101 protein-coding genes and 5 pseudogenes (2 of these 106 only partly in view) are annotated in these 113952 nt (G+C 66.2%); 51 read left to right on the forward strand and 55 right to left on the reverse strand.

The annotated features are described in order from the left end of the window. The 12 genes from PM1_RS04545 to PM1_RS04600 all read left to right on the forward strand — a co-directional run. A protein-coding gene (locus PM1_RS04545) for an LLM class flavin-dependent oxidoreductase (protein WP_009615907.1) crosses the window boundary here: on the forward strand, window positions 1-328 show its end. The gene continues 791 nt to the left of window position 1, outside the view; only the last 328 of its 1119 coding nucleotides appear in the window; its start codon lies beyond the left edge, outside the window; the stop codon is at window positions 326-328. After that, window positions 329-2059 (forward strand): ABC transporter permease, encoded by a 1731-nt coding sequence (locus tag PM1_RS04550; protein WP_009615909.1) that lies wholly within the window; start codon window positions 329-331, stop codon window positions 2057-2059. Next, window positions 2056-3216, forward strand: a complete 1161-nt coding sequence (locus PM1_RS04555) for an ABC transporter ATP-binding protein (protein WP_009615911.1) — start codon at window positions 2056-2058, stop codon at window positions 3214-3216. Before PM1_RS04550 ends, PM1_RS04555 begins: the two co-directional genes overlap by 4 nt. 102 nt (window positions 3217-3318) lie before the next feature. Beyond that, window positions 3319-4242, forward strand: coding sequence for a LysR family transcriptional regulator (locus PM1_RS04560; RefSeq protein ID WP_009615913.1), 924 nt, complete (start codon window positions 3319-3321; stop codon window positions 4240-4242). 211 nt (window positions 4243-4453) lie between these two features. Next, window positions 4454-6811, forward strand: a complete 2358-nt coding sequence (locus tag PM1_RS04565) for a TonB-dependent receptor (protein ID WP_024128449.1) — start codon at window positions 4454-4456, stop codon at window positions 6809-6811. A gap of 17 nt (window positions 6812-6828) precedes the next feature. Next, complete coding sequence (locus tag PM1_RS04570) at window positions 6829-7905, forward strand: ABC transporter substrate-binding protein (protein ID WP_009615916.1); 1077 nt, start codon at window positions 6829-6831, stop codon at window positions 7903-7905. Window positions 7906-8205: 300 nt separating this feature from the next. Further along, on the forward strand, window positions 8206-9141 hold the full coding sequence (locus tag PM1_RS04575) for an ABC transporter permease (RefSeq protein WP_218585325.1): 936 nt from the start codon (window positions 8206-8208) through the stop codon (window positions 9139-9141). 32 nt (window positions 9142-9173) lie between these two features. Further along, window positions 9174-10193, forward strand: a complete 1020-nt coding sequence (locus PM1_RS04580) for a sugar ABC transporter substrate-binding protein (RefSeq protein ID WP_009615918.1) — start codon at window positions 9174-9176, stop codon at window positions 10191-10193. 64 nt (window positions 10194-10257) lie between these two features. Further along, window positions 10258-12381 carry an ABC transporter permease gene (locus tag PM1_RS04585; protein WP_009615919.1) on the forward strand — a complete coding sequence of 708 codons (2124 nt, stop codon included), beginning with the start codon at window positions 10258-10260 and terminating at the stop codon, window positions 12379-12381. Beyond that, window positions 12378-13457, forward strand: a complete 1080-nt coding sequence (locus PM1_RS04590) for an enzyme (protein ID WP_009615920.1) — start codon at window positions 12378-12380, stop codon at window positions 13455-13457. The genes PM1_RS04585 and PM1_RS04590 overlap by 4 nt, the downstream gene beginning before the upstream one ends. Further along, window positions 13454-14959: a sugar ABC transporter ATP-binding protein gene (locus PM1_RS04595; protein WP_009615921.1), complete on the forward strand. Its 1506-nt coding sequence runs from the start codon at window positions 13454-13456 to the stop codon at window positions 14957-14959. The genes PM1_RS04590 and PM1_RS04595 overlap by 4 nt, the downstream gene beginning before the upstream one ends. A 20-nt stretch (window positions 14960-14979) precedes the next feature. Next, entirely contained in the window at window positions 14980-15390 is a 411-nt protein-coding gene (locus PM1_RS04600; RefSeq protein ID WP_009615922.1) for a carboxymuconolactone decarboxylase family protein, read from the forward strand. A gap of 80 nt (window positions 15391-15470) precedes the next feature. Here PM1_RS04600 and PM1_RS04605 read toward each other — a convergent pair. Both PM1_RS04605 and PM1_RS04610 read right to left on the reverse strand, forming a co-directional pair. Next, a pseudogene (locus PM1_RS04605) lies at window positions 15471-15893 on the reverse strand (NUDIX hydrolase). Window positions 15894-15938: 45 nt separating this feature from the next. Further along, window positions 15939-16436: pseudogene (locus PM1_RS04610) on the reverse strand (AAA family ATPase); the annotation flags it as partial. Between the two features lie 414 nt (window positions 16437-16850). Here PM1_RS04610 and PM1_RS04615 point away from each other — a divergent pair. The 5 genes and pseudogenes from PM1_RS04615 to PM1_RS04635 form a co-directional block, all read left to right on the forward strand. Further along, window positions 16851-17072, forward strand: a pseudogene (locus PM1_RS04615) (transposase domain-containing protein); the annotation flags it as partial. 83 nt (window positions 17073-17155) lie between these two features. Continuing rightward, window positions 17156-17869, forward strand: a complete 714-nt coding sequence (locus tag PM1_RS04620) for a sulfite exporter TauE/SafE family protein (protein ID WP_009615924.1) — start codon at window positions 17156-17158, stop codon at window positions 17867-17869. 261 nt (window positions 17870-18130) lie between these two features. Continuing rightward, window positions 18131-18316 carry a hypothetical protein gene (locus PM1_RS04625; protein WP_024128452.1) on the forward strand — a complete coding sequence of 62 codons (186 nt, stop codon included), beginning with the start codon at window positions 18131-18133 and terminating at the stop codon, window positions 18314-18316. Then, window positions 18313-18648 (forward strand): IS66 family insertion sequence element accessory protein TnpB, encoded by a 336-nt coding sequence (gene tnpB / locus PM1_RS04630; protein ID WP_024128453.1) that lies wholly within the window; start codon window positions 18313-18315, stop codon window positions 18646-18648. Before PM1_RS04625 ends, tnpB begins: the two co-directional genes overlap by 4 nt. 157 nt (window positions 18649-18805) lie before the next feature. After that, window positions 18806-19330, forward strand: a complete 525-nt coding sequence (locus tag PM1_RS04635; protein WP_009615925.1) for a YagK/YfjJ domain-containing protein — start codon at window positions 18806-18808, stop codon at window positions 19328-19330. A 212-nt stretch (window positions 19331-19542) separates the two neighbouring features. Here PM1_RS04635 and PM1_RS04640 read toward each other — a convergent pair whose 3' ends face one another. Then, complete coding sequence (locus PM1_RS04640) at window positions 19543-20523, reverse strand: IS5 family transposase (protein WP_009615927.1); 981 nt, start codon at window positions 20521-20523, stop codon at window positions 19543-19545. Between the two features lie 723 nt (window positions 20524-21246). On the opposite strand from PM1_RS04640, the gene PM1_RS04645 reads away from it, so the two are divergent. The 5 genes from PM1_RS04645 to PM1_RS04665 all read left to right on the forward strand — a co-directional run bounded on the left by PM1_RS04645 (window position 21247) and on the right by PM1_RS04665 (window position 26033). Then, complete coding sequence (locus tag PM1_RS04645) at window positions 21247-22299, forward strand: helix-turn-helix transcriptional regulator (RefSeq protein ID WP_009615930.1); 1053 nt, start codon at window positions 21247-21249, stop codon at window positions 22297-22299. Beyond that, window positions 22296-24017 (forward strand): hypothetical protein, encoded by a 1722-nt coding sequence (locus PM1_RS04650; RefSeq protein WP_009615932.1) that lies wholly within the window; start codon window positions 22296-22298, stop codon window positions 24015-24017. The genes PM1_RS04645 and PM1_RS04650 overlap by 4 nt, the downstream gene beginning before the upstream one ends. Window positions 24018-24068: 51 nt before the next feature. Further along, window positions 24069-24638, forward strand: a complete 570-nt coding sequence (locus PM1_RS04655) for a hypothetical protein (RefSeq protein ID WP_009615934.1) — start codon at window positions 24069-24071, stop codon at window positions 24636-24638. Between the two features lie 10 nt (window positions 24639-24648). Further along, window positions 24649-25677, forward strand: a complete 1029-nt coding sequence (locus tag PM1_RS04660) for a hypothetical protein (RefSeq protein ID WP_009615936.1) — start codon at window positions 24649-24651, stop codon at window positions 25675-25677. 71 nt (window positions 25678-25748) lie between these two features. Continuing rightward, window positions 25749-26033, forward strand: a complete 285-nt coding sequence (locus PM1_RS04665) for a YkgJ family cysteine cluster protein (protein ID WP_084229658.1) — start codon at window positions 25749-25751, stop codon at window positions 26031-26033. 85 nt (window positions 26034-26118) lie between these two features. Here PM1_RS04665 and PM1_RS04670 read toward each other — a convergent pair. The 4 genes and pseudogenes from PM1_RS04670 to PM1_RS04685 all read right to left on the reverse strand — a co-directional run bounded on the left by PM1_RS04670 (window position 26119) and on the right by PM1_RS04685 (window position 31260). Beyond that, window positions 26119-26955, reverse strand: a pseudogene (locus PM1_RS04670) (IS5 family transposase). Between the two features lie 213 nt (window positions 26956-27168). Further along, entirely contained in the window at window positions 27169-28056 is an 888-nt protein-coding gene (locus PM1_RS04675) for an alpha/beta hydrolase (RefSeq protein ID WP_009615938.1), read from the reverse strand. Beyond that, on the reverse strand, window positions 28056-30617 hold the full coding sequence (locus PM1_RS04680) for an autotransporter family protein (RefSeq protein ID WP_009615940.1): 2562 nt from the start codon (window positions 30615-30617) through the stop codon (window positions 28056-28058). The genes PM1_RS04675 and PM1_RS04680 overlap by 1 nt, the downstream gene beginning before the upstream one ends. Before the next feature lie 196 nt (window positions 30618-30813). Then, complete coding sequence (locus tag PM1_RS04685; RefSeq protein WP_009615942.1) at window positions 30814-31260, reverse strand: hypothetical protein; 447 nt, start codon at window positions 31258-31260, stop codon at window positions 30814-30816. A gap of 138 nt (window positions 31261-31398) precedes the next feature. Between PM1_RS04685 and PM1_RS04690 the strand changes: the two genes are divergently transcribed. Beyond that, window positions 31399-31746, forward strand: a complete 348-nt coding sequence (locus tag PM1_RS04690) for a helix-turn-helix domain-containing protein (protein WP_024128457.1) — start codon at window positions 31399-31401, stop codon at window positions 31744-31746. A 28-nt stretch (window positions 31747-31774) separates the two neighbouring features. On the opposite strand, the gene PM1_RS04695 is transcribed toward PM1_RS04690, so the two are convergent. The 20 genes from PM1_RS04695 to eat all read right to left on the reverse strand — a co-directional run bounded on the left by PM1_RS04695 (window position 31775) and on the right by eat (window position 50803). Then, entirely contained in the window at window positions 31775-32110 is a 336-nt protein-coding gene (locus tag PM1_RS04695) for a hypothetical protein (protein WP_009615946.1), read from the reverse strand. An 84-nt stretch (window positions 32111-32194) separates the two neighbouring features. Beyond that, on the reverse strand, window positions 32195-32377 hold the full coding sequence (locus PM1_RS04700; RefSeq protein ID WP_009615948.1) for a hypothetical protein: 183 nt from the start codon (window positions 32375-32377) through the stop codon (window positions 32195-32197). Window positions 32378-32423: 46 nt separating this feature from the next. Beyond that, the gene (locus tag PM1_RS04705; protein ID WP_009615950.1) at window positions 32424-33344 is read right to left on the reverse strand and encodes a recombination directionality factor; all 921 of its coding nucleotides are present in this window, start codon (window positions 33342-33344) and stop codon (window positions 32424-32426) included. 80 nt (window positions 33345-33424) lie between these two features. Continuing rightward, window positions 33425-34429, reverse strand: coding sequence for a YqaJ viral recombinase family nuclease (locus tag PM1_RS04710; RefSeq protein ID WP_009615952.1), 1005 nt, complete (start codon window positions 34427-34429; stop codon window positions 33425-33427). Window positions 34430-34556: 127 nt separating this feature from the next. Then, window positions 34557-34958, reverse strand: coding sequence for a hypothetical protein (locus tag PM1_RS04715; protein ID WP_009615954.1), 402 nt, complete (start codon window positions 34956-34958; stop codon window positions 34557-34559). A 154-nt stretch (window positions 34959-35112) separates the two neighbouring features. Then, entirely contained in the window at window positions 35113-36081 is a 969-nt protein-coding gene (locus PM1_RS04720) for a DUF932 domain-containing protein (RefSeq protein WP_009615956.1), read from the reverse strand. Between the two features lie 98 nt (window positions 36082-36179). Continuing rightward, complete coding sequence (locus PM1_RS04725) at window positions 36180-36452, reverse strand: hypothetical protein (RefSeq protein ID WP_003150493.1); 273 nt, start codon at window positions 36450-36452, stop codon at window positions 36180-36182. Window positions 36453-36674: 222 nt separating this feature from the next. Continuing rightward, a complete protein-coding gene (locus PM1_RS04730; RefSeq protein WP_124082832.1) occupies window positions 36675-37055 on the reverse strand; it encodes a hypothetical protein in 381 nt (126 codons plus the stop codon). Window positions 37056-37239: 184 nt separating this feature from the next. Beyond that, window positions 37240-39195: a DUF3732 domain-containing protein gene (locus PM1_RS04735; RefSeq protein WP_009615960.1), complete on the reverse strand. Its 1956-nt coding sequence runs from the start codon at window positions 39193-39195 to the stop codon at window positions 37240-37242. Beyond that, window positions 39192-39680 carry a three component ABC system middle component gene (locus tag PM1_RS04740; protein ID WP_003150491.1) on the reverse strand — a complete coding sequence of 163 codons (489 nt, stop codon included), beginning with the start codon at window positions 39678-39680 and terminating at the stop codon, window positions 39192-39194. Before PM1_RS04740 ends, PM1_RS04735 begins: the two co-directional genes overlap by 4 nt. Continuing rightward, entirely contained in the window at window positions 39677-40957 is a 1281-nt protein-coding gene (locus tag PM1_RS04745; RefSeq protein ID WP_202964462.1) for an ABC-three component system protein, read from the reverse strand. Before PM1_RS04745 ends, PM1_RS04740 begins: the two co-directional genes overlap by 4 nt. 536 nt (window positions 40958-41493) lie before the next feature. Further along, window positions 41494-42708 (reverse strand): tyrosine-type recombinase/integrase, encoded by a 1215-nt coding sequence (locus PM1_RS04750; RefSeq protein WP_003150487.1) that lies wholly within the window; start codon window positions 42706-42708, stop codon window positions 41494-41496. Between the two features lie 396 nt (window positions 42709-43104). After that, window positions 43105-43635, reverse strand: coding sequence for an inorganic diphosphatase (gene ppa, locus PM1_RS04755; RefSeq protein ID WP_009615962.1), 531 nt, complete (start codon window positions 43633-43635; stop codon window positions 43105-43107). Window positions 43636-43717: 82 nt separating this feature from the next. Next, window positions 43718-44536, reverse strand: coding sequence for a M90 family metallopeptidase (locus PM1_RS04760; RefSeq protein ID WP_009615963.1), 819 nt, complete (start codon window positions 44534-44536; stop codon window positions 43718-43720). A 7-nt stretch (window positions 44537-44543) separates the two neighbouring features. Further along, window positions 44544-45203, reverse strand: coding sequence for a DedA family protein (locus tag PM1_RS04765; RefSeq protein WP_009615964.1), 660 nt, complete (start codon window positions 45201-45203; stop codon window positions 44544-44546). Window positions 45204-45450: 247 nt separating this feature from the next. Beyond that, on the reverse strand, window positions 45451-46341 hold the full coding sequence (locus PM1_RS04770) for a substrate-binding periplasmic protein (protein ID WP_009615965.1): 891 nt from the start codon (window positions 46339-46341) through the stop codon (window positions 45451-45453). Between the two features lie 92 nt (window positions 46342-46433). After that, on the reverse strand, window positions 46434-46898 hold the full coding sequence (locus PM1_RS04775) for a GNAT family N-acetyltransferase (RefSeq protein ID WP_009615966.1): 465 nt from the start codon (window positions 46896-46898) through the stop codon (window positions 46434-46436). 270 nt (window positions 46899-47168) lie between these two features. After that, entirely contained in the window at window positions 47169-47981 is an 813-nt protein-coding gene (eutC, locus tag PM1_RS04780; RefSeq protein ID WP_009615967.1) for an ethanolamine ammonia-lyase subunit EutC, read from the reverse strand. Window positions 47982-47991: 10 nt separating this feature from the next. After that, a complete protein-coding gene (locus tag PM1_RS04785) occupies window positions 47992-49386 on the reverse strand; it encodes an ethanolamine ammonia-lyase subunit EutB (RefSeq protein WP_009615968.1) in 1395 nt (464 codons plus the stop codon). Window positions 49387-49438: 52 nt separating this feature from the next. Next, window positions 49439-50803, reverse strand: a complete 1365-nt coding sequence (eat, locus tag PM1_RS04790; RefSeq protein WP_009615969.1) for an ethanolamine permease — start codon at window positions 50801-50803, stop codon at window positions 49439-49441. Between the two features lie 296 nt (window positions 50804-51099). Here eat and qhpR point away from each other — a divergent pair, with 296 nt between their 5' ends. The 3 genes from qhpR to PM1_RS04805 all read left to right on the forward strand — a co-directional run bounded on the left by qhpR (window position 51100) and on the right by PM1_RS04805 (window position 53221). After that, window positions 51100-52149 (forward strand): AraC-like transcriptional regulator QhpR, encoded by a 1050-nt coding sequence (gene qhpR, locus PM1_RS04795; RefSeq protein ID WP_009615970.1) that lies wholly within the window; start codon window positions 51100-51102, stop codon window positions 52147-52149. 350 nt (window positions 52150-52499) lie between these two features. Then, entirely contained in the window at window positions 52500-52988 is a 489-nt protein-coding gene (locus tag PM1_RS04800) for a hypothetical protein (RefSeq protein WP_024128458.1), read from the forward strand. Continuing rightward, the gene (locus PM1_RS04805) at window positions 52985-53221 is read left to right on the forward strand and encodes an MYXO-CTERM sorting domain-containing protein (RefSeq protein WP_009615971.1); all 237 of its coding nucleotides are present in this window, start codon (window positions 52985-52987) and stop codon (window positions 53219-53221) included. Before PM1_RS04800 ends, PM1_RS04805 begins: the two co-directional genes overlap by 4 nt. Window positions 53222-53272: 51 nt before the next feature. Here the strand turns inward: PM1_RS04805 and exaC are convergent, their stop codons facing one another. Further along, window positions 53273-54793, reverse strand: coding sequence for an acetaldehyde dehydrogenase ExaC (exaC, locus tag PM1_RS04810; protein ID WP_009615972.1), 1521 nt, complete (start codon window positions 54791-54793; stop codon window positions 53273-53275). Window positions 54794-55097: 304 nt separating this feature from the next. Here exaC and PM1_RS04815 point away from each other — a divergent pair, with 304 nt between their 5' ends. From PM1_RS04815 to PM1_RS04830, 4 genes are all read left to right on the forward strand, one after another. Beyond that, window positions 55098-57008 (forward strand): sigma-54-dependent Fis family transcriptional regulator, encoded by a 1911-nt coding sequence (locus PM1_RS04815; protein WP_009615974.1) that lies wholly within the window; start codon window positions 55098-55100, stop codon window positions 57006-57008. Window positions 57009-57318: 310 nt separating this feature from the next. Next, window positions 57319-58671: a UDP-N-acetylmuramate:L-alanyl-gamma-D-glutamyl-meso-diaminopimelate ligase gene (mpl, locus tag PM1_RS04820; RefSeq protein ID WP_009615975.1), complete on the forward strand. Its 1353-nt coding sequence runs from the start codon at window positions 57319-57321 to the stop codon at window positions 58669-58671. A gap of 1 nt (window position 58672) precedes the next feature. Then, window positions 58673-59302, forward strand: a complete 630-nt coding sequence (ubiX, locus tag PM1_RS04825; protein WP_009615976.1) for a flavin prenyltransferase UbiX — start codon at window positions 58673-58675, stop codon at window positions 59300-59302. A 16-nt stretch (window positions 59303-59318) separates the two neighbouring features. Continuing rightward, window positions 59319-59579 carry a YceK/YidQ family lipoprotein gene (locus PM1_RS04830; RefSeq protein WP_009615977.1) on the forward strand — a complete coding sequence of 87 codons (261 nt, stop codon included), beginning with the start codon at window positions 59319-59321 and terminating at the stop codon, window positions 59577-59579. A gap of 396 nt (window positions 59580-59975) precedes the next feature. On the opposite strand, the gene PM1_RS04835 is transcribed toward PM1_RS04830, so the two are convergent. The 3 genes from PM1_RS04835 to PM1_RS04845 form a co-directional block, all read right to left on the reverse strand. Next, on the reverse strand, window positions 59976-60617 hold the full coding sequence (locus PM1_RS04835) for an oxidoreductase (RefSeq protein WP_009615978.1): 642 nt from the start codon (window positions 60615-60617) through the stop codon (window positions 59976-59978). Between the two features lie 42 nt (window positions 60618-60659). Next, entirely contained in the window at window positions 60660-62174 is a 1515-nt protein-coding gene (locus tag PM1_RS04840) for a C13 family peptidase (protein WP_009615979.1), read from the reverse strand. A gap of 89 nt (window positions 62175-62263) precedes the next feature. Then, window positions 62264-62719 (reverse strand): MaoC family dehydratase, encoded by a 456-nt coding sequence (locus PM1_RS04845; RefSeq protein ID WP_009615980.1) that lies wholly within the window; start codon window positions 62717-62719, stop codon window positions 62264-62266. Window positions 62720-62871: 152 nt separating this feature from the next. Here PM1_RS04845 and PM1_RS04850 point away from each other — a divergent pair, with 152 nt between their 5' ends. Genes PM1_RS04850 through PM1_RS04860 form a run of 3 tightly spaced genes read left to right on the forward strand, consistent with a single transcriptional unit; the run spans window position 62872 to window position 64552 of the window. Then, the gene (locus tag PM1_RS04850) at window positions 62872-63240 is read left to right on the forward strand and encodes a CidA/LrgA family protein (RefSeq protein ID WP_009615981.1); all 369 of its coding nucleotides are present in this window, start codon (window positions 62872-62874) and stop codon (window positions 63238-63240) included. After that, a complete protein-coding gene (locus PM1_RS04855; RefSeq protein WP_009615982.1) occupies window positions 63233-63946 on the forward strand; it encodes an LrgB family protein in 714 nt (237 codons plus the stop codon). The genes PM1_RS04850 and PM1_RS04855 overlap by 8 nt, the downstream gene beginning before the upstream one ends. Before the next feature lie 15 nt (window positions 63947-63961). Then, a complete protein-coding gene (locus PM1_RS04860) occupies window positions 63962-64552 on the forward strand; it encodes an LON peptidase substrate-binding domain-containing protein (RefSeq protein ID WP_009615983.1) in 591 nt (196 codons plus the stop codon). Window positions 64553-64793: 241 nt separating this feature from the next. On the opposite strand, the gene prpD is transcribed toward PM1_RS04860, so the two are convergent. The 6 genes from prpD to PM1_RS04890 form a co-directional block, all read right to left on the reverse strand. Next, entirely contained in the window at window positions 64794-66278 is a 1485-nt protein-coding gene (prpD, locus tag PM1_RS04865; protein ID WP_009615984.1) for a 2-methylcitrate dehydratase, read from the reverse strand. 326 nt (window positions 66279-66604) lie between these two features. Beyond that, window positions 66605-67792: a 2-methylaconitate cis-trans isomerase PrpF gene (gene prpF / locus PM1_RS04870; RefSeq protein WP_009615985.1), complete on the reverse strand. Its 1188-nt coding sequence runs from the start codon at window positions 67790-67792 to the stop codon at window positions 66605-66607. A gap of 133 nt (window positions 67793-67925) precedes the next feature. Continuing rightward, complete coding sequence (gene acnD / locus PM1_RS04875; RefSeq protein WP_024128459.1) at window positions 67926-70535, reverse strand: Fe/S-dependent 2-methylisocitrate dehydratase AcnD; 2610 nt, start codon at window positions 70533-70535, stop codon at window positions 67926-67928. An 18-nt stretch (window positions 70536-70553) separates the two neighbouring features. Then, window positions 70554-71711 carry a bifunctional 2-methylcitrate synthase/citrate synthase gene (prpC, locus tag PM1_RS04880; protein ID WP_009615987.1) on the reverse strand — a complete coding sequence of 386 codons (1158 nt, stop codon included), beginning with the start codon at window positions 71709-71711 and terminating at the stop codon, window positions 70554-70556. 120 nt (window positions 71712-71831) lie between these two features. Continuing rightward, window positions 71832-72716, reverse strand: coding sequence for a methylisocitrate lyase (gene prpB / locus PM1_RS04885; protein WP_009615988.1), 885 nt, complete (start codon window positions 72714-72716; stop codon window positions 71832-71834). Continuing rightward, window positions 72713-73435, reverse strand: coding sequence for a GntR family transcriptional regulator (locus PM1_RS04890; RefSeq protein ID WP_009615989.1), 723 nt, complete (start codon window positions 73433-73435; stop codon window positions 72713-72715). Before PM1_RS04890 ends, prpB begins: the two co-directional genes overlap by 4 nt. 195 nt (window positions 73436-73630) lie before the next feature. Here PM1_RS04890 and PM1_RS04895 point away from each other — a divergent pair, with 195 nt between their 5' ends. After that, window positions 73631-74242, forward strand: a complete 612-nt coding sequence (locus PM1_RS04895) for a class I SAM-dependent methyltransferase (RefSeq protein WP_009615990.1) — start codon at window positions 73631-73633, stop codon at window positions 74240-74242. A 7-nt stretch (window positions 74243-74249) separates the two neighbouring features. On the opposite strand, the gene PM1_RS04900 is transcribed toward PM1_RS04895, so the two are convergent. From PM1_RS04900 to PM1_RS04910, 3 genes are all read right to left on the reverse strand, one after another. Further along, on the reverse strand, window positions 74250-74489 hold the full coding sequence (locus PM1_RS04900; RefSeq protein ID WP_009615991.1) for a hypothetical protein: 240 nt from the start codon (window positions 74487-74489) through the stop codon (window positions 74250-74252). Between the two features lie 175 nt (window positions 74490-74664). Beyond that, the gene (locus PM1_RS04905; RefSeq protein WP_009615992.1) at window positions 74665-74895 is read right to left on the reverse strand and encodes a hypothetical protein; all 231 of its coding nucleotides are present in this window, start codon (window positions 74893-74895) and stop codon (window positions 74665-74667) included. Window positions 74896-75006: 111 nt separating this feature from the next. Further along, a complete protein-coding gene (locus PM1_RS04910; protein WP_009615993.1) occupies window positions 75007-75459 on the reverse strand; it encodes a hypothetical protein in 453 nt (150 codons plus the stop codon). A 126-nt stretch (window positions 75460-75585) separates the two neighbouring features. Here PM1_RS04910 and PM1_RS04915 point away from each other — a divergent pair, with 126 nt between their 5' ends. Further along, entirely contained in the window at window positions 75586-75882 is a 297-nt protein-coding gene (locus PM1_RS04915; protein WP_009615994.1) for a type II toxin-antitoxin system MqsR family toxin, read from the forward strand. Window positions 75883-75884: 2 nt separating this feature from the next. Further along, complete coding sequence (locus tag PM1_RS04920; RefSeq protein WP_009615995.1) at window positions 75885-76286, forward strand: type II toxin-antitoxin system MqsA family antitoxin; 402 nt, start codon at window positions 75885-75887, stop codon at window positions 76284-76286. Window positions 76287-76563: 277 nt separating this feature from the next. Here PM1_RS04920 and PM1_RS04925 read toward each other — a convergent pair whose 3' ends face one another. The 8 genes and pseudogenes from PM1_RS04925 to ada form a co-directional block, all read right to left on the reverse strand. Beyond that, window positions 76564-77892, reverse strand: coding sequence for a sigma-54-dependent transcriptional regulator (locus PM1_RS04925; protein ID WP_009615996.1), 1329 nt, complete (start codon window positions 77890-77892; stop codon window positions 76564-76566). Beyond that, a pseudogene (locus tag PM1_RS04930) lies at window positions 77889-79775 on the reverse strand (sensor histidine kinase). The gene PM1_RS04925 and the pseudogene PM1_RS04930 overlap by 4 nt, the downstream one beginning before the upstream one ends. A gap of 108 nt (window positions 79776-79883) precedes the next feature. Beyond that, the gene (locus PM1_RS04935) at window positions 79884-80618 is read right to left on the reverse strand and encodes an amino acid ABC transporter ATP-binding protein (protein ID WP_009615999.1); all 735 of its coding nucleotides are present in this window, start codon (window positions 80616-80618) and stop codon (window positions 79884-79886) included. Further along, on the reverse strand, window positions 80615-81283 hold the full coding sequence (locus tag PM1_RS04940) for an amino acid ABC transporter permease (RefSeq protein WP_173427889.1): 669 nt from the start codon (window positions 81281-81283) through the stop codon (window positions 80615-80617). The genes PM1_RS04935 and PM1_RS04940 overlap by 4 nt, the downstream gene beginning before the upstream one ends. Then, window positions 81280-82026, reverse strand: a complete 747-nt coding sequence (locus PM1_RS04945; RefSeq protein WP_009616001.1) for an amino acid ABC transporter permease — start codon at window positions 82024-82026, stop codon at window positions 81280-81282. The genes PM1_RS04940 and PM1_RS04945 overlap by 4 nt, the downstream gene beginning before the upstream one ends. Window positions 82027-82212: 186 nt before the next feature. Then, window positions 82213-83121 (reverse strand): glutamate/aspartate ABC transporter substrate-binding protein, encoded by a 909-nt coding sequence (locus tag PM1_RS04950; protein ID WP_009616002.1) that lies wholly within the window; start codon window positions 83119-83121, stop codon window positions 82213-82215. A gap of 452 nt (window positions 83122-83573) precedes the next feature. Then, window positions 83574-84215, reverse strand: a complete 642-nt coding sequence (locus tag PM1_RS04955; protein ID WP_009616003.1) for a phosphatase PAP2 family protein — start codon at window positions 84213-84215, stop codon at window positions 83574-83576. An 81-nt stretch (window positions 84216-84296) separates the two neighbouring features. Next, window positions 84297-85355, reverse strand: coding sequence for a bifunctional DNA-binding transcriptional regulator/O6-methylguanine-DNA methyltransferase Ada (gene ada / locus PM1_RS04960; RefSeq protein ID WP_009616004.1), 1059 nt, complete (start codon window positions 85353-85355; stop codon window positions 84297-84299). A gap of 122 nt (window positions 85356-85477) precedes the next feature. On the opposite strand from ada, the gene PM1_RS04965 reads away from it, so the two are divergent. From PM1_RS04965 to PM1_RS04985, 5 genes are all read left to right on the forward strand, one after another. Beyond that, window positions 85478-87841: an ATP-binding protein gene (locus PM1_RS04965; RefSeq protein WP_009616005.1), complete on the forward strand. Its 2364-nt coding sequence runs from the start codon at window positions 85478-85480 to the stop codon at window positions 87839-87841. 19 nt (window positions 87842-87860) lie between these two features. Beyond that, a complete protein-coding gene (locus tag PM1_RS04970; RefSeq protein ID WP_024128460.1) occupies window positions 87861-89042 on the forward strand; it encodes a response regulator in 1182 nt (393 codons plus the stop codon). Between the two features lie 92 nt (window positions 89043-89134). Beyond that, the gene (locus PM1_RS04975) at window positions 89135-90028 is read left to right on the forward strand and encodes a PA4780 family RIO1-like protein kinase (protein WP_009616007.1); all 894 of its coding nucleotides are present in this window, start codon (window positions 89135-89137) and stop codon (window positions 90026-90028) included. Beyond that, entirely contained in the window at window positions 90025-90576 is a 552-nt protein-coding gene (locus PM1_RS04980; RefSeq protein WP_009616008.1) for a nucleotidyltransferase family protein, read from the forward strand. The genes PM1_RS04975 and PM1_RS04980 overlap by 4 nt, the downstream gene beginning before the upstream one ends. Window positions 90577-90655: 79 nt before the next feature. Next, window positions 90656-91546, forward strand: coding sequence for an EamA family transporter (locus PM1_RS04985; RefSeq protein ID WP_009616009.1), 891 nt, complete (start codon window positions 90656-90658; stop codon window positions 91544-91546). Between the two features lie 312 nt (window positions 91547-91858). Here the strand turns inward: PM1_RS04985 and cueR are convergent, their stop codons facing one another. The 3 genes from cueR to PM1_RS05000 all read right to left on the reverse strand — a co-directional run bounded on the left by cueR (window position 91859) and on the right by PM1_RS05000 (window position 95182). Continuing rightward, on the reverse strand, window positions 91859-92260 hold the full coding sequence (gene cueR, locus PM1_RS04990) for a Cu(I)-responsive transcriptional regulator (protein ID WP_009616010.1): 402 nt from the start codon (window positions 92258-92260) through the stop codon (window positions 91859-91861). Continuing rightward, window positions 92247-94670, reverse strand: coding sequence for a heavy metal translocating P-type ATPase (locus tag PM1_RS04995; RefSeq protein WP_009616011.1), 2424 nt, complete (start codon window positions 94668-94670; stop codon window positions 92247-92249). Before PM1_RS04995 ends, cueR begins: the two co-directional genes overlap by 14 nt. 107 nt (window positions 94671-94777) lie before the next feature. After that, window positions 94778-95182 carry a hypothetical protein gene (locus PM1_RS05000; protein ID WP_009616012.1) on the reverse strand — a complete coding sequence of 135 codons (405 nt, stop codon included), beginning with the start codon at window positions 95180-95182 and terminating at the stop codon, window positions 94778-94780. 153 nt (window positions 95183-95335) lie between these two features. Between PM1_RS05000 and PM1_RS05005 the strand changes: the two genes are divergently transcribed. After that, the gene (locus PM1_RS05005; RefSeq protein ID WP_009616013.1) at window positions 95336-95533 is read left to right on the forward strand and encodes a heavy-metal-associated domain-containing protein; all 198 of its coding nucleotides are present in this window, start codon (window positions 95336-95338) and stop codon (window positions 95531-95533) included. On the opposite strand, the gene PM1_RS05010 is transcribed toward PM1_RS05005, so the two are convergent. Next, window positions 95512-96165, reverse strand: a complete 654-nt coding sequence (locus PM1_RS05010; protein WP_024128461.1) for a TetR family transcriptional regulator — start codon at window positions 96163-96165, stop codon at window positions 95512-95514. The two genes, PM1_RS05005 and PM1_RS05010, sit on opposite strands and share 22 nt — an antisense overlap. A 148-nt stretch (window positions 96166-96313) precedes the next feature. On the opposite strand from PM1_RS05010, the gene PM1_RS05015 reads away from it, so the two are divergent. From PM1_RS05015 to PM1_RS05025, 3 genes are all read left to right on the forward strand, one after another. Further along, window positions 96314-97498, forward strand: coding sequence for an efflux RND transporter periplasmic adaptor subunit (locus PM1_RS05015; RefSeq protein WP_009616015.1), 1185 nt, complete (start codon window positions 96314-96316; stop codon window positions 97496-97498). A 13-nt stretch (window positions 97499-97511) separates the two neighbouring features. After that, window positions 97512-100676 carry an efflux RND transporter permease subunit gene (locus PM1_RS05020; RefSeq protein ID WP_009616016.1) on the forward strand — a complete coding sequence of 1055 codons (3165 nt, stop codon included), beginning with the start codon at window positions 97512-97514 and terminating at the stop codon, window positions 100674-100676. Window positions 100677-100850: 174 nt separating this feature from the next. Continuing rightward, entirely contained in the window at window positions 100851-102026 is a 1176-nt protein-coding gene (locus tag PM1_RS05025; protein ID WP_009616017.1) for a multidrug effflux MFS transporter, read from the forward strand. A gap of 6 nt (window positions 102027-102032) precedes the next feature. On the opposite strand, the gene PM1_RS05030 is transcribed toward PM1_RS05025, so the two are convergent. Further along, window positions 102033-102212 (reverse strand): hypothetical protein, encoded by a 180-nt coding sequence (locus PM1_RS05030; protein WP_009616018.1) that lies wholly within the window; start codon window positions 102210-102212, stop codon window positions 102033-102035. Window positions 102213-102472: 260 nt separating this feature from the next. Between PM1_RS05030 and PM1_RS05035 the strand changes: the two genes are divergently transcribed. Together PM1_RS05035 and PM1_RS05040 are read left to right on the forward strand one after the other, a co-directional pair. Then, on the forward strand, window positions 102473-104368 hold the full coding sequence (locus PM1_RS05035) for a propionyl-CoA synthetase (RefSeq protein WP_024128462.1): 1896 nt from the start codon (window positions 102473-102475) through the stop codon (window positions 104366-104368). A gap of 644 nt (window positions 104369-105012) precedes the next feature. Continuing rightward, on the forward strand, window positions 105013-107739 hold the full coding sequence (locus PM1_RS05040; protein ID WP_009616020.1) for a LuxR C-terminal-related transcriptional regulator: 2727 nt from the start codon (window positions 105013-105015) through the stop codon (window positions 107737-107739). A gap of 327 nt (window positions 107740-108066) precedes the next feature. Here the strand turns inward: PM1_RS05040 and PM1_RS05045 are convergent, their stop codons facing one another. Next, window positions 108067-108924 (reverse strand): hypothetical protein, encoded by an 858-nt coding sequence (locus tag PM1_RS05045; protein WP_009616021.1) that lies wholly within the window; start codon window positions 108922-108924, stop codon window positions 108067-108069. A gap of 90 nt (window positions 108925-109014) precedes the next feature. Here PM1_RS05045 and PM1_RS05050 point away from each other — a divergent pair, with 90 nt between their 5' ends. Next, a complete protein-coding gene (locus PM1_RS05050) occupies window positions 109015-109677 on the forward strand; it encodes a TetR/AcrR family transcriptional regulator (protein ID WP_009616022.1) in 663 nt (220 codons plus the stop codon). 69 nt (window positions 109678-109746) lie between these two features. Then, window positions 109747-110685, forward strand: coding sequence for an alpha/beta fold hydrolase (locus tag PM1_RS05055; RefSeq protein WP_009616023.1), 939 nt, complete (start codon window positions 109747-109749; stop codon window positions 110683-110685). A gap of 904 nt (window positions 110686-111589) precedes the next feature. On the opposite strand, the gene PM1_RS05060 is transcribed toward PM1_RS05055, so the two are convergent. Then, window positions 111590-112429, reverse strand: a complete 840-nt coding sequence (locus PM1_RS05060; protein ID WP_009616025.1) for a metal-dependent hydrolase — start codon at window positions 112427-112429, stop codon at window positions 111590-111592. A gap of 123 nt (window positions 112430-112552) precedes the next feature. Between PM1_RS05060 and PM1_RS05065 the strand changes: the two genes are divergently transcribed. Together PM1_RS05065 and PM1_RS05070 are read left to right on the forward strand one after the other, a co-directional pair. Then, on the forward strand, window positions 112553-113569 hold the full coding sequence (locus PM1_RS05065) for an AraC family transcriptional regulator (RefSeq protein ID WP_009616026.1): 1017 nt from the start codon (window positions 112553-112555) through the stop codon (window positions 113567-113569). 73 nt (window positions 113570-113642) lie between these two features. Continuing rightward, window positions 113643-113952, forward strand: partial view of an MBL fold metallo-hydrolase gene (locus PM1_RS05070; protein WP_009616027.1) — the start only. 335 nt of this gene lie beyond the right edge of the window; only the first 310 of its 645 coding nucleotides appear in the window; its start codon is at window positions 113643-113645; its stop codon lies beyond the right edge, outside the window.

The following is a 113952-nucleotide window of genomic DNA, read 5'->3' on the forward strand; positions in this document are numbered from 1 at the left end:
CGCGCCCGGCGGCGCCACCGCCCAGCCGGAAAGCGAGGGCCTGCGACGCCTGCAACGCGCGGCCGGGCAAGGCCACTGGCATGACCGCGCGCTCTACACCGGCCTGGTGCCATACGGGGTCGGCGGGCCGCCCTTCGTCGGCAGCCCGGAAACCGTGGCCGCGGCGGTGCTGGACTACTACGACCTGGGTATCGAACTGTTCTCGGTCGGCTTCGACGGAGACCCCGAGCCGGACCGCGGTCTGGCCACGGAGCTGTTGCAGCGCATACGCCAGGGTGCCGCGGAGCGCGACCGGGCGCGCGCGGCACGGCCGGCGGAGGTGTCCTAGGTGAGCGCCAGCCTGCTCCTCGGCCGCCGCGCGCGGCCGCTGCCCAGCCGCCCGGCGGGGCGCTGGCGCCCGGGCCTGGGCGCCTGGGTGCTGCTGGCGGCACTGGTGTTCTATGGCAGCCCGTTGCTCAGCCTGCTGGTGGCCAGCGTGCGCAGCGCGCCGCTGGGCCAGGCCGGGCACTGGACCCTGGCCGCCTGGGGCGCGGTGGCCGCCGACGCGCGCCTGGGCACGGCGGCCCTCAACGCCCTGGCGCTGTCGGCGCTGAACCTGCTGGTGGCGCTGCCGGTGGCGGCGGCCCTGGCGGTGCTGGCGGTGCGCAGCGACCTGCCGGGGCGCGGCGCGGTCACGCCGCTGATGCTGGTGATGTTCTCGCTGCCCTCGCTGTTCTACGCGCTGGGCTTCGAGCTGCTCGCCAACCCCTACACCGGCCTGCTCAACAGCCTGCTGGGGACGCCGGCGCTGAACATCGAGTCGTTCACCGGGCTGGCCCTGGTCAACGGCTTTCGCTGCATCGCCTTCACCTACCTGTTCCTGCTCGGGCCGGTGCGCGCCATGGCCACGGAGCAGGAGGAAGCCTCGCGGGTCAGCGGTCGCGGCGCGCTGGCGAGTTTCTGGCGGATCGGCCTGCCGGGGCTGACCCCGGCGCTGGCCGGCGCCGCGATCTTCGCCTTCATCGGCGGCCTGGAAGTGTTCGACCTGGCGCTGATCATCGGCGTGCCGGCCGGCATCCCGGTGCTGGCGGTGGAAATCTTCGACTGGTTGAACGCGCCCCTGCCGCGCTACGGCGAAGCCGCCGTGGTGGCCCTGGGCATGGTCCTGGTGCTGGGCCTGGGGTTGTGGCTGCAGGCGCGGCTGGTGGGGCGGCGGAGTTTCGTCAGCATCGCCGCCAAGGCCGCCGCGCCGCGCCCGCTGGCCCTGGGCCGCTGGCGCTGGCCACTGGCGGCGCTGGTCTGGGGCTACCTGGCGCTGGCCCAGCTGCTGCCGATGCTGGCGTTGCTGGTCTCGTCGTTCCAGCCGTTCCCCGGCGTGGTGGGCGCGTTCAGCACCCGCCACTACCAGGCCGTGCTGGCCAGCCCGGAGGTGCGCGGGGCGCTGTTCAACACCCTTGGCCTGGCCTGCGGCACCGGCCTACTGACCTCGACTCTGGGCCTGCTCCTGGCCCAGTTCGAGCGTGGCCTGGCGCCGCGCGCGGGGCATCTGCTGCGCTTCCTGGCGATGCTGCCGCTGGCGATGCCCGGCGTGGTGGTGGCGCTGGCGCTGAGCTGGGCGTATGTCGGGGTGCCCGGCCTGCGGGCGCTCTACGGCAGCTTCGCGATGATGGTCATCGCCCTGGTGGTGGCCCTGACCCCGCTGGCGCTGCAGATCGGCCAGGCCAGCCTGGCGCAACTGTCGCCGCAGCTCTACGAGGCCGCCCGGGTGTCCGGCGCGGCGCCCTGGCGGGCCTGGCGCGACACCAGCCTGCGGCTGTGCCTGCCGGGCTTCCTGGTCGGCTGGTACCTGGCCCTGATCGCCGTCTGCGGCTCCCTGGACATCCCGCTGCTGCTCGGCGGCCCGGGCCTGGAGACGCTGTCCACCACCATCTTCACCTACAACGCCCGGGGGCAACTCGGCCAGGCCGCGGCCTTGCTCTGCCTGCTGCTGTTGCTGATCCTGCTCCCCGCGCCGCTGCTGGCCGCCGGACGACCGCTGCGCCGCTGGCGCCGGGTCCGCGTGGCCGAGGACCTGTCATGAGCCATGTACGGCTGCACCAACTGCGCAAACGCTACGGCGTCAACCACGACGCCACCAAGGCCATCAACGGCCTGGACCTGGCCATCGAGAGCGGCGAGTTCTTCGTCCTGCTCGGCCCCAGCGGCTGCGGCAAGACCACCACGCTGCGCTGCATCGCCGGCCTGGAACGCCCGGACGAGGGCAGCATCGAGATTGCCGGGAGCACGGTCGCGGCGCCCGAGCGCGGGCTCTTCGTGCCGCCGGAGCGGCGCGACCTGGGCATGGTGTTCCAGAACTACGCGCTGTGGCCGCACATGACCGTGGAGGCCAACGTCGCCTACCCGGTGCGCGCCCGTCGCGGCGCCGGCGACAGCCGCCAGCTGGCCCGGCGCGCGCTGCGCCAGGTGGGCCTGGAGGAACTCGCCGGGCGCTATCCGGCCGAGCTCTCCGGCGGCCAGCAGCAGCGGGTGGCGCTGGCCCGGGCGCTGGCGGCCTCGCCGCAGCTGCTGCTGTTCGACGAGCCGCTGTCCAACCTCGACGCCAGCCTGCGCCTACATCTGCGCGAGCAATTGCGCAGTCTGCACCGCGAGCTGGGCTACACGGCGGTGTACGTCACCCACGACCAGAGCGAGGCGCTGGCCCTGGCCGACCGCATCGCGGTGATGCACGGCGGCCGCCTGGTGCAACTCGGCACGCCGCAGGAAATCTATGCGCGGCCGGCGTCGGCGTTCGTCGCCGGCTTCGTCGGCTTCGACAATTTGCTGGCCCTGCGCGGCCTGCGCGAAGAGGCGGGGGGCCTGGCGCTGGACCTGGGGTTGCAGGCGCCGTTGTGGCTGCCGGGCGCCCGCGCGGTGGCCGGGGCAGGGCAGTTGGCGGTGCGCGCCAGCGACCTGCTGGCCACCCCACGGGCGCTGCCCGGCTCGCTGGCGCTGCCGCAGGCGCGGGTGCTCGACGTGCAGTTCCTCGGCGGGCGCTACGAGGCGCTGCTGGAGGCCGGCGAGGTCAGGCTGCGGGTGACCCTGCAGGCGCAGGACTGGCCGGTCCCGCCCGCCGCGCTGGTCGGCCCGCAGCCGCTGCACCTGCAGTTCGCCGCGCAGCGTTGCGTGCTGCTGCCGGCGGCCCCGGCGGAAAGCGAAGCGCCACGCACCACGGACATCGGGCTGGCGGCGGCAGTCTGAAAGACCCGGTTGTAAGCATGGAGCTTTTTGATATATCTGAAAGTAATTATTTCGTGTGAGGATTATCTCTTGTACATATAAGTTTTCGGCGGTACCGCGGCCATGGCCAACCTCGATCTGAACCTCAACCTGCTCGCCACCCTCGATGTGCTGCTCAGCGAGGGCAGCGTCAACCGCACCGCCGCGCGTTTCGGCGTCAGCCAGGCGGCGATCAGCGTGCAACTGGCCAAGCTGCGCGGCCACTTCGGCGACGAGATATTCGTTCCCCGTGGGCGGCGCCTGGTCACCACGCCCTTCGCCGAGACCCTGCGCGAACCGGTGCGCGAGCTGATCGAACAGGCGCGGCAGGTGATCGGCCTGCGCCAGGGCTTCGACCCGGCCACCACCGAGCGCGACTTCCATGTCCACGCCGGCGACATCGACGCGATCCTGCTGCTGTCCCACGTGATCCGTGGGCTGCATAGCGTGGCGCCGAACATCCGCCTGTACATCCACGGCTCGGTGGCCGCGCCGTCGATGATCGACTTCTTCATCCGCCCGGTCGGCCTGCACACTCCCGAGTTCAGCAGCTGCGTGCTCTACACCGACCTCTACTGCGTGCTGGCCGACGCCGGGCACCCGGCGCTGGCCGACAGCGTCAGCGCGCCGGACTACTTCGCCGCCAGCCACATCGTCCGCCATGCCGGACACACCGGGGCGCCGAGCTTCGAGGCGGCGACCATGGCGCGCCTGGGGCACACCCGCAAGGTCGGCCAGGTGGTGGACCATTACGGCAGCATTCCGCCGATGCTGGTGGGAACACGCTATCTCACCACCGTGCCCACTTACTTCGCCCGGCAGATGGCGGAAAGTTTCCCATTGAAGTTCGTTTCGTTGCCCTTCGAGTTTCCCGGGCAGACCATTCTGCTGCAATGGCATCCGCACCTGGCTGGGGATATGGCGGCGAACTGGCTGCGGACTTTCATGGTTGAGTCGGCAATCGAACTCTATGCCTCTGAAAGTGCTGGAGAGTTATTTGTCGGATAACTAAAAGTTAATCCTGAGTTAGTTGGAAATTATATTTCATAATGCGCACTCAAGTGCATTAAAACGTATTTCCTTATTCTTGATTCGGAAACTATCGTCGGCGCCTCTAATCAACTAAATGGAGTTTGTCTGGATGCGCCTTGTCGATGTTGTTCCTGGAGTAAGGAGTCTGAGTTTCACCCTGCTGAGCACCTGGGGCCTGGCCCAGGCGATGGATCCCGCCGGCGCCCTGGCCGCCGAAGCGGCCGCCACCACCCGCCTGGACCCGGTGATCAGCCTGGGGACCAATCGCCACGACGCCACCTCGCTGCAGAGCAGCTCGCCGGTGGACGTGATCAGCGCCGAGGAGCTGCAGCGCGCACCGGGCACCGGCCTGAGCGGCATCCTGCAGAACCTCCTGCCGTCCTTCCACTTCCCCCAGGCCATGCAGCAGGCCGACGCCGTGTTCTCGGTCGGTGGCGGCTCGCTGCGCGGCCTGCCGCCGGGGGAGACGCTGATCCTGGTGAACGGCAAGCGTCGCCATCCCTCGCCGCTGCTGAACATCGGCAGTGTCTTCGACCGCGGCTCGACCAACACCGACCTCAACGCCATTCCGGTGAGCGCCATCGACCATGTCGAGGTGCTGCGCGACGGCGCCTCGGCGCAGTACGGCTCGGACGCCATCGCCGGGGTGGTGAACATCGTGCTCAAGGAGCGCGACAGCGGCGGCGGGCTGAACACCCGCATCGGCCAGTACAGCAAGGGTGACGGCCTGCGCAAGAGCTACGGCGCCTGGAAGGGCCTGGCGCTGCCCGGCGACGGCTTCCTGACCCTGAGCCTGGACGCCCTGGACAAGGACAAGACCCGCTCGGCCTCCACCGACCGCCGCCACTTCTACAACAGCGATGGCAGCGAGATCGCCTTCGACCGCAAGTGGGACACCGGCGACGCCGCCGCCGACCGCTACAGCTTCGCGCTGAACGCCGACGTGGGCCTGAGCGACGCGCTGCGCGCCTACGGCTTCGCCACCTATTCCTACGACCGGGTGCGCGCCAACACCCCCTTCGTGACCCCGACCAACGCCAACAACCGCCGTGACGTCTACCCGGCCGGCTACACCCCGGAAATCACCCTGAAGACCGAGGACATCGGCGCCACCGGCGGCTTCAAGTACGACCTGGGGGAGGCCGGGCGCTTCGACTTCTCCCTCAACCACGGCGAGAACCGCTCGCGCTACTACCGTCCGGTGACCCTCAACCCGACCTACGTGGACGCCGCCAGCACCACCAAGAACTATTCCGGGCAGTTCCGCTTCTACCAGAACAACGCCACCCTGGATTACGTCAACGACCTGAACTTCGCCGGCGTCGAGCGACCCTTCACGGTCAACGCCGGGATAGCCTGGCGCAACGAGAAGTTCGAGGAGCTGGCCGGCGACGACGACTCCTGGCAGACCGGCGACTACCGCAACGCCAACGGTTCCACCCCCAACCCCGGCGCCGGCTACCGGCCCGCCGACGAGGGCGTGTACAAGCGCCACGTGTTCGGCGTGTACGGCGGGGTGGAGCACCAGCTCACCGACAAGCTCAACCTCGGCGTCACCGCGCGCACCGAGCGCTACTCCGACTTCGGCAACACCTCCACCGGCAAGCTCAGCGCGCGCTACGACTTCACCCCGCAAGTGGCGCTGCGCGGCACCGTCAGTACCGGCTACCGCGCGCCGTCGCTGTCGCAGATCGGCTACCAGCGCACCGACGGGCAGATCCTCTCCGGCACCGACTACTACTCGCTGATCCACATGTTCCCGGCCGATTCGGAGGCCGCCCGCGCCCTGGGCGCCACCGACCTGAAGCCGGAGAAGTCCACCAGCTACTCCCTGGGGCTGGTGCTGCGGCCGACGCCGAGCAGCTCGCTGACCATCGACGCCTACAAGATCTTCCTGCGCGACCGCGTGGTACTCACCGAGAACCTCACCGGCAGCCGCGTGCGCGACATCCTCAGCGCCGCCGGCTACACCAACATCATCGGCGCCAGCTACTTCACCAACGGCATGGACACCGAGACCACCGGCGTCGACCTGGTCGGCCGCCAGCACCTGGGCCTGGCCGAGTACGGCGAGTTGGACCTCTCGGCGAGCTTCAGCGCTGGGCGCACTAAGGTCACCGATATCGCCGACATCCCGCGCCTGGCCGGCACCGACAACATCCCCATCGGCCGCCGCATCGTCAGCCTCGCCGAGGACGCCGCGCCGAACAACAAACTGCGCGTGGAAGCCCGCCACGGCTTCGGCAAGTGGCACACCACCCTGGCCGCGACCCGCTATGGCACCTACAGCCTGAAGGCCGCCGAGGGCCAGGAAAGCTACGACAAGAGCTACGGCCCGCAGTGGGTCACCGACCTCGACCTGGCCTATGACGTGACCCAGGCGCTAACCGTCTCGGTGGGCGCCAACAACCTCTTCAACACCCACCCGGACCTCTCCACCCCGGCCTCGCGCAGCACCTCCGGCTACCTGGTGAAGTACTCGCACATCGTCCCGGACGGCGCCGAGGGGGCCTTCTACTACGTGAACCTTGACTACCACTTCTGAGACAAGGAACCCCGTCGATGCCCGATATCCATAGATCGCGCCGCTGGCCCCTGGCCACGGCTCTCGCGGGGTTGCTCCTGCTGGGCGGCTGCGGCGCCGACGCGCCGCCGGAGTCGGCCGCGCGGGCGCCCGCCGCGGCGCCGTCGGCCGAGCTGCAGGCCCTCTACGACCAGGCCCGGAAGGCCGGGGAGAAGGAGCTGGTGCTGTATACCGCCTTCCCCGAGACGGTCGAGCTGTGGCAGGCCTTCCAGCAGGACTTCCCGGAGATCCGCTTCAAGCCCACCGCCACTACCCAGCTGTACACCCGTCTGGCCAGCGAGGCGGCCTCGGGCAACCATATCGGCGACCTGGTTCTCACCGGCTACAGCGAGCTGGCCGAGCTGGTGCGCCAGGGCCGCCTGGAGCGCGACGTGCCGGCCACCAGCGAAACCATCCCAGCGGCCTACCGCGACCCCGCCGGCTACTTCCAGCAGCCCTGGGTGAACGCCTTCACCCTGGCCTACAACACGCGCCTGCTGCGCCCGGAGGAGGTGCCGCAGACCTGGCCGCAGATTCTCGACCCGCGTTTCAAGGGGCGTTTCGCCCACGTGCGCTTCGTCGGCGCCAGCCCCTTCGACGCCGCGGTGGTGCTGCTGCAGGAGGAGGGCAAGCTGAGCGACGCGCAGCTCCAGGCGATCCACGACAACGGCGGCGTCAGCGACAACCCCGGCACCCTGACCGCCAACCTCGCCCAGGGCCGCACCGACTTCGTGCTCTGGGCCCCGGCGCAGGTGGTGGCGCGCCTGCGCGACAACGGCGCGCCGGTGGCGCTGAGCTTCCCCGCGGACGTGGCCATCCTCTACGGCCCGGGCGTGGCCAGCCTGCGCGACGCGCCGCACCCGCACGCCGCGCGGCTGTTCAAGAACTGGCTGTTCACGCCGCGCGCGCAGGCGATCATCGCCGCCAAGGAATACGCCTACGGCACGGCTCCCAACGCCCCGGCGCCCAAGGGTTTCCCGGCGATCGACAGCTTCGCCCAGAAGAGCATTCCGTTCGACCAGGTGAACGCCTACTTCGACCGCTACCGTGAGAAAACCCAGGCGATCTGGCGCTGATCCGCAGCGGCGGGCACGGGCGCGTCCCGTGCTCGCGGCGGGGCGGCGGATGGCGGCTGAATGCGTGTCGGCTGAACGGATAGGACGTTATTCAATAAAAGAATAAATAAAGTATTACTAATTATTTTTTGTTCTGTCCGGACTTGCGCATAGTACCGCCCCGGCAACTCCTTCCTTTGCGCAGCGCCGCCACGGCGGCGTCACTGGCGAATTCGACAAGGCCCCGGTCGTTGCCGCGACCGGGGGTATGACAGACGCATGAAAACCTCCGAACGCCCGCGCTTCACCCAGGAGCGAATTGTGTTGGCCCTCGTGGTGGCGCTGTTTGCGCTTTCGAGCATAGCGCTCCCGGGCTTCCTCGCCGCCGACAACCTCATCGCCATCGTGCGCTCCATCTCGGTCCTCGGCATTCTGGCGCTGGGCATGGCCATCGTGGTCATTGGGCGCGGCATCGACCTTTCCAGCGTCGCAGTGATGGCCATGTCCGTGGCCTGGTACCTGCAACTGCTGGGCGCCGGCACCGACGACGGGCTGGCGCTGCTGCTGGTGCTGTCCGGGGTGGTGGGCATCGGCCTGCTCAACGGCTTCCTGGTCGCCTACGCGGACGTGCCGGCGATCTTCGTGACCCTGGCCAGCGGCTCCTTCGTGTTCGGCTACGTGCGCTCGCAACTGATCACCCAGGACGCCGTGCCGGTACCCCCTGGGCACTGGCTGGAAACCCTCGGCGGCCTGCGCCTGCTCGACGTGCCGGTGGAGGTGTTCATCTTCGCCGGGCTGAGCCTGGCGCTCTTCGTCTTCCTGCGCTTCACCAAGTGGGGCCGCTACGTCTACTACGCCGGCGACAACCCGGTGACGGCGCGCAACGTCGGCATCCCGGTGCGACCGATGCTGGTGCTGCGCTACGTGCTGTCCGCGCTGGTGGCCCTGGTCGCCGGCCTGCTGACCGCGGCCAGCCTGCATTCGCTCAATACCCGGGTCGTCAACTCGACCCTGCTCTACGACATCGTGCTGGTGGCGGTGATCGGCGGGGTCGGCCTGTCCGGCGGCCGGGGAGGGGTGCGCAACGTGCTGGTGGGCGCGGCGCTGATCGGCGTGCTGCTCAACGCCATGACCATCCTCGACGTTCCGCTGCTTTACCAGAACCTCATCAAGTCCAGCATCCTGCTGGCGGCGATCATCATCGACGGCCTGCTCAACCCACGGGACGAGCAGACCTCGCAGCAAGGCGACATCTGAGCGATCGACCATTCATCAAGGAGAGGATTTCCATGAAACTGTTCGGCAAGGTACTGGCCGCCACGGCCATCGTGTCCAGCGTGCTGGCTACCTCGGTTTGCAGCGCCGCGGAGGTCTCCGGGCCGGCCGCCTACGAGGCGGCGCTGAAGAGCAAGCGCGTGCTGCTGGTGCCCATGACCATGGGCTTCGACCTGGCCCAGGGCTGGGCGGCCTACCTCAAGCGCGAGGTGGAAGGTTTCGGCGGCGTGTTCGAGACCCGCGACCCGAACTGGAGCGCCGAGGCCGGCGCCCAGGCGATCACCGAGGCGATCGCCTCCAGCGCCAAGCCGAACGTCCTCGTCGTGCAGTCGCCGGACCTGAACTCCTATTCCAAGCTGTTCAAGAAGGCCCAGGCCGCCGGCATCTACGTCATCGCCATCGACAACCCGGTCAACTACCCGGTCGACGCCTTCGTCGGCTCGGACTGGGACCGTCTCGGCCAGCTCGAGGCCGAAGCGGTGATCCAGGGCTGCGGGGCGAATTCCTCGAAGAAGGTCGCGCTGATCCAGGGCGACCAGGTCAACGCCTCCAGCCTGTACCAGTACGCCGGCATCACCAAGGTGCTGGAGAAGCACCCGGACTTCCAGGTGGTCGCCAAGCCCGACTCCAACTGGGACGCCACGACGGCGCGCAACGCCGCCACCACCATCCTCCAGCAGCACCCGGACATCTGCGGCATCGTCGACTTCTGGGACGGCGACGCCAGCGGCACCGCCGCCGCCATCCGTGACGCCAAGCTGCAGGACAAGGTGTTCCTAGTCACCACCGGCGGCGGCGAGAAAAGCGCCGACTGCGACCGCCTCGAAGACGGCACCTATGGCGCGGTGGTCATGACCGACCTGGCCCGCCAGTCCGGCGATATCGCCGCTGTCATCAAGTACCTGCTGCAGAGCGGCCAGCCCGCCGGCACCTCGCACGCACAGATCTACACGCTGGAAAAGGCCACCACCAAAAAGGACCTGAACGCCGCCAGCTGCTGGGACGTGAAGGCGCTGCAGGCCGCCAAGCCGTAACACGCTCCCACTTTCGCGGGGCGGTCGCCACGGCGGCCGCCCCGTCCCGCTTCCGGAACTCCCCATGTCGTTACGCGAACGTATCCAGGCCTGGCGCTACAACCGCATTCCCGACCACCTGATCGGCGAGCTGCTGACCAAGCGCTGGACCGACAACGCCATTCCCTTTTCCGTGCTGGTGGCGACCATCGCGATATTCGGCTCCGCCATCGCCGGCTTCTTCAACCTCACCTCGCTGCAGGAATCGACGCGCCAGCTCGGCGAGTTCTCGCTGGTGGTGACCGGGCTCACGGTGGTGATGCTCGGCGGCGGCATCGACCTGTCGGTGGGCTCGATCTTCGCGCTGTCGGCGTTTTCCGCGGTGTCGGCGCTGTTCATCTTCGACCTCCCGGTGTGGGTGGCGCTGCTCGCGTCCATTGCCACGGGCGCGCTCTATGGCGCGATCAATGGCTACCTCATCGGCTTCCTGCGCCTGCGTGCCTTCATCACCACGCTGGTAACCTTCATCATCGGCCGGGCCCTCTACGACATCCTGGTGGTGAACTACGCGGCCAGGGTGCAGACCTCTGCGGTTTCCTCTGACGTGTGGGACTTCATTGGCGACGGCACCCTGTTCGGCCTGTCGGTCGCGGTGCTGGCGGCCATCGCCATCGCCGTGGTCACCCACCTCGCGCTGACCCGCTCGCGCCCCGGCTGGCACGTGCAGGCGGTCGGCGGCTCGCGGCGCTCGGCGCACAACGCCGGCATCCGCGTGCGTCGCACGGTGTTCTTCACCTATGTGTTCTGCGGCTGCTGCGCGGCGCTGGCCGGCTTCCTCATCGCCTGCCGCCTGAGCGGCGTCGGCCCGGGCACCGGGCTCAACCTGGAAATCCTCGCGCTCACCGCCGCGGTGGTCGGCGGTAACAGCCTCGGCGGCGGGCGCGGTTCGGTGGTCAAGGGCCTGATGGGCGCGGTCATCGTGCTGGTGATGACCAACGGCCTGATCCGCCTGGGCTACGGCACCGGCACAACGCAGCTGGTGCTTGGGGTGATGCTGGCGGTGGCGGTAACCGTGGACATCCGCTGGCTGAAGAACCGCCACAAGGTGCTCGACGAAGTCTACGTCGCCCCGGTGTACCTGAAGCTGGGCCGGACGCTGTCGGCCGAGCCGGGCTCCGGCACGGCCTACGAGCTGGACGATCGGCTGTCGCGCACCGAGTACATCGGCCTGGGCGAACTGGAAGGGCCGGAAGACGTCATCCTCGACCGCGACGACAACCTCTACTGCGGCACCCGCCACGGCGAGATCGTGCGCTTCTTCGCCCCGGACTACCGCCGCTCGGAAGTCTTTGCCCACGTCGGCGGCTTCCCGCTGGGGCTGGCCTTCGACCGCGACGACAACCTGATTTCCTGCGTGGGCGCCATGGGCATGTACGCGATCTCGCCGTCGCGCGAAGTGCGCAAGCTCTCCGCCGAGACGGCGCGTTCCTGGACCTCCATCGTCGACGACGCGCGCCTGCGCGACCCCAACGACTGCGATATCGCCCCCGACGGCCGCATCTACTTCACCGATTCCACCAAGCGCTACGACGCCCACGACTGGGCGCTGGATTCCATCGAGAACCGCCCGACCGGGCGCCTGCTGGTGTACGACCCCAGGGATGGCTCGACGCGCGCGCTGCTCGATGGCTATCGCTACACCAACGGCGTGTGCCTGGCCCACGACGGCAAGTCGCTGTTCTTCGCCGAAAGCTGGGCCTGCCGGGTGCATCGCTACTGGCTGGAAGGGCCCAGGGCGGGCACCGCCGAATGCGTGATCAAGGACATGCCGGGCTACCCCGACAACATCAACCGGGCTTCCGACGGCGGCTACTGGATGGCCTGGCTGGGCATGCGCACGCCGAGCTTCGACCTGTCGCTGCGCCACCCCGGCATGCGCAAGCGCATGACCCGGCGGCTGCCGCAGGACGAATGGCTGTTCCCCAACATCAACACCGGCGGGGTGGTGAAGTTCGACGAAAGCGGCGCCATCGTCGAGACCCTGGGCGACCTGAGCGGCCTGTCGCACCCGATGGTCACCTCGATGCGCGAGCACAAGGGCTACCTGTACGTCGGCGGCATCCTCAACAACCGCATCGGTCGCTACCGCCTCGACGGCGCGGACCCGACCTGGACCGGGGTGCGTTCGTACTGGGGGGAGAAAGCATGATCCTCGACCCGATTCTCGACCTGTTCCGCAGCAAGGCGGTGACCATTCCACCGCTGGACGGGGCCTTCCGGCCGAACACCGCGCTGGACGACGCCCCGTTGCTCGCCCGGCTCGCCGACGCCGACAACCTGGTGGTGCGCGGCGGCGAGCTGCTGGCCAGCAGCGGCAACGCGCTGTACCGGCTGGACGCCGGCGGCGCCGAGCCGCTGGCGAGCTTCCCCGCCGCTGTCACGGCCCTGGCGGTGGCCCCGGACGGGGCGCTGGCGATCGCCCTCGACAACGGCACGCTGCTCATCGACGGCGAGGAGCAGCCGTTGCCGGCGGGGGTGCGCTGCATCACCGCGCTGGCCTTCGCCGCGAATGGCGAGCTGTGGCTGGCCAATGGTGCCGCCGAGCGTTCGCCGGCCGACTGGGCCAACGACCTGATGCTGCACGGTTCATCGGGTTCGCTGTGGAAGCGCCCGCCGGGGGCCGCGCGCTTCGCGCAGGTCGCAGGCGACCTGGCCTTTCCCTACGGGCTGCTGCCGGTGGGCGAGGGCGGCATCGTCTTCACCGAGAGCTGGCGGCATCGCCTGGTGCGCCTGGACGCCAGCGGGCGGCGGGTCATCGCCGACAAGCTGCCGGGCTATCCGGCGCGGCTGGCGCCGGCGCAGGACGGCGGGGCCTGGCTGGCGTTGTTCGCGCCGCGCAACCGGCTGATCGAGTTCGTGCTGCGGGAACAGCACTACCGCCTGGACATGCTGGCGCAGGTGCCGCGCGCGTTCTGGATCGCCCCGGCGCTGTCCTCCGGACGCAGCTTCCTCGAACCGCTGCAGTGCGGCGGCATCAAGACCATGGGCGTGCACAAGCCCTGGGCGCCCAGCCGTTCCTACGGCCTGCTGGTGCGCCTGGACGCAGCGCTGCGGCCCACCGCCAGCCTGCACAGCCGGGCCGACGGCCAGCGCCACGGCATCTGCAGCGCCGTCGAGCACGCCGGGCGGCTGCTGGTCGCCAGCCGTGGCGGCGATTGCATCATCGACGCGGGGCCGCTGTCTTCGCCGAGCCGCCGTGCCAGCGCCTTGGAGGTGCACGGATGAACCAGACCGACGCGATAGTCGAACTGCGCGGCGTCACCAAGGAATACCGCGGCGTGCCGGCGGTGAAGAACGTGGATTTCCGCCTGGGGCGCGGCGAGATCCACGCCTTGCTCGGGGAGAACGGCGCGGGCAAGTCGACGCTGACCAAGATGATCGCCGGGGTGGTCGAGCCCAGCGCCGGGACGCTCCTGCACAAGGGCCGCGAGGTGCGCTTCGGCTCGCCCTACGAGGCGCTGGAGGCGGGCATCGCCATGGTCTTCCAGGAAACCAGCCTGGTGCCGTCGATGACCGTGGCGCAGAACCTCTACCTGGGCTCGGAGAAGTTCTTCAACCGCCTGCGCGGCACCTACATTTCTGCCCAGCAGTTCCTGCAGTCGCTGAACTTCAGCGTGGACCCGGCGGCGATGGTCGAGACCCTCGGCGCGGCCAAGCGGCAGATGGTCGAGATCGCCAGGGCGGTGCACCACAACGCCGAGGTGATCATCTTCGACGAGCCCACGGCGACGCTGACGCCGGAGGAGAAGCGGCATTTCTTCGCCCTCGTGCGGCGCCTGAAGGCGCGCGGCGTGAGCATCGTCTTCATCAGCCACGCGCTGGAGGAAGCCCTGGAGCTGTGTGACCGCATCACCATCCTGCGCGACGGCGAGCTGGTGGCGAGCGGCCCGGCCGGCGAGTTCGACCGGCAGGCGATAGTCGCGGCCATGGTCGGCCGCACCCTGTCGGCGGCGCTCTACCGCGAGCGCCAGCCCGAACGCCTGCGCCCGGCCGGCAGCAAGATTCTCTCGGTGCAGGGCGTGTCGATGGGCGCCAGCGTGCGCAACAACTCCTTCTCGATCTTCGCCGGGCAGATCACCGGGGTCTTCGGCCTGATCGGCTCAGGGCGCACGGAAACCTTCAAGGTGGTCGTGGGCATCTACAAGCGCGATTTCCTGCGTGGCGGCAGCATCGAGCTGGATGACCGGCCGGTGCGCTACTACGTGCCGCGCGAGGCGGTGAAGGCGGGGATCGTCTACATCACCGAGGACCGCAAGAGCGAAGGCTTCTTCGAAACCATGTCGATCGCCGAGAACCTGTTCTCCGGCCTGCTGGCCGCCGACCGGGAGACCTCGGCGGTGCTCAGCGCGGCGCAGATGCGGGCGCTGGCGGCCGAATGGGTCGAGCGCCTGAACATTCGCGCGATCAACGACAACGCGCGGGTGGTCGAGCTGTCCGGCGGCAACCAGCAGAAGGTGGTGATCGGCAAGGGGCTGGTGCAGGCGCCGCGCCTGGTCATCTTCGACGAACCCACGCGCGGCGTGGACGTCGGCGCCATCGCCGAAATCCACCAGCTCATCCATCAACTGGCCGACGCCGGCCTGGCGGTGGTGGTGATTTCCTCGTACCTGCCGGAGATCATGAACCTCTCCGATCGTATCCTGGTGTTCCGCCAGGGGCGGGTGGTCGAGGAGTTCTCGCCAGCCGAGGCCACCGAGGCGAAGATCATGTACGCGGCCGTTCACTAACACAGGCGAAGGAATCGAAGATGGCGACAGTGAAATTGTGGAGCGATGCCGAGGTGCAGGCGCACCCGGATGTGAAGGCGGTGTTCGAGGATATCCGCGCGACCCGCAAGTCGGAGTTCGTCAACAACTTCTGGCGCGGCCTGGCCAACGATCCGGCCAACCTGAAACGGGGGTGGGAGCAGCTCAAGGCGGTGATGGTGGCGCCGGGCGCGCTCGACCCGCTGGTGCGCGAGCTGATCTACATCGCCGTGTCGACGGCCAACGGCTGCCAGTACTGCGTGCATTCGCACACCGCCGCCGCGCGCGCCAAGGGCATGAGCGACGCCCAGCATGGCGAGTTGCTGGCGGTGATCGGGCTGGCGGCGCAGACCAACCACCTGGTGACCGCGATGCAGATTCCGCTCGACCCGGAGTTCGACATCAAGAGCTGAGCGTTGCCCGGCGTACGCGGGCTCGGCCTGGCCCCGGCGTCCGCGCCGTCCACCTGGAGCCTGGTGACGGGCGAGTAGCGTCAGCCGGCGGGCTGAAGCCGCGCGCGCAACCACGCCAGGGCGCCCTGGAACAACGGGTGCCAGTTGGCGCCCGGCGGGGTGTCCAGCGGATGCCAGAAGAAGGCGAAGTCATGCCCGCCGTCGTCGGCGGTGTGGTGCGTCTAACTGGCCGGCAGGGCGTGGTCGACCTGGCACAGCTGGAACGACCAGACCTGCCCGGCGAACCCGGAATCCCAGGTGCCCAGGTCCTCGCGCCAGCGCCCGTCGTCGATTCCGGCCTCCTCGGCCAATTCGCGCAGGGCGGCCTGGGCCGGCTCCTCGCCGGGCTCGATGCCGCCCTTGACCAGTTGCAGCCCGGCCAGCGGATGACGGAAGGCCAGCAGTTCCAGGCGCGGCCCGCCACGGAGCAGCACTGGGCAGGCCTTGTTCGGCGCGCCGGCGATCCGCCGCAGCGCACTGAAACCCTCGGCCAGGCTGGGCGCCTCGAACTGCTGGTGGACGCTGAGGAGCGCCGCTTCCGGCACCCGCTGGTCGTCCGCGCGCGCCTGATTGCGTTCCAGCGCCACCGCCAGCGGGGTGTCCAGCCACACGGCCACGGCGGAGACGCCGCGGTGGGCGGCCAGCTGCAGCAGCGGTTGGCGGTGCAGGGCGCGGGGCAGGGCGGCGTCGAAGAAGTAGGCGCGCTGGCCAAGCGCGGCGGCCTGGCGGGCTATCCAACTGCTCTTGCCGGCGCCCTGCAGGCCTACGACCAGGTACAGGGTGCTGCCCGCGTCGGCCGCCGCCAGGGCCTGGTCGAGGTCGGCGAGGGCGAGTTTCCAGGCCGCCGCGTTGCGTTCGGCGGTATACACGCGCCCGCTTGGCGTCTCCAGGTAATGGTCGGGGTTGAAGTGCCGTTGCGTGGCATCGGCGGGAGAGCGACCGGACATCTGGCACCTCCTTGCAATGGCGGTTGCTGAAAGGGCCGGGGCTGATCGCGGCCCGCCCATTGGCGAACGGCTCTGGGCCGGGGATTCGTGCTTAATTCCGGGGTTATGTGCTAATGCGATTTGGATATTTATTGTTATAAAAAGCAAGCGTAAAGTAACTGCTTCTTCTAAGTCGAGGCAATACCGGGTATGGTTACAGCAAGGTGGCCGGTGTTGCGATTGCCTCAGACCGGTCACCAAAGACACACCGTGGCATAGCCGCCATGTTGTGAAGCTGAGTCATGGTGGGACAGACGCGGCAACTAATCTTGAGATCTACCACCTGCGCTGCCCAAGGGTAGGACAATTTGCCAATGCCGATGATGTATAACCGGGTGCCTGAAGGTGCCTTAGCAGAGGCTTGAGCCGTGTGCTGGGAAACTCGCATGCACGGTTCTTAGGGGGTTGGACGCGGGTAACCGCGTCTGACTACCCGACAATCAAGTCCGACCGTGGGCTCTTGGACGCTCGAACTGGCTGTTCGCGGGTTCGTTACGCAGCGGAAAACGGGCAGCGGCGATCATGAGTTTGATCCAATCGGCACGACTAAACGGGCATGATCCCTATGCTTATCTTAAAGACGTGTTGAATCGTCTGCCGACCCAAAAAGCGCATGAGGTGACGAATTTGCTACCGCATCGATGGCAAGCTCTGTAACCATGGGACGTTTTTGAAGATTTGAAATTGCTCCGCCTCGTCGACCCACAATTTCAGCTTCCTAAGGCTAGTCGCGTTCCTCTATGGTTTATGCATCCTTCCTTTTGATCGCATTGCTCTACGCCAGCGTCGGCCAGGCGGGGGCTTCAGGTTATATAGCAGTCATGGCGCTGCTTGAGTTTGCCCCGGAAAGCATTAGACCAACTGCATTAGTTCTAAACACATTGGTTTCTGTACTGGTTACTTGGCGCTTCATACGCTCAGTCCGGGTGGATTGGAAGTTACTTTGGCCCTTTGCTTTAGCAGCGGTGCCCATGGCACTGGTAGGCGGTGCTCTGACTCTGCCAGTGCTTTGGTTTGACCGGCTACTAGGATCGCTCTTACTGGTCGCCGGAATACCCTTCTTTCTAAAAAAGCCTAATGAGGAAAACATAAAGCCACCCAGAGTTGCGGTGGCCTTACTCGTTGGTAGCATAATAGGGGTTCTATCTGGATTAACCGGAGTGGGAGGTGGCATTCTGATTACGCCCCTGCTGATCTATTGCAGATGGGCTAGGGTGAAAACGGCAGCGGCAATTTCTGCTCCGTTCATTCTTCTCAACTCTCTAGCTGCTCTGGCAGGACATTGGGGCAGCACCAGTCAACTCCCCGAGAACGTCTGGGGGTTAGCGATGATTGCACTCTTGGGAGCGTTAATAGGTTCCCACCTCGGAATCAAGTTCCTACCGACAAATGCGGTGCAGAAGATACTTGGAGGGATTCTTCTGATGTCAGGGCTCAAACTGCTGATCGGGTAAGCATTCAGGAATTACGACACGGATGAAAAAGTCGGCCATGACGACCCCTCCGACCCAATCCCGTCGTCAACATGGTTTAACCAGACGCTTAGTGCGCCAGTTAAAGCTGGCGGAGGATAGTCGATGAAAGTTCGATACTGGTAAGAAATGGCGAATCAACCAGACCCCGAGTCATGCATGTTGCATCGTGAGGTGCAGGGTGAAGCGTTGACAGGGGAAACCGATAGGCCAGCCATTTAGCCGCGTAATCAGGAGTTCGGGATGCCGATGCTGTTAAGCGAAGCAGAAGGCAATACGGAGCATGGCGTTATCCACCAGTCATGCTCTGATCCCGCGCGGTCGGAGATCCGTATCGAGATTCCGCATCGTCGCACGACCTTGACCGTGTACTGGCCGGCAGCAGATGCCGAAGGCTGTGCCCGGTTCATGCGTGAGCTGTTGCAGTGATCCGCATCGACGCCATCTGGCTAGCCACCGAGCCGATGGATATGCGCGCCGGCACGGACACAGCACTGGCCCGCGTGGTCGCCGTATTCGGTGCGGCGAAGCCGCACTGCGCGTATCTGTTCGCCAACCGCCGAGCCAACCGGATGAAGGTGCTGGTGCATGACGGTGTTGGCATCTGGTTGGCGGCACGCCGGCTCAACCAGGGAAAATTCCACTGGCCGGGAACTCATCGCGGCTCGGAACTTGAACTCGACACTGAGCAGCTTCGAGCACTGGTGTTGGGTCTGCCTTGGCAACGTGTTGGTGCCAACGGGGCGATCATGATGCTTTGAGATCGGCTATTAGCCCTTCGATATCTCGTCGTCGAGAGCTTGTTCTGACCCCATCGACGGCATGACTGCCTCGCCCAATCTCGATCAACTGACGCCTGACCAACTGCGCACACTAGCCGCGCAGTTGAGCCGTCAGGTCAATCGCTTGGAGCGGGTGATGGATAGCTGCTCACGTACTGTGGTGGTCAGGGTGGACCTGTACTACCGGGAGGCAGCACGTAATCGCTTGACGGTAGAGAACGTATTCGAGGATCTGGATAAGCTCGTCCGGGCGAGGGAGTACGATCCGGTCTTCCAACACGAGACGGGCTACATCTGCGCAGTGGAGCAGGGGGAGGACATGGGCTACCACATCCATGCGGCGTTCTTCTTCGATGGCCGGGAGGTGCGCAGTGACTACGCCAAGGCTGAGGCCATCGGTGGGCTATGGAAGAAGATCACCGAGGGTTGGGGGGACTTCCATAGCTGCAACCATGACAAGGCGCGGTACAAGGAACGGTGTGGGGTAGGGATGTTCAAGGGGAAAGACGGTACGGGTAAGCAGAACGTCATCAGCGCCTGCCACTACCTGATCGAGGATGGTCAGTCATTGCGTGTGAAGCCTGTGGGGGGCAGAGCATTTCGCATTGGTCGTCTTGGTCGGAGCTACCGAACAAGGGAGCATCCTCACTCCCTTGAATGACAAGTCAGGGATATCTGCTGCTTTGCTGGTTTCAGGGATGAACTGACCCATCCGCTGGATTCCTGTGGATGGTCTGAAGTAGTCATGAATTTCTGACCGTCTTCAGCGCCTACCGATTTTGAAAGCGCCCCATCGGTCAAAAGCGATCAGATCAGCCGCTCATCTCTGTGTTTTTAGCCGCCGCGAGCACGCCGCGGCAGTCATCTTCCGCTTTACAGGCGCACCTCTCCTGCGTCGGCCAGCAAATGTCGACGAGCCATCCACAGATTCGACAGGGCAAACAGCGTCACCATTTGTGCGGCATTCTTAGCCAATCCGCAGAAGCGCACTTTGGTGTAGCCGAACTGCCGCTTGATCACACGGAACGGATGCTCGACCTTCGCCCGCACCTGGGCCTTGGCTTTCTCGATCTTGCGGATCGCGTTGTACAAGACACTGCGCTTGCCATGTTTCTTGTAGGTGCTGCGCCGAGCCGCGATCTGCCAGATGACTTGGCGACCGTCATGTTCAGGGCGCTTTTCGACTCCGGTATAGCCAGCATCGGCGCACACCACGTTTTCCTCGCCGTGAAGCAGTTTGTCGACCTGAGTGACGTCCGCGACATTCGCCGCCGTGACCACCACGCTGTGTACCAGACCGGAATCCTCGTCGGCACCAATGTGCGCTTTCGCGCCAAAGTAGTACGGGTTGCCCTTCTTGGTTTGATGCATTTCCGGGTCGCGCTTGCCGTCCTGGTTCTTGGTCGAACTGGGCGCATGGATCAGCGTCGCATCGACGATAGTGCCCTGGCGCAGCGACAGGCCCCGGTCGCCCAGGTAGCCATTGATCACCGCCAGAATTCCAGCCGCCAGCTCGTGTTTCTCCAGCAGGCGCCGGAAGTTGAGAATGGTGGTTTCGTCGGGAATACGTTCCAAGCTCAGGCCAGCGAACTGGCGCAGGATGGTCGTCTCGTACAGCGCGTCCTCCATTGCCGGATCGCTGTAGCCGAACCAGTTCTGCATCAGATGCACGCGCAGCATCGCCATCAGCGGATAGGCCGGACGACCGCCTTCGCCCTTCGGGTAATGCGGCTCGATCAGGGCGATCAAACCCTGCCACGGCACCACCTGACCCATCTCGATCAGGAACAACTCCTTGCGGGTCTGCTTGCGCTTGCCAGCGTACTCGGCGTCGGCGAAGGTCATCTGCTTCATCGGGAAACTCGGGCTACAGGAACGGCGCATTTCACCAGATTCGGGAAGTCTTCTTCAGAGTTTCCCTAGCAGCTTTCACGCTTGCCACCTCGTTGGCTGGCGCTAGGTTTGTTGTGTCGTTCTGGCTACGGTACGAGACCCTGCAGGAGCGAGAAGGGCAACTGCGTTACCAGTTGGAGGTTGAGCGGTGTGATCGTGCAGGGCTGGTCGCGGAGATGATGGAATTACAGTCTGCCTTGAGAGCAGAGCGCTTCCATGTCGAGCAGTTGCAACGAAAGGTCAAATTGCTTCAACTGCCGAGGGAGGGGGAGGTGTGGAGAGCGCGGCAGAGTGGGGCTGCGATACGCCATCACGGATGGGGCCGTTAGTGTCACCACCCCGAGATTTACAGCATTACAGCGCACGCGACACAGATTGTCGCAGGGTACCGAAATAATCGCACCCAACGGTCCATTCAACCTTGAGGAGTATTTCGTGAAGGAATTGATTTGCTTTGCTGTAGGGCTGGTGGTCGGAGCGGTGTTGGTGAAGCGTAGCCAGGCTATCGACGAGTTACGTAAGGAGTTGGACCGTGAGAGGCATCGCAATCGATCAGGGAACGGCGCTGCGCCAGCATGAATAATGGCCATTAGCCTTGGCGGGGGGCTGAAGGAAATGTTAAAAAGCCATCAAATTGCCTTCGCGCCGGTTAAGTGACGTCAGCAAACCATTAAGGATGATTCCATGTCTGCTCCCAAAGATCGGCTATTCAGGCATTTGGCCATGCTAAGGCTGATCCCGCGTGCCCCGAAGAGCATTTCCACTACTGATTTGTTGGATAAGCTCAAGGCTGAATGTTTTGACATCGATATGCGTAGCTTGCAGCGGGACCTAGTTGGCCGGCTCTCGCTGGACTTTCCGCTGCAATGTGACGAAAGCCAGCGGCCGTACCGCTGGAGTTTTTCCAAGGACACCCCCCAATTCGACTTCCCTGCCCTGGACACGCCGACGGCGTTGGCCTTCGTCTTGGCTGGCAGCCATTTGCGCAAGCTATTACCGCCCAGTGTACTTGGCTTACTGGCGCCACATTTTGACCTCGCCCAACGACAGATTTTCGGTTTGGAGCGTAACAATCTGGCGCACTGGGTTAAAAATGTGCGCGCCCTCCCCAACGGCAAGGCGCTGCAGCCAGCGGAAGTAGACCCGCTTATCTGGGCGCAGGTTGCCGCTGCCCTGCTGGAGCGGCGGCAACTGAAGATCCTCTACCTTAGCCGCAGTAAAGGTGAGTACAAGACTCTGTGTCTCCATCCCGTCGGCATGGTTTCCCGACATTCCGTTAGCTATTTGATCGGCATCGTCGACGGCTATGCCGATGCCAGGCAGTTCGCGCTGCATCGCATCGAACAAGCCTACTGTCTTGATGCCCCGGCGCATGATCAACCAGGTTTCGACGTTGATGACTACATCCGCAGTGGCGGCTTCAACAACCCGGGACCGGTTGGGCCGCAACTCTTAATTGCCGATGTAACTCCACAGGTCGCTTGGCTACTTCGAGAAACCCCTCTCAGCCCCAAGCAAAACTTAGAGCCGCTTCCTGGCAGCGATTGGCAACGTTTGCGTGCGCAGGTGCCGGACGATCAAGAAACCCTATGGTGGCTATTCGGGTTGGGTGAAAACGTCCGTCTCCATGAGCCCGATAGTTGGACTCAGATCATCAAGGCCAGGCTCAACAGCATGGCCAAGTTGTATTCGCAGCCTAATGCCACTTCTTCAGACGCCTGCCAGGAGGCTCTATGAGTCCCCATGAAACTGACCATGATTTCAGCCCGCATGATGATGGGCGCGACGAGATTGTTCGGGATATCGCCCGCACCGCTACGGCGGTGTCCTCGCACGAAACTGTGCAGCGTTTTGGCAGCGCCAATGCTGAATACATCAAGGGCTATACCGGTGTAGATAACGAAACCGGCCAGCGGTTTGCCAAGGGGTTGGCGGACATTGCTAAGCACAAGGTCAACGATGACCCGCGCTATGCGGTCCAAAACATCAAGCAGCAGGCGGGCTTCAGTGCCGAAGTCGCCACTACCAGCCGCGACAATGCTGAGGCGATCATCAGTGGTTCCAAAGTGCGCACCTCGCGTACTGATGACCTGCCTCAGTTTGGCAAGAACCACAACGTCGTTGACCGCGTGCAGTTGCTCGACGGGCAGATCATCGAGGGTTCGCAATCGCAGATGAAGTTCGTCGGCAACCGCAACCAACTGCTTGACGACATTGCTCGCGAAGATGGCAAATTTGCCCGTTACCGGGATATCCGATTAGAACTGCCGTCCGAGCAGTTCGAAGGTGATAGGACCTATTTTCAGGACGAGGCGAAGAGGTTAAGGGAGCGTGCGGAGCAGGCCGCAAAGGACCCCAGCAAGACTGATCAGGCAAGGCGTATGCGGCTGGAGGCTGAGAAGATTGAGCAACGTGCTACATCTGCGGATTTCCAGCCCGAGTCGGCCTCTGACTACTGCCGCAAACAGGCCCAGCAGCGCCGCGCTAATGCGGCCAAGGCTGAAGCTAATGGCAACAGCGAAGCCGCTGCCAAGTTGAATGCAGAGGCGGATAACTATGAAAATCTGGCAGACAAGGTCAGTGATAGTGGCTTGAGTACCGAAGATGCGATCTACTATCGCGAACACCCTGGGCTTGCAACTCTGCAGGATATCGGCCGTACAGCCCACCGAGCGGGCGTCGAGGGCGCACGTTTCGGTGCCGTTATTGGCGGCAGCATTTCCTTACTGCAGAACTGCTTGGCGGCGGCGCAAGGCGAGAAGGACCTTGCCGAGATCCTCAAGGATATAAGCGTCGACACTGCAAAAGCAGGTGCCTTCGGCTATGCCACTGCGTTCGCCGGCTCAGCCCTCAAGGGAGGCATGCAGCAATCGGGCAATGCTTTTGTCCGCCAATTGGCCAATACCAGCGCTCCAACTCTAGTGATCAACATTTGCATCTCACTCGGAGGCTCCGTTAAGCGGTATGTCACTGGCGAAATCAGTGAGGCTCAACTGCTGAGTGAAGTGGGTGAGAAGGGAGCTGGGATGCTCTCCAGTGGCATGATGGCTGCTCTGGGGCAGTTGGCTATTCCCGTTCCTTTTGTCGGTGCGGCCATCGGCGGAATGATCGGGTATACCCTCTCGTCAATGTTCTACCAAAGTGCCCTGGATGCTGCTCGTGGAGTAGAGCTCTCCCGCGAGCAACTGGCTCGAGTTCGCTTCATTGAGGAGGCTGCTCGTGAGCGTATCGCCTTGGAGCAGGCTCAATTAGATGACTTCATTCGCCGTGAGATTCCGCAACTGCAACAGGAGACCCAGCAACTGCTGAGCGTCGCCAGTTGTTCCGATAGTTGTGTGGATGTCTTGGCTGCCAGGGTCAACCAGTATGCGACCTTGCTGGGTAAGCAATTACAGTTTCAGACACAAGCCGAGTTCGATGATTTTATGAGTTCCGGCAGCCCCCTAATTTTGTAATCAACAAAACCATCCAACGATCAATCTGGGAAAAAGGAGTTCACCCCTTTCATGTTGATTAAATTATTGTCCGATGTGGACAAAAAACATCTCGTGCAGTTGGCCAAACTCCTCGCTCTATCTGACAAGCCTTTGTTGTGGGACGGGAAGACTTCTGATGAGTTCACTTCCAGTACCGACCTCGATGCGATGTCCATTCGTGAAGGCGAGCAGGAGCGCGAGCTGATTGCTGATATGGAGGTGTCGGCGGGCATTACGGGCTGGCAAACCTTTGGATTTTCATCGTCTTCGGAAGTGCATGATCGCTTGGTCGAGGTCCTCAAGAGTTATCCGGTGATCAAGGTAGAAAAGCCGGAGATCCGTGCGCAAGCCGCTTCCACAGTGCTCATGGAGTTGCTCAAGGGCAAGGTATTCGAGTTGCCAGCCACGCCTAAGGTGATTCTGTACGAACTGCTACTGGTCGCCTTACGTGATGGCCACATCTCTAATGTTGAATGGGCGCTGCTCAAGGAGTATCAGCGCCATCACCAGTTGGAAGACTTCATCTTCGATGATCTCTTGGAGCGCGCTGAAACGCTAAACCAGGAAATTAGCAAAACCATTTCCATTATCCTCGAATAAGGAACAGAGCATGCCTCTTCCCCTAATCATTGGTGCGGCAGCCGTTGCCGCTGGCTTGTACGGCGCAGCCAAGGGTGTCAGTGGCGCCATTGACCAAAGTAACGCTAAGGACATCAATAGCGACGCTCGATCAATGGTAGAGTCGGCTAATCAGAAGGTTGAAGTTCAGCGCAAGTCGACGAATAACGTCCTCGAAGACTATGGTCAGCGTAAACTGCGTGCTTTTACTGGTGTAGTCGCTGAGTTCATTGAAGCTTTCGAGCGTTTGAAGAACGTCGACCTTGGCCAGAGTCCGGAACTGGACAAACTGACTGCGGGCGATTTCTCGAGCAAAGCACTAGCCGGCCTTCGTCAGGACTATAAGGCTCTCCAAGACGCGGGACTAGGATTGGGCGCCGGCCTCGGTGGCGGAGCGGCGCTAGCATTCGGTGCTTACAACGGCACCATGCTGCTGGCTACCGCTAGTACCGGCACGGCGATTTCCTCGCTAGGTGGAGTGGCCGCTACCAACGCTACCCTTGCCTGGCTGGGCGGTGGTTCCCTAGCTGCTGGCGGCTACGGTATGGCTGGAGGCATGATGGTTCTGGGTGGGATTGTCGCTGGTCCGGCTCTGGCTATTTTCGGTCACGTGCTGGGTAACAAGGGTGAGGAAGCCCTTAATAAGGCCCGTAGCAATATGGAGCAAGCCCGCACCATTCGCGACCAGGCCGAACTCATGGCGAATAAGTTAAAAGCCATCGAGAAAGTAACTGTTTTGGCCAATACCACCTTCTCAAAGATTAGTTCGCAACTGCGTCGTACCGTGGCTGAGATGAAGAAAGTCATTGAGAGTGATGGTCCGGATTTCCATAGCTATTCCGAAGAAAGCAAAGGTGTGGTGTTCCGCTCAGTAAAATTCGCACAATTACTTAAGTCAATGATTGACACTCCGATTCTCGATCAAGACGGTAACCTGGTGCTTTCGACCGAGAAGCGTATTCAAGATGTCACTGCTGTCGCCAGCGACCAGAAAGCTACTCTTGATCCGGTGTCTGCCTGAAGAGTTAGCCCGTGCTCACGCACGGGCGCTTTTATTCCTTGTTGTCATCTGTGACAGATTCATCGCCTCCAATGTCATCCAATGTATTTCCCTGCACTAGATGCGGCCTGTGTTGCCAGAATGTATATCTGGCAACGGAAACTCGCTTTCTTGATCGTGGCGACGGTACGTGTCGACACTATAATACGAGCACTAAAGGCTGTGGCATCTATAAAGAACGTCCCGATATCTGCAGAGTAGATCGACAATACGAGATGCACTATGCCCAGCAGTATAAATGGGAAGAGTTCGTTACGCTGAATCTAGAGGTCTGTACGGATTTGCAGAAGCGGGAGGGGACTTGGCCTGGAGAGTAGTTGCTCGATATGCTCCACAGAAACTACTGAAGGCCTGTAGCATCAATGAGTCCAATCCTTATTGTATTGCTCTATAATTCTGAGACTAGGTTCTGTACGAAAAGTACTGCCGCAGACACCGTAGTGTGCAAGCCAGCGTGACCATGGCGGCAAAGCTTCTTGCCAGCTTGTCGTAGCGAGTGCCGATTCTCCGGCTCTCCTTCAGCCAGCCGAACATCCGTGTCGGTATTTGGGACGGTCAAACAGCCTCGGTAGTCCTGGCTTCGGCTTGCGCTTCATGGTTCGCAGCGGAATCACAGGTTGCATCCGGTAGCGGTCGCAGTACTGACGCAAGTGCTTGGCATCGTAGCCCTTGTCTGCCAGCAACCAGCGGCAGCGCTTGCGAGGCCGGCCTTGCTTGCCGGGGATGCGGACCTGATCTAGGAGTGCTTGGGCATTCGAGATGTCGCTGGTCTGACCCGGCGACAGCAGAAAGCGCAGAGGCACGCCGTTGGCATCGCAGACCATGTGGATCTTGGTGGTCAGGCCACCTCGGCTACGCCCCAGCGCATGGTCTACCGGCTCTTTTGGCCCCTTTTTTCCCGGCGCCAGAAGAGGCTCGGGTTGCTCGCACCGCTGTGGAGTCGATCATCCAGGTATCCAGATCGATCAGCCCTTCCTGATTCAGACGAATGTGCAAGCGCTCAAGGGCTTGGTCGAATGTGCCGTCGTCACGCCAGTCACGAAAGCGCTGATACACCGTCGACCAAGGGCCGAACCGCTCCGGCAGGTCTCGCCAGGCGGCACCTGAGCACAGGATCCAGAAGATGCCATTGAGCATCAGTCGGTCATCACTGCGAGGTCGCCCCATCTTCTGCTCGGGGGAAACCAGATCGGCGATCAGCTCCCAAGCTGCATCCGGGAGTTCGTAGCGCTTTGCCATGCGGGCCTCCAGCCTGTCATGGCGCCGATTTTACTCGCTCGGACTTTTCGTACAGAACCTAGTACCAGCACATCGCTTCGGGGCAAAATGGTCCTTTTCCAAGAGCAATATGCGCAGGTGAGGGTGAAGGGAGTGGGGGGATTGGCATGGCTGTCATCCAGTGGCTGTTGGATGGCGCCAGATTGCCAGCAGGTCGCGACAAATCATGTCGCCTCACTTGATCTGAGTATTGGCTGAACACAAGGCGAAGGTTGCAGTGCCGGAGTGAGGGGGCTCTATCCAATGCCTCCATGCTATCTCCCAGCCAGCATTGTGGCTTGCCCCCGGTATCTGGATGCACTCGATATGGGAGGGGGAGCCGATGGCCCGCTGGTAACGGTCCACCAAGCGACTGGGAATAACAGTGTCTTGCTGTCCGACTAAATGCCGCTGCGGTATCGACGCTAGCCGATCCCTATAGTCCAACGGATCCAGCGAGCCGCGGAGGGGCGAGAGCCCTTTCATTTGTGCCCAAAGCCGTGGGCTGAGGTTGCCGGCCAGTGTCTGCACCAAGGTGACGTCATCCCGCTGCGCCGCCAGCAGTAACGCCAGTGCTGCACCACCGGAATACCCCACCAGCTCGAACTCTCGATTGTCATACTGCTGCTTCATCTGGTCCAGAGCCTGGCTGAGACGGGTAACCACCTCCTGCGAAAAACGCCGATTGGTCCAGAGGGTGGGCTCACAAGCTGGTGCCATGACGAACTGGCAAGGCCGTGCCAGGTAGGCATTCGGCGACGGATCATCCACGGCCAAACGTGCCACCAGCAGATTGTGCGGACTCGGATCCAGGCTGGGCTGTGTCGCCGTGGCCCAGGCATGTCCATCGCCTTCCAGGTAGACGCGCAGGCGCGTGGCTTTCGTGGCGTCCGGCGGTGCCAGCATAACTAGCGGGAACAGTTGCTCCGACAGGATTTCCAGGTGTCGCCCATGCTCATCCGCCAATTGCTGCAGCGCTTCGCGGGGCGACTGGCAGCCGACGAGGAGGGCGCCGACCAGCAGCGCCATCAGGACTCGAAGAAAACCGGCCCACGTGCGTGGGCCGAAAAGGTGGTGGCTCATCAGAAGTCGTAACGAACCTTGGCGGTGAAGGTGTCGGCATTGAAGTCGGTCTTGCCGGTATAGTCATAGCTGACCCCGACGGTGACCGCTCCCAGATGGTAATCCGCACCGACACCCGCTTCGTAGCTGTTGCGCACCGCCTTGGCACCTTGGCTCACGAAGGGCGTGCCACCCAGCGTGAAGGTCGAGGTGCTCTGGGCTTCGTCCGCGGCAAAGTCATGGTAGGCCATCAGCTTGGCCTGCGGCTGCAGGTGGCCATTGCCGACCAGGAAGTCGCCGGCCACACGCACACCAGCACCCAGTTCCGCCACCTCGTAGCGTTGGCTATCCACCTTGAGCGCCGCTGACGAACCCTTCTCGTGGTAGCCATCGATATCGACGCGGGCGTAACGTGCAGCCAGTCGCGGTTCGACCAGGAACTGCTGGTTCAGGTGATAGGTGTAGCCACCCACCACGTTGGCGCCCAGCACCTGGCTGTCATAATCGCCCTTGGCCGTGGTGCCGGCGATGCGACGCTTGCTCTCATTGTCGTTGAGCCCATAGCTCAGGTTGGCGTCGACGAAGTAGTTACCCTGTTCGAAGCCGCTGTACAGGGTGAGGGCATTGCTATCCACATCGGTGGTGTTGCCGGTGTCGCTGTTCACGCTGGTGTGCAGGAAGCTGTAGGCCACGCCCAGGGTCAACTGGTCGGTGAGCTTGCCATCGGCGCCGATGGCGATGCCGCGGCTGTAGGCGTTGAAGCCGGCCACGCCATCACGCAGGTCCTGGTTGGCATCGCTGTACAGCGCCTGGGCCCAGATACCAGTGTGCTGCAGCACATCGCCCGAAGATGCACCGCGCAGGCTGCTGGTGCGATTGCCGGTGACGTTGCTCATCAGCGTTTGCCCACTGGTGGCCGCTTGGGTTGCGCCACCGTTCACCTCGGGTGCCAACTGTTCCGTCAGCTTCTTCAGCGCTGCCGGATCCTGCGAGGCATTCACATAGGCCTGGAACACCGGGTCGTTGGGATTGCTCTGCGCCAGCGCGGTCACCACCTGGCTGAAGGCAGCACCCGCACGTTGGGCGTTGGCCGAACCGCCAACCTGGCCGATCACCTCACCGACTTCGTCCTGGCCCTTGGTGCTGACCTTGGCCAGGATCTGGTTGTCGCCACTGCTGACGGTGTCGACGTTCAGCAGGGCCGAACGGCTGGTCACGCTGACGCCGTCATCCTGCAGGGTGCCGGCTTGGACCAAGGTGTAGGTCGTGCCCTGGGCCTTGAAGTCGCTGCCCTGGGCCGCCAGCTGGATCTGCGAGCCCTTGGCGAACTCCGCGGTACCGGATACCGCGACCACGGCCTTGCTCGGATCCGTGGCCGTGCTCAGGTTGAGCCCCAGCGAGGAGTTGCCCGCCACATCCAGGTTGCCCTGAATCGTGGTGTGCGGCTGAGCGAATTCCAGATGCGCCGGTATGTTGCCGGCATCGCTGCCAACATCCAGCCAACCGGCGTCCTTCAGGCGGATGTTCGCGCCATCGGTGCTGGCGTCGGTGCCGCTGAAGGTCACGTCGCCGTTCACTTCGATGTTGGACAGGTCGATCAAGTTACCGGTGATGCTGCCGGCATTCCACACCAGGTGTACGCCGCCACTGGCCTGGGAGGCATCGATGGCTTCGTCCTGGGAAATTAGGTTGCCGCTGTTCTGGATGACCAGCGTGTTACCGGCATTCGCGCCGTCGATGTCGAAGGCGCCCACTTCGATGGCGGCATCGTCAGCCTGGATGGTGCCGGTGTTGAGCACCTGCACTGGCGCACTGGCAAAGCTCACGCCGTCGAGACGCAGCGCGGTTGCATCGTCGCCGTGGGCCACGATGCTGCCATGGTTCTCGATCCCGCCGAGGTCCACTCGATCCGGGCTACCCATGTCGTCGTCATAGGTGGCGAGAACGCCCGTCGATTCGGTACCGCTGACCTGGATCAGGCCATCGTTGATCAGCTTGCCGCCGATGGTGCCGCCCTTGAGCTGGATGCCCGTGGCCTCTTGGCCATCGGCAAGGATCTTGCCGCTGGCAGCGTTGACCAGGTCGCCCAGCAGCTCGGATTGACCGGCGAACTTGAGGCCGCGGATTCCATCGCCCTCGAGGACGCCGCCAGCCACCTGCAGGGTGCCTTCATTGACCAAGTTGCCGTGGATAACAGCAGGGTCGATCAGCAGGCCGGTGACGCCGGCGCCGTTCACCGTGATGTTGCCCTTGTTCTGCAGGTTGCCGAACACCTCGGTGGGTGCGCCGATGGGCGAGGGCGTGTCATCGTCGCCGGCGTAGGACAGGTCGACGCCGTTGAGGTCATCACCCGTGGCTTGCACCTGGGCGTTGAGCACCAGGTCGTGGTTGAAGGTGTCACTGTAGAAGCGGATGGGCTGGTCGCTGCCAGTGAAGGCACCGGTGACTTCGGTGCTGTCGGTGTAGGTGTTGCCTTCGCTGTCCAGGCCGCTGTTGGTCAACGTCAGGGCGTGGGCGGCGAGGGGCAGGGCGCTGGCGGAAATCGCCAGAGCGAGCAGTGTCTTGCGATATTTTGGAGTCATGAGTGCTTTATCCCTAAACAGTATTTGGCGATTTGTTTTTTATTTTTTGTTTTGCGGAGACCTCTTTTCGAAAATAAAAAGTTGGGTGGTGACTGCGCAGCCAAACTTGGCTGCGCAGTAGGTGGAGTGATTGGTTCGGTTTGATGAAGATCTTTCTTATTGTTTAACTGCGACGCGACAACTTGCGTCGTTCTGCCTACCAAGCAGAGCGACAGAGGTTCTTCTTGCTGGTCAGGGGTTGGAGAACCTGGGGAAGGTTCTGGGTTGGGAGTTTCACCGTCTGGCCGCCAGCGCTGAGTTGCAGGGTGCGGGCCTTGCGCAGTGCGGCCCAGAAGCCCGGGAAGCTGGAGCTGCAGGCTTCGCAGTCGGTGTAGAAGGGGTTGCTGAAGGTGGTGCCGTCGACGATGACGTCGAAGCCATCGTTTTCGGAGGAGTACTGCTTGCCGGCGATAGTGGCGTAGGCGGAAACCGGGCTTTCGTCATCGTCTGGGCAGGTGATGTCCAATTGGTTGCCGTTGCCGTCGTCGACCAGGTGTTCTTCGACGCCTTGGGTGTAGCTGGAAGTCCATTCGTAGGTGCCGGCAAAAGCGGTGCTGGTGGCCAGCCAGCCAAGGAGAGAAGCCAGGAGCAGTTGCTTGTGCATGGGGACGATCCCTGTATCGAGTGAAGAAAGATCACCAATAAAGTCGAAAATCAACCTTTTGAGGTGATTTTCGACCTGTGGTGTTCTTCATGTCAATGAGGCGGTGCCCAACCATTCAGGTTGAATGGGAGAGGCATCATGTCTGGTACGGATCAGAAAGCACTGGCTGAAGCGGTAGGGCGGGCGATTGCTAAGCAGCGCATGCGCTGTGGGATGACGCAGGATGAAGTGGCGGAAGTCCTGGGTGTGGGGAATGAGGCGGTATCTCGCATCGAGCGAGGAATTGTCATGCCCAACATTGCTCGGCTGTTCGAGTTCGCGACGATCTTCAATTGCAACGCGATGGAACTGCTGAGCGAGGCCAGCTTGCGCCCGGATGACCAGGCCACTCGGATCAGCGGATTGCTGAATGCCCTGGAGGAGAGCGACCGTCAGTTGGTCGTAGAGATGGTCGAACGGTTAAGTGAGCGACTTAGTCGCGGGTGAGGGGGCCACTTCAGCCAGCAGAATTGAGTTAGCGGCGTGGTATGGGCTCTTCGTTGTACTTCGCCCCGCAACGGAGGCAGAGGCAGTCGTACTCCATGAACTGGAAGCGGCGCACATCGCGAATGAAATCGCCAGTGCTGTTCCAGTTTGCCGCCGCGCCGCATATACCATCGAGCATCAGGTTGAACGCGCGTTCCAGCGGGCTTTCGCAATGTAGGTCCGAGGTTATAGGCTGCTGCCGGGCAGGTGACTGCTGGATGCCGCGCAAGAAACCGTCCAGCGTGCCCATCAGTCTGGCCAGCGCCTTGGCGGCGTCCTTGGACAACACCACGGAAGAATTACAGATCAGGCACCGTGTGATCATGGTGAGTGCTCCTGTTAGGCGGAAAGTTGAGATGAGAGTCGGCGAGTAGGAGCCCCGACGGCTCCTGCTTATGCCGTCACGGGACTAGAGGGAAATGCGGAGCCCGATCCGTTGGAGGAGTCGGTGGAAGAGGACCAGCGCCAGCACGATGACTAGCGCCAGCGGCCAAAAGCGCAGCATGAGCACCAGCAGCGCAACAGCCACTGCACAACTGACCAGCACACCGATAAACACGAACAGCAAACCAATGAAGCGCACCAGGTTCATGGTGCGATCCTCCTCGTAGATTGAGTGATGGGTGATGCCGCGGACATCAGTCCGCGGCGTGTTGGGCCCGGGCTTCGGCACGGGCTTTCAGCAGCGTCGACAGGGTGGGTTTCGGCGTGGCGGGTGGTTCCGCTACAGGAGCGGCCGAAGGTGGCGACTCGCGGGCCGGCTCCGGGAAAAACTCCTCGGCGATGGCTCCGGTTTCCTCGTCACTGTCCTCGAAGGCACCATTGGCAAATCCCAGCCTTGCGGTGGCATCCAGCGCCACCTGGTCGAAGCCGGAGGCCTGGCGCGCCTCATCGAGCTCCCGGGCCTGCAGCAATGCTTCCTCCATCGACAGGCCACTGCGTACCGTGATGTCGACGTAGAAGATCGGCGAACCGTGGCTCTGTCGGGTGGACTTCCCTCGTAGGCGTAGCTCCAGCGGCAGGCACGCCAGGCGGTTGCCCGAGATCGCCTGCAGGTACTGCAGCCGGGCCGCCAGGGTGCGGATGCTGTTGAAGCCGGTGGTGCGGAATACGAAGCTGCCTAGCGGATCCTCATCGCCGATGGCGACGTTGAGGCGACCGTAGGGCTTGCAGGCGCCGCCCTTGGCCAACGGACAGCCATCTGGCGACGGGCAGGGTAGCGAGGCGATGCCGTCCTGGCCCCGGCGCTTGCAGGTCTCGCCGTTGCCGACACACAGCGGTCGCCCAGACTGCCGATCAAACAGGCAGTACTCGGCGCGGAAGTTCAGCTCCGGCGCGTTGAATAGCAGGCGTATCGGAATGCTGCGGATCTTGCCGCCCTGTGCTTTGCGCAGTTCCTCGTCCAGGGGATGGGCCAACCAGCCATCGCGCAGCTGGACCTGCGAGGTGAGGGTGAATTGATCGTCCTTCTCCGGCAGGCGCTTGCCGTTCTTCTCGACGACCTTGCCGATGGAAATCCGCCCGAGCACCGGCGGGGTAATGGCCAAGCCTTTGAGCATGGTGGTTCTCCAGTGGATGAATAAAAAGGACCACCCCGGCGCAGGGGAGACGCCGGAATGGTCAAGGGGGGGAAGCGAAATCAGGTGATCAGGAAGCGCCGGCTGCCGACCTTGGTGGTGGGATAGCGCACCAGCAGATAGGGCTTTTCCTTGAGCAGCCGCGGCACATCGAGCACCACGCTGTCTTTGGCCTTGCGCCAGGACACCGTGCCGTTGGCGAATAGCGCCCGACTGGCATCGCCCATGGCCTGCTGCAGTTGCTGTTTCAGCTCGGCTTCGCGCTTGCCCTGAATCTCCAGGCTGGCGCGTACCGTCTGCAGTTCATCGAAGGCAGCCGACAGCAGCGGGTTCTGGGTGAGGTCCAGGGTGTGACCCTGGTCCTCCGGGTACAGGCAGCGCAGGGCCTGCTCCGCCGAGTCGGAACCATCCGCCGGCGGTGGCGTATCGCGTTGCACGTAGCCCCAGAAGTCGCGTTCCAGCTCGATCAACCGAGTAATGAGCTCGTCGTCGCGCTCGATGCGATGGATCTCCAGGTGCTGGCCACCGAGCAGCACGGCCACGTCAGCCGCCTGCTTGCCGGTGACCGCCAACTGGTGCATCACCTGCAACTGCACGTACACCGGCACCCCTTCCTTCCACAGGCGCGTGCCATTGATGCCGGCGGTCTTGCACTCAAGGATCTGCACGTCGCTGGCGCCGATCACCTCGCGATCGATGTTGGCCAGCATCCAGTCCAGTTTCGGATCCGGATGCTGCAGCACGGCATTGATCCGCCGTACACGATTGCCGGTACGCCGGGCGTAGTGGTTGGCGACGATGGGCTCGAGGATGTTGCCCCAGTAGGTCGGGCTTTCCTCGTCGCTCGGATCGCTCTTAGGCAGGCCAGCATCGCGGCCGGTCTTTTCCAGCCACAGCTCCAGCTGCGACTTGTAGGGGTTGAGGCCGACCGCAGCCGCGGCGTCCGAGCTGCCGATCCCGTGCTTGCGCACGGCCAGCCAGTCATCGCGGGACAGATCCTTAGTACCGACCAGGCGCAGGGCAGGGCGCTGCCGTGTCCTGTTGGGCGTGGAATGGGCATGAGTCATGAGGATTTTTCTCCGGACATAAAAATGCCCGGCCGGCAGAGCCGGTCGGGCATCGAGTGAGGGAATGGGCGGCCGTCAGGCCATCAATGGGAGATGCGCATTCAGGCGGCGCTGCGATCACTCCCACTTACCGGGCTACAGCAACGGCTGTAGCAGTCGCCGACTGACGTCGCCGTGCGTGATAGGCACGAACCTTCTCGCGCCAACTGGGCGAGAGCTCCTTGGCCATATCGAGATAGCGCAGCGGGCAGCTGTAGTAGTACGGCGCCATGGACTCATCCATGGCTTTGTACCCCCACTCACCGCCACTGCGTTGCAACAGATCACAGCGGATGTAGCGCATGGACTCGCAGGGAGCGAGGTCTGAGTGAACGCCTTCGGCTTTCGCCTTGATTTCGGTGACCGACCACAGCACGTTGCCGCGCAAGGTATGCACAAGCACACGAACACTGGCCCGTGCCGTGTCTTCGGGGCGGATCAGATCTTGGATGAGTTCTGACCGGGTACGGGATGAGAAGAGCCAGCCCATGAGAGAGGTCTCCAATGAAACACCGGAGCTCACTCCACAGGAGCGGAACCCCGGCGGGTGGAAGAGAACGCCCAACGCAGTGGTACCTGCGAGCCATTGCTGTCGTCGCAGAACCGCTTGGACAAAGAGAGATAACGAGAGGAGAGAACTGCTGTCAGGCCACCAACTGCAGGGCCGCCTCCAGGGCGCGTTGCTTGATCACCGCCCCTTGGCCGAACCAGGCCGAGTCCATGCGGTACTCATTGCTGCGCGCACGGCGCTCGTGGTCGACGTACTCGGTGACGGCATTGAGCAGGCCCCAGGCGGTGCCGTTGGCGGCCTCCAACTGCGAACCGCGGCCGCGGCCTTCGTACAGGCTTTGCACCCGCCGCAGCGCGCGCTCATTCGGCAAGGCATCCGGCAACGGGTTGTTAGGCTGGGCATCGCAGAGCACCTGCATGAAGTAGTCCATCGCCTCGTGCCACTGCACCTTGCGCTCGGCCAGATGGCGCATGCGATACATGAACTCGTCCCATTGCGAGACGGCGATACCCAGTTGCTTTTTCACCGCTTGGGCATCGAAGCGCGTGCTGTGTGGCACCTTGATTGCCCGGGTGGCACCATCGACGGCAATGGTCAGGGTGTTGTTACACACCACCCGCACGGTGGTCGGCGTTGCCGTGGTGGCCAGGGTGCCGTCGCAGGAGGTGGCCAGCAGCAGGTAGCCGTTGACCAGATCGTTGCCCTTCAGCGAGGTGTTCTGTCCGGTGCGCGCCAGCGCCCAGAACTTGCGACCGCCCTTGAGCACGCCGGCGGTTTCCAGTTCGTAGCCGGAGACCTGGGTGAGGTCGCGGTAGAACTCCAGCACCTCCCGCGGCTGCACCACCTGGTAGCGCTGGGAGACCACCGAGAGCGGTGCCTTGGTGTCGGAACGGTAGAGCACCTTCTGCTCGGGGAAGGAGTGGATGCTGCCCAGGTGGCCGACCGCGTCGGCTTTGAAGTGGACCGGGCTTTCCTGGATCTGCCAGTCCATGCCGGCCTCACGCTGCCAGACTTCCAGCGGTTGTTTCGGAGAGAGACGGCTGCCCAGGCCATGCCAGGGGGCTTCGCCGACATAGGCCATATGTTCGATGAGATGAGCCATAGTGAGTTTCCTGTGAGCAATTGCCGGCATAAAGCGCTGCGCGAAGCGCAGCACCGGCGGAAGGGATGAAGGAGAAGGGGAGCGAAGAACGAAGCCGATCAGGTCGGCAGGTTGAAGCGATGCCCGCAGATCAGGCAGAGGTTGTTGGCGAGCACGTGGCGATCTAACTGGTCGCCGAGCTGGGCGCCGAGCGCACAACCGCCGACGCCGCCGGCCAGGCCGCCGAGAATGGCGCCGGACAGTGAGCCGAGGGTAATGCCCAACGGGCCGGCGATGGCGCCTACTGCTGCGCCGGCTTGCCCGCCAGCAAGAGCGGCGGATGCACCACGTGCTGCGCCACCGACGGTGCCGACCAGGGCGCCGATCTTCATGGCAGGATGCAGGGATGCGATCTTGGGGGAATTACAGCGAGGGCACTGCAATGACATGGCTGGAGGGCCTCCATGGTGGGTATGTCATTGCTGTGATGTAGGGTTGAGTTTTTTTCGAATCGAATTGCTGTGATGTAGATAGCCCGTTGTAGATTTTGACTAAAGGGCGGGCTTTAACCCGCCTTTTGTATACCTTTTGAAGGGCTTGAGATGTCCCTGTGATTAAAACCCACCATGCCTCTCTGCGTAGGAGATAAAGTCTTCGATGAATTTTCTTAATTGTTTTTCGTAAATTCCATCTCCCCAGCTCTCTGAACTATAGTTGTGAGAGTCATCTAGTGATATGACAATGTCCCCGTTGTTGTCGATGTCTTCGACAGTTATCCCGAAGAGATTCTCTCTCGAAGTTTTACCAAGAGTGAAAGTTTGATGGCTACCATCTCTGTAGGTTGAGCTGAGTGTTATGCTTTCATCTGAATTTTGGATGTCGACTTTAAGGTTGCGCTCTTGTAGCCTGGCTGCGTAATTTCCTGCCAAGAGGGTGGCTCGAATCACAGCTTCTTTGAGTGCTTTTAGATTTTTATCTGTGGATGCTTTTAGCAAGATTTCATTTTTCTTGGCTTTTTCAAGCTTTTCATCGACTATTAAGAAAAAATCATCAAGGGTTCACGGGCGATTCCTTAGTAATACCTGTCGGTTAGAATCGGGCAGAAGTTGGTATCAGCAGTGGATCAAACACATCTACTTAAACCATCATACGACTTCTAGTCGTATGATGGTTGCTAGATCAATTAACTGGTTCTGATGGCCAATTTTCGGGAACTAGCGCGGGTGGCTTGGTCCATGGTTCTTCAACCAACGCGTCCTGGAACCACTGTTCGCGCAGGTTCGCATGTTCAGTAACAATTAGTTGGAAGCCGGGGACCTCTTCTTGAGTGAACTTCAGCAACAGCTCGAATAGACGGCGTACCGCATCAAGGTCGGCGTCGGCTTCCGTCTTCTGCACTGAACCGTCGGCATCTTGGTAAACCTGTTCAGAGGGGAAGTAAACCTGGGTTGGTTGGTCGATCAGTAGGAAGCGCGGGATTGGTCGATTGTTCTGCGCCGCGAATAGGTGCAGGGCAAGTAGTGCCGACAGATGGTACGCGAGATGGTTTTCGCCGCCGCCGGTCCTGCCCATCGGCACTGGGCGCTCGGGCCGATCAAAGATGATCGTTAGTTGAGGCAGATTTAGCCGCGCGGGATAAGGACCGAACTCGGCGTTGAACTTCTGGATGTATCGCGACATCTGCGCAGAGATGTTGTTGAGGATTGACGTCAGGCGCTCGTTGCTGTCATCCGCCCCGATCTGCTCTTCAAGCTGCTTGACTTTGTTGCTGAGGCGGCGACTCTCAGCTTTCAGCTTGGCAAGATCCTCATTTGGGAGGAGCGTTTCCAGGAACAGACTGATACGGCCGACCACGCGCGCAGCGGCATTGTTGCGCGAGCCCATCTTGGCGAGAAATTCGTTGGCTGAGATCGCCGCGGACAGCTCCGCTTCCTTCTGCTTGATCTCATCCCTGATCTCGTCCACGGTGCCGGCCAGTTCGGTCAAGTAGGCATCGAGCTTAGGACGTTGGCCGGTGGCGACGCGCAACTCCTTGTCGAGCGATGCCAGTTCGTTGAGCAGGACAACGGCAACCGGGGATTCTAGTGCCAGATTCTGTTCGCTGAACGGCCATTGCCATTCACCGCTGTCAGGATTCTTCGGCAAGGCTTTGATCGACGCCAGGCGGTCTATCTGTTCGGCAGCCTCGTTTTCGTAGCCACCCGAGCGTTTGGCGAACTGTCGCGCTGCATCAATCCTTCCCTGAACGTCCCGGCGATTACGGCGCAACTGAACGAGTTTCTCTTCCAGAATCGAAACCCGGCTGCCGTCGTCGTCAGGTACCGTTTCGGGCTTCCAGAACAACGCAGACCTCAATACTTCCATGATCCCGTCTGCATTGAGACTCTCGTCGGTAGTGCCGAGGACCCCGACTGTCTTTGCTTCCGAGTGGAGGCCGATCGCCTGCACATGCGATGTGTCGACGGCGTCTTGTGCCAGTTCCAGTTTCTTCTGGTTAACCCTCAGATCCCGTTGCGCCAAGCGCAACTTGGATTCCAGTTCGTAGCGGTCGCTGGAAGAGACTCCGAGCAGGATCGGTAACGTGTCACGGATCGCCTGCGGCTGAAACTGTTCGTTCTGCCGGTAGAAAAGTTGGTCTTTGTTAGCGACCAACCCCTGTTTCTGGAACAGGTAATAGAACGTGTGCTTAACGTTGGCGTCGTAGCTGTTGCGACTATGCTCCAGCGCGACTTCGGTGCGATTCTCGGGAATCCCGAGCAGGCGCGACAATAATTCGACGATGCTTTCGTCGTCAGTGTTGATCGCCAAATCCTTGAACTCGGGTACCTGCAATTGGGCGCCTCTGCGCAGCATCACCGTACTGCAACTGGCGCCGCTGCCAGAAGGGGGTGGCTTGGCGACCAGTACCTGCTCCTTCTCGAACTGGTAGATAACGGCGAACCAGGCCACCTTGTCGCGAATGATACCCTCGGGGACGTTGAACGAAGATCGTCCCATGCAGTATTCGATGATCTCTGAAAGTGCAGATTTGCCAGTGGAGGAGCGACCGGTGATGACGTTGAGTCCGTCCACCTTGAATGCGAGGTCACGACGTTGGCCATCATGGCTGTAAATGTGGATGGATCTGATCTTCATGGGCGAATCCCGAAAGTCGTGTAGACGGTCGCCCGGTCGGCGATACGTGCGAATTCCTTTCCTACGACGCGGGCCACTTTCTGGCAGGCGACAGTTTCGGCTGTGCCATCGACGGCCTTGCGCACCTTCTTGGGGATGGTCTGAATGCGTCCGTCATCCGCGACGGCGATGCACCCCCTTTCCATCAGTAGACCGAACCCCTCGAAGGCATAGGGAAGCATCTGCGTGACCCGATCGGCGAAGCCCACCATGATTTGCTGGTTCTTCTCTGCGGTCTTGAGCAGATAGCTGCGTGGGCTGCCAGCGATCACCTCTCGTGAGTCCTTGTGCAGGCTTAGGGGCAGCACAAGAAGCGACAGCGAAAAAGGCATGCCGCGGTCGTCGTCTTCTTCGTAGCCGGCCAGGGCGCGAAACATGACTAAGCCACAGAATGCAGGATTGAACAGGTTTCGAACCTCGAAAGGGCGCTGATCCCATCGCTTCATGATGCCGCCTCCAGTACGTCGCCGAGACGGTCAAGGAATCTGGGATGCCAGTAGACTCTGGGGTGGGGAGTACTGTCGGCGAGAATGTGGAAGCTTCCACGAAGGACGTAGGGCTCCGTCACCCGCGCACGAATGCGCAGGGAGTCGATCTTTGCGGTTTCAAATTCCGCCCAGTTGTAAAGTTCAGTGCCGGCTTGGCGAAGCACGTCCTCAGCACTGTCGTCTTCCAGCCTCTCGAAAATGACATCCTTGTAGCGGTCCCACTCATCGGCCAAGCGATCTTCGTATTCCTCGACCTCTCCCAATACAAGCAGGCTCGCGCGCGCCCAGGCCGACCGTTGTTCGAACGCCCGGTAATAATCCAAAATCGCACTTCTGATTCGGTTGGCGGAAATGCCAATCTCACGCAGTTGCGCTACGAATAGGCGCGGATCAGTATCAATGTCGATGTTGTCGGAGGGGAGTTTTCCGCGGAAGGTGATAGGCAGGTTATCTACCTTGTACTCCTCGGCGAAGTTCGAGAGCTTGTCAGATACTTCGTAGCCAAAGATCCCTTCGGGCCTACCACCGGTGAGCTGCTTGATCACGACATCGGTCCACCAACCTTCCAGCCGCTCGAAGACGAATTCGCGGTGCTCGCGCCGGATGCTTCGCATGTGCTTATCCCTTATGAGCACGGGAATGTCGTCGATGCGCGGGCTGCTATCCAGGATCAGGATGCGCTCGAGGAAATCCTGCTTCTCGACATCATTCAGTTCCTCAAACGCCGCGGCAATCGGCGCGATGAGTTTCGATTTCGATGCCGAAAGTGCCTTTTGGGCCAATGCAGTCAGAGTTTCGTCATCGCCGGAGGCGGTGGGCTGATTGGGGAGAAGACCGGACAGGAACGAGTCGGTCGACACCTCGCCGGTGGTGAAGAGGAAGAACCGCAGGTTCGATGCAGCACGGCCATCACGTTTGTACCGCACCAACCAGATATTGATGGACTTCCAGAAGTCGGCCGACAAGTCGGTCAGTCTGTCGCCGATCGCCTTGTGCTTAAGCGAGGCCAAAGACTTCCCGCCCTGGCCGTCGACGAAATCAAGGTCATCGTCCTTTTCCAGGAAGATGGCGGTGTCTTCCGGCAATTGGAGCAGTTGTAGAAGAGCAAGACGCGCCTGGTAGATGTATCCCAGTCCCTGCTCACCGGCCGAAAATTTGTCGGTAGATGTCCCGGCCATGCCAAATTCCTTTTTGTGCAGATTGTCGGGAGCGTACCTGGCATTGTGGCGGGCCATGCCATTGCTTCTTATGCCCCATGCCCTCTAGTTCCGACTCCCAGTGAGTACGGCAGCAGACCCGATGCCCTGTGCCTGTCCGTTACTGAATAATAGCAAAATGCCCTGGCAAGTCAGTCGAGGTAATGCACGGCATCGCAGAGGAAGTTATGGGCGCTGACAGCCAGCGGCAGGCCGCAACTAGTGGGCAGCACTAGTTTTGTGCTTGTCCCCACTTGTAGCCGTCGAGGCGTACTTGCTGTTTTGTGGCCTGGTCGGCGGCGCTACGGCCTATCGGTGAGTTCATCTGTGCCCTTGGCTCGAACTGTGGGGGTTCCTGCGCCTTCACCTAGTGCAGAGGTCAAGGGAGCACAACGCTCGTCAGATCCTCTGCGCCGAGCAGTCGCTGACTGCCAAGGGGCACAGGCCATCGCGTGTTACAAGCTGGCCGACCATTTCCGAGCCTACGCCCGGCGCGATGCGCTGCAACAGCCCTGCTGATTGATTCATAATCTCGGATGTGCAATTTGCCGATTGCTGCCGGTGACGCTTGGTAGTTATGCCTGCAGCTTGTGGCTTGTACAGAATTCGGCCCAATCAGCCATCAGTGCTCTGCGTTTCTCTAGAAAGTCTGAGCGAGAGTAAGCGGCTTCGGTCTGATCCCGTTCGTCATGAGCGAGTGCGAGTTCGCATACCTCTCGTGGGTAGTGAGTGTTCTCGTTGGCCCAGTCGCGGAATGTGGAGCGAAAGCCATGTCGAGTAATGTCTGCGTGCCCTAGCTTATGCAGGAGGTTGCGTATGGCATTGGCATGTATGGCACCACTCTTGCCTTTTCCTGGGAACAGATACGGTGAATTCGTACGAGGTAGGCTTTGCAGCATATCCGCAGCCTGAGAGGGGAGGGGAATGACGAATGGCTTTCTCATCTTCATGCGTTCGGCCGGAAGTGCCCATGTCCCAGCTGCAAAATCCATCTCGGGCCATTGCGCGAAGCGGATCATGTGGGAGCGAGCCCCAGTTAGAATCAGCAGGCGTGCGGCTACGGCATCCCGACTGGAGTCTTGAGCCAATTTACTCATCAGCTTCGGCAAGTCACGCCAATGCATGGCTGGGAAGTGCTGGCGTTGCCGAGCTTTCTTCTTTTCAGCTTTGCTGAGGAGGTTTTCCAGATGGCCGCGCCAGCGGGCGGGATTGTCACCGCCGCGAAGGCGGCGAGCCTTTGCTGCATCTAGCACTTGCTCGATTTGTCCACGCACTTCATCGGCGGTGCGCGTTTTTGTCGACCAAATCGGCCGCAAGACGCTCAGCATGTGCTCGGTTTGGATATCGTCAGCCGATAGCTTCCCGATGATGGGGAATGCGTATAGCTCCAGCTTCCGCAGCCAGCCCTTACGCCATTTTTCAGACCAGGTGGCTCCATGGGCCTGTTGATGATCGCGAGCAAGATCTTCGAACGTGGTACGACGCGCTGCAGCTTGGCGCTCAGCCTCTCGCTTCGCTTCTCGTTCTGCATCTCGGGCGGCTAGGGGATCGATACCGGTCGCGAGAAGTTTTCGCTGATCCGCTGCGAGTTGCCGCGCTTGGCTGAGGGTAATGACCGGGAAGGGGCCTAGTCCCATTTCGCGGCTTCGCCCGTCCAGCTTGTAGCGAAAGATCCAACTCGAAGAGCCGCCTTTGGCTACCTGAAAGTAGAGCCCATCGCCATCGTTGGTTTTTCCGGGTTCTGCCGTCCTAGCCAATGATTCGATGGTCTTGGTCGTTAGCTTACCCATACAGACTCCCTATCTACCCACACCTTCACCCACACTCTGGCGGGAGATTCTATCGATTATTGGTGGACGTTGAGAGACAGATGGTACGTCTCAAAGCCTTGATCTTCCAGGGCTTGACGGACATTGGTGGATTTCTGCGGGCATTAAAAAAGCCGGCTTGTGGCCGGCTCTTCAGGGGGTGGCCCGTCCTTACTTCTGGTAAGCAGCGACCGCCTTTGAATGCTGTGGACGCGGCTCTGGGACCGGCGTCTTGGGCGCGCACTTTAGCAAATTCGGCCGGGCTTGCCTAATGGCTTTTCCACCAGGCGCCGTCGTTGCGACGGACGTGACCGTTACGCGCAGAAAAAAGCCCCGCGCGGGGGCGGGGCTTTTTCGTGGCGGGTTGCCCCGCGACCATCACTTGGCCTGGAAGGCGGCGACGGCCTTGGTGATGTAGGAGCGCGCTTCTTCGGCGTTGCCCCAACCTTCGACCTTGACCCACTTGCCCTTTTCGAGGTCCTTGTAGTTCTCGAAGAAGTGCTTGATCTGCTCCAGCAGCAGGGCCGGCAGGTCGGTGTATTCCTTCACGTCGTGGTACAGCACGCTCAGCTTGTCGTGCGGTACGGCGATCAGCTTGGCGTCGCCGCCGGCTTCGTCGCTCATGTTCAGCACGCCGACCGGACGGGCGCGGATCACCGAACCCGGGGCCACCGGGTAGGGGGTCACGACCAGCACGTCCAGGGGGTCGCCGTCGTCGGCCAGGGTGTTGGGGATGAAGCCGTAGTTGGCCGGGTAGAACATCGGGGTGGCCATGAAACGGTCGACGAACAGGCAGTCGGTGTCCTTGTCGATCTCGTACTTGATCGGCGCGTGGTTGGCCGGGATCTCGATGGCGACGTAGATGTCGTTCGGCAGGTCTTTGCCAGCCGGGATGCTGCTGTAGCTCATGGACGACTCCAAGGGGGTTGGTCGGGCCGAAAAAGTGCGGCGGATTATAGGCAGATTGCCGTGGCCAAGCCACAGACATCGCTCAGTGCGCCGGAGTTTCCTGATAGTCGGGGTGCTCGCGCTGCAGTCGCTGCAGGCGCGCAAGCGGATCTTGCCGGTAGAACAGCCCCAGTTGCTCGTAGACCTTCGGATAGGCCTGGTGCAGCAGGTCCGGGGCGGTGAAGAAGTATTCGCTGGTGACGGCGAAGAATTCCGCCGGGTTCTCCGCGGCATAGGGATCGATGGCGGTGTGCGCCTCGGGATGGCGGTCGAGCTTGCGGTTCATCTCGTCGTAGGCCGATTTCATGGCCGCCGACCAGTCGCCGATGCGCATGTCGCGGTGCAGCGGCGGCAGGCCGTTGGCGTCGCCGTCGAGCATGTCCAGCTTGTGCGCCAGCTCGTGGATCACCAGGTTGTAGGCGTCCCAGCCGCCGCCGTTTTCCACCCCGGGCCAGGCCAGCACCACCGGGCCCTGCAGCGAGGTTTCGCCGCTGCGCTCGTCGTCGAACTCGTGGATCACCCCGGCCGGGTCGCGGTGCTTCTGCGGGCTGAGGAAGTCGTCCGGGTAGAGCACCAGCTCGTGGAAGCCGCCGTACCAGTTCAGCTCCGGCAGGTGCAGCAGCGGCAGCTGGGCCTGGGCCGCCAGCAGCAGGCAGCGGAAGTCGTCCAGCTCGACGCCGGGCAGGGCGGTCAGGTGCTTGTCGCGCAGGAACAGCAGCGCCCGCTCGCCGAGCAGGCGCAGTTCCTCTTCGCTCAGGCCGTCGAGGATCGGCAGGTGGCGCAGCACCTCGGCCCACAGCTGGGCGTCCAGCGGGTGGCGGGCGAGGAAGCGCCGGCGGCGCCAGGCGCTGAACGACCACATCGCGGTATCAGCGCTCCGAGGCCTGCGGCTTGCCGTTGCGCGCCAGCTTGTGGCGGACCACGCCGATCAGCATGGGCACCAGGGAGAAGGCGATGATGGCGATGATCATCACCGAGAGGTTCTGCTTGATGAAGGGCACGTTGCCGAAGAAGTAGCCCAGGGTGACCAGGCCGCCGACCCAGGCGATGCTGCCGGCGACGCTGAAGAACAGGAAGCGCAGGTAGGGCATGTAGGCCATGCCGGCGACGAAAGGGGCGAAGGTGCGCACGATGGGCAGGAAGCGCGCGAGGGTCACGGTCTTGCCGCCGTGGCGCTCGTAGAAGGCGTGGGTCTGGTCCAGGTAGTCGCGGCGGAACACCTTGGAGTCCGGGTTGCTGAACAGGCGCTTGCCCAGGGTTCGGCCGATCACGTAGTTGGTGCTGTCGCCGCTGATGGCCGCGAACAGCAGCAGGCTGCCCAGCACCCACGGGTCCATGCCGCCGGTGGCGCAGATGGCGCCGGCGATGAACAGCAGGGAGTCGCCGGGGAGGAAGGGCGTTACTACCAGGCCGGTTTCGCAGAAGATCACCAGGAACAGGATGGCGTAGATCCAGGCCCCGTAGTTGTTGACCAGCAGCGAGAGATAGGTGTCGAGATGCAGAACGAGGTCGATCGGGTTGAAATCCATGAGGCGCCTTGAAAACCGCGTGGTGAACTGCCGAGCCCGGCATTATAGGCACCCCCGCGTTGCCGTGGGGCGCGCTTTGTCGCAGGCGTCTGCCCACGACAGGTTGCAGGATATTACAGCGCGCGAGTGAAAAGACTGTCGGCATGAAGGCTGCAGTTCCGCAGTGGAAATCTCTGTCGGAACCTCGCCCGATGTCCCTGTCCGGGGGCGCTTTTGGCGCCGGAGCGGCTGTCGAAGCGGGGCCGGGCTAGCGCAGGCTCGCCTGCCAGTCCAGGGTTGGCGCCGCTGGGCGGTTGTCGGCGCCTTCGCGGGCGCGGTCGTGGCCGGCGGCGCCTGGTACCTGCTCGGCTAGCGGGTGTTCGGCCACGGCGCGGATGCCCTGGGCGGTTTCCAGGTGGGCGTCGGCGATCAGCTGTTGCAGGCGCCCGCTCTGGCGCAGCGTGCGCAGGCCGCGGTCGAGGTTGGCGGCCAGCGCCTCGCCGCCGGTGCGGGTCTTGGGAATCAGCACGTAGAGGGGCTTGACCTCCAGCGGCGGTTCGATGAATTCCAGCTGCTCGCGCAGCGCCGGGGCGTTGCGCGCCAGCAGGTGGTAGCCGGTGTAGCGGTCCACCACCGCCAGGTCGAGGCGCCCGCGCAGGAGCTTTTCCAGGTTCTGCCAGTCGTTGTTGACCACTTCCTTGGTGAGGAAGTCGGCCTTGTCGAAATCCGCCTGGTTGACGTAGCCGCGCACCACGCCGATGCGGTAGGGGCGCAGGCTGTCGAGGTCGCCGGCGCGGTAGGCGATGGCGCGGTCGCGGCGGTGGAAGAAGCCCAGTTGCGAGTCCAGCAGCGGCATCGAGGTGTAGAAGTCGCGGCTGCGGTCGGCCGACAGGTAGGCCGGCATCAGGGCGTCGTAGTGACCTTCGCGGGTTTCGTTGAGGGCCCGCTGCCAGGGCAGGAACACCCGCTCGGCGCGGTCGCCGTTGAGCGCCAGGGCTTCGTCGAGGATGCGGCTGGCCAGGCCCTGGCCGGGCAGGTCGGCGCCGACGTAGGGCTCCCAGTCGAGGGTGGCCACGCGCAGGGTATCGGCCTGGACGGTGCCCAGGCCGAACAGCAGGAGCAGGGAGAAGTGACGCAGTAGACGCTGGGGAATGCCCATGGAGCCCCTTAGCCGCCGAACGCCGGGCGGCACGTGCGATGCTTCACTGTAATGCTGGCGTTAAGCCATTGCCAGCGTAATGCGCCCTCGGCTTAGACGAGATCGTCACTGATGGGCAGGATGTAGTTCTTGAACTCGGTGTCCTCGCGGAAGCCGATGGACTCGTAGACCTTCTGCGCCACCTCGTTGTTGGTGCTGGTGGACACGCGCATGCGCACGGCATTGGTTTCCCGCGCCATCTGCCGGGCGTGCTGCAGCAGGTGGTCGGCCACCAGCTGGCGGCGGGCGTCCTCGGCGACGTAGATGTCGTTGAGGATCCACACGCGCTTGAGCGACAGCGAGGAGAAGCTCGGGTAGAGCTGGCAGAAGCCCAGCAGCTTGTCGTCGCTGTCGTCCGGCAGCGCCAGGTAGATCACCGACTCCTTGCGCTTGAGGCGCTTCTCGAGGAATTTCCGCGAGGATTCGGGGTAGGGCAGCATCCCGTAGAACTCACGATACTTGACGAACAGCGGGGCGAGCAGGTCGAGGTGATCGAGGGTGGCTTGCACGATGCGCATGGGCGGATCTCTGCGTTCGGTGAATGGGCTGCTGTCACGATGCAGGTGCTGTGCCAGCACAGCACTGCCCGGATGCTGCACCAGAAATCGTTGAAAGCGCAATCCAAGCGAGCGTTTGATCGACAGTGGTGTTTCGGCCGGACGCAGGGCAATTGTCCTGCCGGCTGCGCCGAGGCGCTTTTCGTAGGATGGGTTGAGCCTGCGAAACCCATGCGGTCAGGGTGATGGGTATCGCTTCGCTCAACCCATCCTACGAAGCAGGAGCGTGCCCTAGCGCCCTGCCAGCAGGAAGTTGGCCCCCGGCCCCTGGCCTTCCAGTGTCGGCAGTTCCGCCTCGTCCTTCAGGTTCACCCCCGAGAGCTGACGGCGGCAGGCTTCGCGCATCAGGTACAGCAGGCGGTGGGCGGCCATGCCGTAGCTCAGGCCTTCCAGGCGCACGTTGGAGATGCAGTTGCGGTAGGCGTCGTTCAGGCCCACCTTCGGCGCCCAGGTGAAGTACAGGCCGAGGCTGTCCGGCGAGCTGAGGCCGGGGCGTTCGCCGATGAGGATGACCACCATCTTCGCCCGCAGCAGTTCGCCCACCTCGTCCGCCACCGCCACGCGCCCCTGTTGCACCAGGGCCACCGGCGACAGGCTCCAGTTCTCGGCCGCGGCCATGTCCTCCAGGCGTTCCAGGAAGGGCAGGGCATGACGTTGCACGGCCAGTGCGGAGAGTCCGTCGGCCACCACCACGGCCAGGTCGTAGCCCGCGGGGTTGGCCTCGCCGTGCTGGCGCAGCAGCGCCGCCGAGTCTTCGTCCAGGCGGCGGCCCAGGTCGGGGCGCTGCAGGTAGGTGTGGCGGTCGGCGGCAGCGCTGTGCAGCAGTAGGCTTGCGCGCCCGCGTTCGGCCAGGGCGGCGCTCAGGCCGGCATGGTCGAAGCTCAGGTGCACGGCGTCGCGGGCCTGGGCGTGGGCGAACTGGAAGTCCAGTTGCGCCCTGGTCGGCAGGCTGGTGCCGGCGCGGCCCAGGGCGATGCGCGCGGGGGTCAGGCGGCGCAGTTCCTGCCAGGGGTTGGGGGTGGCGGTGGACTTCTCTTCGCTCATCCGCGCGTCCTCAGTTCAGTTGCGCCAGGGCCGGGCGGAACGCCGGCGGCAGTTGCTCGGCCAGGCGCACCTTGCCTTCGCGCTGCTGCAGGATGTGCATGCGCTCCAGCCATTCCTCGAACTCCGGCGCCGGGCGCAGGCCCAGGCTCTGGCGGGCGTAGAGGGCGTCATGGAAGGAGGTGGTCTGGTAGTTGAGCATCACGTCGTCGGAGCCGGGGATGCCCATGATGAAGTTGATGCCGGCCACGCCCAGCAGGGTCAGCAGCATGTCCATGTCGTCCTGGTCGGCCTCGGCATGGTTGGTGTAGCAGATGTCGCAGCCCATGGGCACGCCCAGCAGCTTGCCGCAGAAGTGGTCCTCCAGGCCGGCGCGGATGATCTGCTTGCCGTTGTACAGGTATTCCGGGCCGATGAAGCCGACCACGGTGTTCACCAGGAACGGCTTGAAGTGCCGGGCCACGGCGTAGGCGCGGGCCTCGCAGGTCTGCTGGTCGACGCCGTGGTGGGCGTTGGCCGAGAGCGCGCTGCCCTGGCCGGTCTCGAAGTACATGAGGTTGTCGCCCAGGGGGCCGCGCTTGAGCGACAGGCCGGCCTCGTAGCCTTCCTGCAGCACCGCCAGGCTCACGCCGAAGCTGGCGTTGGCCGCCTCGGTGCCGGCGATGGACTGGAACACCAGGTCCAGCGGCGCGCCGCGGTTGATCGCCTCGATGGAGCTGGTGACGTGGGTCAGCACGCAGGACTGGGTAGGGATTTCGTAGCGCTGGATGATGGCGTCGAGCATTTCCAGCAGGGTGCAGATGGATTGCAGGCTGTCGGTGGCCGGGTTGATCCCCAGCATGGCGTCGCCGTTGCCGTAGAGCAGGCCGTCGAGGACGCTGGCGGCGATCCCGGCCGGGTCGTCGGTGGGGTGGTTCGGCTGCAGCCGGGTGGACAGCCGCCCGCGCAGCCCCTGGGTATTACGGAAGCGGGTGACCACGCGGATTTTCTGCGCCACCAGCACCAGGTCCTGCACGCGCATGATCTTCGATACCGCGGCCGCCATCTCCGGCGTCAGCCCCGGCGCCAGGGCGCGCAGGCTGGCCTCGTCGGCGGCGTCGCCGAGCAGCCAGTCGCGGAAGTCGCCCACCGTCAGGTGGCTGACCGGGGCGAAGGCGGCGCGGTCGTGGCCGTCGATGATCAGCCGGGTGACTTCGTCGGCTTCGTAGGGGATCAGCGCCTCGTCGAGGAAGCGCTTGAGCGGCACCTCGGCCAGGGCCATCTGCGCGGCCACGCGCTCGGCGTCGCTGCTGGCGGCGACGCCGGCCAGGCAGTCGCCGGAGCGCGCCGGGCTGGCCTTGGCCATCAGCTGCCTGAGGCTGTCGAAGCGCCAGGTCTGGCCACCGACGCTGTGGGCGTATCCGGGCATGGGAACTCCTTGTGCTCAACGGCGCCGGACCTCGCGGCCCGGCGCGGGTGGATCAACCTTCGCTGGCGAAGCTGGCCGGCACGCCGCGGCGCGCGGCGATCACCAGGTTGCAGCAGATGAAGCCGGCCAGCATCAGCGCCAGGAACACCAGGGCGATCACCTGGTTGTACCACAGCATGGCAGCCAGGCAGACCAGCGCCAGGGCCAGGGCGATGCCCGGCACTATCGGGTAACCGGGCGCGCGGAAGGTGCGCTCCAGGTGCGGCTCGCTGCGGCGCAGCTTGAACAGGCTGAGCATGCTCATGATGTACATGACGATGGCGCCGAACACGCTCATGGTGATCATCGCGGCGGTCAGGGTCATGCCCTGCAGGCTGATCAGGTTGTCGCTGAAGATCGCCGCGATGCCCACCACGCCGCCGGCGAGGATGGCCCGGTGCGGGGTCTGGAAGCGCGAGAGTTTCGCCAGGCCTGGGGGCAGGAAACCGGCGCGGGCCAGGGCGAAGAACTGCCGCGAGTAGCCGAGGATGATGCCGTGGAAGCTGGCCACCAGGCCGAACAGGCCGATCCACACCAGCATGTGCATCCAGGTGGAGTTGTTGCCGACCACCGCTTTCATGGCCTGCGGCAGCGGGTCGTTGATGTTCGACAGCTCGCGCCAGTCGCCGACGCCGCCGGCGAAGATCATCACGCCGATGGCCAGGGTCACCAGGGTGAGGATGCCGGCGATGTAGGCGCGCGGGATGGTGCGTTTCGGGTCCTTGGCTTCCTCGGCGGCCATGGCCGCGCCCTCGATGGCGAGGAAGAACCAGATGGCGAAGGGAATGGCCGCGAAGATGCCGCCGATGGCCGCGCTGCTGAAGGTGCTGGAGCCGGCCCAGCCGTTGAGCACGAAGTTGCTGAAGCTGAAGCCCGGCGCCACCACGCCCATGAACACCAGCAGCTCGGCCACCGCGAGCACGGTGACCACCAGCTCGAAGGTGGCGGCGATGCTCACGCCGAGGATGTTCAGTGTCATGAAGATGGCGTAGGCGCCGGTGGCCGCCCATTTCGGGTCCAGCGCCGGGAACTGCACGTTGAGGTAGGCGCCGATGGCCATGGCGATGGCCGGCGGGGCGAAGACGAACTCGATCAGGGTGGCGATGCCGGCGATGGTCGCGCCGGTCTTGCCGAAGGCCCGCAGGCTGTAGGCAAAGGGGCCGCCGGCGTGGGGGATGGCGGTGGTCAGCTCGGTGTAGCTGAAGATGAAGCAGGTGTACATCAGGGCCACCATCAGGGTGGTGACCAGGAAGCCCAGGGTGCCGGCGGTGCCCCAGCCGTAGCTCCAGCCGAAGTACTCGCCGGAAATCACCAGGCCCACGGCCAGGCCCCAGAGGTGCAAGGTTCCCAGCGTCGGTTTTAGTTGTGATGCGCTCATTGCGGACTCCTCTGCCCCTCGGGGCGTGGACGGGTTGCCTGGCTTCGATGGTAGCGACGGCGGGGGCCCAGGACTTGACCCTGGAGCCCGCCGTGCGGCCTCTGCGGTCAAGTTGCAACGAGGTGTTACCCATCGCCCCAGGATGGCGCGCGGCCTGCACGGGAATGTCGCGTCCAGGGGCCGATGCGGCTGCTGTCATGGGGTATTTCGGGGTTCCGGGGCGAGGCACGGTAATTGCTAACGGTAATTGCTAAGTAGTTTTGTCGGATAAGCGATCAATAACAACGAGCGTGCCCATGAACCCGTCCCTGTTTTCCTGTGCCGTCGCCACGCCCTCGGCGAGCAACCTGGGCGTGCTGTCCGCCGCCGCCAGCGGCCTGGATGGCTTCATCACCGCCCAGGGCGGCGATATCGACCGCGTCTTCGGCCGCGCCGGCATCGACCCCGAGCGCCTGCGCCACCCCACCCTGAGCCTGGCCCTGACCAACTATTGCCAGGTGCTGGAGGAGGCGGCGCGGCAGTCCGGCTGCGACAACTTCGGCCTGCGCTACGGCCAGCAGTTCCAGCCCCGCGCCCTTGGCCTGCTGGGCTACGTGGGGCTGTGTTCGGAAACCCTGGAAGACGCCCTGCGCAACTTCGCCGCGGCCTTTCCCTTCCACCAGCACAGCACCCTGATCCGCCTGGTGGATTGCGGTGAGTGCTTCCGCTTCGACTACCAGGTGCAGCACGGCGCCATCCTCGACCGCCGCCAGGATGCCGAACTGACCATGGGCATGGCGCTGAACCTGCTGCGCCACGCCCTCGGCCAGGACTGGTCGCCGCGCGCGGTGGGCTTCGAGCACGCCCGCCCGGAGGACTGGCAGGAGCACGCGCGGGTGTTCGGCGCGCCGGTGCACTTCCAGCGCGGCTGTAATTCGCTGCTGGTGCCCAAGGCCGACATCAAGGGCCGGCTGATGCCCGAGCGCGACGCCAACCTGCTGTTCCTGGTGCAGGACGTGATCCGCCGCCTGGGCGAGCAGGGCCGCGGGCCGGACCTGCTGGAAGACGCCGGCACCCAGATCCGCCTGGCCCTGAGCGAGGGCGAGCCGGTGCTGGAACTGATCGCCGAGCGCCTGGAGCTGACCACCGCCGGCCTGCAACGGCGCCTGCGCGAGGCCGGACTGAGCTTCAGCCAACTGGTGGAAAACACCCGCCGCGAACTGGCGGTGCACTACCTGCGCCAGCGCCAACGGCCGATCTCCGAACTGGCGCCGCTGCTGGGCTACTCCGAGACCAGCGCCTTCTCCCGCGCCTTCCGCCGCTGGTTCGGCGTGAGCCCGCGGCAATGGCGCAGCGACGAAGCCTGATCTTCCCGGCGCACGCCTGCAACGTAGGATCTTGACCGCGATAACCGGAGATTCCGGCGCGGATTATGCTGTGCGACCCGCGTCATTCCCATGTAGGAGCGCGCCCTGCGCGCGAATCGCGGGCAGGGCCCGCTCCTACAGGTTGACTGCGAATTTCCCATCCATGCCGGACAGGCTCCCGCGCGGGAGACATCGGCGGATAACCGCGAACGGTTATGCGCCCTACACACTTGAAACTGGGACTTTTCAGGCGGCCGATCAGGCCGTTGTCCGATAGTCCGGATCGAGGGCAAATCCGAATCTGGCCGACCTGCCGCCGAATACGGGGCAAACCTGCCGGGTCGCCGTCCATGAAGATAGAGTGCCGCCAGGCGCAAAACGCGCATGGCATCGTTTTCTCGTTGATGATCGTTCAACTGGTTGCTGCCGAGCGGAACCGGTTACGTTCGTTGAACTACGATCGAACGCTCCGTTGGAATCAGGACATAGCCGAGTTTGTCTTGGATGTTTTCGACTACATGCAGGCGAGGGGTCGGCTCTGCATGCTTGGCGTGCTGGTATCCGAACCTTTGAGCCGGGAGCAGGCCGACGCTTTGAACCACCAGAGAGTCAGTGTCGCCAATGCCGTTGCCGGGATCGCCACGGCAGCCGGCTCGCGTATACATCCCATCGCAGGATTGGCCATGGGGGCCGCAAGCAGGCGTTTCGCGTTCGATCGGCTGCCGACCTACCATATCGGCGACCGAATTGTCGGCGTCGATGCCGTAGTGAGTGGTGGCATAGGTCCGCAGCGGTCTACCCAGTCCATGTTGCTCAAGACGGGAGCTTCCCGCGGATGAGCGACATACTCCAGTACGCCGTGGCGCTCGTCCTGATCGTCTCGGTCGATCATCTGGTTCGCCGCCGGACGTTGCGTCGGTGGCTGGGAGGCGGGTGCTTCCTGGCCGGTTGGGCAGTCATTCTCCAGTGGCCGACGGGGCTGTCCCATGGCGGTGACAGTGTCATTCCCGCTCTGGCGCTGATCGCCCTGGGCGGCTCCCTGCTCCTGCGCCGCAGGCGTGCCGAGGCCTGAAAAAAAGCGCGGCCCGAAGGCCGCGCGGAAGAGAGTCGGAGCTCGCTGCTATCAGAAGAAGCCCAGCGGATTGATGTCGTAGCTGACCAGCAGGTTCTTGGTTTGCTGGTAGTGGTCGAGCATCATCTTGTGGGTCTCGCGGCCCACGCCGGATTTCTTGTAGCCGCCGAACGCGGCGTGCGCCGGGTACAGGTGGTAGCAGTTGGTCCACACGCGGCCGGCCTTGATGCCGCGGCCCATGCGGTAGGCGCGGTTGATGTCGCGGGTCCAGACGCCGGCGCCCAGGCCGTACTCGGTGTCGTTGGCGATGGCCAGGGCCTCGGCTTCGTCCTTGAAGGTGGTGACGCCCACCACCGGGCCGAAGATTTCTTCCTGGAACACGCGCATCTTGTTGCTGCCCTTGAGCAGCGTCGGCTGGATGTAGTAGCCGGTGGCCAGGCTGCCTTCGAGCTTCTCGACCTGGCCGCCGACCAGCACTTCGGCGCCTTCCTGCTGGGCGATGTCGAGGTAGGAGAGGATCTTGTCGAACTGCTGCTGCGAGGCCTGGGCGCCGACCATGGTGTCGGTGTCCAGCGGGTCGCCGCGCTTGATCGCCTTGACCTTCTTCATCACCACTTCCATGAACTGCGGGTAGATGGATTCCTGCACCAGGGCGCGGGACGGGCAGGTGCACACCTCGCCCTGGTTGAAGAAGGCCAGCACCAGGCCCTCGGCGGCCTTCTCGATGAAGGTCGGCTCGGCCTGCATGATGTCTTCGAAGTAGATGTTCGGGCTCTTGCCGCCCAGTTCCACGGTGCTGGGGATGATGTTCTTCGCCGCGCATTCGAGGATGTGCGAGCCCACCGGGGTGGAGCCGGTGAAGGCGATCTTGGCGATGCGCTTGCTGGTGGCCAGCGCCTCGCCGGCTTCCTTGCCGAAGCCTTGGACGACGTTGAGCACGCCCGGCGGCAGCAGGTCGCCGATGATCTCCATCAGCACGCAGATGCCCAGCGGCGTCTGCTCGGCCGGCTTGAGCACCACGCAGTTGCCGGCGGCCAGGGCCGGGGCGAGTTTCCAGGCGGCCATCAGCAGCGGGAAGTTCCACGGGATGATCTGCCCGACCACGCCCAGCGGCTCGTGGATGTGGTAGGCCACGGTGCTGTCGTTGATCTCCGCGGCCGAGCCTTCCTGGGCGCGGATGCAGCCGGCGAAGTAGCGGAAGTGGTCGGCGGCCAGCGGGATGTCGGCGTTGAGGGTTTCGCGCACCGGCTTGCCGTTGTCCCAGGTCTCGGTGACGGCGAGCACTTCCAGGTTCTGTTCGATGCGGTCGGCGATCTTCAGCAGGACCAGCGAGCGCTCCTGCACCGAGGTGCGGCCCCAGGCATCGGCCGCGGCATGGGCGGCGTCCAGGGCCTTGTCGATGTCGGCGGCGTCGGAGCGGGGGAACTCGGCGATGGGCTGGCCGTTCACCGGCGAGGTGTTGACGAAGTACTGGCCGTTGACCGGCGGTACGAACTCGCCACCGATGTAGTTGCCGTAGCGGGACTTGAAGGAAACGACAGCACCTTGGCTACCGGGTTGGGCGTAACGCATGGTGGATCTCCTGGCTCTTGTGCTTGTTGGGGAGGACGCGTTTGCGGTCTGACAAGCGTAGAGCAAGGGCCGGGCCATGCCAGCGCGAACCGCGTGGTTGCTGGGCCGGCGGTCGGCTGGCGGACGCCCGCCGACGGGCGGTGTGGCAGCGCTGGCACAGGCCGGGGTGACAGTTTGTCCCGCATCCGGTACAGCGGCTGACCGCCAGGTCACGCGGGCATTGCATTGCGCGGCGCGCTGGACGATGCTGCGGGAACGGTCGCCCCGGGACTGCCTGCCGTCCCTTCCGTGGAGAACCATAACAATGAGTGCGAACGCCATGAGTCGCCACGCCCGCCAGGTCATGACGGTGGCCCGCGGGCAGCAACCGGCCAGCGGCCCCGCCGCCGATCCGTCGATCGCCCGTTCCTGGCTGCGCTGCCTGGAGGAATACCACCTCGACCCGGCGCAGACGCTGCCGCCCACGGTGCTGGAGCACCGGCGCATGCTGGAGCGCCGCGAAGGCCTGCAGCAGGTGCTGGAAATCGCCAGCGGCGAGATGACCAGCCTGCGCCAGCAGCTCGCCGGCGCCGGCCACGCAGTGCTGCTCACCGACGCCCGCGGGGTGATCCTCAACCGCGTCTGCGACGAGGCCGAACGCGCCACCTTCGAGCACGCCGGGCTGTGGCTGGGCGCCGACTGGAGCGAGGCCCGCGAGGGCACCAACGGCATCGGCACCTGCCTCATCGAGCGCCAGGCGCTGACCATCCACCGCGACGAACACTTCCGCAGCCTGCACACCGGCCTGACCTGCTCGGCGAGCCCGGTGTTCGACCCCCACGGCGAACTGCTGGCGGTGCTCGACGTGTCCTCGGCGCGCCGCGACCTGTCGCGGCAGAGCCAGTTCCACACCATGGCCCTGGTCAACCTCTCGGCGAAGATGATCGAGAGCTGCTACTTCCTGCGCCGCTTCGAAGGCCAGTGGCTGCTGCGCTTCCACCTGCAGGCCGAGTACGTCGGGCTGTTCAGCGAGGGCCTGGTGGCCTTCGACGGCGCCGGGCGCATCCTCGCCGCCAACCAGGGCGCGCTGAACCTGCTCGACCGCCCGCGCGACGGCCTGCTCGGCCGCAGCGTGGAAGACTGCTTCGACATCCGCCTGGACGAACTGCTCGGCCGCGCCAGCACCCAGGCCGGCCTCAGCTGGCCGCTGCGCAGCCATGCCGGGCGCCAGTTCCACGCCCAGCTGCGTGGCGAGCCGCGGCCGCTGGCGATTCCCGTGTCACGGCCGGCGCCTGTCGCGCCGGGGCTGTGCCTGGGCGACGAACACCTGGCCGCGGACTTCCGCCGCGCCCTCAAGGTGTATGCCCACGACGTGCCGCTGCTGCTGCACGGCGAAACCGGCTCGGGCAAGGAGGCCTTCGCCAAGGCCGTGCACCAGTCCGGCGAGCGCGCCGGCAAGGCCTTCGTCGCGCTGAACTGCGCGGCCATCCCGGAAAGCCTGATCGAGAGCGAGCTGTTCGGCTACCGCGGCGGCAGCTTCACCGGCGCGCGCAAGGAAGGCATGCGCGGCAAGCTGCTGCAGGCCGACGGCGGCACCCTGTTCCTCGACGAGATCGGCGACATGCCCCTGGCCCTGCAGACGCGCCTGCTGCGGGTGCTGGAAGAGCGCCAGGTGGTGCCCCTGGGCGACGGCGTGGCGCAGCCGGTGGACCTGCGCCTGATCAGCGCCACCCACCGCAACCTGGAGGAGCTGGTGGCCGCCGGCACCTTCCGCGAAGACCTCTACTACCGCCTCAACGGCCTGGTGCTGCAACTGCCGGCCCTGCGCGAGCGCGAGGACCGGCCGCAGCTGCTGGCGCAACTGCTAGCCGAGGAATCCCGGGGCCGGTCCATCGTGCTCGACGAGGACGTGCGCCAGGTCCTGCTCGACCATCCCTGGCCGGGCAACGTGCGCCAGCTGCGCAACGTGCTGCGCACCCTGGTGGCGCTGAGCGAGGGCGGCCGCGTGCACCTGGCCGACCTGCCGGTGGACATCCGCCGCGCCGCGCAACCCAAGCCCGCGCCCGAAGCGGAAGCGCCCGCCGACTGCCTGCTCGACGCCGAGCGCGGCGCGCTGCTGGCGGTGCTGGAGGCGCAGCGCTGGCACATGAGCCGCACCGCGCAGCAGCTGGGCATCAGCCGCAACACCCTGTACCGCAAGCTGCGCCGCCACGGTTTGAGCCGCTCCGTACCGTAGGGCGTACAACCGTTCGCGGTTGTACGCCGTTTGACCTAGGCCCCAGGCGGCTCCGGGTTCGACCTTGGCGGTGGGGGCGGCTGTGTAGATGGATGGCTTCAGGTTCGACCTTGGCTTTGGGTGAAGATTGGGTGTATCGGCGGATAACCGCGAACGGTTATACGCCCTACGCCAGGCCCACCAATGGCTTGCGTGGAACCCCCGCCCAATGGCGCCGTCTGATGCATCCAGCCACCCCGCCGGTACCCGGCGCTGTGCTAATCTGCCGCCCATTCGAAGCGCCTTCCCAGGCTTGATTGCAGGAGTCTGCATGCATATCCACATCCTCGGCATCTGCGGCACCTTCATGGGTTCGCTGGCCGTGCTGGCCAAGGAACTGGGGCACCGCGTCACCGGTTCCGACGCCAACGTCTACCCGCCCATGAGCACCCAGCTGCAGGCCCAGGGCATCGAGCTGATGCAGGGCTACGAGCCCGCCCACCTGGAGCCGGCGCCGGACCTGGTGGTGATCGGCAACGCCCTGTCGCGCGGCAACCCGGCGGTGGAGCACGTGCTGAACAAGGGTCTGCCCTACGTTTCCGGCCCGCAGTGGCTGGCCGACCACGTGCTGCAGGGCCGCTGGGTGCTGGCCGCCGCCGGCACCCACGGCAAGACCACCACCAGCAGCATGCTGGCCTGGGTGCTGGAACACGCCGGCATGAGCCCGGGCTTCCTGATCGGCGGCGTGCCGCAGAACTTCGGCGTCTCCGCGCGCCTGGGCGGCACGCCGTTCTTCGTGGTGGAAGCCGACGAGTACGACAGCGCCTTCTTCGACAAGCGCTCCAAGTTCGTCCACTACCGCCCGCGCACCGCCATCCTGAACAACCTGGAATTCGATCACGCGGACATCTTCCCGGACCTGGCGGCCATCGAGCGGCAGTTCCACCACCTGGTGCGGACCATCCCCGGCGAAGGCCTGATCATCCACCCGGAAAACGAAACCGCGCTCAAGCGCGTGATCGGCATGGGCTGCTGGACCCCCGTGCAAACCACAGGCGAGGGCGGCCAATGGCAGGCGCGCTTGCTCAGCGCCGACGGCTCGCGCTTCGAGGTGCTGTTCGACGGCGCCGCCCAGGGCACGGTGGAATGGGAACTGACCGGCCAGCACAACGTCGCCAACGCCCTGGCCTGCCTGGCCGCGGCGCGCCACGTCGGCGTGGTGCCGGAGCTGGGCTGCGCCGCGCTGTCGGCGTTCAAGAGCGTCAAGCGGCGCATGGAGAAGGTCGCCGAAGTGAAGGGCGTGACCCTCTACGACGACTTCGCCCACCACCCGACCGCCATCGCCACTACCCTCGACGGCTTGCGCAAGCGCGTCGGCGACGCCCCGGTGATCGCCGTGGTCGAGCCGCGCTCCAACTCGATGAAGCTGGGCGCCCACCGCGACGGCCTGGCGGACAGCGTCACCCAGGCCGACCGGGTGTTCTGGTACGCGCCGCCGAACCTGGGCTGGGACCTGGCCGCCACCGTGGCCGGCTCGACCGTGCCGACCCAGGTGTGCGATTCCCTGGAGGCCATCATCGAGGGCGTGAAGGCCGTGGCCACGCCGGGCACCCAGGTGGTGATCATGAGCAACGGCGGCTTCGGCGGCCTGCACGGCAAGCTGGCCAAGGCCCTGGAGGACTGAGATGGCGGGAGCCGAACGCGTCACCCTGGCGATGACCGGCGCCTCCGGCGCGCAGTACGGCCTGCGCCTGCTCGACTGCCTGGTGCAGGAAGACCGTGAGGTGCACTTCCTGATCTCCAAGGCCGCGCAACTGGTGGTGGCCACCGAGACCGACGTGACCCTGCCGGGCAAGCCCCAGGCGATGCAGGCCTTCCTCAGCGAATACACCGGCGCCGCGCCTGGGCAGATCCGCGTCTACGGGAAGGAAGACTGGATGGCCCCGGTGGCCTCCGGCTCCGGCGCGCCCGGCGCCATGGTGGTGGTGCCTTGCTCCACCGGCACGCTGTCGGCGATCGCCAGCGGCGCCTGCAACAACCTGATCGAGCGCGCCGCCGACGTCGCCCTGAAGGAGCGCCGCCAGCTGATCCTGGTGCCGCGCGAGGCGCCGCTGTCGAGCATCCACCTGGAGAACATGCTCAAGCTGTCCAACCTGGGCGCGGTGATCCTGCCGGCGGCGCCGGGTTTCTACCATCAGCCGCAGACCATCGACGACCTGATCGACTTCGTGGTCGCGCGCATCCTCAACCAACTGGGCATCCCCCAGGACATGCTGCCGCGCTGGGGCGAACACCACCTTGTCAGTGACGAATAAGCTCCTAGCCGCCTTGATGTTGCTGCAGCTGGGCGGCTGCGCCACCGTGAAGACCCTCAACGCCAACAAGCCCGGCGCCCCGCTGATCTACGCCGGCACGCGGCTGGACTGGTATTCCATCAACGGCGGTTGTTGCCCGCAGGACCACTACGGCACCGAGGCGCCGAAATACCCACGGCTGGACCTGCCGGGTAGCGCGTTGCTGGACACCGTGCTGTTGCCGCTGTCGATCGCCGCCGAGCTGGGCATCGGCCTGCAGGTGTGGGGCGGGAATTGACGCCGCGGGCCTTGCCCGCGAATCGTGCGCAGGGCGCGCTCCTACAGGTGGGCGTCGCGTAGGAGCGGATCCTATCCGCGAACCGCGCCGGAGCCCCCGGCTATCGCGGACAAGGTCCGCTACAGGGGAATGCCATACCTCATGCCGAACTGTAGGAGCGGGCCCTGCCCGCGAAATCGCGCGCAGGGCGCGCTCCTACAGGTGGTGGGCGTCGCGTAGGAGCGGATCTTATCCGCGAACCGCGCCGGAGCCTCCGGCTATCGCGGACAAGGTCCGCTCCTACGGTTCCAGGAAAGTCCCGTAGGATGGGTTGAGCGAAGCGATACCCATCACCATGGCCCGATGGGTTTCGCAAGCTCAACCCATCCTACGAAGAGCGCCTCGGCGCTGCCGGGACTATTTCCCCAGCCTGCGCAGCTCATCCGACTCGACGAACCGCACACCCTTGCCCGTCTCCAGGGCCAGGCGCCAGAGGGCGCGGGCCAGGGCGCAGGCTTCGATGCCGTGCAGCTTGCCGGGGAGGATGCGGGCGAAGGGCGCGGCGAGCAGTTCGGCCAGGCGGATTTCCTCGCGCTGGCCCAGCAGCAGGGACGGGCGGGCGATGGTCAGTTGCGCCCAGCCCTGTTTCTGCAGGGCCTCTTCCAGCTCGCCCTTGACGCGGTTGTAGAACAGCGAGGACTTGCTGTCCGCGCCCAGCGCGCTGACCACCACGTAATGCCGCGCGCCGAGCTTGAGCGCGTGCTCGCCCAGGGCCAGCGGCAGGTCGTAGTCCACCGCCTTGAAGGCCGCCTCCGAGCCGGCCTCCTTGAGCGTGGTGCCCAGGCAGCAGAACACCGTGTCCACCGGCCCGGCCAGGTTGGGGATGAGTTCGGCCAGCGGGCCGATGGGGTTCTCCAGGCGCGGGTGGGCGGCCAGTGGCCGGCGCGTAGGCGCCAGCACGCGCTTGACCGTCGGCTCGCTGAGCATGCGGTCGAGCAGGTGTTCGCCGGTGAGGCCGGTGGCGCCGGCGAGAATGACATGCGTCGGTGTTGAATACATCCTGGTTTCTCCGCTGACACAGTTACAAGCGTAGTTGCCGGGCTATCGTTTTTCCTGCACGTGCCCCGCATCGGCGCTCAGGGCCCGGCTGGCCTGGCCCGCACGCAAGGTGTTCCAGCGCTGCAGCACGGCCGCTGGCGCCCACAGCTGCGGCTCGGAAGCGTCGAAGCCGTCCGCCGCCTCGCGCCGGGCGACCTCGCTGCTGGCCAGCTGGAAGGCCTGCTGCAGGTCGTCGGTGGCGTTCAGGGCGTTGGCGAACAGGGCCTGGCCGAAGTAGGTGAAGTCGGCTTCCTCGGAACAGCCGAAGGACACCCGGTCGCTGCGCGCCGCGGTCATGATCAGAGTCCTGTCGTCCTTCAGAGGTTCGATGAAGCCGCCGCTGTAGCAGGCCGAGATCACCAGCACCTTGTAGCGCTCCTTCAGCGGCGCGAGGAGTTCGGCCAGGTCGGCGGCGGGCAGGTTGTCCAGGCGGATGCCGGGCATGTCGAGGATCAGTTGGTGGTCGTGGCTGCCGTGGCTGGTCAGGTAGATGAACACCAGGTCCTCCGGGCCGCTGCTGCGCGCCAGGGCGCGGATCGCCCGCGCCAGGCTCTCGCGGGTGGCCATGGGGCGGTCGTCGGCATGGTTGCGGTTGTTCACCAGGGTGACCACGCCGCGCGCGCCGAAGCGCTGGCCGAGCAGGCGGGCGACGTAGTCGGCCTCGCGCAGGAACACACTCTGCTTGCCGTCGCCGCCCACGCTCAGGGCGTACAGCTCCACCTGCGGCGTGGAAGGCGGCAGCGCGGCCAGGGCGCGGTCGAGCAGGCGGCCCTGTTCCAGCAGGCCTACCTCCACCGGGTTGGGCAGGCGCCGGCCCTGTTCGTCGCGGCGCAGCAGGCCGTTGCTCCAGGTGCCGGCCTGCAGGCGCCCGTCGGCGCCGCGCAGGCTGCCCTTGCCGGCGAACTTGCCGTCGGCGAACTGGCCACGGTAGACCTGGCCGTCGGCCTGGGTCAGCACGCCTTCGCCGGCGAAGCGCCAGTCCTTGAAGCCGCCTTCGTAGCGGCTGCCGTCGCGGCCTTCGTACTTGCCCTGGCCGTTCAGCGCGCCCTGGCTGAACTGGCCGCTCCACACGTCGCCGTCGGCGTTGACGAAGCGCCCCTGGCCGCTGAATTCGGTGTTCTCGAAGCCGCCCTCGTAGCGGTCGCCGTCGGCGTCGCTGAAGCTGCCCTTGCCGCGCAGCTGGCCGTTCTCGAAGGTGCCTGCATACTCGTTGCCCTGGCCGTCGTCCAGTTGGCCCTGGCCGTGGTAGAGGCCGGCGCGGAAGCCGCCCTGGTAGTGGCTGCCGTCGGCGCCGTGCCATTCGCCCGGGCCGTCGAACAGGCCCTTGGCGAAGCGGCCCTGGTACCAGGCGCCGTTGCCGTGCTCCAGGCGCCCCTCGCCGTGCAGGCGGCCATCGACGAGGGCGCCGTGGTAGCGCGCGCCGTCGGGCAGCACCAGGTCGGCCGAGGGCTGGGCGGGGCCCTGGTCGCAGGCCGCCAGGGCCAGGATCAGGGCGAGGAGGGGAAGGTGCAGGCGCATGCGGCAGGTCGGTCACGGCGGTTTTGCACCAGTGTGACGCAAAAAAGCCCGCGGGCGCGGGCTTTTTTGCAGGGGGCCGGGCGCCGGCGTCAGACGAAGGCCAGGCTCAGCGATTCGGCGATGTAGGCCGGCTTGGGCAGGCCTTCGATCTCCAGGGTGCAGCGCGCCTTGATCAGCCACTGGCCGGGGTTCTTCTCGCTGACGTCGAGGATGGTCACCTGCAGGCGCACCCGCGAATCCACCGGCACCGGCTGGATGAAGCGCACGCTGTCGAGGCCGTAGTTGACCACCATCTTCGGGTTCTCCGGGAGCACCAGCAGGCCTTCGCAGAGCTTGGGAATCAGCGACAGGGAGAGGAAACCGTGGGCGATGGTGCCGCCGAACGGGGTCTTCTTCGCCTTCTCCGGGTCCACGTGGATGAACTGGTGGTCCTCGGTGCACTCGGCGAACTGGTTGATGCGGTTCTGGTCGATGGTGAGCCATTCGGAATGGCCCAGGTCCTTGCCAATGTAGTCCTTGAGGGTGCTGACGGGAACGAACGGCATGTTTTCCTCCGCGAACGCGTGTTGTTGTTTTTTGCGTGCGATGCAGCATGGCACAGGTCGATGACGGCTGCGCACCTATGCTTGAAGCGAATGCCATGCCATAGGCCGGGCGTACTTGGGCATAATGTCGGGCTTTTTCACAGGAGGTTGCCATGCTGCTCCGCGGCCTGACCTGGCTGGTGCTGTTCCAACTGCTGGGCACCGGTCTGAATGTTCTCATCCTGCCGATGATCCCCGGCCCGATCATTGGGCTGGTGCTGCTGCTGGCGTTCCTGCTGGCGCGCGGGGAAGTGGGCGAGCCGATCACGCTCGCGGCCTCCTCGCTGCTGCGCTACCTGCCGCTGCTGCTGGTGCCGCCGGCGGTGGGGGTGATGGTCTACGGCCGCCAGCTGCTGGCGGACTTCTGGCCGCTGGCCGGGGCCCTGGCGCTGTCGCTGCTGGGCTCCTTCCTGTTCGCCGGCTGGCTGATGCAGAAGCTGATCGACCGCCAGCGCGGCCGCAAGGAGGCCCGCGATGCTTGACTGGCAAGGCGCCTGGCAGGCGGTCACCCATCACCCGCTGTTCTGCATCGGCATCACCCTGGCGACCTACCAACTGGCCCTGGCAGCGTACGAGCGCACGCGCTGGGTGTTCCTGCAGCCGGTGCTGGTGTCCATGGCCATGGTGATCCTGGTGCTGCTGGGCACCGGCATCGACTACCAGGCCTACAGCGCCGGGGTCAGCGTGCTGACCGTGCTGCTCGGCCCGGCCACCGTGGCCCTGGCGGTGCCGCTGTTCCTCAACCTCAAGCGCATCCGCCAGCTGTTCTGGCCGACCCTGGTCACCCTGCTGGTGGCCGGCGTGCTGGCCACCGTGGCCGGCATTGGCCTGGGTTGGCTGTTCGGCCTGCGCGGCGAGCTGCTGATGAGCCTGGCGCCGAAGTCGGTGACCTCGCCCATCGCCATGCTGGTGGCCAGCCAGATCGGCGGCGTGGCGGCGCTGGCGGCGGTGTTCGTGCTGATCACCGGGGTGCTCGGCGCCATCCTCGGCCCGGAGCTGCTGCGCCGCATCGGCGTGCGCCACCCGGCCGCCCAGGGCATGGCGCTGGGCATGACCGCCCACGCCGTGGGCACCTCCCGCGCCCTGCAGGAGGGCGAGGAATGCGGCGCCTTCGCCGCCCTGGCGATGAGCCTGATGGGCGTGGGCACCGCAGTGCTGCTACCGTTGGCGGTAGCGTTGATCGCCTGAAGCAGGAAGATTCACATGAAGTTGCCGCTCTTCCCCCTCAACACCGTGCTGTTCCCCGGTTGCCGCCTGGACCTGCAGATCTTCGAGGCGCGCTACCTGGACATGATCGGCCGCTGCATGAAGCAGGGCAGCGGCTTCGGCGTGGTGTCCATCGTCGAAGGCCGCGAAGTGGGCGAGGCGCCGCAGGCGTTCAGCCAGGTCGGCTGCGAGGCGCTGATCCGCGACTGGCAGCAGTTGCCCAACGGCCTGCTGGGCATCCGCGTCGAGGGCGGCCGGCGTTTCCGCGTGCTGGATACGCAGGTGCAGCCGGACCAACTGCTGGAAGCCGACGTGGCCTGGCTGGAGGAACAGCCCGACCAGCCGCTGACCGAGGAACACGACGACCTGGCCGCGCTGCTCGGCGCGCTGTCGCTGCACCCGATGGTCGCCACCCTGGAGATGGGCGGCGAGGTCCACGGCCAGCAGGAGCTGGCCTGCCAACTGGCCTACCTGCTGCCCTTCGAGCCGGAGCAGAAGCAGGTGCTGCTGGAGATGGACGACCCCACGGTGCGCCTGGCGCGCATCCAGGTGCTGCTGGAGCAGTTGCAGGGGGATCTGTTGGCCTGAGCGTTGTGGCCGCCCTGTAGCGGATCTCATCCGCGAATCGCGCCGTTGGTTCCGGCTATCGCGGACAAGGTCCGCTCCTACGGGGAGAGAATGCCATGCCTCACGGCAACCTGTAGGAGCGGGCCCTGCCCGCGATTCGCGCGCAGGGCGCGCTCCTACAAGGGAATGGCGTAGCGCAGCGATACCCATCGCCATGACCGCATGGGTTTCGCCAGGGCTCAACCCATCCTGCAAAAGCGCTTCAGATCACCAGCAAATCCATGAAGCGGTGCACCGGCGTGGCTTCCAGCTGCGCGGGGTCGTCGCACAGCGCGGTTATCTGCGCGCAGCGCTGCGGGGCGAAGCGGGTGGCCAGGGCGTTGCGGAACTTCGCCTCCAGCAGCGGGATGCCCTCGGCGCGGCGGCGGCGATGGCCCACCGGGTATTCCACCTCGATCTTCGGCGTGCTGCTGCCGTCGCTGAAGAACACCTGCACGGCGTTGGCGATGCTGCGCTTGCCCGGCTCCAGGTATTCGCGGCTGTAGCGCGGGTCCTCCACCACTTCCATCTTGTCGCGCAGGCGGTCGATCAGCGGGTGCGCGGCGTGGAAGGCGTCTTCGTAGTGCTCGGCTTCCAGGGTGCCGTAGATCAGCGGCACGGCGACCATGTACTGGATGCAGTGGTCGCGGTCGGCGGCGTTGGCCAGGGGGCCGGTCTTGGAGATGATGCGGATCGCCGATTCCTGGGTGTCGATGACGATGCGGGTGATCTCGCTGATGCGGTTGCGCACCAGCGGGTGCAGCTGCACCGCGGCTTCCACGGCGGTCTGCGCGTGGAACTCGGCGGGGAAGCTGATCTTGAACAGCACGTTCTCCATCACGTAGCTGGCGAAGGGCTGCGGCAGGCGGAAGCGGCGCTGGTCGTCGGGTTTGAGCGCCAGGTCCTTGTTGGTGTGGCTGAACAGCACGTCGTAGAAGCCCCACTGCGGCGCGGTCAGCACGCCGGGGATGCCCATCTCGCCGCGCCGGGCGATGTCCGCCAGGCGCAGGCCGCGGCTGCTGGCGTCGCCGGCGGCCCAGGACTTGCGCGAGCCGGCGTTGGGCGCGTGGCGGTAGGTGCGCAGCGCCTGGCCGTCGACGCAGGCGTGGGAGAGAGCGGAGAGCAGCTGCTCGCGGTCGGCGCCGAGCAGCCGTGCGCTCACGGCCGTGGAGGCGAGCTTGACCAGGAACACGTGGTCCAGGCCGACGCGGTTGAAGGCGTTCTCCAGGGCGAACACGCCCTGGATCTCGTGGGCCAGGACCATGGATTCCAGCACGTCGCCCATGCTCAGCGGCGGCTCGCCGTTGGCCTGGGCGCGCTGCGCCAGGTGGTCGGCGAGGCCGAGGATGGCGCCGAGGTTATCCGACGGATGGCCCCATTCGGCGGCCAGCCAGGTGTCGTTGTAGTCCAGCCAGCGCACCAGCGCGCCAATGTCCCAGGCGGCCTTGACCGGATCGAGGCAGAAACGCGTGCCCGGCACCCGCGAGCCGTGGGGCACCACGGTGCCTTCCACCTGCGGGCCGAGCAGCTTGGTGCATTCGGGGAAGCGCAGGGCCAGCAGGGCGCAGGCCAGGCTGTCCATCAGGCACAGCCGCGCGGTGTCGCGTGCCTCGGCGGAGTCGACGCGGTAGGTCAGGACGTAGTCGGCGATCTGCTGCAGGACGCCGTCGTAGTCGGGGCGGGTGTTCGGATCGGCGTTGGTGCTCATGGCGTGCTCCTGCGCGGTAATCCGGGAGAGTCTAGACGCTGGGGGCGCAAAGCTTTCGCGAACGATGGCGATGGGTATCGCTTCGCTCGACCCATCCTACGGCGAGCAGCTGCCGAGGTGCTCGCCTGCAACGTAGGAACTGTCTTGCGCCGAGGTGCTCTTCGTAGGATGGGTTGAGCTTGCGAAACCCATGCGGTTGCGCTGATGGGTATCGCTTCGCTCAACGCCATCCTACGAAAAGCCGTGCTTCCTGGAACCGTAGGATTCATCCGCGATTGCGCCGGCCAGGGCCATCGCGGACGGAATCCGCTCCTACGCGGCGGCGCTCAGAAGGCGTCGCCCGGCACCCGCACCCAGCCTTCCATGAGGATGCGCGCGCTGCGGCTCATGATGGCCTTGGTCACCGTCCATTCGCCGTCCACCTGCTTCGCCTCGGCGCCCACGCGCAGGGTACCGGAGGGGTGGCCGAAGCGCACGGCGCTGCGTTCGCCGCCACCGGCCGCGAGGTTGACCAGGGTGCCCGGCACGGCCGCGGCGGTGCCGATGGCCACGGCGGCGGTGCCCATCATGGCGTGGTGCAGCTTGCCCATGGACAGCGCGCGCACCAGCAGGTCGACGTCCCCGGCCTGCACCTGCTTGCCGCTGGAGGTGCGGTAGTCCTTGGGCGGCGAGACGAAGGCGATCTTCGGCGTGTGCTGGCGGGTGGCCGCTTCTTCGGGAGTCTTGATCAGGCCCATGCGCAGGGCGCCGGCGATGCGGATCTTTTCGAAGCGCGCCAGTTGCTCGGGGTCGGAGTTGATGTCTTCGCGCAGTTCGGTGCCCTTGTAGCCGATGTCCTCGGCATTGACGAACACGGTGGGGATGCCGGCGCTGATCATGGTCGCCTTGAAGGTGCCGACGCCGGGCACTTCCAGGTCGTCCACCAGGTTGCCGGTGGGGAACATCGAGCCGCCTTCCTCGCCGTCGTCGGACGGGTCGAGGAACTCCAGCACGATCTCGGCGGCCGGGAAGGTCACCCCGTCCAGTTCGAAGTCGCCGGTTTCCTGGACCTGGCCGTTGGTCACCGGCACGTGGGCGATGATGGTCTTGTTGATGTTGGCCTGCCAGATGCGCACCACGCAGGTGCCGTTGTCCGGGATGCGCTCGGGGTCGACCAGGCCGGCGTGGATGGCGAAGGCGCCGGCGGCGGTGGAGAGGTTGCCGCAGTTGCCGCTCCAGTCGACGAAGGCCTTGTCGATGGAAATCTGCCCGTAGAGGTAGTCGACGTCGTGGCCGGGCTGGCTGCTTTTCGACAGGATCACGCACTTGCTGGTGCTGGAGGTGGCGCCGCCCATGCCGTCGATGTGCGCGCTGTACGGATCGGGGCTGCCGATCACGCGCATGAACAGCTTGTCGCGCGCCGCGCCCGGCACCTGGCAGCGCTCGGGCAGGTCCTGCAGGCGGAAGAACACGCCCTTGCTGGTGCCGCCGCGGATGTAGGTGGCAGAAATCTTGATCTGGGGTTGCTGAGCCATGATTTCGTCCTGGCTGAGGGGATGAAAAACCGAAAAAGGCGCTGGAGGCTGAACGAGGGAGCGGCTTCTCGTTCAGCTTTCAGCCTCCAGCCTCCAGCCTCCAGCCTCCAGCGCTTTTCTCGAACCTGCGGTCTTAGGCCACTGCCCCCTTGAGGAAGTCCTTGGCGAAGCGCTGCAGCACGCCGCCGGCCTTGTACACGCTGACGTCGGCGGCGGTGTCGAGGCGGCAGGTCACCGGCACGCGAACCACTTCACCGTTGCGGCGGTTGACCACCAGGGTCAGGTCGCAGCGCGGCGACAGTTCGCCTTCGATGTCGTAGGTCTCGGTGCCGTCCAGGCCCAGGGTCAGGCGCGTGGTGCCCGGCTTGAACTCCACCGGCAGCACGCCCATGCCCACCAGGTTGGTGCGGTGGATGCGCTCGAAGCCCTCGGCCACGATCACTTCCACGCCGGCCAGGCGCACGCCCTTGGCTGCCCAGTCGCGGGACGAGCCCTGGCCGTAGTCGGCGCCGGCGACGATGATCAGGTTCTGCTTGCGGTTCATGTAGGTCTCGATGGCTTCCCACATGCGCATCACCTTGCCTTCCGGCTCAACGCGGGCCAGCGAACCCTTCTTCACCTGGCCGTCGACCACGGCCATCTCGTTGACCAGCTGCGGGTTGGCGAAGGTGGCTCGCTGTGCGGTGAGGTGGTCGCCGCGGTGGGTGGCGTAGGAGTTGAAGTCCTCCTCCGGCAGGCCCATTTTCGCCAGGTATTCGCCGGCCGCGGAGCTGGCGAGGATGGCGTTGGACGGCGACAGGTGGTCGGTGGTGATGTTGTCCGGCAGGATCGCCAGCGGGCGCATGCCCTTGAGCGTGCGTTCGCCGGCCAGCGCGCCTTCCCAGTAGGGCGGGCGGCGGATGTAGGTGGACATCGGGCGCCAGTCGTACAGCGGGCTGTCGGCTTCCTTCACGCTGCCCAGGTCGAACATCGGGATGTACACCTGGCGGAACTGCTCCGGCTTCACGCTGGCCGCGACAATGGCGTCGATCTCTTCGTCGGACGGCCACAGGTCTTTCAGGGTGATCGGGTTGCCGTTGGCGTCGGTGCCCAGCGGGTCCTGCTCGATGTCGAAGCGCACGGTGCCGGCGATGGCGTAGGCCACCACCAGCGGCGGCGAGGCGAGGAAGGCCTGCTTGGCGTAGGGGTGGATGCGCCCGTCGAAGTTGCGGTTGCCCGAGAGCACGGCGGTGGCGTACAGGTCGCGGTCGATGATCTCCTGCTGGATCTTCGGCTCCAGCGCCCCGGACATGCCGTTGCACGTGGTGCAGGCGTAGGCGACGATGCCGAAGCCGAGCTTTTCCAGCTCGGTCAGCAGGCCGGCTTCTTCCAGGTACAGCCTGGCGACTTTCGAACCCGGCGCGAAGGAGGTCTTCACCCAGGGCTTGCGCACCAGGCCCAGCGCGTTGGCCTTCTTCGCCAGCAGGCCGGCGGCCACCACGTTGCGCGGGTTGGAGGTGTTGGTGCAACTGGTGATGGCGGCGATGATCACCGCGCCATCAGGCATCAGGCCGTGGGCTTCTTCGTCGCGGCCGGACTCCAGCTTGGCCTCGTCGGCGATGCCGCGCTCGGCCAGCGCCGAGGTCGGCAGGCGGCGGTGCGGGTTGGACGGGCCGGCCATGTTGCGCACCACGCTGCCCAGGTCGAAGCTGAGCACGCGCTCGTACTCGGCGCTCTTCAAGGCATCGCCCCACAGGCCGAGGGTCTTGGCGTAGTTCTCCACCAGCGCCACCTGCTCGGGCTCGCGGCCGGTGAGCTTGAGGTAGTCGATGGTCTGCTGGTCGATGTAGAACATCGAGGCGGTGGCGCCGTATTCCGGGCACATGTTGGAGATGGTCGCGCGGTCGCCGACGGAGAGGCTGTCGGCACCTTCGCCGAAGAACTCGACGTAGGCGCCCACCACGCGCTCCTTGCGCAGGAACTCGGTCAGGGCCAGGACGATGTCGGTGGCGGTGATGCCGGGCTGGCGCTTGCCGGTCAGCTCGACGCCGACGATGTCGGGCAGGCGCATCATCGACGGGTGGCCGAGCATCACGGTCTCGGCTTCCAGGCCTCCGACGCCGATGGCGATCACGCCCAGGGCGTCCACGTGCGGGGTGTGCGAGTCGGTGCCGACGCAGGTGTCGGGGAAGGCCACGCCGCCGCGCGCCTGGATCACCGGGCTCATCTTCTCCAGGTTGATCTGGTGCATGATGCCGTTGCCGGCGGGGATCACGTCGACGTTCTTGAACGCGGTCTTGGTCCACTCGATGAAGTGGAAGCGATCCTCGTTGCGGCGGTCCTCGATGGCGCGGTTCTTCTCGAAGGCCTCGGGGTCGAAGCCCGGGGCTTCCACGGCCAGGGAGTGGTCGACGATCAGCTGCGTCGGCACCACCGGGTTGACCTTGGACGGGTCGCCGCCCTGGTCGGCGATGGCATCGCGCAGGCCGGCCAGGTCGACCAGCGCGGTCTGCCCGAGGATGTCGTGGCAGACCACGCGCGCCGGGTACCAGGGGAAGTCGAGGTCGCGCTTGCGGTAGATCAGCTGCTCCAGGGCCGCGGTGAGCTGCTCCGGCTCGCAGCGGCGTACCAACTGCTCGGCCAGCACGCGCGAGGTGTACGGGAGTTTGTCCCAGGCACCAGCCTGGATCTCTTCGACGGCCGCACGGGCGTCGAAGTAGTCCAGCTGTGTGCCGGGCAGGCTTTTACGGTATTGGCTGTTCATGATGTTATTCATCGTTATTCAGGGGCGGTCCTTGAGCGGCACGAACTTCAGGTCTTCGGGACCTACGTAGTTGGCGCTCGGGCGGATGATCTTGCCGTCGATGCGCTGCTCGATGACGTGGGCGGACCAGCCGGCGGTGCGGGCGATCACGAACAGCGGGGTGAACATGGCGGTGGGCACGCCCATCATGTGGTAGCTGACGGCGCTGAACCAGTCGAGGTTGGGGAACATCTTCTTGATTTCCCACATCACGCTTTCCAGGCGCTCGGCGATGTCGTACATCTTGCTGTTGCCCTGCTCTTCGGAGAGCTGGCGGGCGACTTCCTTGATCACCTTGTTGCGCGGGTCGGACACGGTGTAGACCGGGTGGCCGAAGCCGATCACCACTTCCTTCTTCTCGACGCGGGCGCGGATGTCGGCTTCGGCCTCGTCCGGGTTGTCGTAGCGCTTCTGGATCTCGAAGGCCACTTCGTTGGCGCCGCCGTGTTTCGGGCCGCGCAGCGCGCCGATGGCGCCGGCGATGCAGGAGTACATGTCCGAGCCGGTGCCGGCGATCACCCGGGAGGTGAAGGTGGAGGCGTTGAACTCGTGCTCGGCGTACAGGTTCAGCGAGGTGTGCATGGCGCGCACCCAGGACTCGCGCGGCTTCTCGCCGTGCAGCAGGTGCAGGAAGTGGCCGCCGATGGAGTCGTCGTCGGTTTCCACGTCGATGCGCTTGCCGTTGTGGCTGAAGTGGTACCAGTACAGCAGCGCCGAGCCCAGGGAAGCCATCAGCTTGTCGGCGATGTCGCGGGCGCCGGGGTGGTTGTGGTCGTCCTTCTCCGGCGACAGGCAGCCGAGCACGGACACGGCGGTGCGCATCACGTCCATCGGGTGGGCCGACGGCGGCAGGGTTTCCAGGGCGGCCTTGACGCCCGCCGGCAGGCCGCGCAGGGCCTTCAGCTTGGCCTTGTAGGCGGCCAGTTCGGCGACGTTGGGCAGCTTGCCGTGGACCAGCAGGTGGGCGATTTCCTCGAATTCGCAGCGGTTGGCGAAGTCGAGCACGTCATAGCCGCGGTAGTGCAGGTCGTTGCCGGTGCGGCCGACGGTGCACAGGGCGGTGTTGCCGGCGGCGGTGCCGGAGAGGGCCACGGATTTCTTCGGCTTGAAGGCAGTGGTGGTTTCAGTCGTGCTCATCGGTGTTTCCTCATCTCTATTGTTCTGGGCTTCAAGAGCCGAGTAAGAGCGCTGGAGGCTGGAGGCTGAACGAAGAGCGAGTCGTCCAGCCTCCAGCGCTTTTTCGGCCTTTATCGGCTTTTATTTTTTGCTGGCGAAGAGCGCGTCGAGCTTCTGCTCGAAGGCGTGGTAGCCGATGCGGTCGTACAGCTCGGCACGAGTCTGCATCAGCTCGATGACGTTCTGCTGGTGGCCTTCCTGGCGGATCGCGGTGTACACGGCTTCGGCGGCCTTGTTGGCGGCGCGGAAGGCCGACAGCGGGTAAAGCTGGATGGCCACGCCGACCGAGGCCAGCTCGTCGCGGGTGAACAGCGGGGTGGCGCCGAACTCGGTGATGTTGGCCAGCACCGGCACGTTCAGCGCGTCGACGAAGCGCTTGTAGGTCGGCAGGTCGTAGGCGGCTTCGGCGAAGATGCCGTCGGCGCCGGCTTCCACGTAGCGCAGGCAGCGCTCGATGGCGGCGTCCACGCCCTCGGCCTGGATGGCGTCGGTGCGGGCGATGAGGAAGAAGTTCGGGTCGGTCTTGGCGTCGGCGGCGGCCTTCACGCGGTCGGCCATTTCCTCGGTGGAGACGATTTCCTTGCCCGGACGGTGGCCGCAGCGCTTGGCGCCGACCTGGTCCTCGATGTGCGCGGCGGCGGCGCCGGCCTTGATCAGGCTCTTGACCGTGCGCTCGATGTTGAAGGCGCTGGGGCCGAAGCCGGTGTCGATGTCCACCAGCAGCGGCAGGTCGCAGACGTCGGTGATGCGGCGCACGTCGGTGAGCACGTCGTCCAGGGTGTTTATCCCCAAGTCCGGCAGGCCCAGGGAGCCGGCGGCGACGCCGCCGCCGGAGAGGTAGATGGCCTTGAAGCCGGCGCGCTTGGCGAGCAGGGCGTGGTTGGCGTTGATCGCACCGATCACCTGCAGCGGTTTCTCTTCGGCAAGGGCGGTACGGAAACGCTGGCCGGGGGAAAGCAGACTCATGACTCACCTCGTTCGTTGGCTGTCTTGGCTTGGGCGTCCAGGTAGTGACGCTCGATGTTGCGCTTGGAAGCGCCGATGTGACGGCGCATCAGCAGTTCGGCCAGTTCGCCGTCACGGTCGGCGATGGCATCGAGAATGCGGTGGTGCTCGGCGAAGGCCTGGCGCGGCCGGTTCGGCACGGCGGAGAACTGCAGGCGGTACATGCGCACCAGCTGGTACAGCTCGCCGCAAAGCATCTGGCTCAGGGTGCGGTTGCCGCTGCCCTGGATGATCCGGTAGTGGAAGTCGAAGTCGCCTTCCTGCTGGTAGTAGCCGCGCCCGGCCTGGAAGGCCTCGTCGCGCTCGTGGGTGTCGAGCACCCGGCGCAGCTCGTCGATCTCGGCCTGGCTCATGCGCTCGGCGGCCAGGCGGCAGGCCATGCCTTCCAGGGACTCGCGGATTTCGTACAGCTCGATCAGCTCGGCATGGCTCAGCGACACCACCCGCGCGCCGACGTGGGGCACGCGCACCAGCAGCTTCTGGCCCTCCAGGCGGTGGATCGCCTCGCGCAGCGGGCCGCGGCTGATGCCGTAGGTGCGCGCCAGCTCCGGCTCGGAGATCTTGCTGCCGGGGGCGATCTCGCCCTTGACGATGGCCGACTGGATCTTGCGGAACACGTGTTCCGAAAGCGTCTCGCCGTCGCCTTCGACGTCGTTGGGCAGGAGCAGGGATTCGTTCATGGTGTCGACAATCCACATCAGGTGCGGCGAAAACTAACCCCCCTCGTTCGTGTGGTCAAGGGGATTGTCGACAATCGTCTAATGGGTCGACGAGTTATGCACAAAGGTTCCCAGGAATCCGGCGGATGGCGGAAAAGCCCGCGCGGCGCGGCCCGGGCTGCGCTAGGCTGGGCGAAACCGCCACCGGAGACGAGCATGGGTGTCTACGACCGCTACCTGCTGCCACGGCTGATCGACTGCGCCTGCGGGATGGGCGAGGTGATGAAGCAGCGTTCGAAGCTGGTGCCGCGGGCCCATGGCCGGGTGCTGGAGATCGGCATCGGCACCGGGTTGAACCTGGGTTTCTACGACGCGGGGAAAGTGTCGACAATCGTCGGCGTCGACCCGGCGGCGCAGATGCAGAGCCTGGCGCGCAAGCGCGCGGCGGGGATCGGCATCCCGGTGGAAATGGTGGCGCTGGAGCTGGGGCAGATTCGCGCCGACGCCGGCAGCTTCGACTCCATCGTCTGCACCTTCACCCTGTGCAGCATTCCGGACGTGCTGGCGGCGCTGCGGGAGATGCGCCGGGTGCTCAAGCCGGGCGGCGAGTTCCTCTTCTGCGAGCACGGCCTGGCGCCGGATGCCGGTGTGCGCGCCTGGCAGCACCGCCTGACGCCGATCTGGAAGCCGCTGGCCGGCGGCTGCCACCTGGACCGCGACATCCCGGCGCTGATCGAGGCCGGCGGTTTCCAGGTGCGCGAACTGAGCCGCGAGTACCTGCCGGGGCCCAGGCCGATGACCTATGTCTACAAGGGGATGGCCGACTGAGGCCGCTTCAGGCCGGCACCGGGCCCAGGGCCATCACCCGCAGGATATGCACGCTGCGGATGAACAGGTCGGCCACCGGGCCGCGGCGGTCGGCGCGGCAGTCGTCCAGGCGCACCAGGCTTGGCGCGCAGCCGGCCAGCAGGTCGAAGTAGTCGCGCAGTTGCATGCGTCCGCGCAGGCGATGCGGGCGCTGGGCGTTGTCCAGGGTTTCCAGTTCGACCCAGAGGGTGTCTTGATCCGGTTGCATGGTGGGCTCTCGCACGGCGCTGCTGCCGAAGGCTGCGTAGGAAGTTACCGAAGTACCTTTCGTATTCCCTTGGGACTGACGCCGTGGCGCCCGGTTCCCCGGGCGCCAATGAATCGTGGCGATATTCAGCTTCGGTTCAGCCAGGCCCGCGCCCAGGCAGGTTTCGGCGCGGCGCCTAGGCGGCTGCGTCGCTGTCGTCGGTGCGGACCACCCAGCGGATGTTCACCCCGCGGATGAACAGGTCGCTCTGGCCATGCAGGTCCGTCAGGCGGACCAGGGCGGGCGTGTCGCCCAGCAGCAGGTCGTGGTAGTCGTTCAGGCTGATGCGCCCGCGCAGGATGCGCGGGGCGTGGTTGGGCAGGTGGGTTTCGAGTTCCACCGGCAGGCTGTCGTGATCGTGGGGCATGGCGGGCGCCGCTGGGTGCAATGAGCCCGCAACTGTAGGTTCGGCCCGGCGCCCGGCCTAGTGGAGATTCACCGCTGCTTCTGTAGGAAAAAGCCTGGGTTGCGTGTCGGCTCAGAGACCTTCGTCGTCGCGCACCAGTACGCAATGGCAGCCGTCTTCCTCTTCGTGCCAGTCGTGCAGGAAGTACATCTGCACCTTGTCCGGGCTCGGCATCACGGCGACGAAATCGCCGATCTCCGGGACGAAGAAGGCCTTGCTGCCGGGCTCGGCCTCGCACTCCACCAGGGCGTTGAAGAAGGCCGCCGGGTCGGCATCCTCGAAGAACGCCTCGCGCTCGGCGGCGTCCCAGTCGGCGGGCGCCTCGAAGGGGCCGAGAATGAGCACCCTGGCGTCGCCCAGGTCCAGCTCCTCGGCGTCCGGGTCGTTGTCGTCGGGGCGGTAGAAGCAGGCATCCACCGCCTTCGCATCGGCCAGAATGGCCTGGCGCGCGGCCAGGCGCCGCTGCGGGTCGACGCCGGCGTCGGCGCAGAGCTGGTTCCAGAAGGCTTCGGATTTGGCGGACATGGGGCGGCTCCGGCGACGCGGCGATGGGAAAGGCGGCTAGTGTCCCGGAGCTTGCGTGGGAGTGCAATGCGGCAGGCTGGAATTAACCAAGTTGCCAAATAGCCGGGGTTTGTCTAGCCTTGCTCGATGGAGAAATCGACACCCCATTGCCGTCTCGATCGAGTCAAGTCGCTGCTTGCCCAGGGCAGGGTTCGCGCGACCTATTCCGCGCTCTCCGGCGGCGCGGCGCTGGGGTTGGACTTCGCCGGCATGCTGGCGGTCATCGAGGCCCTGGCGCCCCGCGATTTCTACAAGAGCATGACGACTCACGCCGATCATCGGGTCTGGCAGGACGTCTACCGACCTTCGACCGCCGTGGGGCGGATCTATCTGAAGTTGACCGTCATAGACGATGTGCTTGTCGTGTCCTTCAAGGAGCTATGAGCATGAAATGTCCCCTCTGCGGTGGAGCCGAACTACTCCACGAGACCCGCGACCTTCCCTATGCCTACAAGGGAGAGAGCACCCTGATAACAGGTGTGCGCGGTGAGTTCTGCCCGGCCTGTGGCGAGGCGGTGCTGGACGCCGACGAGTCGGCGCGAGTGAATGCCCGGATGCTGGCCTTCAACAAGCGGGTGAACGCTTCGATGGTCGATCCGGGATTCATCGCCGCGGTACGCAAGAAGCTGGCGCTGGACCAGCGCGAGGCCGCGGAGATCTTCGGTGGCGGCGTGAACGCGTTCTCCCGCTACGAGAATGGCAAGACGCGCCCGCCGTTGGCGCTGGTCAAGCTGCTCAAGGTGCTCGACCGCCATCCCGAATTGCTGGAAGAGGTGCGCGCGGGGTAAGGGGCGTCTCCTGCACCTTCCGGCAAATATGACACCCCGTAGGTTGTGCCGATGGATGGTCCGGTGCAATGGATCGGGCCGATCGCGGACAGAGTCCGCTCCTACAACTCCAGGGAAGCCCCGTAGGATGGGTTGAGCGAAGCGATACCCATCACCACGACCGCATGGGTTTCGCAAGCTCAACCCATCCTACGAGGGCTGTGCCGATGGAGGGTTCGGTGCAATGGATCGGGCAATCGCGGACGGGGTCCGCTCCTACGACCGTGCTTCCCTGGAGCTACGCCAGGCCGTATTTCTTCACCTTGTCGAACAGCGTGGTCTTGGCCATGCCCAGGGCCAGGGCGGCCTGGCTGAGGTTGCCGGCGTGGCGTTCCAGGGCGCTTTGCAGCAGGCTGCGTTCGAAGGCTTCCACGGCTTCGGCGAAGCGCGGTTCGCTGGCATCCGGGCCTTTGCCGCTGCCGCTGAGCACCGGCAGGCCGAGGGCGAAGCGTTCGGCGACGTTGCGCAGTTCGCGCACGTTGCCCGGCCAGTCGTGGGCCATGAGGCTGGCGGCGGTGGCGTTGTCGATGGCCGGCGCCGGGCGGTCGAAGCGCAGCGAGGACTGCTGCAGGAAGTGCTCGAAGAGCATCAGGATGTCTTCGCGCCTCTCGCGCAGCGGCGGCAACTGCAGGGTGATGACGTTGAGGCGGTAGTAGAGGTCGCTGCGGAAGCTGCCCTCGCGGCCCATGGCGGCGAGGTCCGACTTGGTCGCGGCTATCACCCGGCAGTCCACCGGGATCAGCTGGTTGGAACCCAGGCGTTCCAGCTGGTGTTCCTGCAGCACCCGCAGCAGCTTGACCTGCAGGTTCAGCGGCATGCTCTCGATCTCGTCGAGGAACAGGCTGCCGCCGTCGGCGTGCTCGATCTTGCCGATGCGCCGCTTGCCGGCGCCGGTGAAGGCGTGGGCCTCGTGGCCGAAGATTTCGCTGTCGATCAGGCTTTCCGGCAGGCCGCCGCAGTTCAGCGCGACGAAGGCCTTGGCCTGGCGCCGGCTGTAGTCGTGCAGGCAGCGGGCGACCAGTTCCTTGCCGGTGCCGGTCTCGCCCTCGATGAGCACGTTGGCCGAGGTGTCGGCGACGTTGGCGATCAGCTCGCGCAGCGCCTGCATCGCCGGCGAACGGCCGATCAGCCGGGCCTCCAGGGCCTGGCGCCCGGCCAGTTGGCGGCGCAGCTGGCCGATCTCGCGGCTGAGCCGGCGGTGCTCCAGGGCGCGCCGCGCCACGTCCACCAGGCGTTCGGGGGCGAAGGGCTTTTCCATGAAGTCGTAGGCGCCGTCGCGCATGGCCTGCACCGCCATGGCGATGTCGCCGTGGCCGGTGATCAGCACCACCGGCAGCTGCGCGTCCTTTTCGCGCAGGCGGGCCAGCAGTTGCAGGCCGTCCATGCCGGGCAGGCGGATGTCGCTGATGACGATGCCGGGGAAGTCGGCGCCCACGCGCCGCAGCGCTTCCTCGGCGCTGGCCACGCCGTCGCTGTCGAGGTCTTCCAGGGCCAGGGCCTGCTGGCAGCCGAGCAGCACGTGGGGGTCGTCCTCGACCACCAGTACGCGGAGTTTTTCGTCGCTCATGGCGTGGGTTCCTGAGTGGGCAGCAGGGGCAGGCTGAGTTCGAAGGCGGTGCCGCCGGCCTCCGGGTGGGCCACGCCTAGGCTGCCGCCGGCGGCGGTGGCGAGGCTGGCCGAGAGCGTCAGGCCCAGGCCCAGGCCGTGCTCGCCGGGCTTGGTGGTGAAGAAGGGTTCGAACAGGTGCTCGCGGGCATCCGGCGGGATGCCCGGGCCGTTGTCGCGCACCGTCAGGTGGTATTGCGCGCCCTCGGCGCGGCCGCTGAGCCAGAGCTGGCGGTCGGCCTGCGCGCTCATGGCGTCGAGGGCGTTGGCGATCAGGTTGACCAGGATCTGTTCCAGGCGCGTCTGGTCGATGCCCAGGCTCACGTCGTCGAATTCGCGGTGCAGGGCCAGCGGGCAGTCCTTCAGGCGCACCTGCAGCACCCGCAGCGCGGCGTCCACCGCCTTGCCCAGGCGCGCCTGGCCGTGGTCGTCGGCGCGCCGGGCGAAGGCGCGCAGGCTGGCGGTGATGCGGCCCATGCGGTCGACCATTTCGTTGATCGCTTCCAGGTTGCTGCTGGCGATGTCCAGGGCGCCGCGCTGGAGGAAGCGCACGGTGTTGCCGGAGAGGGTGCGCAGCGCCGCCAGCGGCTGGTTCAGCTCGTGGGCGATGCTGGTGGACATCTGCCCGATCACCGCCAGCTTGCCGGCCTGGACCAGGCGGTCCTGGGCCTTGCGCAGGGTGTCCTCGGCCTGGCGGCGCTCGCGGATCTGCTCGCGTAGATGCTGGTTGCTGGCGCGCAGGTCGGCGGTGCGTTCGGCGATGCGCCGCTCCAGTTCGTCGTTGGCCTGCTGCAGCGCCTCGCGGGCGGCCAGGCGGGTGGCCAGGACCTTGCGCCGCTCGTTCCAGGCGATCAGCCCGAACGCCAGCAGGGCGAAGCCCACCGCGGCCAGCACGCCGTGGATCATGGCCTCGCGGCGCACGTCCTGCAGCGGGCTGAGCAGGGTGAAGTCCCAGGGTGTGTCGTTCAGGCGGCGGCTCTGCTTCAGGTACAGGCGCTCGGCGTGCGGCTCGCCGCTGGCGTCGCGGTCGCGGAAGCCGATTTCCTCCACGCCCTCGCCCAGGGCCCGGCGCTAGCTGGGCTGCCATTCGTTGAGCGCCCACCAGTAGTACTGCAGGCTGCGCGCCAGGCGCTCCTTGTCCGAGGCGCTGAGCGGGCGCACCGCCTTCAGGCGCAGCTGCGGGTTGCTGGAGAGGACGATGATGCCGTTCTCGTCGCTGACGAAGGCCTGCAGCTGGGCCTTCTCCCAGCGTTCCTCCAGGGCCTCCATCTTCACCTTGACCACCGCCACGCCGACGATGCGCCCGCCATGCACCAGGCCGTGGGCCAGGTAGTAGCCGGGCTCGCCGACGGTGCTGCCGATGCCGTAGAAGCGCCCCGGGCGGCCCTGCACGGCGTCCTGGAAGTAGGCGCGGAAGGACAGGTCCTCGCCCAGGTAGCTGTCGGCGTCCTGCCAGTTGCTGGTGGCCAGCACCCGGCCGGAGGTGTCGAGCAGGTAGATGGCGCGGCTGCCGGCGCGGCGGTTGAGGCCTTCGAGGTAGGCGTTGACCAGGTCGCGGCGGTAGGGCGTGGGGTCCAGCAGCAGGCGGGTGACGTTGTTTTCCAGCTCCAGCAGGCTGGGCAGGTAGGTGTAGCGGCTGATCTCGCTTTCCACCCCGCGGGCGTGCAGTTCCAGCTGACGCTCGCCGCTGGCGACCAGGGCGCGGGTGCCGGCGCCGGCGCTGACCAGGTAGCCGCCGTAGCCGAAGCCGAGCATCAGCAGGATCAGCGGAATCGGCAACAGCAGGTTGCGCACGAGGCTCGGCTTCACGTTCGGCGGTGGCAGGGTCAATGGCTGGGCGGGCATTGCATCACAGTCGTCGGAAGCGGGCCAGCCCGGCGCCGGGTGTGGCGACGGGCCGGCCGCTGATGGGTATCGCTTCGCTCAACCCATCCTACGGGGCATGGGTGGGCTTCAGTGGGTGAGAATCTTGGCGAGGAACTGCCGGGCGCGCTCGGAGCGGGCTTCCAGGTCGCCGAAGAACTCTTCCTTGGCGCAGTCTTCGACGATCTGCCCGCGGTCCATGAAGATCACCCGGTCGGCCACCTTGCGGGCGAAGCCCATCTCGTGGGTCACGCACATCATGGTCATGCCTTCCTGGGCCAGCTGGACCATCACGTCGAGCACCTCGTTGACCATCTCCGGGTCCAGCGCCGAGGTCGGTTCGTCGAACAGCATCACGATCGGGTCCATGGCCAGGGCGCGGGCGATGGCCACGCGCTGCTGCTGGCCGCCGGAAAGCTGGCCGGGGTGCTTGTGGGCGTGGGCCTTGAGGCCGACGCGGTCGAGCAGCGCCAGGCCCTTTTCGGTGGCCTCGTCCTTGCCGCGGCCGAGCACCTTGACCTGGGCGATGGTCAGGTTCTCGGTGATGGTCAGGTGCGGGAACAGCTCGAAGTGCTGGAACACCATGCCCACCCGCGAGCGCAGCTTCGGCAGGTTGGTCTTCGGGTCGGCGATGGAAGTGCCGTCGACGACGATGTCGCCCTTCTGGAACGGCTCCAGGGCGTTGACGCACTTGATCAGCGTCGACTTGCCCGAGCCGGACGGCCCGCAGACCACCACCACCTCACCCTTGGCGACCGAGGTGCTGCAGTCGGTGAGGACCTGGAAGTCGCCGTACCACTTGTTGACGTTGTCGATGGTGATCATAGGGCTAACCCTTTCTGCAGGCGCTTGACCGCGAAGGAGGCGGTGAAGCTGACGATGAAGTAGACGAGACCGGCGAAGATCAGGAATTCGTGGGGCTGGCCGATGATGTCGCCGCGCGAGCGCGCCGCGTTGAGGAAGTCCATCAGGCCGACGGTGTAGACCAGCGAGGTGTCCTGGAACAGGATGATGCTCTGCTGCAGCAGCAGCGGGGTCATCTTGCGGAACGCCTGGGGCAGGATGATCAGCCGCATGCACTGGCCGTAGGTCATGCCCAGGGCTTGCGCCGCGCCCATCTGGCCCTTGGGGATGGCCTGGATGCCGGCGCGGACGATCTCGCAGAAGTACGCCGCCTCGAACATCACGAAGGCCACCAGGCAACTGGTGAAGGCGCCCACCGGGGTGTCGCTGCCGGTGATCCAGCGCAGGATGTAGGGCACCGCCAGGTAGAACCAGGTGATCACCAGCAGCAGCGGGATGGAGCGGAAGTAGTTGACGTAGAAGCCGGCCAGGTTGCTCAGCAGGCGGTTGTGGGACAGCCGCATCAGCGCCAGCAGGGTGCCCAGCACCACGCCGCCGAGCACGCCCAGGCCGGTCAGCTGCAGGGTCATGGCCATGCCGTCCCACAGGCCCGGCAGCGCCGGGACGATCGAGCCGAAGTCCATCATTTGCCTCCCACGGAAATCAGCCCGGGCAGCGCGACCTTGCGCTCGACCAGGCGCATGAACAGCATCAGGCTCATGTTCAGGGTGAAGTAGATCGCCGTGGCCAGGGTAAAGGCCTCGAACAGGTTGGCGCTGAACTCGGCGGTCTGCTTGGTCTGCGCCAGCAGCTCCATGAGGCCGATCAGCGAGGCCACCGAGGAGTTCTTGAAGATGTTGAGGAACTCCGAGGTCAGCGGCGGGATGATGATGCGCAAGGCCTGCGGCAGCAGCACGTAGCGGTACACCTGCGGCAGGCTGAAGCCCATGGCGCGGCCGGCGGCGACCTGCCCCCCGGGCAGCGCCTGGATGCCGGTGCGCACCTGCTCGCAGACGCGCGCGGCGGTGAACAGGCCCAGGCACACCACGACGCTGACGAAGGCCGAGGTTTCCGGCGCCAGGCCGAGCTTGAACCAGTCCTGCAGCGGCTGCGGCAGCAGGTCCGGTACCAGGAAGTACCAGATGAACAGCTGCACCAGCAGCGGCACGTTGCGGAACAGCTCGACGTAGCCGGTGCCGATGGCCGATAGCCAGCGGTTCGGCACGGTGCGCAGCACGCCCAGCACCAGGCCCAGCGCCAGGGCGAGGAGCCAGGCAGTGAGGGCGACGGCGATGGTCCAGCCCAGGCCGGCGATGTACCAGTCCAGGTAGATCTCGTCGCCGATCCCGGTGGACTTGAAGAACACGCCCCAGTCCCAGTTGTAGTTCATGAAGGTTGCCCTCGATGGCCCCGTGCGGGGCGTCGAAACGGCCGGAACGCGGCGCGCAGGCGCCTGCGCCCGTGGGTGGCGGGCGTGTTCCGGTGGTGGATCGGGAAGGAAGGGGAGGCCGGGAGCGCCGCTGGCGCTCCCGTTCCCCGCCCGGCCGCGCCTCGTGAGCGCGGCGGGGCGCCACCCTTACATCTGCTCGGCAGACTTGTCGGTGGGACTGGCGATCAGCTTCTTGAGCGTGTCGCTCATCGGGAATTCGAGGTTCAGGCCCTTGGGCGGCACCGGCTGGGTGAACCACTTGGCGTAGATGTCGTTGATCTGCCCGGAGGCGAAGGTGTCGGCGATGGCCTTGTCGACCACTTTCTTGAAGCCCTCGTCGCCCTTGCGCACCATGCAGCCGTAGATTTCATAGGACTGCGGGGTGCCGACCACCGCCCAGTCGTCGGGCTTGCGGGCCTTGGCCATTTCGCCGTAGAGCAGGGCGTCGTCCATCATGAAGGCCACGGCGCGGCCGGATTCGAGCATCAGGAAGGACTCGCCGTGGTCCTTGGCCGAAATGATGTTCATGCCCATCTTCTTCTCGGCGTTCATCGACTTGAGCAGGCGCTCGGAGGTGGTGCCGGCGGTGGTCACCACGTTCTTGCCCTTGAGGTCGGCGAAGTCGTTGATGCCGCTGGTCTTCCTGGTCAGCAGGCGGGTGCCCACCTCGAAGATGCCGAGGGAGAAGTCGACCTGCTTCTGGCGCTCCAGGTTATTGGTGGTGGAGCCGCACTCGATGTCCACGGTGCCGTTCTGCACCAGCGGGATGCGCGTCTGCGAGGTGACCAGGTTGTAGCGCACCTTGAGGTCGGGCATGCCCAGTTCCTGCTTGACCGCCTCGACCACCTTCAGCTGCAGGTCGTGGGAATAGCCCACCGGCTGGCGCGGGTCGTCGGCCAGGTAGGAGAAGGGGATGGAGGCGTCACGGTGGCCGAGGACGATGGTGCCGGAGTCCTTGATCTTCTTCAGGGTGCCGGTGAGTTCCTCGGAAAGGGCCGGAGTGGCGAACAGGGCGGCGACGATGGCCACGCCCAGCACACGGGGTGCGATACGCATTGATGCTTCCTCGACTTGTTCTGGTTGTTGTCGATCCTGCGGCAGGCGTACCCGGCGGCGGGCCCTCCTGGCGGCCGGCGGGCAAGCGCGGCGCTGCCGCATGCTCACGGGAAGCACTGGAGCAGGGACCGTGCCAGTCCCTGGGATTTATTTCAAGTAATTGAATTTAAAGGATTTATATTCGGGATCGGCGGGCCGTTGGCGAGACGGGTGTTCGGACTGCCGAATAGACGCCGTTCGCGCGTTCGGTTTTCCGAACGCGCATGCCGCTCCCTTGTAGGAGCGCGCCCTGCGCGCGAATCGCGGGCAGGGCCCGCTCCGAAGAGCGCTTCAGCGCGGTCTGTAAGGGAGGCAGGGTATTTCACCGTAGGATGGGTTGAGCGAAGCGATACCCATCACCACGACCGCATGGGTTTCGCAGGCTCAACCCATCCTACGAAGGGCATCTCGGCTCAGGCCGCCGGCGCCCGCTGCCCGTCGAGGCGATGGAAGCCACCCCACTCGCCGCGCTTGAACGGCTTGTCGCGGTCGGCCATGTAGGCGGCGATGCGTTCGAGCATCTGGTGGGTGGGCGCGCGCACGCCGGTCACGCCCTGCAGCGAGGCCAGCAGCAGGACGAGGGCCAGCAGCACGGGCGACAGCGACGGCAGGTGGCGCTGCGTCAGGCAGAGGAAGGCGCCGCTGGCGGCCAGGCCCACGGCCAGCCCGCCGTAGACTTCCGCCGGCGAATGGACGTTGATCTGCAGCCGCGACACGCCCACCAGCACCGCCAGCACGGCGCCGCCGGCCGCGGCGGCCAGGCGCCAGGCGGGGTGGGCGGGCAGCAGCAGGCTGCAGAGCACCGGCAGGACGCTGGCGGCCATCATGCTGTGGCCGGACAGCCCGGTGAAGTTCCAGGCGGGAATACCGATGCCCCAGCCCATGAAGGCCAGCTTGGAGACCAGGGTGACGCCGGCGGCCAGGCTGAACAGCAGCAGCCAGCAGTTGGCGTTGTACGTTTCCCGGCGCAGCAGCAACCAGGCATAGATGAACAGCGCGCAGGGCAGCAGCAGCGAGCTGTCGCCGAAACGGGTGATGAGGTTCCAGAGGGTCATGGGGCTTGCAGGCGGTCCTTCGAGGGGCCGAACCATAGCACAGCGAGGGCTCTGCCATGGGCCCGGCCGATCGGAGGCGGCTCAGGCCGGTTCGTCCTGCTGCGCCGCCTGGTCCTCGCGGCGCAGCAGCTCGCGCTTGCGCTCCAGGCCCCAGCGGTAGCCGCCGCTGCCGCCGTCGGCGGCCACCACCCGGTGGCAGGGCACCAGCAGCCCCACCGGGTTGCTCGCGCAGGCGCGGGCGATGGCCCGGGGATGGCTGTGCAACTGCTCGGCCAGTTCGCCGTAGCGCCGCGTCTGCCCGCTGGGAATCTGCGCCAGGGCGCGCCAGACGCGCAGCTGGAAGGCGCTGCCGTGCAGGTCCAGGGGCAGGCCGGCGGCGCGTTCGGGCTGCTCCAGCTGGCGCAGCACCCGGCCCAGCCAGTCGCCCAGGCCGGCGTCGTCGCGCTGCAACTCGGCGGCGGCGAAGCGTTGGCGGAGTTCCGCCTCCAACTGCTCCGGCGCGTCGCCGAACAGCAGGGCGCAGACGCCCCGCGGGCTGGCGGCCAGCAGCACCTGGCCGAGCGGGCAGGGGGCGATGGCATAGCGCAGCCGGGTGCCGGCGCCTTTCTGCCGGCGTTGCGCCGGGCTCAGCGCGGTGGGCGCCTCGTAGAGCGCGCGGGTGCCGGAATAGCCCGCCTCCAGGGCGGCATCGAGCACCGAACGCGCCTGCGGCAGGGCGGCGGCCAGGCGCTGCTGGCGGCGGGCCTCGGCCCAGGCCCGCGGCGTCAGGCCGGTGCGCGCCTTGAAGGCGCGGGCCAGGTGCGAGGCCGAGAGGCCGATACGCGCGGCCAGTTCGTCCATGGTCAACGGGCGCTCGGCCTGCTCCAGCAACTGGCAGGCGGCGGCGACCAGCGCATCGAGGCGCTGCGCCGGGCTCTCGCCGTCGGGCGTGCAGCGCTTGCAGGGGCGGAAGCCCGCGGCTTCGGCGGCCGCCGCGTCGGCGTGGAAGCGCACGTTGGCGCGGCTTGGCCGCCGCGCCGGGCAGCTCGGCCGGCAATAGACGCCGGTGGAGCGAACGGAAAACACGAAACGCTGGTCGAAGCCCGCGTCACGCTCGCAGACCGCCTGCCAGCAGCGTTCATCATCGGGAAGTGGGGGCATGGCGCTCTCCAGGGAGGACCGGGTACATGGGGAAATTGTCGGCGTCACCCGGCGGGCGGGCAATCCGTAATCGCTTTTCAAACTGCCGGCTACGCTTGCAGGAGGTCCGTCGAGAGCCCGCCATGCCCTGCCGCCGACTCCTTAGCCATTGCCTGCTGCTCTGCTTCCTGCTGTGCCCGCCGCTGTGGGGCGCGGAACTGGCGCTCAGCGGCCACGAACGCAGCTGGCTGGAGGCCCACCCGACGCTGCGGGTGGGCATTTCCCGCGATGGCTGGCCGCCGTTCGAGATGGTCGACGCCCAGGGCGGGTTCCAGGGCATCAGCGCCGACTACCTGAACCAGGTCGCCCAGCGCCTGGGCCTGCAGTTGCAGACGCAGACCTTCGACGACTGGGCGCAGGTGATCGAAGCGGCGCGCAAGGGCGAGGTCGACCTGCTGCCGACCGTGGCGCGCTCGCCCGAGCGCGAGCGCTTCCTCGCCTTCAGCCAGCCCTACCTGAGCACCAGCAGCCTGATCTTCGCCCGCCGCGACAGCAACGTGCGGGTGCTCGACGACCTCTCCGGCAAGCGCGTGGCCGTGGAGCGCGACTTCGCCGTGCACGACCTGCTGCGCACGGCGGTGCCGGGGGTGGCCTTCGTCATCGTCGACGACACCGCCGAAGCCCTCAAGGCCGTGGCTTCCGGGCGCGCCGACGCCTACGTGGGCAACCTCATCTCGACCAACTATCTGATCGGCCAGCTCAACCTGAGCAACCTGGAGGTGCGCGGCGACAGCGGCCTGGACAACAGCCAGGTGCGCTTCGCCGTGCGCCGCGAGCTGGCGCCCCTGGTGCCGCTGCTGGACCGCGCCCTGGCCAGCATCGACGACGGCGAGCAGGAGCGCATCCGCCAGCGCTGGCTGCCGCAGATCGACGCCTTCGACTGGATGCAGCTGCTGCAGGCGGCCTGGCCCTACGTGGCGGGCTTCTTCGCCCTGCTCGCCTTCGTCCTGGTCTGGAACCGCCGCCTGCAGATCCAGGTGGCCGAGCGCGCCCGCGCCGAGGCCGAGGAGCACCGCCAGCGGCGCACCCTGCTGGCGCTGATCAACGCCATCCCCGACCCCATCTGGTTCAAGGACACCGAAGGCCGCTACCTGGGCGCCAACCACGCCTTCGCCGAATGCCTGGGGCTGCCGGCCGAGGACGTGATCGGGCGCAGCGACGCCCAGCTGTTCAGCGACGCCGCCAGCGCCGGCCGCGGCGAGCGCGACCGCCAGGCACTGTCGGCCAGCCAGCCGTTCGCCAGCGAGGGCTGGGTGGTCTACCCGGACGGCCGGCGGGTGCTGTTCGACACCCTGCGCAGCGCCTTCCACGACGACCACGGCGCCCTGCTCGGGCTGGTCGGGGTGAGCCGCGACATCACCGCGCGCAAGGCCACCGAGGAGGCCCTGGCCCAGGCCCGCGACCTGGCCGAGCAGGCGGCGCGGCTGAAGAGCGAGTTCCTGGCCAACGTCAGCCACGAGATCCGCACCCCGCTGAACATCATCATCGGCCTGGCGCACCTGCTCGAACAGACCGCCCTGGACCCGCAGCAGCGCGACTACCTGGGCAAGATCCAGGGTTCGGGCCAGTACCTGCTGGAGCTGATCAGCGACATCCTCGACCTGTCCAAGGTGGAGGCCGGGCGCCTGGAGTTCGAGCACCTGGACTTCGACCTGGAGCGCCTGCTCGGCGAACTGGTCGACCTGCTGGCGATCCGCGCCGCGGGCAAGGGCCTGAGCCTGGAGTGCCACATCGACCCGCGGCTGCCCTCGCACCTGCTGGGCGACTCGCTGCGCCTGCGGCAGATCCTGATGAACTACGGCAACAACGCGCTCAAGTTCACCGAGCACGGCTCCCTGGAGCTGGAAGTGCGCCTGGACATGCAGGCCGGCGACGAGGACTGGCTGTACTTCGGCCTGCGCGACACCGGCATCGGCATAAGCCCGGCGCAGCAGGAACGCCTGTTCGAGTCCTTCCGCCAGGCCGACAACTCCATCACCCGGCGCTACGGCGGCTCGGGCCTGGGGCTGGCGATCTGCAAGCGCCTGGCCGAGGCCATGGGCGGCGAGGTCGGGGTGGACAGCGAGCCGGACAAGGGCAGCCTGTTCTGGTGCCGCCTGCCCCTGGGCCACGTGGAGGATGCGCGGCCCATCGACCTGTCGCGCATCCTGCGCTCGCCCTCGACGGCGCCGCCGCTGCTGGAGGCGCCAGAACCGACGGGGCAGCCGGCGGTCGAACTGCCGGCGGCCGAGCGCCAGCAGGCCGAGCAGGTTGTGCGCCGCCTGGCGCACCTGCTGGCTGCCGACGACCCGCGCGCCGGACGACTGGTGGGCGAGCGCGCGGGCCTGCTGCGCAGTATCTTCAATGACGGGTACGACGAAGTCGCGGCGAGCATCCGCCGCTTCGAGTTCGAGCGGGCCCTGGAAAAACTGCTGGTGTTGTCGCGCGAGCGCGACATCCGCATCTGAGCGCAAGAGGGGTGGAACCTTGGACAGCATGCTGGACCGACCGGACCAGGAAGTGATCCTGGTGGTCGACGACCAACCGGACAACCTCATGCTCATGAGCGAGCTGCTCATGGGCCAGTACCAGGTGCGCGTCGCCGGCAGCGGCGCCAAGGCCCTGCGCCTGGCCGCCAGCGAGCCGCGGCCGGACCTGGTGCTGCTCGACATCATGATGCCGGAGATGGACGGCTACGAAGTCTGCCGCCAGCTCAAGGCCGACCCGCTGACCGCCGAGATCCCGGTGATCTTCCTCACCGGCATGGTCAGCACCGCCGACGAGCAGCGCGGCCTGGACCTGGGCGCGGTGGACTACATCACCAAGCCGATCAGCCCGCCGGTGACCCTGGCGCGCATCCGCGCGCACCTCAAGCTCAAGGCCAACGCCGACTTCCTGCGCGACAAGAGCGAATACCTGGAGCTGGAAGTGCGCCGCCGCAGCCGCGAACTGCAGGCCGCCCAGGACGCCACCCTGGAGGCCATGGCCACCCTCTGCGACCTGCGCGACAACCCGCACAGCCGCCACCTGCTGCGCATCGAGCAGTACATGCGCCTGCTCGCCGACGCCCTGGCCCGGCGCGAAGGCGAGGCCGGCGGCCTGGACCTGGAGCAGATCGAACTGCTGGCGCGCTCGGCGCAGCTGCATGACATCGGCAAGGTGGCGGTGCCCGACCGCGTGCTGCTCAACCCCGGCCAGCTCAGTCCCGAAGACCAGTTGCTGATGCAGAGCCACACGCGCATCGGCCACGACGCCCTGGCCGCCGCCGAGCGCCGCCTGGGCAGCCCGGCGGAATTCCTGCGCTACGCCAAGGAAATCGCCTACGGCCACCACGAACGCTGGGACGGCAGCGGCTACCCGCGGGGCCTGCGCGGCGAGCAGATTCCGCTGTCGGCACGGTTGCTGGCGCTGATCGACTGCTACGACGAGCTGACCAGCCGCCATCCCTACCACGCGACCCTCGCGCCGGACGAGGCCCGCCAGCAGATCCTCGCCGCCAGCGGCAGCCACTTCGACCCGCAGGTGGTGGAGGCCTTCGCCGAGGTCGCCGACGGCTTCGCCGCCATCGCCATCCGCTACGCCGACGACGCCCAGGCCCTGGGCAGCGAGATCGAACGCATGGCCGACGCCCTGGGCGAAAGCATCGAAATGACCACGACGCCACCATGATTCCGGCGGTCGGTGCTGGGCGTCACCCGGCACATGTCGTATAAGGGGCGGCTGCGGCCGCTTGGGCCGGACAAGAACGACGACGGAGCCTGATGAAGACACCCAAACGCATAGAGCCGCTGATCGAGGACGGCCTGGTCGACGAAGTCATACGCCCGCTGATGAGCGGCAAGGAAGCGGCGGTCTACGTGGTGCGCTGCGGCGAGCAGTTGCGCTGCGCCAAGGTCTACAAGGAGGCCAACAAGCGCAGTTTCCGCCAGGCCGCGGAATACCAGGAGGGCCGCAAGGTGCGCAACAGCCGCCAGGCCCGGGCCATGGCCAAGGGTTCGCGCTACGGCCGGCGCGAGCAGGAGGAGGCCTGGCAGAACGCCGAGGTGGCGGCGCTGTTCCGCCTGGCCAACGCCGGGGTGCGGGTGCCCAAGCCCTACGACTTCCTCGACGGCGTGCTGCTGATGGAAATGGTCGCCGACGAATACGGCGAGGCCGCGCCGCGCCTCAACGACGTGGTGCTGGAGCCGGAGCAGGCGCGCGAGTACCACGATTTCCTCATCCGCCAGATCGTCATGATGCTCTGCGCCGGGCTGGTGCACGGCGACCTCTCGGAATTCAACGTGCTGCTCGGCCCCGACGGCCCGGTGATCATCGACCTGCCCCAGGCGGTGGATGCGGCGGCCAACAACCATGCCTTCCGCATGCTCGAACGCGACGTCGGCAACATGGCCGCCTACTTCGGCCAGTTCGCCCCGGAGCTCAAGGACACCCGCTACGCCAAGGAAATGTGGGCGCTGTTCGAAGACGGCAAGCTGCAGCCGGACACCCCGCTGACCGGCCACTTCGACGAGCCGGAAGAGGAAGCCGACGTCGATGCGGTGATGCGCGAGATCGCCGCCGCCCTGCGCGAGCAGGAGCGCCGCGAGGCGGCCCGCGCCGAGCAGGATGGCCCGCCGCGCGCCGAGGAGCCGCCACCGCCGCCGTGGCTGCAGTGAGCCCGCAGGCGGCGCGCCTGATCGCTCTGCTCGCCGCCTGTCCGCAACGCCTGGGCCTGCTGCGCGCCCTGCGCGACTACGGCCCGCCCGGCGCCTGGATCGGCGCCGGCGTCGTGCGCAACACCGTCTGGGACCACCTGCACGGGCTAGCCCCCGGCCCGCTGGCGGACGTGGACGTGCTGTACTTCGACGCCCGCTGCCTGCGGGCCGAGGCCGACGCAGCCTTCGAGCGACGCCTGGCCCGAGCCTGCCCGCAGGTGCCCTGGTCGGTGCGCAACCAGGCGCGCATGCACCTGCGCAACGGCGATGCGCCCTATTCGGACGTCGCCGACGCCATGCGCCACTGGCCGGAAATCTGCACCGCGGTGGCGGTGCGCCTCGCCGACCCGGGCCTGGAGCTGCTGGCGCCGCTGGGCCTGGACGACCTGTTCGAACTGCGCGTTCGCCCCACCGAACATTTCCGCAACAAGCCCGAGGTCTACCGCCAGCGCCTGCGGGGCAAGGACTGGACGCGGCGCTGGCCGCAGTTGCGCATCGAACTGTCCTGATGCATTTGCGCGGCAACTGTGTACATACAGCCCGCCGCGGCCCTGCTAGCGTGGCCCGATCCCACCCGGAAGCACCGCCATGCCCTTGCCGCACGTCCTCCTCGCCCTGCTGGTCACGCTGATCTGGGGCGTCAACTTCGTCATCATCAAGGTCGGCCTGCACGACTTCCCGCCGCTGCTGTTCTGCGCCCTGCGCTTCGCCCTGGCGGCGCTGCCGCTGGTATTCCTGCGCGGGCCGCTGCCGGCGCCGTTCTGGCGCATCGTGCAGATCGGCGTGCTGCTGGGGGTGGTCAAGTTCGGCCTGCTGTTCGTCGGTATGCACCTGGGCATGCCCGCCGGCCTGTCGTCCCTGGTGCTGCAGAGCCAGGTGTTCTTCACCGTGCTGATCGCCGCCGCCTTCCTCGGCGAACGCCCCAGCGCCCGCGCCCTGGCCGGCCTCGCCCTGGCCGCCGGCGGCCTGCTGCTGATCGGCCTGGAACGCCCCCTGGGCGACAGCCTGCTGGCCTTCGCCCTGGTGATGGCCGCGGCCCTGGCCTGGGCCTTCTCCAACATCGCCACCAAGCGCTCCGGGGCCAGCGACATGCTGCGCCTGATCAGCTGGGTGAGCCTGATCCCGCCGTTGCCGCTGCTGGTTCTGTCGTGGATCTTCGAAGGCCCGCAAGCCATCTCGACGGCGCTGACCGGCATCAGTTGGGAAGGCATGGGCGCGCTGCTGTACATCGCCTTCCTCGCCACCACCGTGGGCTTCGGCCTGTGGAGCTTCCTGCTGCGCCGCTACCCGGCCAGCCAGGTCACCCCCTTCGCCCTGGCGGTGCCGGTCTCCGGCCTGCTGTCCGGCTGGCTGCTGCTGGGCGAACGACTCACCGCCCAGGACTGGTTGGCCTGCGCGCTGGTCTTCGTGGGGCTGGCGGTGACGGTGCTGCCGGCGTCGTTGTGGCGGCGCGGGGCGGTGGCGCAGGTGCGTGGTTGACCTTGGTTCAGGGCCAGGCCTTATGGTGATGGTGTGGTGAGGTTGCTCTGGTGCTGGCCCTGAAGAGCGCCCTCTCCCTAACCCTCTCCCTGAAGGGAGAGGGGACTGTTGGGCAGAGTTGGGTGTTTTGCAGTCAGCCTGACATTCCTACTATGGCGTCCGGCTGAAACCTTGATATCAGCCGGCACGGACTAGCCCCCTCTCCCTTCAGGGAGAGGGCTGGGGAGAGGGGGCGGAGTTAATCCGAAACACAATTACTGCCGGTAAACACCATTCGCGAGCAAGCTCGCTCCTACGAAAGACTCGCTGCGCTCAGTGACAGCAACTCCCCGACTCCAGGTCCTTGAGGATCGGGCAGTCCGGGCGGTGGTCGCCCTGGCAGTGGTCGTGGAGTTCCTGCAGGGTGTCGCGCAGGGCGCTGAGTTCGGCGATCTTGCGTTCCAGTTCGGCGATGTGCTGGCCGGTCAGGGCCTTGACGTCGGCGCTGGCGCGCTGGCGGTCCTGCCAGAGGGCGAGCAGGCGGCCGACTTCTTCCAGGGAGAAGCCGAAGTCCCGCGAGCGGCGGATGAAGGCCAGGCGGTGCAGGTCCTGCTCGCTGTAGTGGCGGTAGCCGCTGGCGCTGCGGCCGGCCGGGGCGAGCAGGCCGATGGATTCGTAGTAGCGAATCATCTTCGCCGACAGGCCGCTCTTCTTCGCCGCTTCACCGATGTTCATCGCCGTCTCCCTTTGCGTTGGCGCCGTGCGCCGGTTTCCAGCGCTTGAGCAGCAGGGCGTTGCTCACCACGCTGACGCTGGAGGCGGCCATGGCGGCGCCGGCGACCATCGGGTTGAGCAGGCCGAAGGCCGCCAGGGGCACGCCGACCAGGTTGTAGATGAAGGCCCAGAACAGGTTCTGGCGGATTTTCGCGTAGGTGCGCCGGGCGATGTCCAGGGCCTCGGGGACCAGCCGCGGGTCGCCGCGCATCAGGGTGATGCCGGCGGCGTGCATGGCCACGTCGGTGCCGCCGCCCATGGCGATGCCGACGTCCGCCGCGGCCAGCGCCGGGGCGTCGTTGATGCCGTCGCCGACCATCGCCACCACCTTGCCGCCGCTCCTGAGCTGCGCCACCACCGCGGCCTTGTCCGCCGGCAGCACTTCGGCGTGGACGTCGTCCAGGCCCAGCGCTTCGGCCACCACCCGCGCGCTGCCGCGGTTGTCGCCGGTGATCAGGTGGCTGCCGATGCCGCGCTCGCGCAGAGCCCGCACCGCCTCGGCGGCGCCGGGCTTGAGGCTGTCGCCGAAGGCGAACAGGCCGAGCAGGCGCGGTTGCGGCTGCAGTTCGAGCAGCCAGGACAGGGTGCGGCCCTGGCCTTCCCATTCCGTGGCGCTGGCCTGCAGTTCGCCGGCGACCAGGCCCTGTTCGTCGAGCAGGCGGCGGTTGCCCAGGGCCAGTAGGCGCTCGCCGACCTGGCCCTGGATGCCGCGCCCGGCCAGGGCCTGGCTGTGGCTCACGAGGGGCACGCGCAGGTGCTGCTCGGCGCAGGCGCCGAGCACCGCCTTGGCCAGCGGGTGCTCGCTGCCGCGCTGCAGGGCGCCGGCCAGGGCCAGGGCTGCGTCGGGTTCGCCTTCGGCCACGGCGAAGTGGACCAGGCTGGGCGTGCCCGAGGTGAGGGTGCCGGTCTTGTCGAAGGCCACGGCGCTCACCGCGTGGGCCACTTCCAGGGCCTCGGCGTCCTTGATCAGGATGCCGTGGCGCGCGGCCACGCCGGTGCCGGCCATGATCGCCGTCGGCGTGGCCAGGCCCAGGGCGCAGGGGCAGGCGATGACCAGCACGGCCACGGCGTTGATCAGCGCGGTTTCCACGCCGGCGCCGGCCAGCAGCCAGCCGGTCAGGGTGACCAGGGCGATGCCGATCACCACCGGCACGAAGACGTTGCTGACCTTGTCCACCAGCTTCTGGATCGGCGCCTTGGCCGCCTGGGCGTCTTCCACCAGGCGGATGATGCGCGCCAGCACGGTTTCCCCGCCCAGGGCGGTGGCGCGGATGGTCAGCAGGCCCTCGCCGTTGATGGCCCCGCCGGTCACCTTGTCGCCCGGGGCCTTGGGCACCGGCAGGCTTTCCCCGGTGATCAGCGCCTCGTCGGCGTGGCTGCGGCCGTCGAGCACCTTGCCGTCCACCGGGAAGCGCTCGCCGGGGCGCACCAGCAGTTCGTCGCCCAGGCTCAGTTCGGCGATGGCGACGTCTTCCTCGTGGCCGTCGCGGATGCGCGTGGCGCGTTCCGGGCGCAGCGCCTCCAGGGCGCGGATGGCCGCGGCGGTATGGCGCTTGGCGCGGCTTTCCAGGTACTTGCCGAGGAGGATCAGGGCGATGACCACGGCGCTGGCCTCGAAATACAGGTGCGGCATGGCGCCGGGGGCGGCGCTCAGCCACAGGTACAGGCTCAGGCCATAGCCGGCGCTGGTGCCCAGGGCCACCAGCAGGTCCATGTTGCCGCTGCGGGCGCGCACCGCCTTCCACGCCGAGACGTAGAAGCGCGCGCCGATGATGAATTGCACCGGGGTGGCCAGGGCGAACTGCACCCAGGCCGGCAGCATCCAGTGCAGCCCGGCCCATTCGGCGAACATCGGCAGCACCAGGGGCACGGCCAGGACAATGGCCGCCAGCAGGAACCAGCGCTCGCGGGCCAGGCGCGCCAGGGCCGGGTCCTCGGCCGGGCGCTCGGCCTGCAGCAGGCGGGCGTGGTAGCCGGCCTTGTCCACCGCGGCGATGAGGGTGGCCGGGTCCACCGGGCCGAGCAGGTCCAGGCGGGCGCGTTCGCTGGCCAGGTTGACGCTGGCCTCGCGCACCCCGGGGACCTTCTTCAGCGCGCGCTCCACGCGACCCACGCAGCTGGCGCAGGTCATGCCGTCGATGGCCAGCTCCAGGCTGTGGCTGGGCACCTGGTAGCCGGCGTTCTCCACCGCGGCCACCAGGGCCGGCAGTTGTTCGGGCGAGTCGACGCTCACCCGCGCCTGCTCGCTGGCCAGGTTGACGCTGGCCGCGAGCACCCCGGGCACCTTCTTCAGGGCCCGTTCGACGCGGCCGACGCAGGATGCGCAGGTCATGCCGGTCACCGGCAGGTCGAGCTCGATGGGGCTGTTCATGGACGATCCTCCTGATGTCCGCCGCCCGCTTCCGGCGGGCGCGGCGGTCACGATCCGACGATGCTGCGAGGATGAACCTTGCCACGAGGGCAAGGTCAAGCCCTCGCTCAGGGAACGTTGACCGGCGTCAGGAACAGCCCGCCCTCGCGGTAGCCGATGCGGTAGCTGCGGATTTCCCCGGCGCGCAGGCGCAGGGTCTGCGCCTGCAGTTGCTGCATGCCGTCGCGGCAGGCGCCGGTGGCGGAGACGGCGAGGCGGATGGGCACCTCGCCGGGGGACAGGTTCAGCGCCACCGTGCCCTCGGGCTGCAGGCGCGCCAGCAGTTCGCCGCGCACGTAGAGGTCGATGTCGCAGGCGCTGCCGCTCTGCAGGCCCTGGCGGCTGATGTTGAGCACGGCATAGCCGGGCGGCGGCGGCTCCTGCTGTGGCCAGGCCTGCACCGTCGGCGGGTCGGCGGCCAGGGCCAGGGCGGGCCAGAGCAGGCAGGGCAGGGCGCGGAGCAGGCGGCGCATGAGGGGGCTCCCGGTAGGGCTCGGATGCGCAGAGCTTGGCCGAGGGCGGCGCCGGGGGCAAGCCCGCGGCGTGGCGCCGCAGGGGGCTTGACCTTGCCATGGTGGCAAGGTCGACACTGCGCCCATCGTCAAGCGAACCCGAGGAGTTCGATCATGCAAGCGTTCAGTGTGAAAGGCATGTCCTGCGGCCACTGCGTGCGGGCCATCACCCAGGCGATCCAGGCCCGCGACGGCGCCGCCGAGGTCCAGGTGGACCTGGCCGGCGGCGAGGTGCGGGTGGCCAGCCGCCTGGCGGCCGAAGAGGTGCTGGCGGCGATCCGCGAGGAGGGCTACGAGGCCGCGCTGGCCTGAACCGCGCCGGCCTGGCTCCAGTCGCGGATCAGGCCGCGGAACAGCGGCTCGAGCAGCGCTTCGGCGTCCTGTAGCGGGTCGAACAGCTGCGGGTCGCGCAGCCAGTCGTTGATCAGCCCGTGGATCAGGCCGTGGACCGCCCGCGAGGCGGTCTTCGGCGTCACCCCGGGCAGCAGCCGCACCTGGCATTTGTCGCGGGCGAAGAGCTGCTCGCAAAGGTCGATGAACTGGCGGATGAAGGCGTTGTGGCGGAGGATCGCCTCGCGCAGTTCCTCGGTGAACTCGCAGCGCTGCATCAGGATGGTCAGCACGCGGCGCTTCTGCGCGTTCTGCGCCAGGCTGTGCACCACTTCCACGCACAGGTCGAACAGCGACTGCAGCGGGTCCACCCCGTCGCAGCCGGACAAGCGCAAGGCCAGTTGCTCCGGCGGCAGGCGCACCTGGTTGAGCAGTTCGTTGAACAGGTGGGCCTTGTTCTCGAAGTGCCAGTACACCGCCCCGCGGGTGACCCCGGCGTTGCGGGCGATCTCCTCGAGGCTGGTGCTGGAAACGCCGTTTTCCAGGAACAGCGCCTCCGCCGAGTCGAGGATCGTCTGGCGGGTTCGTTCCGAATCTTCTTTAGTTCTTCTCATGGCGCGGTTTGCTACACGGGCTAGGCTCACTGGTATTTCCGCAGTTTACTGAAATTTCGAGCGGGAACCGTGAGTTACTGGCGGATGGCAGTTTTCCCCCGATAGCGTGCCGAATCGTCTTAGCCGACATTTTCCATGGAGAGGTTCTATGCCGTTCACCCCGCGCTTGCCCGCCGCCCTGACCCTGTGTGCCCTGGTCGCCGCGCAGTCTGTCCTGCCGGCCCTGGCGGACGAGGGGAGCGCGGCGCCACCGGCCCCGGAGGTCACGGTGGAAGTGGCCAGGAGCGCCAGCCTGCCGCTGAACCTCGAATATTCGGCGCGGGCGGCCGGCTACCGCGAGGTGGAGGTGCGCGCCCAGGTCAGCGGGATCCTGCAGAAACGCACCTACGAGGAAGGCCGGCCGGTGAAGCAGGGCCAGGTGCTGTTCCAGATCGACCCGCGCCCCTACCAGGCCGCCCTCGGCCAGGCCAAGGGCGCGCTGGCCCAGGCCCAGGCGCGCTACCGCCAGACCGACCGCGACCTCAAGCGCATCCGCGAGCTGCAGCGCAAGGGCTTCGCCAGCGCCAGCGAGCTGGACCGCTACACCTCCGACTACGAGCAGGCCAAGGCCGATGTCGAGGCAGCCAAGGCCAACGTCGACGCCAAGCAGATCGACCTGGACTACACCACGGTGAAGGCGCCGATCTCCGGCATGGCCAGCAAGGAAACCCGCTCCGAGGGCAGCCTGGTCACCGCCAGCGACCCCAACACCAGCCTGCTCACCGAGCTGACCCAGCTCGACCCCATCTACGTCAACTTCGCCTATTCCGACACCGAGGCCGCGCGCCTGCGCGAGGGCGTGCAGCAGGGCCGCCTGGTGCTGCCCGAGCACGGCAAGCTGAATGCGCAGATCTTCTTCGGCGACGGCAGCCGCTACCCCATCGACGGCGTGGTGGACTTCACCGACAGCTTCGTCAACACCGGCACCGGCACCATCAACGCCCGCGCCGTGGTGCCCAACCCGGAAACCCACCTGATCCCCGGCCAGTTCGTCCGCGTGGTGGTCACCGGCATCGTCCGCAAGGCCGCGGTGACCGTGCCCGAGCGCGCCCTGGCCCAGGGGCCGCGCGGCACCTTCGTCTACGTGGTGGACAAGGACGGCTTCGCCCGCGTGCGCCAGGTGACCACCTCGCAGGTGGTCAACCAGCGCTGGATAGTCGATTCCGGCGTCGACGACGGCGACAGGGTGATCGTCGACGGCCTGCCCAAGGTCCGCCCGGACCAGCCGGTGAAGGCCGTCGAGGCGCCGGCCGCGCCGGCGCAGCAGGCCCCCGCCCAGCCAGCCCAGTCCTGAAGGAGCGGCCATCGTGATCTCGCGCTTCTTCATCGACCGCCCCGTGTTCGCCATGGTGATCTCCATCGTCATCCTGCTCGCGGGCCTGGCGGCCCTGCGCGCGCTGCCGGTGGCGCAGTACCCGGAGATCCTGCCGCCGCAGGTCTCGGTGACCGCCTCCTACCCCGGCGCCAGCTCGCAGGTCATCGCCGAGACCGTGGCGGCGCCGCTGGAACAGGAGATCAACGGCGTCGAGGGCATGATCTACCAGCTGTCCAACTCCGACAGCAGCGGCGCCATGAGCCTGACCGTGTACTTCAAGGTCGGCACCGACCCGGACCAGGCCACCATCAACGTCAACAACAAGGTCCAGGCAGCCCTGGCCAAGCTGCCGGAAGAAGTGCGCCGGCAGGGCGTGAAGGTGCAGAAGAAGTCCGCCGACATCCTCCAGGTGGTGACGCTGTTCTCCCCGGACGGCTCGCGCGACCCGGTGTTCATCAGCAACTACGCGCTGATCAACGTCATCGACGAGCTCAAGCGCCTCCCCGGCGTGGGCGACGTCACCCAGTTCGGCTCCAAGGACTACGCCATGCGCATCTGGCTGCGCCCGGACAAGCTGGCGCAGTACAACCTCACCCCCAGCGACGTGGTCGACGCCATCCGCGAGCAGAACTCGCAGTTCGCCGCCGGCAACTTCGGCAAGGAGCCGCTGAACACCCCGCAGGACTTCACCTACACGGTGAGCACCCAGGGCCGCTTCACCGACCCGAAGGAGTTCGAGGGCGTCATCCTGCGCACCGACAGCACCGGCGCCAGCCTGCGCCTGAAGGACGTCGCGCGCATCGAGCTGGGCGCCCAGGACTACTCGATGAAGACCACGCTGAACGGGCGGCTCAACGCTTCCTTCGGCGTCTACCTGCAGCCGGGGGCCAACGCCCTGGACACCGCCGAGGCCGTGGAAACCACCATGGAGCGGCTGGCCAAGCGCTTCCCCGAAGGCGTCGTCTACAAGATCCCCTACGACACCACCACCTTCGTCAAGGTATCCATCGAGGAGGTGGTGCACACCTTCTTCGAGGCCCTGGTGCTGGTGATGCTGGTGGTCTACATCTTCCTGCAGAACCTGCGCGCCACGCTGATCCCGGTGCTGGCCATCCCGGTGTCGCTGGTCGGCACCTTCGCCGGCATGTACCTGCTGGGCTTCTCCATCAACCTGCTGACGCTGTTCGGCATGGTGCTGGCCATCGGCATCGTGGTGGACGACGCCATCGTGGTGCTGGAGAACGTCGAGCGGGTGATGCGCACCGAGAAGCTGCCGCCGCGGGAGGCGGCGATCAAGGCCATGGAGGAGGTGACCGGGCCGATCGTCGCCATCGTCCTGGTGCTCTGCGCGGTGTTCGTCCCCGTGGGCTTCCTCGGCGGCCTGGCCGGGCAGATGTACCAGCAGTTCGCGATCACCATCGCGGTCTCGGTGGTGATCTCCGGGATAGTCGCGCTGACCCTCTCGCCGGCGCTCTGCGCGCTGATCCTCAAGCCCGAGCACAAGGAGCCGGCGGCGCCGTTCCGCTGGTTCAACCGCATGTTCGACGCGGCCACCGCGGCCTACGGCGCCGGCGTGCAGTTCTTCCTCAAGCGCGTGCTCATCGGCCTGCTGGTGTTCGGCGGGATGATCGCGCTGATGCTCGTGCTGTTCGGCCGGGTGCCCGGCTCGCTGGTGCCCGACGAGGACCAGGGCTACGTGATCAACGCCTACATGCTGCCGCCGGCGGCCTCGCTGTCGCGCACCGAGGCGCTCACCGACGCCGTCTCGCAGCAGCTGGAGAAGCACCCGGCGGTGCAGGACGTGCTGACCTTCGCCGGCCTGAACATCCTCACCAACGCCAACACCACCAGCGCCGGGGTGTCCTTCGTCACCCTCAAGGACTGGAAGGAGCGCGAGACCCCCGAGCTGGACGCGCGCAACCTCACGCGCACCTTCATGGCCATGGGCGCCAGGCAGCAGGATGGCGTGGTGATGAGCTTCAACCCCCCGCCGATCACCGGCATGAGCACCACCGGCGGCTTCGAGGCGTACATCCAGGACCGTAGCGGCGGCACCTCCGCGCAGCTCGAACAGATGGTGCAGAAGTTCATGGCGGCGGCGGCCAAGCGCCCGGAACTGGCCGGGGTGACCAGCACCTTCAACGCCAACGTGCCGCAGTACTTCATCAACCTCGACCGCACCAAGGCGCGTTCGCTGGGGGTAGCCATCAACGATGTGTTCACCGCCATGCAGGCGACCTTCGGCGCCTACTACGTCAACGACTTCACCCTCTACGGGCGGACCTGGAAGGTCAACCTGCAGTCCGAGTCGGACTTCCGCCGCAAGCCCGAGGACCTGACCCAGGTGTACGTGCGCTCCTCCAGCGGCGACCTGGTGCCGCTGTCGGCCCTGGTCAGCGTGCAGCGCACCCTCGGCCCGGATTCCTACGCGCGCTTCAACGTGTTCCCCGCGGCCAAGCTGCTCGGCGGCCCGGCGCCGGGCTACAGCTCCGGCCAGGCCCTGGCGGCGATGCAGGAGGTGGCCGACCAGACCCTCGGCGACAGCTACTTCCTCACCTGGATCGGCTCGGCCTACCAGGAGCTGGAGACCCAGGGCTCGGGCAGCACGGCGTTCGTCTTCGGCCTGATCCTGGTGTTCCTCATCCTCGCCGCCCAGTACGAGCGCTGGACCCTGCCGCTGGCGGTGGTCACCGCGGTGCCCTTCGCGGTGTTCGGCGCCATCCTCGCCATCTGGCTGCGCGGGCTGAGCAACGACGTGTACTTCCAGGTCGGCCTGGTGACGCTGATCGGCCTGGCGGCGAAGAACGCCATCCTGATCATCGAGTTCGCCGTGATGGTCCGCGAGGAGCAGGGGCTGAGCCCGCTGCAGGCGGCGCTGGAGGCGGCCAAGCTGCGCTTCCGGCCGATCGTCATGACCTCCCTGGCGTTCATCCTCGGCGTGGTGCCGCTGGCCATCAGCAGCGGCGCCGGCTCGGCCAGCCGCCATTCGATCGGCACCGGGGTGATCGGCGGCATGCTCGCGGCCACCGTGCTGGCGACCTTCCTCATCCCGATGTTCTACATGCTGGTGGAATCGGCCGCCGAACGCCTGGGCAAGCGCAAGACCAAGGCCCAGCCGGCGGCCGAAGCGGCCCAGGGGGAGGGGCCGGCGCACTGACGGGCACGGGCGCCGGCCGCCTGGCCGGCGCCTGAAGCCAACTCGCAAATTTCCTCTTCCGGCCCTGCCCCGGGGCCGGCGAATTGATATGCTTGCCGGCGTTTCGTTAGCCTGCTTGCAATTCTTGCCCGAATCTTTCCAGGCCCCGTCAGGCGACGGGGCCAACGGTGTTCCATGACCTTTCGCATCCTGCTGATCCTCGGCGCGCTGAGCGCCTTCGGCCCCATGGCCATCGACTTCTACCTGCCCAGCTTCCCGGCGCTGGCCGCGGCCTTCGGCACCGACGTCGAGCACATCCAGCTGAGCCTGTCGGCCTACTTCGCCGGCCTGGCCATCGGCCAACTGCTCTACGGCCCGCTGGCCGACCGCTACGGCCGGCGCCTGCCGCTGCTGCTGGGGGTGATCATCTTCACCGCGGCCTCGCTGGCCTGCGCCTTCGCGCCGGACCTGCACTGGCTGATCGGCGCGCGCTTCGTCCAGGCCCTGGGCGGCTGCGCCGGCATGGTCATCTCGCGGGCGGTGGTGCGCGACCTGTGCGATGCGGTGGCGGCGGCCAAGGCCTTCTCGCAGCTGATGCTGGTGATGGGCCTGGCGCCGATCCTCGCGCCCCTGGGCGGCGGCGCGCTGCTGGGGCTGTTCGGCTGGCAGTCGATCTTCCTCTGCCTGGTGGCGTTCAGCGCCGTGGCCGGCAGCGCCATCGCCCTGTGGCTGCCCGAGACCATCCCCGCCGGCCCGCGGCCGCCGCTGTCCGGCGCCCTGGGGGAATATCGCCGGCTGCTGGGCGAGCGCGCCTTCCTCTGCTACGCGCTGACCGGCGGCGTGGCCATCGCCGGGATGTTCGCCTACATCGCCGGCTCGCCCTTCGTCTTCATCCAGCTCTACCAGGTGCCGGCGGAGCACTACGGCTGGATCTTCGGCAGCAACGCCGCCGGCTTCATCCTCATGGCCCAGGTCAACGCGCGGCTGCTGCGCTACCGCGGGCCGGGGTTCTGGCTGCGCCGCGCGGTGTGGGTGTACTTCTTCTGCGGCCTGGCGCTGCTGGCGGTCACCCTGTACCGCCCGGAACACCTGTGGCCGCTGCTGATGCCGCTGTTCGGCGCCATCGCCAGCCTGGGCTTCCTGCTGCCCAACTCCTCGGCCTGCGCCATGGCCGGGCAGGGCAGCCACGCCGGCAGCGCCTCGGCGCTGATGGGCAGCCTGCAGTTCACGGTGGCGGCGGCTGCCTCGGCGCTGGTCGGCGCGCTGCACGACGGCAGCGCGCTGCCCATGGCGCTGGTGATCACGACCTGCGGCGGCTGCGCGGCGCTGCTGGGCTGGTACACCGGGCAGATCAGCGAGCGCAGCGTCTGAGGCGCTTCAGCCGGTCAGTGGCTGCTCCGTGCGCGGCAGCGCGTGGGGCGCGCGCAGGCGGGCCTCCAGGGTGCTGACGAAGTGCCGCGCCTCCTGCTCGTTGCGGAAGTCCACGGCGAACTGATCGAGGCAGACCTGCCAGCGCTTGCCCTGGGCGCCGGCCGACGGACGAACGAGTATGTGCATGGCGCGACACCCGTGTCTGTGTTGGGGGGAAGCTGAGTGTAGTTCCGCCAGCCGCGCTGTCCGGAGTGACTCGACAATCGGCGCCGGGCCTCGCTGACCTGGGCGACGCTGTGCCTGCTGCCAGGGCAGCCGGCTCGGCCGCGGGGCGCGGTCTCCCGGGAAGGCGCCGCCGGCTTACGACCAAAGGTTGATGGCGGCTCCCCGCGGCCTGTCCATACTCGTTATTCGACCTCGATAAAAACAATTCAGAGGGTCAGATGATGAATTACCGGCAATCCCATGCCCGCTCCATTGCGGACCCTGCCGCCTTCTGGGCCGAACAGGCCGAGGCCGTGGCCTGGTACCAGCGCCCGCGCAACATCCTCGAAACTCTCCTCGACGGCAGCCACCGCTGGTTCGCCGATGGCCGCCTGAACAGCTGCTACCTGGCCCTGGACCGGCAGATCGCCCTGGGCCGCGGCGAGCAGGCGGCGCTGATCTACGACTCCCCGGTCACCGGCGTGCAGCAGCGCTACAGCTTCCGCGAGCTGCGCGACGAAGTGGCGCGCCTGGCCGGCGCCCTGCGCGCCCTGGGCGTGGGCAAGGGCGACGGGGTGATCATCTACATGCCGATGGTGCCCCAGGCGGCCATGGCCATGCTGGCCTGCGCGCGCATCGGCGCGGTGCACTCGGTGGTGTTCGGCGGCTTCGCCCCCTACGAGCTGGCGCTGCGCATCGACGACGCCAAGCCCAAGCTGATCCTTACCGCCTCCTGCGGCCTGGAGTTCGAGCGCGTCATCGAATACAAGCCGCTGGTGGACAAGGCCCTGGAGCTGGCCCTGCACCAGCCGGCCCAGGTGCTGGTCTGGCAGCGCCCGCAGGCGATGGCCGAGCTGCACGCCGGGCGCGACCTCGACTGGCGCGAGACGGTGGCCCACGCCGAGCCGGCCGACCCGGTGGAGGTGGCCAGCGGCGACCCGCTGTACATCATGTACACCTCCGGCACCACCGGTAAGCCCAAGGGCATAGTGCGCGACAACGGCGGCCATGCGGTGGCCCTGCACTACACGCTGCCGACCATCTTCGGCATGCAGCCGGGCGACGTCTGGTGGGGCATCTCCGACGTCGGCTGGGTGGTCGGCCATTCGCTGATCGTCTACGGCCCGCTGATGAACGGCTGCACCACGCTGTTCTACGAGGGCAAGCCGGTGCGCACGCCGGACGCCGGCAGCTACTGGCGGGTGATCGAGGAACACCAGGTCAACGCGCTGTTCTGCGCGCCCACGGCGATCCGCGCGATCCGCAAGGAAGACCCCAACGGCGAGCTGCTCAAGCGCTACGACCTGGGCTCGCTGCGCCAACTGTTCCTCGCCGGCGAGAAGCTCGACAGCAGCACCCACCAGTGGCTGGAGGAACTGACCGGCAAGCCGGTGTTCGACCACTGGTGGCAGACCGAGACCGGCTGGCCGGTGACCGCGCCCTGCACCGGGCTGGGTTGTCAGGAGCAGCGCGCCGGTTCGAGCAACCTGGCGGTGCCCGGCTACAACGTGCAGGTGGTGGACGAGGAGGGGCGCCTGCTGGCGCCGGGGCAGACCGGCTCGATCGTCATCGGCCTGCCGCTGCCGCCCGGCTGCGCGCAGACCCTCTGGAACGACCACCCGCGCTACCTCAGCGCCTACCTGCGGGCCTTCCCCGGCTACTACCACACCGGCGACGGCGGCTTCATCGACGAGGACGGCTTCGTCCACATCATGGGCCGCACCGACGACGTGATAAACGTCTCCGGCCACCGCCTGTCCACCGGCGAGATGGAAGAGCTGCTGGCGCTGCACGACGCGGTGGCCGAATGCGCGGTGATCGCCGTGCAGGACCCGCTCAAGGGCCACGTGCCGCTGGGCCTGGTGGTGCTCAAGGACGACGCGCGCGTCACCGAGGAACAGCTGCAGCGCGAGCTGGTGGCGCTGGTCCGCGAGCGCATCGGCGCGCTGGCCTGCTTCCAGCGCGCGGTGGTGGTCAAGCGCCTGCCCAAGACGCGCTCGGGCAAGATCCTCCGCGCCGTGCTGCGCAAGATCGCCGATGGCGAGGACTACGCGCCGCCGTCCACCATCGACGACCCGGCCATCCTCGACGAAATCGCCGCCCGCCTGCAGGCCGTGGGCCTAGCCCGGGCCAGTTGAACCCACGCGCCGGCCTGCGGGCCGGCTTTTCTCCAGGGCCGCGTTGCGGCCCTTTTTTTGTCCGTGTATTGACCTCGCGGGCCCTGCCCACGAAATCGCGCGCAGGGCGCGCTCCTACAGGGGAACGGCGCAGGTGGGGCAGCGTAGCGGATCTCATCTGCGAGCCGCGCCGATATGCCCGGCCATCGCGGACAAGGTCCGCTTGCGCCCGTGCCATCCTGGAATTGTAGGAGCGGGCCCTGCCCGCGATTCGCGCGCAGGGCGCGCTCCTACAGGGGGACGAGCCCCGTAGGATGGGTTGAGCGAAGCGATACCCATCACCACGGCAGCATGGGTTTCGCAGGCTCAACCCATCCTACGGAACACCTCGGCGTGGGCCAGCCCATCGGCATCCCAACGCCCCGAAAACCGCGAACCCCGTTACCTTTCCGATGATTGGCGGATATTCCGGCTGTGAATACGGAATCACCTGCCGATACAGAAGAGGATGTTCCGTCGGAATATGTCGTATTTATCTGAGAATGCTGAATTATTTAGTGGCAAAACGCCGGGTTATGTAACAAATTCGGCTTCAAATAGCCCGGTCGAGCTACTAGGCTCGGCTACGAAGGATCCCCCATAAGAACTAGAGCAAGCGCCAGGGCATGACCGACTTCTCGACTCTGCCACTCCCGCCGGAGAACGCCAGCCCGCCAGGCGGCAGCCGCTTCTATCGGCCGCCGCTGCCCGCCGGCTACGTCAGCCGCGCGCGGCTGTGCCAGCGCATGGGCGCGGGCCTGGGCGGGCGCCTGCTGCTGCTCTCGGCCCCGGCCGGGTTCGGCAAGAGTTCCCTGGCCATCGAGTTCTGCGAATCCCTGGCGCCGCACTGGCGCAGCCTGTGGCTGGGCCTGAGCGCGCGGGACAGCGACCCGGGGCGCTTCCTCGAGCGCCTGCTCGACGGGCTGCGCCTGTACCTGCCCAACCTCGGCGACGACGCCATGGCGGTGCTGAAGATGCGCCAGCGCCACCAGCCGTTCGCCTTCGAGGCCTGGCTCGACGACCTGCTCGACGAACTGGCCGAGCGCCTGTCCGCCGAGGCGCCGCTGCTGCTGGTGCTGGACGACTACCACCTGGCCCAGGGCGCGGTGCTCGACCGCTGTCTGCAATTCCTTCTCAACCACCAGCCGCCCGGCCTGGTGCTGCTGGTCACCAGCCGCCAGCGCCCGGACTGGCACCTGGCGCGCCTGCGCCTGTCGCGCCAGTTGCTGGAACTCAGCGAGCAGGACCTGCGCCTGACCGCCGAGGAAACCGCCGCGCTGGTCTCGGCCAGCGGCACCCCGGCCAGCGAGGCGCTGGTCGAGCGCCTGATCGAACGCAGCGAAGGCTGGATCGCCGGCCTGCGCCTGTGGCTGCTGGCCCACCCCGAGGGCCTCGGCGGGCAGGGCTGCGACGCGCCGCTGAACGGCACCGAGGAACTGATCCGCGACTATTTGCTGGAAGAGGTGATCGACAAGCAGCCGCCGGAGGTCCAGGCCTTTCTGCTGCAGACGGCGCGCTTCGAGCGCTTCTGCGGCGAGCTGTGCGACGCCCTGCGCGACAGCCACGACAGCGCCGCCATCCTGCGCCACCTGCAGCGGCACCAGGTGTTCCTGGTGCCGCTGGACGAGCAGGGCCAGTGGTTCCGCTACCACCACCTGTTCTCCGACCTGCTGCTGGCCCGCGAACTGCCGGCCGACGGCCCCTCGGCGGGCTCGCTGCACCTGCGCGCCTGCCGTTGGTTCAGCTCCCGCGGGCTGCTCGACGAGGCGGTGGACCAGGCCCTGCGCGCCGGCCACCCGGAAGTGGCGGCGAGCCTGGTGCAGAGCCTGTCGGAAGAACAACTGCTGGCCGAGCAGAACGTCGCCACCCTGCTGCGCTGGAAGATGGACCTGCCCGACAGCCTGCTGGCCAGCACGCCGCGGCTGATCGTGCTGTACAGCTGGGCCCTGGCCCTGGCCTGCCAACTGGACGCCGCCGAGGAGCTGGGCGCCCAGCTGGCGCGCTTCCTGCCCGCCGCCGACGCCGCTACCCAGGCCGACCTGCTGGCCCAGTGGCAGGCCCTGGCCGGGATCATCGCCCGCGGCCGCGGCGACATCGAAGGCGCCGAACGGCATTGCGCCGAGGCCCTGGCGCAGCTCCCGATGGAGCGCTCCGGGCCGCGCCTGATGTGCCTGTCGAGCCTGGCCAACCTGGCCATCGTGCGCGGCGACTCCTGGGGCGCCCGCGGGCTCAACCGCGAGGCCCTGGAGCTGGCGCAGCGCTTCGGCAACCCCTTGCTCGAAGCGCTGGTGCACTACGACCGCGCCCGCGGCCTGCAGGCCCGCGGCGAAGTCCTGCGCGCCAGCGAGGAACTGGAACAGGGCCTGGCGCGCCTGGCCGGGCAACCGGCGCACCGGCGCTACGCCGTGCGCGGCCGGCTGCTGATCTACCAGGGCTACCTGCGCGGCCTGGGCCTGCAAGGCGAGGAGGCGCGCCAGAAACTGCGCGCCGGCATCGAGGAGGCCCGCGCCTGCCGCGACGTCAGCCTGGTGATCGGCTACTGCGCGCTGGCCGGCCTGGAAGGGCGCCAGGGCAACTACACCCAGGCCTTCGCCCAACTGGCCGAGGCCGAGCGGCTGATGCACGTGTGGGACGTGCCGCCGGTCTACTACCTGTCGGTCATCACCCTGGTCAAATGCGAGCTGTGGCTGGCCCAGGGGCAACTGGAGCTGGCCTCGGCCTGGCTGGAGCGCCTGGGCGAAACCTACTCCGGGGCCAACCCGGCGACGCCGCCGGAGTGCCACCCGCAACTGCCGTACTACATCGAACTGCTGCAGGCGCAACTGGCCCGCCGCGAGGAGCGCCCGGCCGAGGCCGAGCGCCGCCTGCGCACGCTGATCGCTGCGGCCCAGCCGGCCGGGGCGCAGATGCCGGCGCGCCTGGCCCAGGCGCAACTGGCCGGCCTGCTGTTGCAGCAAGGCCGCGAGCGCGAGGCCCGCGAAGCGCTGGACGCCTGCCTGCAAGGCGCCGTCGGCGGGGCGCTGCTGCCCTTGCAGGAACTGCTGGCCCAGGAGCCGGACTGGCTGCGCGAGCAACTGGAGCAGCGCGCGCCCTGTCCATTGCAACGCTTGCTGCTGCAACGCCTGCCGGCCCAGGCGGAACGCCCGGCCACCCTCGCCGACGGCCTCAGCGGCCGCGAGCTGGCGGTGCTGGAGCTGATCGCCCAGGGCCTGTCCAACCAGGAAATCAGCGAGCGCCTGTTCATTTCGCTGCATACCGTGAAGAGCCATGCGCGGCACATCAACGACAAGCTCGGGGTGGAAAGGCGCACCCAGGCGGTGGCGCGGGCGAAGGTGTTGGGGTTGTTGCGTTAGTTGGTCGCTTGGCTCTTCGTAGGAGCGAGCTTGCTCGCGAACGGGATTTACCGGCAGCAGCTGTGTTTCGGATCGACTCCGTTCCCTCTCCCCAGCCCTCTCCCTGAAGGGAGAGGGGGCTAAACCGTGCCGAGAGAAGGAATGATTTTAGCCGGAAACCACCGCGCCTGCCGGCTGACTCGGGAAAACCAGACCACGCCGAACGGTCCCCTCTCCCTTCAGGGAGAGGGTTAGGGAGAGGGCGCTCTTCAAGGCCAGCACCGAAGCCAACGGCAGAACACATTCGAGAGCAAGCTCGCTCCTACGAAGAGCTGCGATCCGCGCTATTTATTCCTTCGGCGGACTCAAATCCAACGCCTTCGGCGCCGGCGCGCCCTTCGCCGGCTTGGCCAGCTGGCGCTGCACGTCGGCCTGGATGCCCTGCAGCACCGGCAGCAGCTCGCGCATGTTTTCCCGCACTTCCGGGTAGGGATGCTTGTCGGCGAACGCCTGCACCCGCGCCAGCAGCTGGCCGCGGGTTTCGCCGGGCAGGTGGATGAACAGCTCCGGCAACTGCTTGGCCAGTTCGGCGCTGTACAGCACCAGGTCCTGGCGCTCGAACTGGGCGGTCAGGTCCAGGTAGTCCAGGGCGCTGCTGGTCAGCATCGCCGCCGCGGCCTTGGCTTCCTGCATGCCCTTCAGGCGCACCGGGTTGCGCTGTTCGCTCTGCGCCAGGGTCATCCAGAATTCCACCGTCAGGTTGAACAGGATGGCCTGCTCGCGTAGCGAATAGCTCATCAGGCCCAGGGCTTCTGCGCCGTAGGGCTGCTTGGCGGCGCGGAAGTCGAAGTACAGGCGCATCAGCTCCTTGAGCTTGAACAGCACCTCGCGCGCCTCGTTCTGGCGCAGCTCCAGCGGCGCGTAGATGTTCATCTGCGGGCGGAAGTTCTCCTCGCTGACCATGCGTTGGTAGATCGGCCCGGTGAATTCGCCGCTGCGCCGCGGCAGGCTGTTGGCCTGGGTTTCCTCGATCTTCTTCAGCGCGTCGATCAGTTGCTGGTAGTCCTCGCTGGTCCAGGTGCGCTGGATGTCCGGGATGCGCTGGCCGAGGTAGAACAGCTCGTTGCCGGCGGCTGCGGCGGGGCGGCAGACGACCAGCAAAAGGATGGCCAGCGGCCACAGCAGGCGGCGTGTTAGGGTCGGCACGAACGGGCTTTCCTTGCGCGGGAGCGGTCGGCCTAGGTTAGCGACGGGCGGGGCCGGCGTCACCCCGCGCCTTGGTTGGGTGGAGGGGGCATGACGATCCAGGAATCCGGCGCGGTGCTGGCGGTGTTCGAGGACCTCGGCGGCTACGGCGCCCTGGCGCGCCAGGAGGGCAGCGGCGAGGGGCCGCTGGTCAACCACCTGCAGCGCGCCAACATCCAGTTGGCGAGCATCCCGGTGTTCGTCGCCAAGGGCCTGGCCGAGACCACGGTGAACGACCTGCTGGCGGCGGCCAAGGTCTCGCGGCGCACCTTCTACAAGTACTTCGACGGCAAGCTCGACGTGCTCGAAGGCATCTACCGCACCGCCGTGCAGCTGTTGCTGATGCGCTTCCGCGAGATGCGCACCGCCAGCGGCAGCAGCGAGGCCTGGCTGCGCGCCATGGTCGCGCGCTTCTTCGACTACCACCAGGCGGTGGGGCCGATCATCCGCCTGATGCATGAGGAAGCGTTACGCTCCGACTCACCCCTGGCCGCGCACCGCCGCCAGGCGCTGCACGAGTTGCAGGCGCTGCTGGAGGAACGTTTCATCGGCGAGGGCGTCAAGCATGCGCCCTTGACCTACCAGGCGCTGCTCTGGGCCCTGGAGGCGGCCTCCCACGAACTGCTCGGCGGCGCCGTGCGGCCCGACCTGGAAGAGGTCAAGCGGGTGCTCGGCGACCTGCTGGTCGACAGCCTCTGTAAGCGCACTACCTAGGTTGGGCGCAAGGCGGCGGGGCGCTGTGCTCTGATCGGGCATCGACAACAACGCGCACCGGAGTGCCCCATGTCCGCAACCTACAGCCTGCAACCGCCGCTGGCGGCCGGCTTCGCCCGCCTGGGCTTCGGCGCCCTGCCGCTGGAAGCCCTGATCGACCGCTACGCGCCGGCCGAAGCCGGTTCGCGCTTCATCGAGGTGGACGGCTTCCCCATCCACTACCGCGACGAGGGCGGCCGCGACAAGCCGGTGCTGGTGCTGGTGCACGGGGTGATGGCCTCGCTGCACACCTGGGACGGCTGGGTGGCGGAGATGGCCCGGCACTTCCGCATCGTCCGCCTCGACGTGCCCGGCTTCGGCCTCACCGGCGGCGGCCGCGACCGCGACTACAGCGGCGAGCGCCTGGTGAAGGTGTTCGGCCTGTTCCTCGAACGCCTGGGGCTGGACAAGGTGTCCATCGCCGGCAACTCCCTGGGCGGCTACATCGCCTGGAACTACGCCCTGGCCCAGCCGCACAGGGTGGAGCGGCTGATCCTGGTCGACCCGGCCGGCTACCACATGCAGAAGGTGCCGCTGATGATCGCCAGCGCCGCGCTGCCCGGCGCCGGCCTGCTGATGCCGGCCTGGATGCCGCGCGCCCTGGTGGCCCAGGGGATCAGGGAGGTCTACGGCAACCCGCAGCGCATCCAGCCCGGGGTGGTCGACCGCTACTACGACATCAGCCGCCGCCCGGGCAACCGCCGCGCCATGATCGACATCTTCCGCGTGCTGGTGAAGGCCAACCGCGAGGAACTGCCGGGCACCCCGGCGCGGGTGGCGCAGCTCAAGGTGCCGACGCTGCTGATGTGGGGCGAGCGCGACCGCTGGATCTCGCCGAAGCACGTGCCGCTGTGGCAGCGCGACCTGCCGGGCATCCAGGTGAAGACTTATCCCGGGGTGGGCCACATTCCCATGGAGGAAATCCCGCAGCAGACGGCGGCGGATGCGTTGCGCTTCCTGCATGCCTGATCGGGCCTGCGATGAAAACGCCCCGGTTCGCCGGTAATGCTGTTCACTTAAGAAAGGATGCCGTTTCTCTGCCTGGGGGAAACGGTATTTTCATATGGCTGGGGCTATGGCTTGGCTTGCGAACGCGGAAACCCAGTTGCTTTGGCTTGGGTGTTTCTGCGCCGCACCGAGTCTGCCCGACCGTCTTGTTTCGCCCCCTCGGGCGAGTCCCTTTTGTCAAACGGTGGAAGGCCACCCCCGCAAAAAGGAACCAAAAAGGCTTGCCCCGCATACGGGCCCGATGGAGCCGGGCTACCCTCGCGAATTCCCCCCGCCACGGAGGCCCGCCCCGAGGGTACGTCCCTGTAGCCCATCGGGGCTCTCGCGACATCCATGTCGCATGACCTCCTGAGCGCCGGTTTCGCTCGGCCTGCTGAAGGGGCGTTTCGGAGTGCGCGGATGTTTCTCTGGAAGTCTCAAGAGCAAAAGCCAGAGCCAATGCGCTTTGGCTTTTTGTAGGAGCGAGCTTGCTCGCGAACCCAGGGCTCGCGTTCTCGGGAATGACGAGAAGAGGTAGGCGTTCCGGGATGACGCCGAACTCCCCGCACGCTCCGAACAGCCCCCTCTCCCTTTGGGAGAGGGCTGGGGTGAGGGAGCGAGGCCAGGCTGGCGCACCTTCGCTGAACCACCACATATTGCTTAAGTGAACAGCATTACCGGTTCGCCGGGGCTTTTTCGTTGTGCAGGGGAAACGCCTCTCGTGCGGACATAGGCGCAGGCTGCGCCGAGGTGCTTTTCGTAGGATGGGTTGAGCTTGCGAAACCCATCGGGCCATGGTGATGGGTATCGCTTCGCTCAACGCCATCCTACGAAAAGCCGTAACACCAACGCCCCGACGAGGCGGGGCGTTGTGGGAAAGCCGGAATCAGCCCGCATGCACCATCGGCTGCGCATCGTATTCCTTGCGCACCTGGTACAGCAGGTCGAGGTTGTCGTGCTGCCACGGGTGGAAGTCCTTGCGGAAGAAGTCGCGGTATTCGCGCAGCAGCGGGCGGAACACGCCGTCCTTGCCCCAGCTCCATTTCAGGCCGTCGCGCCACACGCGCCAGTTCCACAGCAGGCCGTCGCGCTTGAGCATGTGCACCAGGCCGCGGAAGGTGTCGAGGACGAAGAAGAAGGTCGCCATCACCATCGCCCGGCGCAGCAGGCGGCGGCTGCCGCAGACCTGGTTGTAGACGTCGAAGGCCACCGCCTTGTGTTCGGTTTCCTCCAGCGCGTGCCAGCGCCACAGGCGTTGCATCACCGGCTCGGCGCCTTCCAGGGTGCGCGGGTTGGTGAGCAGGCCGTTGGCCATGATCGCGGTGATGTGCTCCAGCGCCGCGGTGGCCGCCAGTTGGCGGCGGGTGCTGAACTTCTTCTGGGTGTAGCGGATGCGCGCCTGGGCCAGCTTCTCGATGCGCGTGATGTCGTAGCCCTGGTCCTTCAGGCGCTGGCTGTACACCAGGTGCTCGCGGCTGTGGTGGCCTTCCTGGCCGATGAAGCCGCGGATCTGCTCCTTGAGCAGCGGGTCGGCGATCTGCTCGCGGAAGTTGCGCACCGAGTCGATGAAGAAGCGCTCGCCATCGGGGAAGAGCACCGACATGGCGTCGAACAGGTGCGACTTGAAGGCGTCCCCGCCGTGCCAGTGGCGCGGCAGCGGATCGGGCAGCTCGAAGTCCATGTGCCGTGGCTTGATTTCCAGTCCTGCGGGGGTCGTGCTGGCCATGACGGCTCCATTGTTGTGGGTTTCCATGACACCGATCTTGGGCTTGCGGGGGAAGGCTCACAAGGTTATCTTCTGCCAACTTTCCGGTCATATCCGGCCAGCGGTCAGAACAAGAAGAAGCCCATGAAGCAACCGCTCAACTTCACCGCCGAACTGGTTCCCGTGGCCTACGCCCAGGCCCTGCTCGACCTCGCCGAGGAGCTCGGCGTGCCGCGCCAGCGCCTGCTCGAACTGGCCCGGGTGCGCCCCGAAGTGCTGCAAAGCCCGGCCGGGCGCCTGTCCTTCGTCGACTTCAACCTGCTCGCCGGCGCCGCCCTGGCCAACTGCGGCGAGCCGGCCTTCGGCCTGCTGCTGGGCCAGCGCCTGAACGTCTCCACCCACGGCATCCTCGGCTACGCGGTGCTGTCCAGCGCCAACCTGGAAAAGGCCATCGACTTCGCCCTCAAGTACTACCGCGTGCTGGGCCTGGCCTACGACCTGGAGCGCGTCGAGGAGCAGGACCGCTCGCAGCTGCGCGCCAGCGAGTCGATTCCCCTGGGGCCCATGCAGCGCTTCGCCGGCGAGGGCCTGATGACCAGCCTGTACACCATCGCCCGCTTCCTCGTCGGCGAGCCGCTGCAGGGCGTGGAGGTCGGCTTCGCCTTCCCCGCGCCGCCCTACGCCGAGCGCTACACCGAGGTGTTCGGCGTGGCGGCGGCCTTCGACCAGCCGTTCCACTTCATCAGCCTGCCGCGGGAATACCTCAACCGCCCCATGGCCCTGGCCAACCCGGCCACGGTGCAGATGTGCGAGCAGCAGTGCGAGGCCTTGCTGGCCAGCCTGGACGTGCAGGAAGGCCTGCTCACCCGCATCCGTCGCCTGCTGCTGGCGCGCCCCGGCGAGTTCCCCGACCTGGACACCGCCGCCCGTGAGCTGCACACCAGCGGCCGCAGCCTGCGCCGGCACCTGTCCAGCCTGGGCACCACCTACCAGCAGGTGCTGGACGACGTGCGCAAGCGCCTGGCCCTGCAATACCTCACCACCACCCACCTGCCGCTGTACGAGATCGCCCTGCTGCTGGGCTTCAACGACCCGTCGAACTTCCGCCGGGCGTTCCGCAAGTGGACCGGCAAGCTGCCCACCGACTATCGCGCCGACTGAACACGGGGAGTTGAAGCGCAGCGGCTTTGCCGTCACCCTTGGCGTTTGTCGAAACCTGTCAGGAAATACCCCCATGGACGCCGCCCAGCCCGCGCTGATCCGCGAAACCTTCCCCGTCGGCCCCCTGCAGTGCAACTGCACCATCATCGGCGACCCCGTGACGAAGAAGGCCATCGTGGTCGACCCGGGCGGCGACCACGAGCTGATCCTGCAGCGCCTCGACGCCCTGGGCCTGAAGGTCGTCAGCATCATCCACACCCATGCGCACCTGGACCACTTCCTCGCCTCCGGGCAGATGAAGGAGAAGACCGGCGCCACCCTGCACCTGCACCAGGGCGACCAGTTCCTCTGGGACAACCTGGAGATGCAGTGCCGCATGTTCG

Origin of the sequence: Pseudomonas sp. M1, from assembly GCF_022760135.1 — a bacterium.
Classification (GTDB): domain Bacteria; phylum Pseudomonadota; class Gammaproteobacteria; order Pseudomonadales; family Pseudomonadaceae; genus Pseudomonas; species Pseudomonas citronellolis.

Bases quoted from the DNA above. Each gene is read 5' to 3' on its own strand.
- PM1_RS04940 (WP_173427889.1), bottom strand. From the start codon at position 81,283: ATGATGGACTTCGGCTCGATCGTCCCGGCGCTGCCGGGCCTGTGGGAC.
- PM1_RS04590 (WP_009615920.1), top strand. From the start codon at position 12,378: ATGATCCTCGACCCGATTCTCGACCTGTTCCGCAGCAAGGCGGTGACC.
- qhpR (WP_009615970.1), top strand. From the start codon at position 51,100: ATGAACCCGTCCCTGTTTTCCTGTGCCGTCGCCACGCCCTCGGCGAGC.
- PM1_RS04765 (WP_009615964.1), bottom strand. From the start codon at position 45,203: ATGGATTTCAACCCGATCGACCTCGTTCTGCATCTCGACACCTATCTC.
- PM1_RS04775 (WP_009615966.1), bottom strand. From the start codon at position 46,898: ATGCGCATCGTGCAAGCCACCCTCGATCACCTCGACCTGCTCGCCCCG.
- cueR (WP_009616010.1), bottom strand. From the start codon at position 92,260: ATGAACATCGGTGAAGCGGCGAAGAAGAGCGGCCTGTCGGCGAAGATG.
- PM1_RS04600 (WP_009615922.1), top strand. From the start codon at position 14,980: ATGGCGACAGTGAAATTGTGGAGCGATGCCGAGGTGCAGGCGCACCCG.
- PM1_RS04720 (WP_009615956.1), bottom strand. From the start codon at position 36,081: ATGGCTCATCTCATCGAACATATGGCCTATGTCGGCGAAGCCCCCTGG.
- PM1_RS04935 (WP_009615999.1), bottom strand. From the start codon at position 80,618: ATGATCACCATCGACAACGTCAACAAGTGGTACGGCGACTTCCAGGTC.
- ppa (WP_009615962.1), bottom strand. From the start codon at position 43,635: ATGAGCTACAGCAGCATCCCGGCTGGCAAAGACCTGCCGAACGACATC.
- PM1_RS04565 (WP_024128449.1), top strand. From the start codon at position 4,454: ATGGATCCCGCCGGCGCCCTGGCCGCCGAAGCGGCCGCCACCACCCGC.
- PM1_RS04860 (WP_009615983.1), top strand. From the start codon at position 63,962: ATGAAGTTGCCGCTCTTCCCCCTCAACACCGTGCTGTTCCCCGGTTGC.
- PM1_RS04910 (WP_009615993.1), bottom strand. From the start codon at position 75,459: ATGTCCGCCAAATCCGAAGCCTTCTGGAACCAGCTCTGCGCCGACGCC.
- PM1_RS04725 (WP_003150493.1), bottom strand. From the start codon at position 36,452: ATGAAGATCGGCGCCCTGGTCGGCACCGTCGGTGGCGCAGCACGTGGT.
- PM1_RS04895 (WP_009615990.1), top strand. From the start codon at position 73,631: ATGGGTGTCTACGACCGCTACCTGCTGCCACGGCTGATCGACTGCGCC.
- PM1_RS04740 (WP_003150491.1), bottom strand. From the start codon at position 39,680: ATGAAGCGATGGGATCAGCGCCCTTTCGAGGTTCGAAACCTGTTCAAT.
- PM1_RS04985 (WP_009616009.1), top strand. From the start codon at position 90,656: ATGCCCTTGCCGCACGTCCTCCTCGCCCTGCTGGTCACGCTGATCTGG.
- PM1_RS04855 (WP_009615982.1), top strand. From the start codon at position 63,233: ATGCTTGACTGGCAAGGCGCCTGGCAGGCGGTCACCCATCACCCGCTG.
- PM1_RS04640 (WP_009615927.1), bottom strand. From the start codon at position 20,523: ATGAAGCAGATGACCTTCGCCGACGCCGAGTACGCTGGCAAGCGCAAG.
- acnD (WP_024128459.1), bottom strand. From the start codon at position 70,535: ATGAACAGCCAATACCGTAAAAGCCTGCCCGGCACACAGCTGGACTAC.
- prpB (WP_009615988.1), bottom strand. From the start codon at position 72,716: ATGAGTCTGCTTTCCCCCGGCCAGCGTTTCCGTACCGCCCTTGCCGAA.
- PM1_RS04635 (WP_009615925.1), top strand. From the start codon at position 18,806: ATGGATAGCTGCTCACGTACTGTGGTGGTCAGGGTGGACCTGTACTAC.
- PM1_RS05050 (WP_009616022.1), top strand. From the start codon at position 109,015: ATGACGATCCAGGAATCCGGCGCGGTGCTGGCGGTGTTCGAGGACCTC.
- prpC (WP_009615987.1), bottom strand. From the start codon at position 71,711: ATGAGCACGACTGAAACCACCACTGCCTTCAAGCCGAAGAAATCCGTG.
- PM1_RS04710 (WP_009615952.1), bottom strand. From the start codon at position 34,429: ATGACTCATGCCCATTCCACGCCCAACAGGACACGGCAGCGCCCTGCC.
- PM1_RS04620 (WP_009615924.1), top strand. From the start codon at position 17,156: ATGGTTTATGCATCCTTCCTTTTGATCGCATTGCTCTACGCCAGCGTC.
- PM1_RS04655 (WP_009615934.1), top strand. From the start codon at position 24,069: ATGTTGATTAAATTATTGTCCGATGTGGACAAAAAACATCTCGTGCAG.
- PM1_RS04920 (WP_009615995.1), top strand. From the start codon at position 75,885: ATGAAATGTCCCCTCTGCGGTGGAGCCGAACTACTCCACGAGACCCGC.
- PM1_RS04585 (WP_009615919.1), top strand. From the start codon at position 10,258: ATGTCGTTACGCGAACGTATCCAGGCCTGGCGCTACAACCGCATTCCC.
- PM1_RS05060 (WP_009616025.1), bottom strand. From the start codon at position 112,429: ATGGCCAGCACGACCCCCGCAGGACTGGAAATCAAGCCACGGCACATG.
- PM1_RS04665 (WP_084229658.1), top strand. From the start codon at position 25,749: ATGTCATCCAATGTATTTCCCTGCACTAGATGCGGCCTGTGTTGCCAG.
- PM1_RS04760 (WP_009615963.1), bottom strand. From the start codon at position 44,536: ATGTGGTCGTTCAGCGCCTGGCGCCGCCGGCGCTTCCTCGCCCGCCAC.
- PM1_RS04695 (WP_009615946.1), bottom strand. From the start codon at position 32,110: ATGATCACACGGTGCCTGATCTGTAATTCTTCCGTGGTGTTGTCCAAG.
- PM1_RS04690 (WP_024128457.1), top strand. From the start codon at position 31,399: ATGTCTGGTACGGATCAGAAAGCACTGGCTGAAGCGGTAGGGCGGGCG.
- PM1_RS04660 (WP_009615936.1), top strand. From the start codon at position 24,649: ATGCCTCTTCCCCTAATCATTGGTGCGGCAGCCGTTGCCGCTGGCTTG.
- PM1_RS05000 (WP_009616012.1), bottom strand. From the start codon at position 95,182: ATGCGCCGCCTGCTCCGCGCCCTGCCCTGCCTGCTCTGGCCCGCCCTG.
- PM1_RS04750 (WP_003150487.1), bottom strand. From the start codon at position 42,708: ATGGGTAAGCTAACGACCAAGACCATCGAATCATTGGCTAGGACGGCA.
- PM1_RS04965 (WP_009616005.1), top strand. From the start codon at position 85,478: ATGCCCTGCCGCCGACTCCTTAGCCATTGCCTGCTGCTCTGCTTCCTG.
- PM1_RS04715 (WP_009615954.1), bottom strand. From the start codon at position 34,958: ATGGGCTGGCTCTTCTCATCCCGTACCCGGTCAGAACTCATCCAAGAT.
- PM1_RS05040 (WP_009616020.1), top strand. From the start codon at position 105,013: ATGACCGACTTCTCGACTCTGCCACTCCCGCCGGAGAACGCCAGCCCG.
- PM1_RS05035 (WP_024128462.1), top strand. From the start codon at position 102,473: ATGAATTACCGGCAATCCCATGCCCGCTCCATTGCGGACCCTGCCGCC.
- PM1_RS04675 (WP_009615938.1), bottom strand. From the start codon at position 28,056: ATGAGCCACCACCTTTTCGGCCCACGCACGTGGGCCGGTTTTCTTCGA.
- PM1_RS04625 (WP_024128452.1), top strand. From the start codon at position 18,131: ATGCCGATGCTGTTAAGCGAAGCAGAAGGCAATACGGAGCATGGCGTT.
- PM1_RS04975 (WP_009616007.1), top strand. From the start codon at position 89,135: ATGAAGACACCCAAACGCATAGAGCCGCTGATCGAGGACGGCCTGGTC.
- PM1_RS05010 (WP_024128461.1), bottom strand. From the start codon at position 96,165: ATGAGAAGAACTAAAGAAGATTCGGAACGAACCCGCCAGACGATCCTC.
- prpF (WP_009615985.1), bottom strand. From the start codon at position 67,792: ATGGCTCAGCAACCCCAGATCAAGATTTCTGCCACCTACATCCGCGGC.
- PM1_RS04805 (WP_009615971.1), top strand. From the start codon at position 52,985: ATGAGCGACATACTCCAGTACGCCGTGGCGCTCGTCCTGATCGTCTCG.
- PM1_RS04945 (WP_009616001.1), bottom strand. From the start codon at position 82,026: ATGAACTACAACTGGGACTGGGGCGTGTTCTTCAAGTCCACCGGGATC.
- PM1_RS04890 (WP_009615989.1), bottom strand. From the start codon at position 73,435: ATGAACGAATCCCTGCTCCTGCCCAACGACGTCGAAGGCGACGGCGAG.
- mpl (WP_009615975.1), top strand. From the start codon at position 57,319: ATGCATATCCACATCCTCGGCATCTGCGGCACCTTCATGGGTTCGCTG.
- PM1_RS05065 (WP_009616026.1), top strand. From the start codon at position 112,553: ATGAAGCAACCGCTCAACTTCACCGCCGAACTGGTTCCCGTGGCCTAC.
- PM1_RS04735 (WP_009615960.1), bottom strand. From the start codon at position 39,195: ATGAAGATCAGATCCATCCACATTTACAGCCATGATGGCCAACGTCGT.
- ubiX (WP_009615976.1), top strand. From the start codon at position 58,673: ATGGCGGGAGCCGAACGCGTCACCCTGGCGATGACCGGCGCCTCCGGC.
- PM1_RS05030 (WP_009616018.1), bottom strand. From the start codon at position 102,212: ATGCACATACTCGTTCGTCCGTCGGCCGGCGCCCAGGGCAAGCGCTGG.
- PM1_RS04785 (WP_009615968.1), bottom strand. From the start codon at position 49,386: ATGCCCGGATACGCCCACAGCGTCGGTGGCCAGACCTGGCGCTTCGAC.
- PM1_RS04685 (WP_009615942.1), bottom strand. From the start codon at position 31,260: ATGCACAAGCAACTGCTCCTGGCTTCTCTCCTTGGCTGGCTGGCCACC.
- PM1_RS04900 (WP_009615991.1), bottom strand. From the start codon at position 74,489: ATGCAACCGGATCAAGACACCCTCTGGGTCGAACTGGAAACCCTGGAC.
- exaC (WP_009615972.1), bottom strand. From the start codon at position 54,793: ATGCGTTACGCCCAACCCGGTAGCCAAGGTGCTGTCGTTTCCTTCAAG.
- PM1_RS04925 (WP_009615996.1), bottom strand. From the start codon at position 77,892: ATGAGCGACGAAAAACTCCGCGTACTGGTGGTCGAGGACGACCCCCAC.
- PM1_RS04570 (WP_009615916.1), top strand. From the start codon at position 6,829: ATGCCCGATATCCATAGATCGCGCCGCTGGCCCCTGGCCACGGCTCTC.
- PM1_RS04800 (WP_024128458.1), top strand. From the start codon at position 52,500: ATGAAGATAGAGTGCCGCCAGGCGCAAAACGCGCATGGCATCGTTTTC.
- PM1_RS04645 (WP_009615930.1), top strand. From the start codon at position 21,247: ATGTCTGCTCCCAAAGATCGGCTATTCAGGCATTTGGCCATGCTAAGG.
- PM1_RS04955 (WP_009616003.1), bottom strand. From the start codon at position 84,215: ATGACCCTCTGGAACCTCATCACCCGTTTCGGCGACAGCTCGCTGCTG.
- PM1_RS04580 (WP_009615918.1), top strand. From the start codon at position 9,174: ATGAAACTGTTCGGCAAGGTACTGGCCGCCACGGCCATCGTGTCCAGC.
- PM1_RS04815 (WP_009615974.1), top strand. From the start codon at position 55,098: ATGAGTGCGAACGCCATGAGTCGCCACGCCCGCCAGGTCATGACGGTG.
- PM1_RS04595 (WP_009615921.1), top strand. From the start codon at position 13,454: ATGAACCAGACCGACGCGATAGTCGAACTGCGCGGCGTCACCAAGGAA.
- PM1_RS04700 (WP_009615948.1), bottom strand. From the start codon at position 32,377: ATGAACCTGGTGCGCTTCATTGGTTTGCTGTTCGTGTTTATCGGTGTG.
- PM1_RS05055 (WP_009616023.1), top strand. From the start codon at position 109,747: ATGTCCGCAACCTACAGCCTGCAACCGCCGCTGGCGGCCGGCTTCGCC.
- PM1_RS04835 (WP_009615978.1), bottom strand. From the start codon at position 60,617: ATGTATTCAACACCGACGCATGTCATTCTCGCCGGCGCCACCGGCCTC.
- PM1_RS05005 (WP_009616013.1), top strand. From the start codon at position 95,336: ATGCAAGCGTTCAGTGTGAAAGGCATGTCCTGCGGCCACTGCGTGCGG.
- PM1_RS05015 (WP_009616015.1), top strand. From the start codon at position 96,314: ATGCCGTTCACCCCGCGCTTGCCCGCCGCCCTGACCCTGTGTGCCCTG.
- PM1_RS04840 (WP_009615979.1), bottom strand. From the start codon at position 62,174: ATGCGCCTGCACCTTCCCCTCCTCGCCCTGATCCTGGCCCTGGCGGCC.
- eutC (WP_009615967.1), bottom strand. From the start codon at position 47,981: ATGAGCGAAGAGAAGTCCACCGCCACCCCCAACCCCTGGCAGGAACTG.
- PM1_RS04915 (WP_009615994.1), top strand. From the start codon at position 75,586: ATGGAGAAATCGACACCCCATTGCCGTCTCGATCGAGTCAAGTCGCTG.
- eat (WP_009615969.1), bottom strand. From the start codon at position 50,803: ATGAGCGCATCACAACTAAAACCGACGCTGGGAACCTTGCACCTCTGG.
- PM1_RS04905 (WP_009615992.1), bottom strand. From the start codon at position 74,895: ATGCCCCACGATCACGACAGCCTGCCGGTGGAACTCGAAACCCACCTG.
- PM1_RS04830 (WP_009615977.1), top strand. From the start codon at position 59,319: ATGTTGCTGCAGCTGGGCGGCTGCGCCACCGTGAAGACCCTCAACGCC.
- PM1_RS04555 (WP_009615911.1), top strand. From the start codon at position 2,056: ATGAGCCATGTACGGCTGCACCAACTGCGCAAACGCTACGGCGTCAAC.
- prpD (WP_009615984.1), bottom strand. From the start codon at position 66,278: ATGAGCACCAACGCCGATCCGAACACCCGCCCCGACTACGACGGCGTC.
- PM1_RS04995 (WP_009616011.1), bottom strand. From the start codon at position 94,670: ATGAACAGCCCCATCGAGCTCGACCTGCCGGTGACCGGCATGACCTGC.
- PM1_RS04560 (WP_009615913.1), top strand. From the start codon at position 3,319: ATGGCCAACCTCGATCTGAACCTCAACCTGCTCGCCACCCTCGATGTG.
- PM1_RS04845 (WP_009615980.1), bottom strand. From the start codon at position 62,719: ATGCCGTTCGTTCCCGTCAGCACCCTCAAGGACTACATTGGCAAGGAC.
- PM1_RS05025 (WP_009616017.1), top strand. From the start codon at position 100,851: ATGACCTTTCGCATCCTGCTGATCCTCGGCGCGCTGAGCGCCTTCGGC.
- ada (WP_009616004.1), bottom strand. From the start codon at position 85,355: ATGCCCCCACTTCCCGATGATGAACGCTGCTGGCAGGCGGTCTGCGAG.
- PM1_RS04850 (WP_009615981.1), top strand. From the start codon at position 62,872: ATGCTGCTCCGCGGCCTGACCTGGCTGGTGCTGTTCCAACTGCTGGGC.
- PM1_RS04745 (WP_202964462.1), bottom strand. From the start codon at position 40,957: ATGGCCCGCCACAATGCCAGGTACGCTCCCGACAATCTGCACAAAAAG.
- PM1_RS04770 (WP_009615965.1), bottom strand. From the start codon at position 46,341: ATGGGCATTCCCCAGCGTCTACTGCGTCACTTCTCCCTGCTCCTGCTG.
- PM1_RS04950 (WP_009616002.1), bottom strand. From the start codon at position 83,121: ATGCGTATCGCACCCCGTGTGCTGGGCGTGGCCATCGTCGCCGCCCTG.
- PM1_RS04680 (WP_009615940.1), bottom strand. From the start codon at position 30,617: ATGACTCCAAAATATCGCAAGACACTGCTCGCTCTGGCGATTTCCGCC.
- PM1_RS04705 (WP_009615950.1), bottom strand. From the start codon at position 33,344: ATGCTCAAAGGCTTGGCCATTACCCCGCCGGTGCTCGGGCGGATTTCC.
- PM1_RS04650 (WP_009615932.1), top strand. From the start codon at position 22,296: ATGAGTCCCCATGAAACTGACCATGATTTCAGCCCGCATGATGATGGG.